The organism is Deinococcus carri (genome assembly GCF_039545055.1).
GTDB classification, from domain to species: domain Bacteria; phylum Deinococcota; class Deinococci; order Deinococcales; family Deinococcaceae; genus Deinococcus; species Deinococcus carri.
The window spans coordinates 57,171-157,954 of sequence record NZ_BAABRP010000008.1 but is presented as its reverse complement, the minus strand read 5'-3'; the positions used below and the strand labels follow the sequence as shown (position 1 = coordinate 157,954).

The window sequence follows — 100,784 nt, the reverse complement described above, 5'->3', positions numbered from 1 at the left end:
TTACGTCTGAGATTGGCCCACCTGGTGCGCAAAAGTCTCTCCTTCTGTCGCAAACAGGCCAACCTCGAAACCCTCCTCTGGCTCTTCATCCACCGCTACAACGCGTCATTACCCTGAACCCTCGACCGGCCGTGTTTTGCAGCCCTCCACTCCTGGCCTCCGGTGAGGCTGGCCCAGCATCCTCTTCTCACCCAGGTGTTCTATACTTTTTGACCTATGGCCCTTTTTGCCTCCGACGAGAGGCGGGGGGCAGCGGCGAACCTCCCCTGACGCCGGGGAGACTTCGACACCGAAAGGAGCGTCCAAATGCACCCAGACTCCAGTCTTCCGGCACACGTGCGCCGGGTGCGCCTTCAGACTTCCGTCTGGGCGCAACCTCTCCTACTCGCTTCGCTCGCCGCCCTGGCGGGCGTGGAGGTTTTCCATGCATAAAGTTGCCATTGTGGGCCGGCCCAACGTCGGCAAATCGAGCCTGTTCAACCGCCTGGTGGGGCGGCGCGAGGCCGTGGTGGCCGATTTTCCCGGCGTAACGCGTGACGCCAAGGAAGGGCTGATGCTCTACCACAACCACCGCATCACGCTGATTGACACCGGCGGCCTGTGGAGCGGCGACGAGTGGGAACAGGCCATCCGCGAGAAGGCCGAGTGGGCGATGGAGGGCGCGCAGGCCGTCATCTTCGTGCTGGACCCGCGCGAGGGCCTGTCCGCTGCCGACTACGAGGTCGCGGACTGGCTGCGCAAGCTGGGCAAGCCGGTCATCATCGCGGCCAACAAGATTGACAGCCCCAAGCACGACATCTACCTCGCCGAACTGTGGGGCCTGGGCTTCGGGGACCCGGTCGCCATCAGCGCCGAGCACGCACGCGGCCTCGATGACCTGATGGACCGCGTGATGGAGTACCTCCCCGAGGACGACGAGGACGTGCCCGAGGTCGCGCCCATCCGCATCAGCCTGATTGGCCGCCCCAACGTGGGCAAGTCCAGCCTGCTGAACGCGATCACCCACAGCGAGCGCGCCATCGTGGCCGACCAGCCCGGCACCACCCGCGACAGCCTGGACGTGGAGTGGGACTACGGCGGGCAGCGCTTCGTGCTGGTGGACACGGCGGGCATCCGCAAGAAGCCCGACACCGCCATCGAGGACTATGCCATCCAGCGCAGCGAGGCGGCCATCGAGCGCAGCGACATCATCTGGCTGGTGGTGAACGCCACCGACCTGGGCGACCACGAACTCAAGCTCGCCAACCTGGCCTACGACAGCGGCAAGCCGGTGATCGTGGTAGTGAACAAGTGGGACCTGGTGCCCGACGAGGAACTCAAGCGCACTGAAAAGGAGCTGAACCAGAAGCTCCACCACATCTCCTACGCGCCGCGCGTGTACACCAGCGCCATCAACGACTACGGCATCCACGACATGCTCGCGGAGGCCATGAAGCTCTACGAGAAGTGGCAGAGCCGCATCCCGACGGCCGAACTCAACCGCTGGCTGGAGGTCTGGCAGATGCGCCAGGCCGTGCCCAACTTCGGCGGCAAGAAGCTGAAGATGTACTTCATGACGCAGGTGGAAACCGCGCCGCCGACGTTCGCCATCTTCTGCAACCGCGCCGACTTCGTGACCCGCGCCTACGAGGGCTTTCTCCAGAACCGCATCCGCGAGGACCTGCAACTCGCCGGGATTCCCGTGCGGCTGAAGTGGAAGGAGAAGGGACCGTACAAGAAGGGGAAGAAGGGCGAGGAAGCGGAAGCGTAAAGCCTGTGAACACTGGGCCGGGGGGAAACCTCCGGTTCTTTTGTTGTGGGAAGGGGGACTTCCCGCCTCGTGCGGGCAACTCACCCTTGGCCCGGCGTGAACCCAGCACACTGGTTCATGGTGCCCTTCTCTGCCCGCGCGGCGCTGGCCCTGGCCGCCCTGCTGTCCATCCCCGCCTGCGCGCAGGACCCGGCCACGCCGCAGGTGAACTTCACGCCCTTCGTGAGCGGCCTGCCCCAGGTCACCACCCTCACGCACGCGGGGGACGGCTCGGGGCGGCTATACGCCACGCAGCAGGGCGGCCAGGTCCGGGTGATTCAGAACGGCCAGGTTCGCGCCCAGCCCTTTCTGGATGTCAGCGCCCTGACCAGCGCGGGCGGCGAGCGGGGGCTGCTGGGCCTGGCCTTTGACCCCGCGTACCGGCAGAACCGCCGTCTGTACGTGCATTACACCGACCGGGGTGGGGATACGGTGCTGGCCCGCTACACGGCCACGCCCGACTTCACCCAGGCCGACCCGGCGAGTGCCCGCATTCTCCTGACCGCCAGGCAGCCCTACGCGAACCACAACGGCGGGCAGCTCGCCTTCGGCCCCGACGGCTTTCTGTACCTGGGCCTGGGCGACGGCGGCAGCGGCGGCGACCCGCAGAACAACGCGCAGAACCTCGCCTCGCCCCTGGGCAAGCTTCTGCGCCTGGACGTGAGCGGCGACGGGGCGAGGCCCGCGCCCGGCAATCCCTTCCTGAACCGGGAGGGGGCCAATCCGTATATCTGGGCCTACGGTCTGCGGAACCCCTGGCGGTTCTCCTTTGACCGGGGCACGGGTGACCTGATCATCGCGGACGTGGGTCAGAGCGCCTTCGAGGAGGTGGACCGCCAGCCGCGCGCGAGCCAGGGCGGCGAGAACTACGGCTGGCGCTTGCGCGAGGGCCGCAGTTGCTACGACCCGGCCCGCGGGTGCCCCACCCAGGGCCTCACCGACCCTGTCCTGGTGTACGGGCGGGACGAGGGCCAGAGCATCACGGGGGGCTACGTGTACCGGGGGCAGGACATCCCGGCACTCAAGGGCCAGTACGTCTTTGCGGATTTCGGCAGCGGCACGGTGTGGGCCGCCCCCGCCAGCGGGCAGAACTGGAACAAGCTCCGCCTCGGCAGCGTGGAAAACCCCTCGACCTTCGGGGAGGACGAGGGGGGCGAGCTGTACGTGGCCGAATACGGCAGCGGGCGGGTGCTGCGGCTGGGGCGGTGAGGGATTAGCGTCAGGAGCGCCATGCGGAAGAACTTCATCCCGGCGGCAACCTCCCGCGCGGCGGCCTGATTGGGTTCCGACGATTCAGATCAGGCAGGTTGATGATGCCGATTTCCTCGGTGTATGAGAGCAGCAGGGGCAGCGACAGGGTGATCATGAAGTGGGAGAGGTGTGCAAGGTGAACCTCCTCGCTCGGTAGAAAAGGAAAGGCGGGCCGAATGAATCATGCCCGCCTCTGCTGCAATTTTCTCTACCTCACCCGCACTTGCTGTACCCGCAAGCCTGGCACTTCAGGCAGCCCTCTTCCCGGATCACGGCCTTTTCCTCGCACACGGGGCAACGCTCGCGGCTCATGCCGTCCATGTTCGCGGTGCTGACGCCGCTGGGAAGGGCGGGGGCGGGCGCATCCCCACTGCCCCCAGCGAGGGGTGGGAGGGCAGCGGCTTCCATGTCTTTCCCGAAGGTTTCCAGGGCGACGGCGATCAGGTCGGCCTTGCTGCCTACCAGGCGGCCGTTGTAGGAACCGTACAGACCGCCGTTCAGACCCCGCAGCGTCTTGATGATGGCCTGGGCGGGCACGCCGTGCTGGAGGGCGATGGACACCACGCGGCCCAGCGCCTCGGAGTCGGCGTTGGCCTCGTCGCCCGCGCGCCCGCTGATGACCATGACCTCGATGGGCTTGCCGTTCAGGTGGTTGACCGTGACCAGGAAGGAACGGCGGTGGCCGCTCGTCGGGTCGGTGAGCTTCACCATGTCGGTGATGCCGCTCAGACGGGCGGGCCGCTCATAGACGGGCGTCCGCGCCGCGGCAGAAGGCTGAGGGGCAAGAGCGGCGGGCACGGTGACAGGAGCGGCGGCGACAGGGGTGGTCTGCCCGCCTTCTGCCTGCTGCCCTGCGCCTTCTGCCCTCTCCCCCATCTCCTCGGCCACCGCCGGCTCGGGCTGCTCCTCCACCTTCTTCTCCTTTTTCTTGCTGGTGCTGAGCACCTGGAACTGGCGCGAGCCGTCGCGGTAAACCGTGATGCCCTTGCAGCCGGTGCGGTAGGCCTCGCCGTAGGCGTCCTGCACGTCCTGCACGGTGGCGCTGTTGGGCAGGTTGATGGTCTTGCTGAGGCTGTTGGCGGCGTGCTGCCCGCCGTCGTCGAAGGCCCGCTGCACGGTGCCCTGCATCCGCACGTGGTCCACCGGCTTGATGTCGTGGGCGCAGACAAAGACCTGCTGGAGCGCCTCGGGAATAAAGGCCAGGCCCACCACACTGCCGTGGTTCTCGGACACGGCCTCGGTCACCTTGTCCCAGTCCCAGCCGCCGTCCTTCTCCAGGCCTGCGGGGGCGGGGTACTGGTTGAGCAGCTCCACGAAGAGGGGAGCCAGCAGCGCGCGGTATTCGCTGCCGATTTTGCGCCAGATAAAGGGGCTGAAGACGGGTTCGATACCCGACGAAACACCCATAAGCATGGAAGTGGTGCCCGTCGGCGCAACCGTCAGCACCGCGACATTGCGCCGGGGCGGGTGCGGAATCTTCTTGGCGTTACGCCCATAGACCGGGTAGATGCCGCGCTCCTTGCCCAGGCGTTCGCTTTCCGCGACAGCCTCCTCGCGCAGCGCGGTCATGATCTCGTAGATGGCCTGCCGCCCCGCCTCGGAGTCGTAGCGCAGGCCCAGCTTGATCAGGGCGTCGGCCAAGCCCATCACGCCCAGGCCGAGGCGGCGCAGATCCTGCGAGGCGACCCGGTTGTCCTCCAGCGCGAAGACATTCACGTCCAGCACGTCGTCCAGAAAGCGCACGCAGGTGCGGACATCGGCGCGGAAGGTCGCGTAGTCGAAGGTGCTGCCCTGCACGTAGGCGGCCAGGTTGATCGCCCCAAGGTCACAGGGTTCGCCGACGGTAAGGGGGATCTCTCCACAAGGATTCGTGCTGCGAATCTCGTACCGCTTGCCCAGGTTCTTCAGGGCGCTGAATTCGTTCACGCGGTCCACGAAGATCAGGCCGGGTTCACCGGTCGCCCAGGCGTGCTGCGCGATCTGGTCCCACAGCCAGCGGGCGGGCACGCCGGGCCGCTTGTCGGCGGGGTTGTAGCGGCCCTGGGGCGCGGTCTGATAGAGGGGCACGCCGCGCGCCCCGTCCTCGGCACGGTCGGGCAGGATGGGGAGGCGGCCGTCGTACATTCCGGGCTGCGGGTCCAGGTAGTACTTGCCGGGCACGTCCTGCACATCCACGTGCCACAGGGCGTCGCGCTCCAGCGCCTGCCAGAACTTCTCGGTGACCAGAATGGAGATGTTGAAGGTGGAGATGTCGCCTTCCGCCGCCTCGCGGTCCAGGTCCTTGGCGGTCAGGAAGTCCAGCACGTCGGGGTGTTCGATGGAGATGGTCGCCATCCCAGCTCCCCTTCTCGTACCTCCCTGCCTCACCACCCGCAGAACCGGCGCATAGACGAAGCGCAGCGTGTTGATCGGCCCGCTCGTCTCGCCGCCCCGATTGGCCCACTCCAGGAAGTTGTCGAAAATCTCCATCAGGAACGACACCGGGCCGCTGCTGGTGCCGCCCGACCCCTTGATCGGCGCGCCCTCGGGCCGCATCTCGGAAAGGTCGATGCGGGGTTCGACACCCACCCCCGCGCTCTCGGCCACTGCGCGGGCCGCGTCGATGATGCCGCCCATGTCGTCTGCGACGGGCCGCACACCTTCCGGCAGCGCGCGGACAATCTGCACGCCGTTCTGCCGGGCCGTGGCGACCAGTTCGGCAGGAATGGCGTGCCCGTACACCACGCGCGTCCAGTTGCGCACCGCCACGGGCTGCTTGTCGCCGTCGGGCTGGGTGGGGGGTCGCATCAGGCCCTCTATAAAGTCACTCACATCGGGGTGCGCCGCGCTCATGTACACCCATCCGCGCACGCCCGCATCGGGGCGGCTGCTCGCCGCGCGGGGCGTGTACACGTCGAGGTTCACGCCGTTGCCGCCGCCCACCTTGGTCACCAGGGCCAGCTTGCGGGCGACCTCCATGATGCCGTCGAAGCTCTCGGGGGCGTGTTCGGTGGCCCCCTGAACAAAGCAGTTGAGCACATTCCCGTGCTGCGTTCCCGCGCCCGCCAGCACGCGCCCGCCGGGGCAGAACTTCTTTTCCGCCATCAGGTCGTAGTACTTCTGCACCCAGCTCAGGCGCGCCTCCGGGGCCTCCGCCTCCGCCACCCACTCCGCGATGCGGCGGAACATGCCGCCCAGGTCGCCGTCGCCCGCCTGGAGGTACTGCCGCCGGGCGATGTGGTGGGCGTTGTCATCGAAGTTGCTGAGGGTGGGGTTGGGCGTGGTGGTCATGAATCAGGACTCCTTGAGGGCAAAGCGGCAGCAAAACACCTCACCATCCCGTAGGGCGGTGCGGAAGCGGACGGGGTGGCCCCTGAAGTGAGGCCGCTCTCAGATGGCTGACTGTACCACTCGGGTGCAGGGGGTACAATGGCTTGTACGGCTGGCCATTTTGGTGTACAAGATGCGGCCCCGCCGAAAAAGCGGGGCCGGAGCAGAAGAATTCGCTGTCGGGAACGGGGCTGCCGGGCGCGAGGTGCGGCGGGGCAGGGTCCAGGGCGGTGCCGCATGCCCCCACTGGGGGAAACACCCCTTCCCGCGCTCAGCCCAGCTTGATCAGGAAGCGCCCGCACGAGGGGCACTTGACGGGGGGCAGCTTGCCCTGGGCGGCCTTCTGCTGCACGTTGACCGGCAGCATCACGTTGCAGCCGGTGCAGCGGCCCCCGCGAATCTCGACCAGGCCCAGGCCCTTTTTGGCCTTGCGGATATGGTCGTATTCCTTGACGGTGCGGGCATCGATGCCGGCGACCAGGCGGGCGCGTTCCTGCCGGGCACCCTCGCCCTGGTCGCGCAGGGCCTGCACGCGGGCCTCGTCCTGGGTTTCGAGCGCCTCCAGCTCGGGGCGCAGGGCGCGGTGTTCGCCGCGCAGGCCGGAGGCCCGTTCCGACAGCTCACGCTGCCGCTCGCGGAGCGGCGTCAGGTCCTCGGCCATCTCCTCGGCGCGTTCGGAGAGCATCTGGATGCGGCTGCCGTACTGGGACTGGGCGCGGGCGTCGAAGGCGTTCTTCTCCTGCTCCTCCTTGGCGCGCCGCGTCTGCTCCTGGGTGCCGGTGAGGTCCTGCTCCAGCCCCCGGATCTGCTTTTCCACGCCCTCCAGGGTGATCTCGGTGTCTTCCAGATCGTTGTTGAGGCGTTCCTGCTGGGCACGGGCATCGCGCAGGGCGTCCGGGATGCTGGCCTCCTCGGCCCGCAGCCGGTCGAGTTCCAGGTCAAGCTCCTGCACACGTTGCAGGCTCTGAAGGGGTCCGGTATCGCTCATCGGGGTCAGTCTACCCCCCCGCCCGCCGCGCGGGGCGTCGGGGACGTGCGCCGCGCCCGGCGGTACAGGCCCAGATAGATCGCCAGGACGCTGCCCGCGTACATCAGGATGGTCCACCCGAACAGCACCCGGAAGGCCACGTCAAAGGGCAGCACGCCGCGCACCACGCCGCTGAGCAGGCTGCTGGCCGCCCAGCCCAGGTCCCAGGCGATGGTGTTGACGGCGGAGTACATCGGGCGGTCCTCGTCGGGCAGCGCGGTCATCGCGTAGGCGCTGTAGACCGGCCCCGCCGCGTTCATCAGCGCCCCGCGCGTAAAGAGGGCCGCGCTGACCATCCACAGGGCGGGCGCGAAGCCCAGCACGGCCAGGAAGGGCAGACTCGCGGCCTGCACGACCAGCACGGCGGGAAGCTGCCCCAGCCGCCGCACCAGCAGCGGCTGCACCAGCACCGTCACGGCGGTCGCCAGGCTGGTCCAGGCAAAGAGCGTGCCCAGGCTGGCGTAGTCCACGTGGAACTTGCCCTCGATAAACACGTTCAGGAAGGGAATGGTGGCCCCCGCCCCCAGCCCCACCAGCACGTTCGGGGCCACCAGCCGTGCCATGGTGGCCCGGTCGCGGACGGCAAAGGAACGGCCCTGGGGCCGGGGCTTGCCGCTGGGCCGCAGGAACAGCACTGGCACCAGGCCCGCCAGTTGAAAGGCCGCCGACACCACCAGCGCGGCCCGCAGCGCGCTCAATCCGTCCGGCGCTGTCGCGGTGGCTGCCGCGTACAGCTCCGGCACCCGCCCGCCCAGCAGGTTGCCCAGGAATCCCGCCCCGGTCATCAGCGCACTCTGCACGCTGAACAGGGTGACGCGGCTTTTCTCGTCGCTGTGGTTCGCCATGAAGGGCGACCCCGACACCACCAGCAGCGCCGCCCCCGCCCCCTGCACCAGCGCCCCCGCGATGGCCCCCAGCGGCCCGCCCGCCAGCGCCAGCAGCGCGGCCCCGACCAGGCTCAGCACGCTCCCGATCTGGATGGTGCGGGCGTTGCTGATACGCCGCGCCAGCGCTACGGCCGGCAGGCTGAGAGCGGCCAGCGTCAGCGCGGGCAGCGCGTTCACCAGCCCCTGCCACTCGGCCCCCAGCCCCAACGCCCGCAGGTAGAAATTCAAAAACAGCGCCGCGAACGCCTGCGCCAGCCCGAAGGTGAAGGCCGAGGCCAGGTAGAGCCAGAGCTGGCGGGAGAAGCGCCAGGTCATGTGTGGCTCCGGCGCGGGGAGCAGTGCGCGGTACGCGGTACGCAGGAGTCTGTTCCCGCGCACCGCGTACCGCCTACCGCGTTCCCCCTCATACCCCCACCTTCGGGCAGAAGTCCTGCATCAGACACGCCTCACACCGCGGCCGGCGGGCCAGGCAGATGCGGCGGCCATGCAGAATCAGCGCGTGGTGCAGGAACACCCAGCGCTCGCGGGGAAAGAGGCGCTGGAGGTCAAGTTCCACCCGGTCGGGATTGGTCTGCACGCTGAGGCCCAGGCGGCGGGCGAGGCGGCCCACATGCGTGTCCACCGCGATGGCGGGGAAGCCGTAGGCGTTGCTCAGGACTACGTTGGCAGTCTTGCGGCCCGCGCCGGGCAGGGCCACTACCGCGTCGAAATCGTCCGGCACCTCCCCGCCGTGCCGCTCGACGAGCAACCGGGCCAGGGCGGCGAGGTTGCGGGCCTTGCCCCGGTACAGGCCGATGGTGCGGATCAGCGGCTCGATGTCCTCGGGGCCAGCCTGGCTCATGGCAACGGCGTCGGGGTAGCGGGCAAAGAGGGCGGGGGTGGCGGCGTTCACGCTCACGTCGGTGGCCTGGGCGCTCAGCACGGTGGCGACCAGCAGCTCGAAGGGGTTGCGGAACACCAGTTCGGTGCGGGCGTCCGGGTAGAGCGTTTCCAGCGCCGAGAGCACCAGCGGCGCGCGGGCCTTTGCGCCGTTCGGCAGGCGGGGTGGGGAGGGGGGGCGGCGGGTCACGCGGCGCAGCCTACACCCCCTCCCAGGGCGCTGTCTGTCAGGCGGGGACGCAACTTCTGCCCCCCGAACCCCGTACCGGTGCCATGCGCGTCCTTTCCCTGATCTTCGGCATTCTCGCCGCGCTGGGCCTGGTGCTGGGCCTGCTGCCCCTCTTCGGCTGGCTGAACTGGCTGGTGGTGCTGCCGCCCGCCGTGCTGGGCCTGATCTTCGGTGCCCTGGCCCGCGACCGCAGCGCCATCACCCTCAACGTGGTGGTCGCGGCCCTGGCGGCGCTGCGGCTGATGCTGGGCGGCGGGGTGCTGTAATACCGCTTGCGTGCCCCCCGCCCCTCTGCTATCCTGCTCAGGCTTGCGCGTCAGGGTACGTCCGCGCCGCAGCCGGGGGTCTTTAGCTCAGTTGGTAGAGCGGCGGTCTCCAAAACCGTAGGTCGTGGGTTCAAGTCCTACAAGGCCCGCCAAGAAAACTCCCCGCCAGGTGCGGGGGGTTCGCTTTTGGCACGCCTCGCTGCTCCCGGCCTCATACGGATTTCGCTAAATTCCACAACAATCGGGGAAGCGCCGCTTGTTGCTCCATACCGCGAAATCCGTACTTTCTCCCACTCGCTCCGCTCGGATTTCAGGTTTACTTGTAAACCTTCCAATCGGAGTCCGTATCACTCCGGCTGGAGGCTGGTGGCCCGGAGCAGCCAGCTCTGGAACTCGGGAAGCGCCCGGTCGAAGGGCAGGGCGATGATCTCGGGCACCTCGTAGGGGTGCATGGCCTGGATGCGGGCTTCGAGTTCCGGGTAACGCTCGCCGGTGGTCTTGATCAGCAGCAGGGTCTCGGGGTCCTCGACCAACTCGCCCTCCCAGCGGTAGATGCTGTGGATGCCGCCCATCACGTTCACGCAGCCCGCCAGCCGTTCATGGACCAGCGTCCGGGCCAGTTCCTGCGCGCGTTCGGGGGGGACCGTAACCAGAACGACGAGTGACATAGTCCCCGCAGCATACGCCGGGGCCGGGGCCGGGGCCATTACCTGATTCCCCACCACCATCCCGGGATTTCTCATGCTGGGCCGGAGCACCCAGGCCGGGCAAAACTCAGGCCAGCCACACCCCAGGGCAGGCGCGGTTCAGGGCAGGCGCAGCGTCTTGCAGCTCTCGCCGGACACCTCGGGCGCGCCCTTGGCCACCACCACGTCCTCCTGGGCACCCACGAAGCCCTGGCAGCGGGCCAGCACCTCCAGGTAGGCGGGGTCGTTCGCGGCGCGTTCGGCGTCGCGCAACACGCGCACGTCGCGTTCCAGCGCCCGGATGCGGGCATCGGTGGCCTGCGTCTCGTGCCGCCAGGTGAGGGTGCGGTAGGTCAGGTTGCCGAGCTGAAAGGTGAGCTGCACGATGCCCAGGCCCGCGAGCAGACTGGTGATCATCAGCGTGACCGGCAGCCGCTGCATCTGACGCCAGGACGCCCGCAGGTCCCGGCGCGGCGGCAGAGGCGGGTCGGGCGGAGTCATGCGCCAAAGCATAGAGCATCTGTCCGAATTACGCCGTTGGAGGGAAAACACCTCCAACGGCTCCATTCTCCCAGACGCTCTTCTTATTTCACTCGCTCCGCTCGGTCAAAAAGAAACCTTCTTTTTGACAAATGCTCCAGCGTTCCAGACGTGAGGAACAGCGGGGGAAGGCGCGGGCCGCATAATGGTGACCATGAGCCACACCGACCCCCGTGCCGCTGCGGACGCCCTCGCGGCCCTGGACTGGGCACGCGCGCACCACACGCAGATTCAGATGCGCTACGGCGACATCGACGCGATGGGCCACCTGAACAACGCCGTCTACGTGCAGTACCTCGAAACGTCGCGGGTGATCATGATGCGCGAGCTGGGCGTCCGGGACCGCGAGGACCGCTCGGTGATTGCCCGGCTGGAACTCGACTACCGCCGCGAGGTGCGCTGGGGGCAGACTGCGACCGTGGACTCGCTGGTGGAGCGGGTGGGCCGCACCAGCTGGACGGTCGTCTCGCGCCTGTGTGCCGACGGGGTGCCCTGCGCCTATGCCCGGACCGTGCAGGTGCGGGTGGACGCCGAACACCGCCCCGAGCCGCTGCCGTCCGGCCTGCACGCGGCCTTTGCGCCCCTCCTGGCGCGGGAAAGCCTGCCCGGATGAGCCGCGCGCAGTACGAGGATCAGGTGCTGTATCAGGGCGACGTGTGGGTGCGCCTCGATACCCTGCCGCGCCTGCTGGCGGAGGGCTGGCGGCGCACCCTCTCGGCGGGTGGCGTGGTCAGCGTGGTCCGCACGCCCTTTCAGTGGGCGATGGGCAGCCCGGTGATCGAGATCGAGACGGGCGGCTACATGGGCGACGTGGGCCTCTATGTGCCCCAGGTCCAGCTTCCCGAGGCGCTGGCGCTGCTGGGCGCAGAGGGCGAGCCAGAACAGTCCTGACGCTCCTGGGCAGGGCGGAGCCGGACCCCCGAGCGCTATTAGACTGGAAACGCTCCCAAACAGCAGAGGGCCACGAGACAAGCAGGTGGAGGCAAGCAGAGTGACGCAAGCAGCAGAACAGGTCAGCATCGGCGTGGACGTGGGCGGCACCAAGATCGCCAGCGGGGTCCTGCGCGGCGAGGAACTGCACGACCGGCAGGTGCAGCCCACGCCGGAAACCGGCTGGGAGGCGGTGCTGGACGCGGTGGCCGCGCGGGTCCGCGCCCTCCAGGAACAGCACCCGGAGGCGGTGCGGGTGGGCGTGGGCGTGCCCGGTCCCCTGAACGTGGAGCGCACCCGCGTCCGCTTCGCGCCGAACATCTACGGCTTCACGGACGTGCCGCTGGTGGACGGCCTGGAGGAGCGCCTGGGGCAGCGCGTGGTGCTGGAAAACGACGCGAAGGCCGCCGCCCTGGCCGAGGCACACCTGGGCGCGGCGCGCGGCACCAGCAGCAGCGTGTACGTGACCGTCAGCACCGGCATCGGCGCGGGGATCGTGCTGGGGGGGCGGCTGTGGCGCGGGCGGCACGGCATCGCCGGGGAACTCGGGCATCTGACCGTGGTGCCCGGCGGCCCGGTGAGCGGCGCGGGCCTCGACGGGGCGCTGGAGGCGGTCGCCAGCGGCACCGCCATCGCCCGTGACGCCAGCTACGCCCTGAACCGCGACGTGAGTACCGCCGAGGCCTTTGCGCTGGCCGCCCAGGGCCATCCCGCCGCCCGGCGCATCGTGGACCGGGCGCTGAAGTACATCGGCGTGGCGCTGGCCGACCTCCAGAAGCTCCTCGACCCCGAGGTGTTTGTGCTCGGCGGTGGCGTGGCGAGCGTGGGAGACGCCTTTTTCGGGGGAATTCAGGCGGCCGCCGACGAGTACGCCGCCGCCTTTGCCCCCGTCACGATCCGCCGCGCCCAGCTCGGCACCGAGGCGGGCGTGATCGGGGCGGCGCTGGCAGCGCAGCAGGAGGAGACGTGAGCCTGTCCCCCGACCGCCGCCAGGTGGCCCTGATCGCCCATGATCGCCAGAAGCTCGAACTCGCCCTGTTCGCCCTGAAGCACCGGGACGTGCTGGAGCGCTTTCACCTGGTCGCCACCGGCACGACCGGCGGCATCTTGCAGGACAAGACCGGCCTCGCGGTCGAGCGGGTGCTGTCGGGGCCGCTGGGCGGCGACCAGCAGATCGGTGCCCGCATCGCCACGGAGCAGGTCCTGGCCGTCTTCTTCTTCCGCGACCCCCTCACCGCGCAGCCGCACGAGCCGGACGTGACGGCCCTGCTGCGCCTGTGCGACGTCCACGACATCCCCCTCGCCACCAACCCGGCGAGCGCGGCGGCGCTGGTGTTGTGGCTGGCGCAACGGGAGTAGGGAGGCAGGACGCGGTGCGCGGTACGCAGGAAGACGCTTTGACCGCGCACCGCATCCCACTTCCTAGATCACGAACTCGCCTCCCCGCATCACCGCCTCGCGCTGCCCGTCCTTCGTGAGGCCGTCCACGTCCATCTCCCCGCTGCCGATCATCCAGTCCACGTGGGTGAGGCTGTCGTTGCCCCCCTTGGCGGCGAACTCCTCGGTCGTCATCTCCACGCCGCCCTGCACGTTGAAGCGGTAGGCGCTGCCGATGGCAATGTGGGAGGCGGCGTTCTCGTCGTAGAGGGTGTTGAAGAAGAACAGACCCGAACGGCTGATCGGGCTGGAGTTGGGCACCAGCGCCACCTCGCCCAGGCGGTGGCTGCCCTCGTCGGTGTCGATCATCTGCCGCAGGGTGTCCTGGCCCTGCTGCGCGGTCGCCTCCACCACGCGCCCCCCCTCGAAGCGGATGCGGATACCCTCGATCAGCACGCCGTTGTACGACAGCGGCTTGGTGCTGACCACCACGCCATCCACACGCTCGCGGTGGGGGGCCGTCCAGACTTCCTCGGTGGGGATGTTGGCGGTGAAGGTGATGCCGTCAGGGGTGTCCGCCGCGCCGCCGCCCCAGATGTGATCGTCGGCCAGGCCCACGGTGAGGTCGGTCTCGCCGCCCCGGAAGTGCAGCGCCGCGTACTGCTTCGCGGTGAGGGTCTCGCGGCGGCGCTTGAGGTCCGCGAGATGCCCCTGCCAGGCCGCGACCGGGTCGGGCTGATCGGCACGGGTAGCGGCGAAGATGGCGTCCCACTGCTGCTGAACGGCCTCCTCGCGGGACACGCCGGGGAACATCAGCTCGGCCCACTCGGGCACCGGCGCGGAGATCAGGTTCCAGTTCAGGCGGTTGGTCATGACCTGGAGGGAGTACGGCTTGCGGTAGGCGGCCAGCGTGCGCTGGTGCGTGGTCACGCGGGCGGGGTCCACGTTCGCCAGCAGGCTGGGATTGGTGGCCCGGATGGCGATCACCGCGCCGCCCGCGTCCGCCGTCTCGGTCTCGGCGTCCACCCGCCAGCGGCTGATCTGCTCGAAGGAGCCTTCGGGGGCCAGGGTGAAGCGGGCCAGGTTCACGTCGTCGTCGTCCCAGCGCACGTCCGCGAAGCTCGCCCCCGCCGCGTAGGCCTCGCGCACGATCAGGCGGGCCAGCGGCGCGGTGTCTACCGGGGCCTCCACCAGCACGCGCTGCCCCTCGCGCACGCCCAGGCCCACCCGCACCGCCAGCCGCGCGTAGTTGCGCAGCTTCTCCTCGAAACTCAGATTGGTCATGCCCGGCAGGATAGAACACTTCCCCGAAAAGCCCCGCCTGCCCCCCCGCGCCCTTGACGGCAGGCCGATCGGCATCTATAGTTCTGTGGCTGGCCGTCGAGGCGTAGCGCAGCCTGGTAGCGCACTACCTTGGGGTGGTAGGGGTCGTGAGTTCAAATCTCGCCGCCTCGACCAGCACAGACTCCCTCTCAGAGGGAGTTTTTTCATTTCTGGATACTCCTGGGGCAGAGGCACCAGGCGTTCCTGAACCGCGCAGTCGCTAGACAAAAAAAGGCCCTTCCACGTGGAGGGCTTTTTCCTTACTTTCTCGCACCCACAGGGCCTGTCAGGGCCGGGCTTCAGGCCTCGCCGCGCTTGCCCCCCGCATCGGACATGCGGGTCAGTTCGGCGGCGGGCACGCCCAGCAGCATGCCCTGGTCGGTCTGCACGTCCACCGTTCCGGCCAGCGGATGCAGCTTTGTGACCTTGCCGCACGCGCCGCTCCCGGTGTGGCAGACGCGGGCATTCTTGCGGGGCAGGTCGCCCAGCAGGTCGAGGTACTGGGTGTGCTCGAATTGCAGGCAGCACAGCAGGCGGCCGCAGGGACCGCTGAGTTTTTCGGGGTTCAGCGGAAGCTGCTGGTCGCGGGCCATGCGGATGCTGACGGGCGCGAACTCCTGAAGGTGGTTGCTGGAGCAGTTCTCGCGGCCACAGGCCCCCAGCGCGCCGATCATCTGCGCCTGCTCGCGCGGGCCGATGGCCGCGAAGTTCACGCGAGCGCGGGTGTGGGCGCGCAGGTCACCGATCAGGCTGCCCAGTTCGATGCGTTCGTCGGCGCTGTAGCTGACGGTGACCAGGCTCTCGTCGAGCGTGAACTCGACCGCCACGATCTTGACGGGCAGGCTGCGCTCGCGGGCGCGGGCGCGCAGCAGCCACTTGAGGTCCTCGCCCTGGCGGTACAGCTCGTCCCAGCGGCTCAGGTCCTCGGGGGTCGCGGCGCGCAGCACGGCCCCGTAGCGGGCCTGCGGGTCGGGGGACTCGGCCGGGCCGCGCACGGTGGCGACCTCCGGCCCCCGCTTGCCCTGCACGACCACGCGGGTCCCCACCGCATGCGGCTCCTCACTAAGCATCGCGTGCAGGCGGGGACTGCGTTCGAACCGGACAGGCAGGACAACCACGGGATGCAGGATGTCATGTCTGCCGGGGAAGCGTCGAGAGCAGGGTCACGAACGGGAGGGCGGGGGCGTCTCAAGGTCGGACGGTCAGACGGTTTCGCCCTCCCGCAGGAGGCCAGGGCGGCACTCCGTTGCGTTGCCGCATGTCTCATACGGATTCCGTCCAATTCCTGAACAGTCGGGAGGGCACCGCCTGTTCATCCATCTCCCGAAATCCGCCCTTGTTCCTTCTCCCTCTGGTCGGATTTCCGGGTGTTTTCAACACCCTTCAATCGGAATCAGTCTCAGGCGTCCACTCCACTGCGCGCCGCCCTTTTTGCCCTTCTCGCTTCGCTCGGAAAGGTTGCCAGAAGGCGACAACCTTTCTGCGCCCCACCCTAATGCCGTTCGGCCAGCACCTCGATCTCCACTCGCACGTCGCGCGGGAGGCGGGCGACCTGCACGGTGCTGCGGGCGGGGTAGGGGGCCTGGAAGTAGTCGGCGTAGATGGCGTTCATCGCCGCGAACTCGTTCATGTCGGCCAGGAAGACGGTGGTCTTGACGACGCGGTCCAGGCCCGTCCCGGCGGCCTCCAGCACGGCCACCAGATTTTCGAGGACCTGCCGGGTCTGCGCCTCGATGCCGCCCTCCACCAGGGTGCCGTCGGGCCGCAGCGGAATCTGGCCGCTGGTGACGACCAGATTGCCGAAGACGGCGGCCTGGCTGTAGGGACCGATGGCGGCGGGGGCGGCGGGCGTTTCCACGATGTCTTTCATGGCCCCACTGTAGCCGGGCACGGGGATTCAGGCACAGGGACCCGGGATACGGGAACTGGCCCCGCCTCCTCAGGAGGACTTGTGGCTGTCGCGCGGCTCCCGTCCGGCAGAGGCGGCGAGAATGGGCGTGGGTCGCCGGGGCGAGCGGCCCAGGCGGGCGCGCGTGACCCGCTGCGCGGCGACCACGCCCAGCAGCAGCACCGCGCCGAGCAGCCCGATGACGGTGCGGTATTCGGGCATCAGCATCACGCCGAGCAGGGTGAAGTAGGCCAGGATCAGCAGCACGTAGGTCAGCGGGCTGCTGCCGCGCTGGGCGCTGAGCAGGGCGTCCACGTACATCGGCCCCTGGCCCTGGCGCACCGGGAGGGCGTAGTGGGGCAGGCGCTGGTCTTGCAGCACGTCCACGATCACGGCCGTGATGTTGTCGGGGCCGCCCGCGTCGTTGGCCGCGTTGACCAGGGCGCGTGCCACCTGGTCGGGTGTTTCGCGCCGCAGCAGCAGCTTCAGCAGCTTGCAGTCAGCCACCACGCCGCTCAGCCCGTCACTGCACAGCAGCAGCCGGTCCCCCGCGCGCAGCGGCAGGCCGAACAGTTCCAGCCGCACCCGTTCCTCGCCGCCCAGGGCATTGCTCACCACGCTGCGCCACTGGTGATGCCGCGCCTCCTCCTCGGTGAGGTGGCCCAGCCGCACCTGCTCGGCCACCCAGGAATGGTCGTCGGTCAGCCGGTGCAGCTCGCCCTCCCGCAACAGGTACGCCCGCGAGTCCCCCACGTGCGCGACGATGGCCGCGCCCCGGTCCACGATCAGGGCCAGCAGGGTGGTGCCCATCCCCACGTACTCCCCCACCGCGTGGCGCAACACCGCCAGATTGGCCGCCTGCACCGCTTCCGCCAGGCGCTCGGGCGGCGCGGCCCGTCCGTCGAGGTAATGCTGACTGAGGGTATCGAGCGCCAGATTCGCCGCGAGTTCCCCGGCGGCGTGCCCCCCCATCCCGTCGGCCACCGCGTACAGCCCGCCCCGCGGCAGGTCCAGCGCCAGCGCCGCATCCTGATTCACGCGGCGCTGACGCCCCACATCCGTCAGAAGCCCGGAAGCGAGGGGGGGCGTCGCGGCAGCGCGCATGTGAACAATATAAGGGAAGCTTTTTCCCGCATCACATGACCGGTCAGCCAGCAAAATTCTCGCTGCCTGGTCCCTGGAAAGTCCCTCCATCTGCACACACGACAGAAGAAGTGCCACACTCCTCACCCTTCACATCTTATTAGGCAGTCACCGTGAGGAATGACCGCCCCGCGTGACCCGGCCCTGACCTCTCCCCTACCCCGCACCCGCAGGCGCACCTTCGGCGTGTATATCGGGCGCTTCGAGCCGCCGCACCAGGCGCACCTGCTGGTGATGCTGGAGGCGCTGGAGAGCGTGCAGAAGCTAATCGTGGTGATCGGCTCGGCCCGCGCCGCGCGCAACACCAAGAACCCCTTCACCGCCGAGGAACGGCAGGAGGTCATCACGGCAATGCTGCGGGAGGCGGGCTTGGCGCGCAGCCGCCTTCTCTTTGTGCATGTGCGCGACTACTTCTACAACGAGGGGCTGTGGCTCTCCGAGGTGCAGCGCGGCGTGGCGGAACATACGCGCGGCAGCACGGACGTGGCCCTGATCGGACACATCAAGGACGAGAGCAGCTACTACCTGCGCTCCTTTCCCGCCTGGGAGTTCATCCCGACGCACGTCATCAGCCCGCTGAGCGCGACCGACGTTCGAAAGGCCTATTTCGAGGACCGGCTGGAGGACGTGCGGGGCATGGTACCCCCCGCCGTCCACGCCTTTCTGAACACCTTCCGGCAGACGCCCGAATACGCCGAGCTGCGCGCGGAATATGACTACCTGCGCGAGTACCGCGCGGCCTGGGCGCAGGCCCCCTTTCCGCCCGTGTTCGTGACGGCGGACGCGGTGGTCACGCGCAGCGGGCACGTGCTGGTGGTGCGCCGGGCGGGGCTGCCGGGGCGCGGGCGGCTTGCCATGCCCGGCGGCTTCCTGCAACCCGACGAGACGCTGCTGGAGTGCGCCGTTCGCCGCGCCGCCGAGGAAACCGGGCTGAGCGAGGCCGTGCACCTGCGTGACCGGGTCCGCGCCGAGGCTGTCTTCGACTACCCGGACCGCAGCCAACGCGGACGCACCGTCACCCACGCCTTTCACTTCGACCTGGGGATAGGGCAACTGCCGGTGCTGAGGGCCGCGGCCGACGCCGCCGAAGCCCTCTGGATGCCGCTTTCCGAGGCCCTCGCACAGCCGGAACTGTTCTTCGAGGACCATCACGCCATCATCGAGCACTTCCTGATGCGGGGCTAGGACTCACTTTACTCATAAAGTAAAAGAGCAATTATGAGCCACAGCAGGACGGCCATTCGCCGCCCCCAGGAGACACCCTATGAGCCTTCCCCCTCTCGACGACCGCAACCTGATTCTCGACACCGACTCCTACAAGAGCAGCCACTTTCTCCAGTATCCGCGTGGCACCACGCGCCTCTTCAGCTACCTGGAATCGCGCGGCGGGCGCTACCCGGCCACGCGCTTTTTCGGGTTGCAGTACATCCTCGACCGCTACCTGACGCGGCGGGTGACGCGGGAAAACGTGGAGGAGGCGCGGGCGCTCATCGAGGCGCACGGCGAACCCTTTCCCTACGAGGGCTGGCTGCGGGTGGTGGACGTGCATGGGGGCCGCCTGCCGCTGGAGGTGCGCGCGGTGCCGGAGGGGACGCTGGTGCCCCTGCACAACGTGCTGATGAGCGTGACCAACACCGACCCCGAACTGCCCTGGCTGGTGGGCTGGTTCGAGACGATGCTGATGCGGGTGTGGTACCCGACCACCGTCTGCACCCAGAGCTATTTCATCCGCGAAATCATCCGCGCCGAACTCGAAAAGACCAGCGACCGCGCCGCCGAGGAGCTGCCCTTCAAGCTGCACGACTTCGGCTCGCGGGGCGTGAGCAGCCGCGAGAGCGCGGGCATCGGCGGGCTGGCGCATCTGGTGAACTTTCAGGGCACCGACACGCTGGAAGCCCTGCGCGTGGGCCGCAACCACTACGGGGCCGACATCGCGGGCTTTTCGATTCCCGCCGCCGAACACAGCACCGTCACGAGCTGGGGCAAGGAGCACGAGGTGGACGCCTACCGTAACATGGTGACCACCTTCGGCAAGCCGGGCGGCGTGTACGCGGTGGTCAGCGACAGCTACGACCTCAAGCACGCCATCAACGTGCACTGGGGCGAGACGCTGCGCCCGCAGATTGTGGAGAGCGGCGGCACCCTGGTCGTGCGCCCCGACAGCGGCGACCCGCCCGCGATGGTGCGTCTGGCGGTGAATGCCCTGGCCGCCAAGTTCGGCACGACCACCAACAGCAAGGGCTTCAAGGTGCTGAACAACGTCCGCGTGATTCAGGGCGACGGCATCGACGAGGGGACCATCCGCCAGATTCTCCAGAACCTGACCATCGACGGCTTCTCGGCCGAGAACGTGGCCTTCGGGATGGGCGGCGCGCTGCTGCAAAAGGTGGACCGCGACACGCAGAAGTTCGCCTACAAGGCCAGCGCGGGTGTGATTGACGGCGAATACCGAGGCATCTACAAGGACCCGGTGACCGACCCCGGCAAGCGCAGCAAGGACGGCGTGCTGGACCTGGTGCTGGAGGACGGCCGCATGGTGACGCGCCAGTACCGCACCTTCGACACCGACTTTCCGGGAAGCCTGATGCGCACCGTGTTCCGAGACGGCGAACTGCTGGCGCGTGACACGCTGGAAGACGTGAGGGGGCGGGCTTAACCCCATGACCCCCACCGACCACACCCGCCAGAACGCCCGCCTCTTCGACGCGGTAGCCGACTCGTATGACGAGGTAGGCTTCCTCGCGCTCGCCGCGCGGCACCTGCTGAGCCGGGTGGCTGTCCGGCCCGGAGACGCGGTGCTGGACATCGCCACCGGCACGGGCGTCGTGGCGCTGGCCCTGGCGGAAGCGGTGGGCACGGCGGGGCGGGTGGTGGGCGTGGACCTCGCGCCGGGGATGGTGGCGGCGGCGCGGGCTAAAGCGGCGGGCGTCCCCCAGGTGAGCTTCGAGGTGGGGGACGCCTCCGCCCTGCCCTTTCCCGACGGGGGCTTTGACGTGGTGGTGTGCGCGGCGGGCCTGTTCTTCATGCCGGACATGACGGCGGCGCTGTGCGAGTGGCGGCGGGTGCTGCGTCCGGGCGGGCAACTGGTGTTCTCGGTGTTCGGGCGGGGCCTGCTGGGCGAGTTGCCGGGATGGTGGCGCGAGGACCTTGCGGCGCTGGGGACCAAGCCGGGGTCGCCACCGCTGGGCCGCGTGCCCACGCCGGAAGCGGCGGCAGACCTGCTGACCGGGGCCGGGTTCAGGGGGGTGACCGCCGACCTGACTGTCCTCCCCTACACCCTGCCCTCACCCGAAGCGCGCTGGGCCGACATCACTGCCGGGCTGGAAGGCGTGCCCCTGGCCGGATTCGCGCCGGAGGTGGTGGGACAGGTCCGGTCGGCACACCTGGCAAGGCTGCGGGCTGCTGTCCCGAACTGGCCGCTGACGGTGCCCGTGCCGGTGATTGTGGCGCGGGGGGAGCGGGAGGGGTAAGGACATGAGGGGAGTACAGCCTGGGCTTGCGTAAGGTCGCGAGAAGCCCAAGCTCAGGACGGGCGCGAGACTTGGCGGGAATAGAGGAGAAGTGGCCCTGGAACGCCAGGCTCGCTCACCCCCACCCGGCCTCCCCCCTCAAGGGGGAGGAGCAAAAAGCCCAGCCAGCCACGTGAGCATCTCCTTGAAGCCAAAGCTCCTGCCTCCCTGTCTTTTCAAACTTTGGAGCAGGTTGCCGCGTTCCCGCCTTGCGAGTGGGCTGGCACAGCAGAGGAGCTTTCGGGCCGTCAGGCCCGCAGCCGCCAGGTGAATCGCAACAAGTTCCAGGCAGGAACCGTCAACGCTCAAAGCATGTTCGCCACTGGGCGGGACACCCTTTGCCCAGCGCAGCGCCGCTCCCCCCTGCCCCCGGTGGGGGTAGGGGGGCAGGGGGGGCGGAGGCCACTCGCAGCAAGATGCCCTGCCCCCAAAAGATTCACTCCTCCAGAGCCTGAGCCAAATCCGCCTGCAAGTCTTCCAGGCTCTCCAGCCCCACGCTCATGCGGATGCTCTGGGGCGTGACCCCGGCGGCGCGGCGGGCCGCCTCGGGCAGACGGCCATGCGTGGTGGTCCAGGGGTGAACGACCAGCGTGCGCGTGTCCCCCAGGTTGGGCGCGATACGCAGCACCCGCAGGCGGGACAGGAAGGCGGCGGGGTCCGGCACCTCGAAGGTGAGGACCGCCCCGAAGCCGCCGTGCAGGTACTTCCGCGCCATGGCATGGTGCGCGCTGCCGGGAAGGCCGGGATAGGAGACGCGCCCCACCCGCGGCTGAGCCTCCAGCCACTGCGACAGCGCCAGCGCCGTCTCGCTCTCCCGCGCCAGCCGCAAGGCGAGCGTTTCCAGCCCCTGCGCGAGCAGGAAGGCGTTTTGCGGGGCCAGCGTCATGCCCATCTGGTGCGCGCCCAGCCAGCGCTGCCGCCAGGCGAGAGCCTGCTCGCCGCGCACGTTCAGGACGCTGTTCTCGCCGCCGTCGGTGTAGATGGGATTGCGGCTGAGGTCGTGCCGGGTGCCGACCGTCACGCTGCCGCCCATCACGCTGCCGTGGCCGCCCGCCCACTTGGTCAGCGAGTGGGCCACGATGTCCGCGCCGAAGTCCAGCGGGCGACACAGGTAGCCCACGCCGCCCCAGGTGTTGTCGATGCCCAGCAGAGCGCCGTGGGCATGGGCGATGTCGGCCAGCGCGGCGAGGTCGGGCACGTCCCCGGCGGGGTTGCCGATGGTTTCAGCCCAGACCAGGCGGGTGTTGGGCTGCATGGCGGCCTGGATGGCCTCAGGCGTGTTCGAAGTCAGGGTCGCGGAAATCCCCATCAGCGGCAGGATGTTGTTCAGCAGGCCCGCCGTTCCACCGAATACGCTGGCGGTGGACACCACGTGGTCCCCCGCCCGGCACACGCTGAGGATAGCGGTGAGGGTCGCCGCCTGCCCGCTGGCGAGCGCCACGGTCGCCGCGCCGCCCTCCAGCGCGGTAAGGCGTTCTTCCAGCGCACGCACGGTCGGGTTTTGCAGCCGGGCGTAGCTGAGGCCCGAGTTCTGCTGAAACTCGCTCTGCGCCTCCTCCAGCGTGCTGAACTGGAAGGCGGCGGCCTGGTGAACCGGGATGCCGACCGTCTCGCCCAGCCCGCGCGGAATGCCGGTCTGCACGGCGGTCGTCTCGAAGCTCCAGTCGGTGTCGGTCCAGGCGGGGTCGGTGGCGCGGGTGTCGGTCATGCCCTCACGCTACGCGCCGGGAGCCGCTAGGGTGCGGGGCATGTCCTACCTGTCCGAACTGCGCGCCCTGTGGGGAAGCGCGCCCCTGGTTTCTGTCGGTGTGAGCGTCCTGATTCAGGACGAACAGGGCCGCGTTCTTCTCCAGCAGCGGGGGGACGATGGCCTGTGGGGCGTGCTGGGCGGGGGGCTGGAGCCGGGCGAGACGTTTCTGGAAGCCGCGCACCGGGAGCTGCGGGAGGAAACGGGCCTGACCTGTCCGAACATCGCGCCCCTGCCCCTGGAGGAAGGGCTGGTGAGCGGGCCAGAGTTCTACCACCGCTACCCCAACGGCCACGAGATTTATCTGGTCGGCCTGCGGACGCACGGCACCCTGCCCGCCGCGGCGCTGGCCGGTGCCCAGCCTGACGACAGCGGCGAGACGCTGGCCCTGGCGTGGTTCGCTCTGGACGACCTGCCGCCCCTGAACAGCAACATCAACCGCGTGAGCATGAACGTTCTGCGCGCCCGCGTGGGCCTGCCGCCCCTCCCGCTGCTGCCCGTGCCGGACGCGCCGCCCGTCGGGAATCACCTGCTGGCGCTGAGGCGGCGGGTCGGCCCGCGTCCCCTCTTCGCTCCCGGCGCAAACGTGCTGGTGACGGATGAGGCGGGGCAGTTGCTGCTGCTGCGGCACGGCGGCGCTGGAGGCTGGACCCTGCCTGGCGGCAGTCTGGAACCCGGCGAGAGCCTGGCGGAGTGCGCCCGGCGCGAACTGTTCGAGGAAACGGGCCTGGAGGCCGACCACCTCGAACCGCTGCGGCTGTATGCCGGGGCCAAGTACCGCTTCACCTACCCGCACGGGGACGTGATTGACAACGTGAGCGTCCTCTACCGGGCACACGGGGTCACGGGGCGGCTGACCCTGCCCCCCGACGAGATTCACGGCGCGGCATGGTTCGCTCCGGGCAACCTCCCCCCGGAGGCTGACCTCAGCGGGCCGCTCCTCCAGGCGATGGTGGCGCAGTGGCGAGACGGCGAGGGCCGGAGCGTTGCTGCCCCGGCCTCCAGCTAACACCTGCTCAGGTCTCGTTCCGGCTCTTCACCGTAATCACGCCGTAGGCTCCCTCCCGCTCGATGCCGACCTCGTCCTCGATGGCGAGGATGACGCGGTTCACGCGGTTGGGCGTCTCGCCCAGTTCGCGGGCGAGGCTGCGGGCGGTGTACCTGCCCGGCTCGGCCTGGAGCCGCAGCAGGACGCGCACGGCCAGGCGTTCAAGTCCAATTCCGGTACTGCTGGCGGGCATGAAACAGCCTCCTTCATACGGATTCCGTCCGATTCCTGAACAGTCGGGAGGGCACCGTCTGTTCATCCATCTCCCGAAATCCGCCCTTGTTCCTTCTCCCTCTGGTCGGATTTCCGGGTGTTTTCAACACCCTTCAATCGGAATCAGTATTACTTCTCGCGGATGCCCCAGCCCTGCGCCCGCACGGCGTCCATCAGGCGGTCCATGATGGGGTCCACCTCGGCGTCGGTGAGGGTCTTCTGGCCGCGGAAGACCAGGCGCACGGCCACGCTGCGCTGCCCCTCGGGGATGGGCGCGCCCTCGTACACGTCGAACGGCTCCACGCTTTCGAGCAGCTCGCCCGCCTCCTGCCGCAGCAGGGCCGCCATCTCGCCGTAGCTGACGGTGGTGGGGGCAATCACGGCGAGGTCGCGCCAGGCAGCGGGGGCGCGGCTGGGGTCACGGAAGGCCCAGGAGCGGCCCGGCAGCGGCAGGGCGGCTTCCAGCAGGAAGGTGTCACCCTTCAAGCCGAAGTCCCCCGCGATTTCGGGGTGCAGCGCGCCCAGCCAGCCCACCGGCACGCCGTTCCACACGACCTCGCCCGCGATGCCGGGGTGGAGGGCGGGGGGCACGGCCTCCCCGCGCACCTGCCGGATGTCCAGCGTCGCGCCCAGGCTGGCGGCGAAGGCCTCCACCAGCCCCTTGAAGACGCCGAACGACCCCGCCACCCCCGGCGCGTGCGTCTGCGGCGCGAGGGGACCGCGCATCAGCAGGCCCAGGCGTTCCTGCTCGCCTTGCGCCGGGAAGATGCGCCCGAGTTCGAAGAGCAGCACGCGCTCGCCCTTCGGGTGGGCCTGGGCCGCCTTCAGCAGGCTGGGGTAGAGGGCCGTCCTCATCCCGGTACGGTCGGCGGTGAGGGGATTACGCAGGCGCACACCGGGGCGCTCGCTGCGGGCTTTTTCGGCCTCCTCGTCGCTGGTGAAGGTGTAGGTCACGACCTCCTGAAAGCCCAGGCCGCTGAGGGTGCGGCGCAGGGTGCCCCGCTCCCCGCTGGCCCGCTCCGCGCCCAGGTTGCTCTCGTGGACGCGCAGGGTGGGCAGCGACTCGGGGAGGTGGGCGTAGCCGTGCAACCGGGCCACCTCCTCCGCCACGTCCTGCCAGATGGTCATGTCGACGCGCCACGAAGGGGGAGTGACGGTCAGGCGGTCGCCGTCCCGCACCACGCGGCAGCCCAGGCGGGTGAGGAGGCCTTCCATCTCGCCCGTGTCAATCTCCATCCCCAGCAGCGCGCGAATCTGGTCGCCCGTCGCCTCGATGGGGCCGGGCACCTCCGGCTGCCCGACGACCGTCGCGCCGGGGAAGGGCCGCCCGCCGCCGTACTGCTCGAGCAGGCCCGCCACCCGGTTCGCGCCGCGCGGGGCCAGGAGGGGGTCCACGCCGCGCTCGTAGCGGTACACGGCGTCGGTCTTGAGGCCCAGGCGGGTGCTGGTGCGGCGGAGCAGGACCGGGTCGAAGTGGGCCGACTCAATCACCACGTCCGACGTATCTGCCCGCACATGCCCATGCTCGCCGCCCATGATGCCCGCGATGCCCAGCACGCCCTGGCCCTGTTTCGGTTCGCCCGCCGCAGCGAACGCCTCCGCGACGCTGGGAATCGTCACCTCGCGCCCGTCGCGGATCAGCAGGTCTTCGGGGCCGACGGTGTGTTCGTTCCCCAGCAGGTCGCGCACCACCTCGCCCTGCCGCAGCCCGAAGGACACGATGATCTGGTCGTCCACCACCTCGCGGCGGTCGTACAGCGCGGTGGGCTGGCCCAGTTCCAGCATCACGTAGTTGCTGGTATCCACGATGAGGTCGATGGGGCGCATCCCCGCCAACGTGATGCGGCGCTGCATCCAGAGGGGACTGGGGCCGTTCTGCACGCCGCTCACCGTGCGGGCGGCGAAGTGGTCGCAGCCGAAGCGGATTTTCTGCGAGGGGTCGCGCTCCAGCGTCACGCCGCGCGGGGGGAGGGTGACGCGAATCTCGCCCTCGCCCTCTGGCTGCGGCCCGGCTTCCGGCTCCACCAGATCCAACTTGAGGAAGGCCGCCAGGTCCCGCGCGAGGCCCAGGGCACTCAGCACGTCGGCCCGGTTGGGCGTGACCTCCACGTCCAGCACACGGTCGGCGGGCCACAGCTCGCGCAGGGGGGTGCCGGGGGCCGCCGTCCCCGCCGGGAACAGCAGCAGGCCCGCGCTGGCCTCCCCGATGCCGAGTTCCTTCGCGCTGGCGGCCATGCCCCAGGACTCGACGCCCTGCATGGCGCGGATGCCGTACTCGACCTCGCCCAGCTTGGTTCCGGGCGTGACCAGGGCGACCATCGTTCCGGCGGGCAAGCCCACCGCGTTCGGCGCACCCGAGGCGATGGTGCGCGCGCCGTGCGGCCCCACGTCCAGCGAGAGCCGCGTGAGTTGCGTGCCTTCCAGGGGTTCGGCGGCGGTGACAGCCGCGAGCAGAACGCCCTCGGCGGGGGCGGGGACTTCCTCGATGCCCTCCAGCGGGAGGCCCATGTTGGCAAGGACGGGTTCGAGGTCGGCGACGGGGGGAAGCTGGGGGACGAGTTCCTGGAGCCAGGAGTAGGGGAGTTTCATGGGGACCTCAGGGGAGGGGCTTTGAGCGATGTGGGCTTTGAGCGATGAGCTTTGAGCTATGAAAAAGATGGCTGACGCCAAAAGCAAAAGTGTTCGGACGCAGGTTCATAGCTCACCGCTTTCCAGCGGCCTGAGCCGACGGTGGAAGGCAATCAACATGCGCCGGACCTCCGTCGCTTCCCTGTTCAGGGTGTCATGGTCATCGTGCGGGAGGTAATCGAGGTCGCGCGCCAGCAGCAGAAAGTAGGTGGTTTCAGCCAGGGAACCGAGAGCAATGCTGAGAAAGCGTGCGAGTTCCGTATCCCCGCTCCGGCCGCAGCCCTCAGCGATGTTGGCGGCCACAGAAGAGACGGCGCGGCGCACCTGACTCGTGATGCCGAAGTGCTCTTCACCAGGGAAGGTCCGGGTGAATTCATACACGCGCAGAGTGAGGGCGTGGGCGCGTTGCCAGACGAGAAGTTCCTGATAGTCGCGCATAGGCGGCGTGGGGAGGAGCAGTAAGCGATGAGCTGTGAGCTATGAACAGGCACCAGGAAGCTTCCGCCTGAAGCTGAAGCCATCTTTTTCATAGCTCATCGCTCACGGCTCACAGCCCCTCACCCCAGCTCCCCCCGGAACTGCCCCATCACCCGCGGGTCGTTCGCGTAGAAGTAGCGAATATCGGGAATCCCGTACTTCAGCATGGCGATGCGCTCCGGCCCCAGCCCGAAGGCGAAGCCGGTCTTGCCCTCGTACACGCGCTCCTTGCCCGCCGCCTCGCGCAGGTCGTCCACGGCCCGGAAGACGTTGGGGTGGACCATGCCGCAGCCGCCCAGCTCCAGCCACTTGCTCTCGCCGCGCGGATTTTCCCACCACACCGCGAAGTCGGCTCCGGGTTCGACGAAGGGGTAGTAGGAGGGCTGAAAGCGCACCTTCGCTGAAGGCCCGTACAGCCCGCGGGCCATCTCGGCAATCGTGCCCTTGAGGTCGGCCATGCTGATGCCGTCGCCCACGACCAGACCTTCGAGCTGGTGGAACATCGCCTCGTGGGTGGCGTCGGTGGCCTCGTAGCGGTAGACCTTGCCGCGCACCACGATTTTGAGGGGCGGCTCGTGGTCCACCATGTAGCGGATTTGCATGGGGCTGGTGTGGGTGCGCAGCAGGCGGCCGTCCTCCAGCCAGAAGGTGTCTTGCAGGTCGCGGGCAGGGTGGTACCACGGCACGTTCAGCGCCTCGAAGTTGTGGTGCTCGTCCTCGACCTCCGGTCCCTCGACCACCGCATACCCCATCCGCTCGTAGATGTGAATCAGGTCGTCGTACACGCGGCTGATGGGGTGCAGGCCACCCGCCGGCAGGCCCAGGCCGGGCAGGGTCACGTCGAGGGCTTCCGAGGCGAGTTTGGCGTCCAGCGCGGCACGTTTCAGCACCGCCTCGCGTTCCGTCAGGGCGGTGTCGATGGCCTGGCGCAGCGCGTTGATTTCCGCGCCCCTGGCCTTGCGTTCCTCGGGCGGGAGCTTGCCGAGCGAACCGAGTTCCTTCGTCACGAGGCCGCTCTTGCCCACGTATCTCGTCTTGACGGCTTGCAGGGCGGCGAGGTCGGGGGCGGCCTGGATGGCTTGCAGGGCTTCTTCTCTCATGGTGTCTCCGATCGGAATAAAACGGTCCGAATAAAAAAGGCCCCGCCTCGGCAAAAGGCGGGGTGTCGCGCGGCGTCTGGGGTCAGACGGGCGTGCCCCGGCCGCCGCTAAACGGCGAAGGTGTACCGGCCCGGGGCGTCATGCCGCCCAGGGTAACGGGCGGGGGGTGGAGGATCAAGGCGGGGCCATCACCCCCCCATTACAGGTCCGGTGGCAGGGTGGGCGCGTGACCTCCCGCAGACGACTGCCCGCGCTTCTGACCCTCGCCCTGACCCTGGCCGCGTGTGGTGCGGTTCCCCAGGCCGGCCCCGAGGCGGCCCGCCCGGTCCTGGCCCCCCTCGCGGCGGCGGGCGAACCCGTGATCAACGAGCTGTACTACGACGCGCCGAGCACCGACACGGGCACCTTTATCGAGCTGCGCGGTCCGGCGGGCAAGAGCCTGAGCGGGTACACCCTGGCGGCCTATGACACGGCGGGCACGCAGTACCGCACGATCACCCTCTCGGGCACCATTCCGGCCAGCGGCTATTTCGTGGTGGCGCAGGACACGGGGGTGGCGAACCGGAATCTGGTGGACGCCGGGGCAGACCTGAACAACGGCAGCGGCGGCCTGCGCCTGCTGAAGTCGGGCACCTTGATCGACGCGGTCGCCTACGGCACCCCCAGCGTGGGCCGGGGCGAGGGCACGCCCGCCCCCACGACCGGCGCGGGGTCGGCCCTGGCCCGCGTGCCCGACGGGCAGGACACGGGCGCGAACAGCACCGACTTCCGGGTGCAGACGGCCACGGCGGGCGCGGCCAACGGCGGGGGAACGGGCGGCACCCCGACCGGGAAAACCGTGCTGTTCGACCTCACCAAGCACGAGGATGCCGGGAATGCCGACTGGCGCATCGACGGGGCGTACAGCGACTACGCCTCGGCGCTGCGGGGCCTGGGCTACACCGTGCAGACGCTGACGGGCAGCGCCATCACGTCCACCGCCCTGAGCGGGGCGCGGGTGCTGGTGATCGCTGAACCGCAGAACCCCTTTTCCGACAGCGAGCGCGCGGCCATCCAGAGCTTCGTGCAGAACGGCGGGGGCCTGTTCATGATCAGCGACCACCGAGACTCCGACCGCGACAGCGACGGCTGGGACAGCCCGGAGGCCTTCGACGGCTGGGACGGCAGCACCCCGGCCAGCGTGGGAAGCAACCTCCAGCGCAGCCTGGACAGTGACACCCTGTTCGGCCTGCGGCATTCCTTCAACTCCAGTTTCAGCGACCCCGTCTACACGGCCACGCCCACCAGCCCCACGCACCCCATCGTGGTCGGCGGCGCGGGCAGCGGGGACGACGTGGCGAGCGCGGGCGTGTACGTGGGCACCAGCATCGACGTGCTGGGCGGCACCGGCGTGCTGGGCACGGGCGGCAGGACCTACCTGGGCGTGAACACGGTCGGCGCGGGCCGCGTGGCCGCCTGGGGCGACACCAGCACCTTCAGCGACGGGACGTTCAGCGACGGCACCACGAACCAGTACCAGAACTGGGGGAACCTCAGCAACGCCAACCTCGGAAAGAACGTGGTGCGCTGGCTGGCCGGCGACCTGTAGTTCGTCTCGTCCTTCCCGCGCCGCCCTGAACCTGTGAAACCATAGGTTCAATGGGTGAGGTTCACGCGGAGGTCTATCTGCTGGTGGCCGGGGTGCTGCTGCTGGTGAGCCTGGTGGTCAGCCGGCTGGGCGGGCGGCTGGGCATTCCGGGACTGCTGCTGTTTCTGGGCGTGGGGATGCTGGCGGGGACCGACGGGCTGGGCATCCAGTTCAGCGACTACCGCTTCGCGCAGGTGCTGGGCACGGTGGCGCTGTGTTTCATCCTGTTTCAGGGCGGGCTGACCACCCACTGGGGCGAGACGCGCCCCGTGATCCGGCGCGGCCTGAGCCTGGCGACGCTGGGCGTGCTGATCACGGCGGGCGTGATGGCGACCTTCGCGCATTTCGCCCTGGGGTGGCCCTGGCTGGCGGGCTGGCTGCTGGGCGCGGTGGTCAGCAGCACCGACGCCTCGGCGGTCTTCAGCGTGCTCAAGGAGCGGGCGCTGGGCCTGAAGGGCGACGTGGCCCCGCTGCTGGAGTTCGAGTCGGGCGGCAACGACCCGATGGCCGTCTTTCTGACGTTGGGGATTCTGGAGCTGATCGCGCATCCCGGTATGGGCGTACTGGACATCGTGCCGCTGTTTGTGCGGCAGATGCTGATCGGCGCGCTGGCGGGCGCGGTGCTGGGCCGCGCGGCGCTGTGGCTGCTCAACCGCCTGCAACTCCAGTTCGAGGGGCTGTACTCGGTCCTCAGCCTGGCACTGGCGCTCACCATCTTCAGCGGGGCGGCGGTGGCGGGGGGCAGCGGCTTTCTGGCGATCTATATCGCGGGCGTGATTCTGGGCAATGCCGACTTCATCCACAAGCGCAGCCTGCTGGCCTTTCACGACGGGCTGGCGTGGCTGATGCAGGTGGCGATGTTCCTCACGCTGGGGCTGCTGGTCAACCCGCGCGAGCTGCTGCCGACGGCGGGGCTGGCGCTGGCCTGCGCGCTGGTGCTGGTCTTCGCAGCGCGCCCCATCAGCGTGTACCTCAGCCTGGCGGCCTCCCCCATGCCGCTGAACCAGAAGACGATGGTGGCCTGGGTGGGCCTGCGCGGGGCGGTGCCGATCGTGCTGGCGACCTTTCCGCTGCTGGCGGGCGTGCCGCAGGCGCAGATGCTCTTCAACGTGGTGTTCTTTATCGTGCTGACCAGCGTGCTGCTCCAGGGCACCACCCTGACCCTGGTGGCCCGCCTGCTGGGGCTGCGCGAAGCCCTGCCCGTGCCCAGCGTGAACCCCATCACCTACACCCCCACCGGCCACAGCAAGAACGCGATGGTGGAGGTCGAGGTGCAGCGGGGCAGCGACGCCGACGGCCAGCGCATCGTGGACCTGCACCTGCCCCCCGAGGCCCTGGTGATCCTGATCCACCGCGGCGGCGAGTTCCTGATTCCCAAGGGCGCAACCCGCCTGGAGGCGGGCGACAGCCTTCAAGTCCTGGCCCGCGAGGACGAACTGCGCGAGGTACGGCGGCGGCTGGGAACGTGAAGCAAATCTGTGCCCAGATGACCAGCCGGGCAGGTATGCTCCGGCCATGCGAAAGGGAGCCGTTCTGTTGCTGACGATGCTGGCGGGTGGGGCGCTGGCACAAACTTCCATCCCCTACATCCCCGGGACCAACGTGGCCTACGACAAGGCTCAGGACCCCACCACCCGCCGGAACACCAGCACCGTGTATATCGACGAGCTGGCGGGTACGAACAACCCCACCTCCGTGCAGTTCGTGTGCCGCGGCGGCGTTCCCCTCTTCTTCCTGACGGCCCAGGTGCCCCTGGTCACGCAAGACGAGTACAACGAGGGACTGACACCCGACCTGCTCTATCAGGTGGACACCCAGGCCCCCCGCACTGCCAAGACGCTGGGGGCCACGGTCAACGGTGATCCTGATCCGGCCAGCCTGTCCGCTCAAAAGGACTTTGACGCCGTGCTGCTGAATGCTTTCAAGAGTGCCCGCAACCAGGTGGTGCTGCGGGTCCAGCGCACCGGCCAGCCCGAGGTCCGCTACACCTTCCCGGTCAAGGGCTTCAATCAGGCGCTGAACCTCGTCAACAACTGCAAGTAACGGCCCGCCCACATATCGCGCCGGGAACATGAAGCAAATCTGTCTGTGCCGGGGCAGCCGGGCCGTTATGCTCCGCTCATGAGAAAGGGAGCCGTTCTGTTGTTGACAGTGCTGGCGGGTGGAGCGCTGGCAGACACCTACATTCCGGGGACGACCGTGTCCTACAGCAAGACCAAGGACCCCATCACCGACGCCAACACCAGCACCGTCTATCTGGACGAGGTCAACGACACGGTCAACAAGACCTACGTGGAACTGTCCTGCCAGAAGGGCGGCTTCGTGTTCTACCTCAACACCAAGGACCCGCTGTACACCCTGGCCGACTACAAGGCCGAGACGACGCCCAGCATCACCTACCGTATCGATGCCCTCCCCGCGCGGACGGTGCAGACCGTCTCGGTGGGCGGTGAAGACAAGCCCGTCCTCACGGCGCTGGCGGTTCCCGACGAACTCGACCCGCAGATGCTGGCGGCCTTCAAGTCGGCGCGCAGCAAGGTCCTGATGCGCGTGAAGCGCAGCGACGGGCGCGAACTCACCTACACCTTCCCGGTCAAGGGGCTGCCCCAGGCCCTTCAGGCCGTGAACAACTGCAAGTAAGACTGATTCCGATTGAAGGGTGTTGAAAACACCCGGAAATCCGACCAGAGGGAGAAGGAACAAGGGCGGATTTCGGGAGATGGATGAACAGGCGGTGCCCTCCCGACTGTTCAGGAATTGGACGGCAGCGCGAGAAGGAGCAAAACGGATTCCGGCTGCAAGGCTGACCCCTCAGCCCGAGTCTCCGGCCGGAGGGAAAGTGCGGCTTGTGTCCGCGTCCTCCCTGCAAAGACACCCTGCCCACCGGATTCGGGCGGGGTGTTACCGTACCTGCATGACCACCGCCGAGCCGTCCATCACCGGGCAGGCCGCCGTGCGCGACACGGCCGTCTTCGACCTGATTCAGCAGGAGGCCGAGCGCCAGCGCGTGGGCCTGGAACTGATCGCCTCCGAGAACTTTTGCAGCGCCGAGGTGCGCGCCGCGCAGGGCAGCGTGCTGACCAACAAGTACGCGGAGGGCTACCCCGGCAAGCGCTGGTACGGCGGCTGCGAGGTGGTGGACGAGGTCGAGCGCCTCGCCATCGGGCGTGCCCGGGAACTGTTCGGGGCCGAGTGGGCCAACGTGCAGCCGCACTCGGGCAGCAGCGCGAACCTGGCCGTCTACAACGCGCTGCTCGAACCCGGCGACACCGTGCTGGGCATGGACCTCTCGCACGGCGGGCACCTGACGCACGGCAGCCCGGTGAACTTCTCGGGGATGCGTTACCGGATCGTCGGCTACCAGGTGAATCCCGAGACCGAACTGATCGACATGGAAGAAGTGCGCCGCCTCGCGCACGAGCACCAGCCGAGGATGATCATCGCAGGGGCGAGCGCCTACAGCCGCACGATTGACTTCGCCGCCTTCCGCCAGATCGCGGACGAGGTGGGAGCGCTGCTGTTCGCGGACATCGCGCATATCGCGGGCCTGATCGCGGCGGGCGTGCATCCCAACGCGCTGCCGCACGCGCACGTGGTCGCCAGCACCACCCACAAGACCCTCAGAGGCCCGCGCGGGGGCATCATCCTCAGCAACGACCCCGAGATCGGCGCGAAGATCGACCGGGCCGTCTTCCCCGGCTACCAGGGCGGGCCGCTCGAACACGTGATCGCCGCCAAGGCCGTCGCGTTCGGGGAGGCGCTCCAGCCCGAGTTCCGGGAGTACGCCGCGCAGATCATCCGCAACGCGCAGGCGCTGGCCGGGGCCTTTCAGGAGCGGGGCTACCGGGTGGTGTCGGGGGGCACCGACAACCACCTCTTCGTGCTCGACCTGCGCCCCCAGGGCCTCAACGGCACCAAGGCCACCCGGCGGCTCGACGCCAACGACATCACCATCAGCAAGTCCACCCTCCCTTTTGATACCGAAAAGATTCTGCACGGCGGCGGCATCCGCATCGGTACGCCCGCCGTCACCACACGCGGCATGAAGGAGGCGGACATGCAGACCGTCGCGGACCTGATCGACCGTGCCCTGAAGGGTGAGGACGTGAAGGCGGCAGTTCACGCCTTTGCCGGGGGCTTCCCCATTCCCTGAAGCGCCCCCCGCCACGGCCCCCCGGTTCCCGGCCGGGGGGTCTTGTGCTGCCAGGATTCTGTGAGATTTCTCCCGTTAGCCTGGGGGATATGGACCGCCCCTTCTCCGGAGAGCACGAGACTCTCCAGGCCCTGTCCCTCCAGCTCACCCGCCTGGGTCTGACGGCACCCGACCTGGGCAGCGCGATGCAGCCCGTGCTGGACGCGCTGGTGAGCCAGACGGCGGCGATAGGGGCGGGCTACTTCCAGTTGCAGGACACCTCGCTGGCCTACCACGCGCGGGCGGCCAGCGGCGAGCTGCCCGAGGGACCGCTGATGGAGGCGCTGCTGGCCCACGGCCTGTCGCCCGAGGTGCCACTGGTGCGCCTCCTGCAAGACTCCGACTCGGTGCTGTTTTTCGAGGACACCCGCGCGGCCCCGGCGGCGGCGGGCTTTCCCGAGCTGGGCGTGCTGGCGCTGACCGCCGCGCCCGTCCACGACCAGCGCGGGCGGCTGGTGGGCACGCTGCTGACGCACGTCTTCACGCCGCACGCCTGGACGCCGGAGGAGCGGCACCTGGTCCGCACCGTCACCGGCCTGCTGACGCTGCTGGCCGCCCGCCTGGACGCCGAGGAGCGCGAGCGCGAGGCCCACGAGAGTGCGCTGCGTGCCCTGGGCCTGATGTTGGAAGCCCGGGACGCCGAGACGCACGGCCACACCGACCGGGTCACGGCGCTGGCGCTGCGGCTGGGGGAGGCGCTGGGCCTGGACCGCGCGGCGTTGCGCGACCTGCGCTGGGGAGCCTACCTGCACGACATCGGCAAGATCGGCATGCCCGACGCCATCCTGCACCACCCCGGCCACCTGGACACGGGCAGCCGGGCGCGGATGCAGGCACACGTCACCGAGGGTGCGCGGCTGGCCGGGCAGCTTTCCTTTCTGCCCCGCGCCGCGCTCGACGTGATCGCCGCGCACCACGAATGCTGGGACGGCAGCGGCTACCCCCACGGCCTGGCCGGGGACGCCATTCCCCTGCACGCCCGCATTTTCGCCGTGTGCGACGTGTACGACGCCCTCACCAGCGTCCGCCCCTACAAACCGGCCTGGACGCACGCGGAGGCCGCCGCGCACCTGGAGAAGTGCAGCGGCACCCACTTCGACCCGGCCGTCGTGGCCGCGCTGCTCGGCGTGCTGGAGCAGGACCGGGGTGCGGGCCGCCCTATCCCGGCAGCAGGGTCAGCAGGGTAAGTTCCGGCTCGCACAGGTTGCGAAAGGGCAGCCCGCTGGTGCCCAGGCCCCGGCTGACGTAGGCGGGCGTGCCATAGGCACCCGTGACCCAGCCCATCGCGTAGCGCTGGCCGTAGCGGCTGGGCACCACCGGGGCACCCAGCAGGGGCAGCCGGATCTGGCCGCCGTGCGTGTGGCCGCACAGGACCAGCCCCACCGGGCCGGGCAGCTCGGGGAGGAGGTCGGGGTTGTGGCTCAGCAGCAGCGTGGCCCGCTCCCCGGCCCCCGAGAGAGCGGCGGCGGCGTCCGGCTGGCCGCAGATGAAGTCGTCCACGCCGCCCACCCATAGGTCGGGGCGCACGGCCTGCCCGGTGTTGCGCAGCACCGCGATGCCCGCGCGGGCAAAGGCGGCGGTGAGGTTCTGGCGGTGGGCCGGCCAGTCCTGCCCCACCTCCTCCTGCCCGAAGCTGCCGTAATCGTGGTTGCCCCACACCCCGTAGACGCCCAGCGGTGCCCGCAGCCGCGCGAGTTCGGTCAGCAGCGGCGCGGGGTCCGCCCCGGCGCGGGTGTCCAGAAAGTCCCCGCCGAGCAGGATCAGGTCGGGGCGTGCGGCGTTGGCCGCGTCCACCCAGGCCCGCACCCGGCCCGCGAAGACGTACAGGCCGTAGTGCAGGTCGGTCAGAAAAGCCACCCGCAGCGGCGCTTGCAGCCCCGGCAGCCGCCGCGACTCGCGCACGGTGCCGAAGCGGGCCGCCTGCGCCCAGCCCGCGCCGCCCAGCGCCCCGGCCGCCAGCCCGCCGCCCAGCAGGCCACGCAGCAGCCGGCGACGGGTGAGGTGCGGGGAGGGGGAAGCGGTGCTCATGCCCGCAAGGTAGCGGGCCAGCGTGAGAGGGCCGTCGCCCAAAAGGTGCAGGGGGCGGAGTTCTGGCGGGTAGGGTTGCGGCTTTCCTGGCCTGCGCCCTTCTCACCGGGGTGGCGGGCTAGACTGCCCCCATGACCTGGGCCGGTGACCTGCTGGTGGTGGACGTGCTGGACGAGGACGCGGGCCTCGCGGACGTGGAGGACGCGCGGGGCCGCACGTACCAGCTTCCCGCCGAGTGGCTGCCCGGCGTGCGCGACGGCGCGGCCTACCGGGTGACGGTGGCGGCCGGGGGCGTGACCTTTACCCCCGACCCTGACGGTGCCCGTCTGCTGCGCGAGCGGAGCAAGCAGACATTGCTGGATTTCTCAGACGAACCGGGAGAGGGAACCTCATGACCCGCCCCGTCGTCATCATCCCCGACCTGCACGGGCGGGCCGACCTGCTGGCGGAGGCCGTGGCCCACATCGAGGCGACGCTGGGGCCGCAGGCGCACCTGCTCAGCCTGGGGGACACGCTCGACCGCGGACCGCAGAGCCTCGCCAGCGCGGAGTTGCTGCTCGACCTGCACCGCCGGGGGCGCGCCACCCTCCTGATGGGCAACCACGAGCGTATGGCGCAGGAGGGGTTGCAGTGGTACCGCCAGTACCTCACCTCGGGGGAGCTGGCCGACTACCGCCGCGCGATGGAGGGCCTTCAGTGGTGGATGGGCAACGGCGGCCAGAGCGTGCGCCGCGAGGCGGGCACCCTGACGCTGGAGCAGTTTCCGCCCGTGCTGGCCGAGTACCTCGACACCCTGGTGCGGGTGGTGTACGTGACGGAGGACGGCGAGCTGCACCGGACGCTGCCCGGGGAACCCAGCGTGCTGGTCGCCCACGCCAGCCCCCCGGTGAAGCACCCCCAGTACCCCAGCCCCGAGTCGGCGGCGCTGTGGCTGCGGCCCTTCGAGGGTCCCTTCCCACTGCCCGAGGGCGTGACCTACAGCGTTCACGGGCATACCCCCGTGCGCGTGCCGGTGCGGCTGGGCCGGCATCTGTACCTGGACCTGGGGGCCTACGAGACGGGCCGCCTCGCCCTGCTGACCGTCCACGTGACCGGGCGGCCCGAGGTGACGGTGCTGGAGGGGCCGGGCAATCCGGGGGCCGCCCGCCGGTTTCCCAGCTTCGGTGAACCCCTGACCACCCGGACCATTTCCCTGACGGGGAGGCGAGCATGAGCAAACGCAGTCAGGCGGCGCAGCGGCTCAGGCCCCTGTGGGACGAACTGCGCGCAGGCGACCCGCAGGCCGTCCACGAGGCCCGCAAGCTGACGCGGCGCGCCCAGGCCGAGCTGCGCGTGGCGGAGGCAGGGGGCAAAACCGAGCGGGCCTGGCGCGACCTGCGCCGCGCCGCGGCCCCTCTGCGCGACCACGACGTGGCGGGCGGGCACCTGCGGGACGCCCTGGTCGAGCTGAGTGTGCCCGAAGAAACACTGGCCTACTTCGACCGCATCTGGGCCGACCGTCGGGCGGCGCTGCTGGCCGGGACCACCTGGCCCGGACGCCCGCCCGCCTTTGACCTGAGCCGTGGCTGGAAGGGCCGGGCACGGCGGCTGGTGCAAAAGGACGGCCGGAAACTGCGGCGCGAGGGGGAAGCCGCGCTGGCGAGCGGGGACCCCGAACAGTGGCACGCCTGGCGCAAACGCCTCAAGCGCTACCGCTACACCCTGGCCCTGCTGGAGGAGGTGCCGCCCGCCCTGACCGGGACGCTGGAGGCCCTGGGCCGCCTTCAGGACGCCGAGGTAGTGCTGGGCCTGCTGCACGCCGACCCCGACCTCCTGCGCTACGAGCGCGCCCGCCTGATCGCCCGCGAGGAGGTGGCGCGCCAGGCGGCGCGGGAGCAGGTGCGCGAGCTGTTCCCGGCGCTGGCGGCGCAGCTTTCCGAACCCGACCGGCAGGCCCAGGAGCAGGCCGGGGCGTGAGCGAGCGCGGCCACGGGCACGAGGAGCACGGGGGGCACAGCCAGGGGGGGCACAACCACGGGGCGAATGCCAGCGCCCGGCAGCTCCGCATGGCGCTGCTGCTCACGGGCGCGTTTCTGGTGGTGGAGGTCGTCTACGCTTTCGTGTCGGGCAGCCTCGCGCTGCTCTCGGACGCTGGGCACATGCTCACCGACGTGGCGGCGCTGGCCCTCTCGCTGTTTGCCATCCGCCTGGGGGAGCGGCCCGCCGACCGCAAGCGCACCTTCGGCTACCGCCGGACCGAGATTCTGGCGGCGGCGCTAAATGCCGGGGCGCTCTTCGCCATCGGCATCTATATTCTGGTGGAGGCGTATGGGCGGCTGCGGGAGCCGGTGGCGGTGCAGACCACGCCCATGCTGATCGTGGCGGTGCTGGGTCTCCTCGTGAACCTCATCAGCGCGCGCATCCTGGCCGGGGGCGCGGGGGGCAGCCTGAACGTGAAGTCGGCGTACCTGGAAGTCCTGGGCGACCTGCTGGGGTCGGTAGCCGTCATCGCCGGGGCGCTGATCATCCGCTTCACCGGCCTGACCTGGGTGGACCCGGTGCTGGGTGCCCTGATCGGCCTGTGGGTGCTGCCGCGCACCTGGACACTGCTCAAGTCCAGCGTGAACGTGCTGCTCGAAGGCGTGCCGGAGGGCCTCGACCTGGACGCCCTGCGCTCGGATCTGCGCGCCCTGCCCGGCGTGCAGGAGGTCCACGATCTGCACGTCTGGAGCGTCACCAGCAGCCAAAACAACCTCACCGCCCACCTCGTCAGCGCCGAGGCCCCGGCTGGCCTGCTGCCCCAGGTGCATGAGGTCGCGGAACGTTACGGCATCGAACATACGACGGTGCAGGTGGAACCGGAGGGCGTCCACGCGGGCCACGAGGGGCATCTGCACCCTTGAGCTTTTACTCCCTCCCCCGCAAGGGGGGAGGGTTGGGGAGGGGGGTGGCAGCCCCAGGCTGCCCAAGCCCCTCCACCCGCCCCAACTCCTCCGGCGTATCCACATCCACCAGCAGAACGGCGGGAAACCGCAGCGTGACCGCCTCCCCCCCATGCTGCCGCAGCAACCCACGCGGCCCGTGGTCGGCATCGGGCAGCTCGCGCAGGGAGGGCAACAGGTCGGCGCGGAACAGGTGCGGCGGGGCGCGCACGGCCTCTCCTTCCCGGTCGCCATACTCGGCCAGCACCAGGGGTGCGCCCGTCTCGCGGAAGGCGGCCCGCAGGCGCGCGTGAACCTCAGAAGTCAGCAGCGGCATGTCGGCCAGCGCGAAGTGGGCAGCGGCCACACCGGGTGGCAGGGCGTTCACGGCGACGCGGAAGGAACTGGCGAGGCCCCGCGCTGGGTCCGGATTCTCGGCAAAGGTGAAGGGGAGGTCCACCAGCGCCGCCCGCACTCCCTCCCCCACCTCGCCCGGTGGAGCCACCGCCAGGAGAACGTCGAAGCCTCCCCCGGCGAGCGCGAGCGCGGCGTGGCGCACCAGCGGCAGCCCATGCAGGGGGACGAGCTGCTTGGGCTTCCCCATCCGGGTGCCCCGGCCAGCGGCGAGCAGCACGCCTGCGACGGGACCGGCGGGAGATTCGTGCATGTCTGGAGTGTACCGACCTGCGCGGTGGGGCAGAATGGGGGGAGCACCCACTCCAGGAGGTCTTTCCATGAAACTGAGTTACAGCGGTCAGGAACAGGTCAAGGCTCCCCCGGCAGCGGTCTGGGCCTTCGTGCAGGACCCCGAGCGGGTGGCGCGCTGCCTCCCCGAGGTGCAGGAGGTCGTGGTGCACGACCAGACCCACATGGACGCGACTGTGCAGGTGGGCGTGGGCATGGTGCGCGGCAAGTTCAAGTTCAAGATCGAGGTGCAGCCCGACGAGGCACAGAACCGCGTGAACGTGAAGGTGCAGGGCGGCGGCCTGGGCAGCGTGGTGGACCTGACGGCGGGCGCGAACGTCGTCGACAACGGCGACGGCACCACCACCCTCGACTGGACCGGCGACGCGACCATGCGCGGCCCGGTGGCGACGGTGGGCGGGCGCGTGCTGGACGCACAGGCACAGAAACTCATCGTGCGGACCTTCCAGAACATGAGCGCGCAGGTGGAGGCCCGCTCCGGCACCCTGGCGTGACCCAGCCTCCCGCCTCCCCCGACCTGCGGGCCGCCTTCCGCGAACGCGGCTACGTGGCGGGCGACGCCCTCGTCACCTCCCTGCGGCTGGTGGTGGCGCTGGGGAGGCCCCTGCTGCTGGAGGGTCCGGCGGGTGTCGGCAAGACCGAGGCGGCCAAGACGCTGGCGGCGGCGCTGGGCACCCGCCTGATCCGCCTCCAGTGTTACGAGGGGCTGGACGCGCAGGCCGCCCTGTACGAGTGGAACTATGCCCGGCAGCTCCTGCACCTGCGCGCCGCCGAGGTGGGCGGGCGGGCCGTGACCGACGCCGACCTCTACGGCCCCGAGTTCCTGATGCAGCGCCCGCTGCTGGAGGCCATCCGCCAGGACGTCTCCCCCGTCCTGCTGATCGACGAGGTGGACCGCGCGGACGACGCCTTCGAGGCCTTTTTGCTGGAGCTGCTGGCCGAGTGGCAGGTGACGGTGCCGGAGCTGGGCACCCTGACGGCCACCGCGCGCCCGCACGTCCTGCTGACCAGCAACCGCGCGCGCGAGCTAAGTGACGCGCTGCGCCGCCGCTGCCTGTACCTGTGGGTGGACTACCCCACGCCGGCGCAGGAGCTGGACATCGTGCGGGCCAGGCTGCCGGGCATCGGGGAGGCGCTGGCCGCCCAGGTCACGCGGGCGGTCCACGCCCTGCGCGAGCTGCCGCTGGGCAAGCCGCCCGGCGTGGCCGAGACGCTCGACTGGGCCGCCGCCCTGGTCGCCCTGCACCGCGACTGGCTCGACGCGGAGGCGCTGGACCTCACCCTGGGGGCCGTGCTGAAGCTGCACGAGGACCAGGTGCTGGCCCGCGCGACCCTGAACAAGCTCGCCGCGCCGTGACCGTTCCCGCCGTAGGTGACCTGGGCGAAAGGGTGGTGGCCCTGGCCGCGCACCTGCGCGCCGCGCACGGCTTCCGGGTCGGGCCGGGCGAGGCGGCGGCGGCCCTGGCCGCGCTGGGGGCGGTGGACCTGGGCCAGCCCCGCGAGGTCCGCGACGCCCTGCGGGCCGTGCTGACCGCCCGCCGCGAGGAGGGACCCCTCTTCGACGCGGCCTTCGACGCCTTCTTCGGGCGGGCCGAACCGCCCCCGCCCCGGCTGCCGCCCCTGCTCCCGCAGACGGACGCCCCCCTGCCCCCTCCCCCGTCCGAGCGACCGGGCGAGGCAGGAAAAGAGCGGCGCGTGCCCGGTCAGGCGCAGGCAGAAGGTATGGAGGAGGAAGTGGGCAGTGCCTCCGCTCGCCCCACGCCCGACCGCGAGACAGAGGGCGCGCCGGATGGACCTCCCCAGCGCCTCACCACCCGCCTGAGCCGGGATGCGGGAGCGGGCGGGCAGGTGGACGCCCCCGGCGACGACCTGCCGGAGCTGCTGCGGGCGGCGGGGGCACTGGTGCGGGCGGCAGAACTGGGGCGGGCGCGGCGGCTGACCCCGCAGGCCCGCGGCCCACGGCTGGACACGCGGCGCACCCTGCGCGCGGCCGCGCGCACGGCGGGCGACCCTGCGCGGCTGCGCTGGCTGGGCCGTCCCCGCCGCGCGCCCCGCTTTCTGCTGGTGCTGGACGGCAGCCGCAGCATGGGCGGGAGCGCCAACCTGCTGCTGCGTTTCGCCTTTGCCCTGCACCTGCGGGCGCGGCGGGTGGAGGTCTACGCCTTTTCCACCGGCCTGACCCGCCTGACGCCCCTGCTGCGCGCCGCGCGGCCCGGCCAGGGGCTGCACCTCCCCGACCTGGGGGACGCCTGGGGCGGCGGGACCCGCATCGGGGAAAATCTGCTGCGGCTGGCCCGCGAGGAACGCGCCCGCGTGAACCGCGACACGGTGGTCCTGATCCTGAGTGACGGGCTGGACACGGGCGACCCCGAGGTGCTGACCCGCGCCCTGCATGACCTGGGGGCGCGGGCGGGCCAACTGGTGTGGCTCTCGCCGCTGGCCGCCCTGCCCGGTTACCAGCCGGTCCAGCGCGCGGTGCGGGCGGCCCTGCCGCATCTGGACGCCTTTCTCCCCGCCGGGGGCCTGCGGGACCTGGCGGCGCTGGGGCAGCGGCTGCGGAAGTTGCAGATCAATAATTAAGGCTAAATGAAGCCAATCCCGTAAGGATCCTCACATAGTTCACAGTAACGATGAATGAGCCAGAGCGGGCGCGCCCTGTGGCAAAGGAGCAGATCATGCCAGAGCAACACCCGCTTCAGACCGGCTGGGACCTGACCGAGCCGCGTCCCGCCGTCGCTGCATTTCTGGGCACCCTGCCCGCCAGGCCTCAACTCCTCGCCCTGGGAGAACCGACACATCTCCTCGACGCCTTCCCGGCCTGGCGCAACCGTCTTTTCCGCATCCTGGTCGAGGATCACGGCTTCCGTTCCATCGCCCTTGAAAGTGACATCATCGCCGGGCAGCGGGTGAATGCCCACGTCACGTCGGGCCAGGGCACCCCAGGGCGGCACTCCGTTACGTTGCCGCGTGTCCTGGGCGGCAACTCCACTGCGCGCCGCCCTCATCACGGCTTCTCACTCCGTTCGGCTCAGAAAGGTTCGGCAACCTTTCTGAGTACCGCCCTGGAGGAAGTCATGCAGACGGGCTTCAGCCATGGCTTCGGTGCCGTGAAGGCCAACCGGGAACTGGTCGAGTGGATGAGGGACTTCAATGCGGGTCGCAACCCTGCCGACCACCTGCGCTTCTACGGCTTCGACGCGCCCCTGGAGAATCTGTGGGCGGCCAGCCCGCGTGCCAGCCTGCTCGCCCTGCACGCGTTCCTGACCGCACATCTGGGCAAGTTGCCCGTGGACACGGCCACCCTGGAACAGCTCTGCGGTGAAGACACCCGCTGGACCAATCCGGCGGCAGGAATGGACGCGGCGGAGTCCATCGGCAACAGCGGGGAAGCGCGGCAACTCCGGTGGCTGGCCGACGACCTTTGCACCCTCCTGCGAACCGAAACGCCGGGACTGGCTGCACAACCGGAGTTCTGGGAAGCGAGGCTACATGCCCGCACGGCGACGGGCCTGCTGCTTTACCACGCCGTGCTTGCCGACCCCGCGCCCAACCGCGTGGCGCGAATGCTGGCGCTGCGTGACCTGCTGATGGCCGACCATCTCAGCGACCTGGCCGAGCGTGAGCAGGAGCGTGGGCCGACTCTGGTGTTTGCCCACAACGCCCACTTGCAACGCAACATCAGCACGATGAGGATGGGAGAGACGCGCCTGGAGTGGTGGAGCGCGGGAGCGCATGTCAGCCTGCGCCTCGGCCAGCAGTACGCCTTTATCGCCAGCGACCTCGGCGCAGCGCCCGCAAAAGGCATCGAGGAACCTGGCCCGGACACCTTGCAAGGTGTGCTGATGAACCTCGCCGGCCCGGTGTCCCTGGTGGCCTCCCGGGAACTGACCACCGCACTCCCCCAGGATCTGACCAGAAGAACGGACGTTCCTCCCCGCGCCGGCTATTTCCCCCTGGCCGCGCAAGACCTGCCCCTCACGGACGGCGTGCTGTTCGTGAAGAACGCCGCGAACTGAGCAGACCAGGCCCGCCGCGACCCTGCCCCGCACCCTTTTCAGCGGTCCAGGCGGAAGATCCTCAGGTCTGGCGCGGGCCGCCCCAGGATGCGGTCGGTCAGCAGCCGCGCGGCCTGCACGCTGTAGGTGATGCCATTGCCCCCGTAGCCCAGCGCGAACAGCAGGCAGGGGCTGCCCGGCTTCGGTCCGATGTAGGCCAGACCGTCCTTCGTCTCGCCGAAGGTGCCCGCCCAGGCGTAGGCGACTTCTGTCTCCAGGCCGGGCAGCAGCCGCTCCAGCTTGCGCTCCAGGCGGCGCTGCTTGCCCGGCAGGGCGCGGTCGCGGCGGGCCGGGTTGTGGTGGGGGTCGTCCTCGCCGCCGACCAGGACGCGGCCGTCGGGGGTGGTGCGGGCATACAGGTAGGGGCGGGCGGTTTCCCACAGCAGGCAGCCGGTCGGCCAGGGCTGCTGCCCCTGCGCGAGTGGTTCGGTCACCAGGGCGTAACTGTTCCTGAGCTGCGCGAGCTGCTTCCCGGCAAAGCGTTCCGCCTCGTACCCGGCGGCGACCACCACGTGCCCAGCCCGCACCCGCACGCCCCGGTCCGTGTGGGCTGTGTACCCCTGGTCTTCCTCGTCCAGCCGGGTCACCTCGGTCCGGTCGTGGACACGCGCACCGCGTGAACGGGCACGCCCCAGCAGATGCTGCGCGAGGCGGTAGGGGTCCACCGCCGCCCCCGCCGGGCTGAACAGGGCGGCGGGCGCACCGAGGCCGAAGCGTTCCCTGACCTCCCGCGCGTCCAGGAACTCCACCTCCAGCCCGGCCTGCGCGCGGGCTGCGCATTCCTCACGCAGCGTCCGCACGTCGCGGCGGCGGGAAGCGTAGTAGAGGCTGCCGGGCCGCAGAAAGCCGCAATCGTCAGGCAGTTCGCGCGTCAGGGCCTCTGTCAGGTCGATGGCCTCGCGGCAGAGCTGATAGGCCCGGTCGGCGTCACCCCGGCCAATCATGCGCCGCAGGTCCACCAAGTGGGTATCAATCTCGTATTGCAGCAGCGCGGTGCTGGCACTGGTGCTGCCGAAAGCCGCGTCGCGGCGGTCCAGCACCACCACGTCCAGCCCCGCCCCCGTCAGGGCGTCGGCCAGCAGCGCCCCGGTAATGCCCGCGCCGATCACCAGCACGTCGGCGCGCTCGTCTGCCGTGAGGGGCGGATAGGTGTGCATCAGGCCGTTCTTGAGGGGCCAGTAGGCCGTGCCGCTGCGGAGGTCCATAGGTCCCGACTCTAGCTAGCCCAACAGTCAGCAAACTGTACGGTTCAGGAAAGTTCGGCGGACCGGGACAGACGAACGCCCCCGCCAGGAGCAGGGGCGTGTGAGGGGAGCAGAACGGGTCATACCAACTTGCTCTGATTCCAGAACATCCGGACAAAACACCGGATGTTCTTCCATCGCCGCAAGCTGGTATTTTCTTACTCTCGCTCCGCTCGGGTTCGTCTACGACTCACCTTAAGTTGGTATCAGAACCAGCGGCGGCGGGTCTTCTGTTTCCCGCCCAGGCGGCGCTCGGCCTGCCCCAGCAGGAAGTCGAGGGCACGGTCGCGCTTGCGGAGCTTGGTGTACTTGCCGCGTTTGGCCTGCTGACGGCGGCGCGCCAGGCTGATCACTTCCAGGGCGATGGGCGCGTAGACCATCCATTTGCTGAACTTGCTGCCGCGCGAACTGGTCTTCTTCATACCCTCCATTACGGCATCCGGGGCAGAAAAGTTGCTGAGGCGCGGCTCAAACGGGTTCACCTTGGGGCGGGGCGCAGTGGAGTGGACGCCTGAGACCTGCGGCAACGCAACGGAGCGCCGTCCTGGGGGAAAGTCAGGCGGCCCGGCCGCAGAACCGCCGCCGCCACGCCGCCCCTGAGCCGTCCGACCCTTTGACCCTTCCTGCCGCCTTTTTGCAGGAAGCCGGGCGTAGACTGAGGCATGACACAGACGGTGGACAGGGTGACGGGCCTGCGGGACCAGCTCGTCGCGTGGCGGCGGCACCTGCACATGCACCCGGAGGTGGGCTTCGAGGAACACGAGACGGCGGCGTACATCGAGGCCGAGCTGCGCCAGATGCCGGGCCTGACCGTCACCCGGCCCACCGCGACGAGCGTGCTGGCGGTCCTGCAAGGTGGCCGGCCCGGCCGGACTCTCCTGCTGCGGGCCGACATCGACGCCCTGCCCATCACGGAGGAAAATACCTTCGAGTTCCGCTCGCAAAGGGAGGGCGTGATGCACGCCTGCGGACACGATGGGCACACGGCGATTCTGCTGGGGGTGGCGAAACTTCTTTCCGAACACCCCGAGGAGGTGCCGGGCGAGGTCCGCATGATCTTCCAGCACGCCGAGGAAATCGGGCCGGGTGGGGCCGAGGAACTGGTCATGGAGACGGACCTGATGCGCGGCGTGGACGTGGTGACGGGCCTGCACCTGAGCAGCCAGCTTCCCGCCGGGATGGTCGCGGTGAAGCCGGGCGCGTTTATGGCCGCGCCCGACAGCCTTTACCTCACCATCAAGGGCAAGGGCGGGCACGGCGCGCACCCCGAGCAGGCCGTGGACCCCATCGCGGTGGGCGCGCAGGTGGTGACCAACCTCCAGCACGTGGTCAGCCGTCACGTGGCGGCGCTCGACGCGCTGGTCGTGTCCATCACGTACTTCCAGAGCGGCACCACCCACAACGTGATCCCCGACACGGCGATGCTCCAGGGCACGGTGCGGACCTTCGACCCGGAACTGCGCCAGCGCGCGCCGCAGCTGATCGAGCGCGTCATCAAGGGCATCACCGAGGCGCACGGCGCGACCTACGACCTGAAGTACGAGTTCGGCTACCGGCCCGTGATCAACACCGACTGGGTAGCAGAGCAGCTGCGGGACATCGCGCTGGAAACCGTGGGGGAAGAGCATTACCAGGACGCCCAGCCCACCATGGGCGGCGAGGACTTCAGCGCCTACCTCGAAAAGGCCCCCGGCGCGTACTTCAACGTCGGCTCGGGCAGTGACGAGCAGGACAGCCGCTGGCCGCACCACCACCCCCGCTTCACCCTCGACGAGGCCAGTCTGGAAACCGGCGTGCGGATGCTGCACGCCGCCGCGCTGCGCCTGACGCTGCCGCAGTAGGGCCAGCAGGAGGAGGACAGATGCTGCCGGAAGCCCTCGCCCGCCAGATCATCAGCGAGCACGGCCAGCACCCACGCGGCCGGGGCGAGATTGCCGGTGCCCCGCACGCCGCACTCGACAACCCCGGCTGCGGCGATCAGGTCACGGTCTGGGCACGGGTGGAGGGCGGGCGGCTGCTGGACGTGCGCTTTACCGGACGCGGCTGCGCGATCAGCCAGGCCAGCGCCAGTCTGATGACGCAGACGCTGACGGGCAAACCGCTGGCCGAGGCCCGCGACCTCGCCGCCCGTTACCGCGCGATGGTGCTGGGCGAGGCCCCGCCCGACCCGGCCCTGGGGGAGCTGGTGGCGCTCTCCGGGGTCAGCCGCCTGCACGCACGGCGCAAATGTGCGCTGCTGGCGTGGAACGCCCTGGAGGCGGCGCTGGCCGGGGGCTGAGGGCAGGGCTGAGCCGTTCTGCGCGGCGGTGTCCTGCGCCAGCCGCCCTCAGCGAAACGCGCCCGCGTGCCACAACCGCTCGAACAGGTCGGTCAGTTCGGGGTCGAACTGCGTGCCGCGCCCGGCGCGCAGGATGCCGAGGGCCTGTTCGGGCGGCATGGCCTGCTTGTAGGGCCGGGTACTCACCAGCGCGTCGTACACGTCGCACAGCGCGAACAGGCGGGCCAGCAGGGGAATGTCCTCACCGCGCAGGCCGTCGGGGTAGCCCCGGCCGTCCCAGCGTTCGTGGTGCGAGCGGATCACGCCGTGGGCCTCGGGGTGCAGAAAGGGAATGCGGGCGGCCAGCGTGGCCCCGAGCGCCGCGTGGCCCTCGACCACCTGACGCTCCTCAGGGGTCAGGGCACCGGGCTTGAGCAGCACCGTATCGGGAATCCCCAGTTTGCCGATGTCGTGCAGCACCGCGCCGTGGCGCAGGGCCGTCAGGCGGTCCCCGGACAGCCCCAGGGCAGCCCCGAAACGCCCGGCAAAGCGCAGCACCCGCTCGGTGTGCCCCTGCGTCTCGAAATCGCGGGTTTCCAGCGCGACCCCCAGGGTGGTCAGGGCAGCTTCCAGCGTGGCCCGCAACCCCTCCATGTAGGCGGTCCGTTCGAGCATCCGGGTCGCCACGCTCGCCAGGAGCAGGGCCAGGCTCTCGTCGTCCGGCAGAAAGGGCCGGGCCGCGTCGCGGGTCAGGATCAGGACCCCCAGCGGTTGCTGCTCGCCATTCAGCAGGGGCACGGCCATCATCGCGTCGCCCGCGAGCCGGTCCCGGCGGTACACGCGCCCATCCCCCCCTGTGTTCGCCACACGCAGCACCTGCCCCCTCGCCAGCGCCTCCCACGACAGCCCCTGGCCGCGCGGCAGGGACACCGGGCCAAGTTCCCGGTAGGTGCCCTCGGTGGCGACCGACACCAGTTGGTCGCCGGCCGGGTCATAGCGCAACAGGGTGGCCTGGGCCGCGTGCAGCAGGTCGATGGCCGTCTCGGTGAGCTGCTCCTCGGCCGACCGGCCCTGCGGGTCCGCGCCCAGTCTGGCGTGGAGCTGGCCCAGCAGCTCCAGTTCCCGCCAGCGCTCCTGAAGGTGCAGCAGCGCCGCGAGCTGCTGCGCGAACAGCCCCGCAAGTTCCACGCTCTGCCAGGTAAAGGCGTCCTCGGAGGTGAAGCTGTCCAGGTTCAGGTGCGCGATCACCTCGCCACCCAGCACCACGGGAAAGCAGAGGTCGGCGCGGATCTCGCTGCGCCGCCCGGCCCTCTCGAACACCGGGCCGGCGTCCCACAGCACCTCGTCGGCCCGCGCATAGACGCGCCGCAGCTCGTCGCTTTTCAGGATGCGGGCGGCCCCGGCCTGCCATTCCTCGCGGGAACGGCCATACCAGCGGAGCTGCGCCGCCTCGTCCATCCGCACGCCCAGCAATTCGGGCGCAAAGCCCACGGCCGCACACATGCGAAACGTCCGGCCCTCGCGGATACTCAGTGACCCGGCCTCGGCCCCGTCCACCGCCGCCACCGCCAGGTGCAGCAGTTCGCGCCAGTCCTCGTCCCGGAGGGTGCGCCGCTCGCTCAGCAGGGCGATGGTGGTTCTCAGCGCGCGCCACAGCGAGTGCCGGGGTTGCAGCGGCGTGAGCGGCACCGGCGGCCCGCCGCCATCCGCCGCCGCTTCCGGCGTGACCGGGGGGCGCGTCACCGCCTCACTGACCACCAGACGGTCGCGGCCATTCGTCTTGGCGAGGTAGAGGGCCTCATCGGCACGCTGGAACAGGGCGCTCGGGGTGTCGTCCGGACAGCGGGTGCTCATGCCTGCCGACAGGGTGACGCCGGTGTAGCCCACCAGAACCTGCGGAACACGGCGGCGCAGTTCCTCGATCAGGGCGCGGGTCCGCGCCTCGCTCCCCGTGCCGGCCAGCAGCGCGAATTCCTCGCCGCCGATGCGGTAGGCGCGCAACTGCGCCGGGTCCTGCTCGCGCAGCAGCCGGCCCAGTTGTTCCAGCACCCGGTCGCCGGCCGCGTGGCCGTACAGATCGTTGACGGCCTTGAAATGGTCCACGTCGAGCAGGACCAGTTGATGGCCGGCCGCCAGCGCCGTGAGGTCGTTGTCGAAGCGCCGCCGGTTGCCCAGCCCGGTCAGGGGGTCGGAGAGCGCCTCGGCGCGCAGCTGGTGGGCCAGACTCAGCAGCCGCAGCCGCGACTGGAAAATCCCCAGCGCCAGCACCAGACCCAGCGTGCTGAACGACAGCCCCGGCAGATACACAGCAGGAAAAACGGCGCGGCCCTGCGGCGTGAGCAGCAGCGCCAGGCTCAGCCCCAGAAACGGGACCGGGGCCAGCCACACCTGCCGCAGGTTCAGGCGCGCTCCCACCACATGCGGGCGCATCAACCCGGTCAGCAGCACCACGCTCAGGCCGTTGGCCGCCGCCACACCCGCCGCCACATGGTCTTCAAGAAACCGCAGGGCCAGCGCCGGCAAAAACGCCAGCGCGCCCACGCCCACCCCATAGCGCAGCGTCACCAGCGCGACCACCACGAAACGCAGGTCCACCCTGAAGGCCCCGAAGGGCGTGGAATAGACCATCAGCAGGCAGATGATCAGCGCCGCCAGCACCACCCGCAACACGTCCTCGCTCAGGCGGGGGCGCACCGGCCACTCGCGGAACGTGAGACTCACCAGAAACGCGCAACTGATCAGCAGGCAGAGGTTGAGCAGCATTCAGGGGCACTCCGGGCAGCAGCAAGGCGAGGCAGGAGACCGGGAGGCCCTCATTCTTACCAGGGCACGCGGCTCATGACCATCAGCGGCTGCGCAGCGTGTTCTGCACCGCGCTCATGAACTCGGCGCGGGTGCGGGCGTCTTCCTTGAAGATGCCGCGCATGGCGCTGGTGGTGGTGCTGGAGTTCTGCTTCTGCACGCCGCGCATCGCCATGCACAGGTGGACGCCCTCCATCAGCACCGCCACGCCCCTGGGCGCGAGCAGCTCGCCCACCGCGTCGGCAATCTGCGTGGTGATGCGCTCCTGCACCTGAAGGCGGCGCGAGTACAGGTCCACGATGCGGGCGAACTTGCTGAGGCCCAGAATCTTCCCGTCCGGGATGTAGGCGATGTGGGCGCGGCCGGAGAAGGGCAGCATGTGGTGCTCGCACATCGAATAGAACTCGATGTCCTTCACGATCACCATCTCACTGCCCTCGGCCTCGAACACGGCGTCGCCCGCCGCGTCGGCCAGCGTCTTGTGATACCCGGCGGTCAGAAAGCTCCAGGCTTTCGCCACGCGGTGCGGCGTCTTTTGCAGGCCCTCGCGCTCGGGGTCCTCGCCAATAGCCGTGAGCCAGTCATAGGTCAGGGCACTCAGCCCCGGCACTTCCTGCCGCTCCTCGGCAGCGCTGATGGTGGGGGGAATGGTCAAGGTGGCAACTCCTTCTGCACCGAGTCTAGAGCGCGGGGGGGTGGGGGACTGTGGGGAAAGCGGTCAGCCGTCAGCGGTCAGCCCGAAGGCTGAAAGCTGACCGCTGACCGCTTCCCTCAGTCCCAGCTCACCGCGCCGTAGGTCTGCTCGCGGGCGGGGCCGCAGGAGAAGATCACCACCGGGCAGTTCACCGTCTCCTCGATCAGGTCGAGGTAGGCCTGGGCTTCCCTGGGGAGGGTGGCGCGGCTCTCGGCCCCGTCAGTGGTGGCCCAGCCGGGCAGCTCACGGTAGACGGGCTGGCCGGCCTCGTCGTAGTTCACGCAGACCTTCACGGTGTCCAGGCCGGCCAGGATGTCCATCTTGTTGATCACCAGGCCGTCGAGGCCGTTCACGTCCACGGCGTACTTCAGCAGCGCGAGGTCGAGCCAGCCCACCCGGCGGGGGCGGCCGGTGGTGGTGCCGAATTCGTCCCAGGGCTGGGAGCCGTCGCCGCGCAGCCGGGTTTCCATTTCCCCGAAGACCTCGGTGGGAAAGGGGCCGTGGCCGACGCGGGTGTTGAAGGCCTTGGCGACGCCGTACACCTTGCCGATGGCCTTGTGGTTCACGCCCGCCCCCACCAGGATGCCGCCGACGGAGGGGTGGCTGCTGGTCACGAAGGGGTAGGTGCCGTAGTTCAGGTCGAGCAGGGTGGCCTGCGCGCCCTCGAACAGCACGTTCTCGCCGTTCTGGATGGCCTGCCGGAGCTGCGCGCCCGTGTCCTGCACGAAGGGCAGCAGCGCGCCTGCGATGGGCAGCAGGTAGCCCAGGGCGTCGGCCACGGTTGTCCAGCCCGCGTCACGGGTGGAATTGGGCTTGGCCTCCAGCAGCCGCTCCACGCGCTCGCGCAGGATCTGGTCGTCCGCCAGATCCCCGAAGCGGATGCCCACGCGCCGCGCGCGGTCGGCATAGGCGGGGCCGATGCCGCGCCCGGTGGTGCCCACGAAGTCCTTGCGCCCGTCCACGTACTTGTGGTGGGGCAGGACCAGGTGGGCGCGGTCGCTGATCCGCAGTTCGGGGGTCAGGCCCCCGTCGAGCAGATTCTGGCGTTCGGCCAGGAACTTCTCCGGGTCAATGACCATGCCGTCGCCCAGGATGCTGACGGTGCCGGGGTGCAGCACGCCGCTGGGCAGCAGGTTCAGCTTGAAGGTCTGCCCCTTCGCCGTGACGGTGTGCCCGGCGTTCGCGCCGCCCTGATAGCGCACCACGTACCTCGCCTGCGGGGCCAGGAAGTCGGTGATCTTCCCCTTGCCCTCGTCTCCCCACTGCGCGCCGATAATTGCAATTCCAGGCATGATTCTCCTTGATGCTGGGCTTCCAGGCCCAGCCGAGCGAAGCGAGTGTCACTCCGACGGAGTGGACGGAGGTGGATGAACAGTGAGGTGTTTTCCCGAACTGTTCAGGAACCAGAGTCCATTCCGTCAGCCTCCCGCCGCACGCCCAGACTGGCCTCCTTTGCCCGGAGGCAAAAAAAAGCACGGCGCGCAGCACCGTACCTGAGTGTACCCGGATGAAGGGGCGGGGGCGGAACGATGTCCAGAGAGCCGTCAGCTTCCAGCAGCCAGCGGCCAGCCCCAATGCCCAGGCTGGCCGCTGGCTGCTGGCCGCTTTACAGCACCAGGATGATCGGCTCCTCCAGCGTCCCCGCCACGTTCGCCAGGAAGCGGGCGGCCTGGGCGGGGTCCACCTCGCCTTGCAGGCTGAGGGCGGCGCGGCCGTCCTGCACACGGCCCACGCTGAGGGTGAGGGTGTGGGGCAGGTGCAGGTCGTCGAGGTCGAGCGCGCCCGCGTCGAGGACCAGCAAGTCCGGCGTGCCCTCGTGATCGCCAGCGAGCGCGGCGAGGGCGTCACGCAGGCTGCCGGGCTGCACGGTGCGGGCGCGGCCCGCGTCCACGTCCTGCATGGCGACGCTGTCCAGGCCCAGGGCACCCAGGTGGTGCTGGGCGGCGCGGGCCACCAGCAGCGCCAGCGGCACGTCCTGGCCCAGCGCGGCCACCAGTTGACGGCGCAGGTCGGTCGCCGGGGTAGCAGTCAGGTCGCGGCGCAGGTAGGTGCCGAACCACACGGCCTCGCGCGGGCGGGCCACTTCCGGGGCGGGCTGGGCGGGCAGCGCAGGTTCGGGCATCTGTTCCGCGACCGGTTCGGCCAGCGGTTCCGCCACCTGGGGCGCGGGCTCGGGTTCCGCGAAGACAGGCGGCTGGGGGGCCACCTCGTCCAGCTCGGCGGCGGGTGCAGAGGGAGCGGCGGGCACCGGGGCCTCGACCACGGGGGCCTCGACCGCCGGAACTTCGGCCTGGGGCGCAGAGGGAACGGGCGCAGGCACCACCGGCGCGGAGGGTTCCGCCGGGGCAGGCGCGGAGGAGGTCTGCCCCGCAGGCTGGGCGGCGGGCTGGTAGAGGCGCGAGAGCAGGCTGCCCAGGCCCGCCATCACGCCACCGGCAGCGGGGGCAGCAGGAGTGGCCGGGGGCGGCGTGGTGGGGGTCGGGGCACCGGCCGGGATCGCCACCGGCTCGGTCACCGGCTGGGCCTCGGCGGCCAGGCCAGGAACGGTTTCCGTGGACCGGGCAGGTTCCTGCGGGGTCAGGCGGGGAGCCGCGGGCACGAACGGGGCCTCGGCGGCGGGCCGGACAGGCGTGACCTCCACCGCTTCGGGCTGGGCAGCCAGCGGCACCGTGTCCACCTGCTCGTCTTCCAGTTCGAATTCCAGCACATCCTCCTGGGGAGGGGTGGCAGCGGCCGCCGGGGCTGGCGCAGCGGGGGCCGGGCTGGGCTGGGACTGAATGGGCTGAGGCTGAATGGGCTGGGGCTGGCCCACCAGCGCGGCCAGGTCAGAGTCCACGCCCGCACTGCTGAGCATGTCCATGCTGGGCATACCCGGTGCGAGCAGGCCACCTCCGGCGGGCAGGTCGGTGCCGGTCCACTCGGGCGGCGGGGCGTCCACCGGCGTGAGGGGCGGGTCTTCCTCGCCGCTCATCACGCGCGACAGGTAGTTCAGGATGTCCTGCTCGACAATCAGGCCGCCTTCGCCGCTGCCTTGCAGGTTTCGCCAGTCGATCCCATTCGCTTCCGCCAGAATCTTGGCGAGCGGAGCAATCCGTTCCATTCAATTCCCCCTTTGCGCGCCCCTGGTCGGGGACATGTGACCGCCGTCTTTCCAGTTGGAGCGGGTGCGCTGTGGCATGGGTGACAGAGTGACGCCCCGGCCCTGACAGCCTTCTTTCAGAGGGGTCAGGCGTGAGGGTTGAGGAAAGGCCCCATCTCTCATTCCTGACGCCTAGGGCGGCGCTCCGTTCCGTTGCCGCGTGTCCTGGGCAGCAACTCCACTTCACGCCGCCCTTATCACGGTTTCTTACTTCGTTCGGCCCAGAAAGGCTGCCGAACCTTTCTGAGCACCGCCCTAACCCCTCATTCCTGACCCCTAAATGCTACCCTCGGGAGGTTGCGGCGCGGCCCCAGATCGGCCCGCCCGCGCAGGAGAACGATGCAGATATTCGAGGAGATGCAGTCGCGCGGACACGAGGCCCTGACGCTCTTGCACCACGCCCCCAGCGGCCTCAAGGCGGCGCTGGCGGTCCATTCGACGGTGCTGGGACCGGCCATCGCGGGGGTGCGGCTGCGCCCGATGGACGAGCAGGAGGCGCTGCGCAGCGCCCTGACCCTCAGCGAGAGCCTGACCCTCAAGGCGGCGCTGGCCGGCCTGAACTACGGCGGGGGGGCCTGCGTGCTGCTGACGCCGGAAGCCGGGGTGGACGACCCGCACGCGCGCGAGGCGCTGTTCCGGGCGCTGGGGCGCAAGGTCCGCCCGCTGGAGTCGCAGGTGGTGCTGACCGAGGACATCGGCGTGACGCCCGCCGACATCGCCTTTGTGGCGCAGGAAACGCCCGCCACGCTGGGCGTGAACACCGACACCAGCAGCGTGACCGGCTACGGCGTCTACCGCGGCATGAAGGCGGCCGCCCGCTCGGCCCTGGGCAGCGAGAGCATGCGCGGCGTGCGGGTGGCGATTCTGGGCGTGGGCGCGGTGGGCCGCACCCTGGCCGAACACCTGCACCGCGAGGGTGCCCGCCTCACCGTCGCGGACGAGCGGTCCGAGCGGGCGGCGGCGCTGGCCGACGACCTCGGCGGCGTGACGGTCGTGGGCGCGGCCGAGCTGCTCGACGTGCCCTGCGACATCCTCGCGCCGTGCGGGTACGGCCACTCGATCCACAGCGTCGACGTGCCCCGGCTGCAATGCCGCCTGATCGCGGGCGGCGAACACCACCCCCTCTCGCGCCGGGGCGAGGACGCCGTGCGCGAGGCCGGCATCATGTACATTCCCGACTTCGCCATCAACGCGGGGGGCCTGATCGCCGCCGCCACCACCCTCACCCCCGAACAGGCCGCCGAGCGCGTCTACACCACGGTCACGCGCATCACGAGCGTCGCGGAACAGGTCGGCAAGCCGCCACACATGGTCGCGCGGCGCATGGCCGAGCGGCGGATTGACCTGATCGGGAGTCTGGGGAGGGGAGCGTGAGGGGGCGGCCGTCAGTGGTCAGTGGTCAGTGGTTAGTGGGGCGGTGGCCTGTCTTTTCCCACTCACCACTCACCACTTCCCACTCCCCGCGCTGGGGGCGCGCATGACCTCCCCCTTCGTCATCGGCGTCGCCGGCGGCTCGGGCAGCGGCAAGACCACCGTCACGCGGCGGGTGATCGACACGGTGGGGGCGCAGGGGGTGGCCGTGCTGAACCAGGACAACTACTACCGGGCGCAGGACGACATTCCCTTCGAGGCGCGGCTGAAGACCAACTACGACCACCCGGCGGCCTTCGACTGGGCGCTGCTGCGCGAGCATCTGGACGCGCTGCTGGCGGGCGTGCCCATCGAGATGCCCGAGTACGACTTCACTCAGCACACCCGCTCGCACGAAACGACCACGGTGCTGCCCGCCCCCGTCGTGGTGCTGGAGGGCTTCTTCGCCCTGTACGACCCGGAGCTGCGCGAGCGGATGCACCTCAAGGTGTTCGTGGACGCCGACGCGGACGTGCGCTTCATCCGCCGCCTACTGCGCGACACGCAGGAGCGGGGGCGCACGCCCGAAAGCGTGATTGGGCAGTACCTGGAATTCGTGCGCCCCATGCACCTCAGCTTCGTGGAACCCAGCAAACGCTACGCCGACGTGATCATCCCCCACGGCGGCATGAACGAACCCGCGCTGGACATGCTCGCGGCGCGCATTCGCACCACCATTTGAGGGCAGGGATGAGGGATGGGTGCTGAGGGATGAGGGGGCCTGCCCCGCTCCGCCTTTCGGAGGATGACGGCCCCTGTGCCTACCAGCAGACTGCCTCCGCCCGCAGCCTTCTTTCCTGATCTCTCGACCCTCATCCCCCATCACTTCTAGGATGTCCCCCGTGACCGACCCCAACCCGACCCGTCCGCCCCTGATTGCCCGCGAAAGCCCCCGCCCGCTCGCCCCCCGCTCGCCCGACGCGCCGCCGCCCACCCGTTCGCGCCTGACCGTGCCGCTGCTGGCGGTGATCCTGCTGTCGCTGATTCCGGCGCTGATGCTGGCGTGGCAGCGTGTTCAGTACGAGCAGGCGCAGAAGACGGTCGCGCTGGTGATGGACTACCCGGCGATGGCGGTGCAGGCGCAGCGGGTGGGCCTCACGCCGCAGGCGCTGCTGGACAGATACAAGGCGCTGGGCGTGAACGGCGTGGCGGTCTACGAGGACGTGATCGGCAACCTGGTGCAGCGCGGCGACCTGTACGAGCGCCGGGGGGCCGACCTGGCCGCCGAGAACCCCGGTCAGGGCGTGAACCCGCAGTGGGTGTACCTGCGGGCGCTGACGCCGCAGGGGGCGCAGGCGCTGCGGACCCTGCCCGGCCGCTACACCATCCCCACCCGCACGGCCACGGTCGCCGGACAGACCTGGCTGGCCTGGCCTACCGACCCCGACTTCCTGCCCGCCGGGCCGAACACGGCGCTGATCAATGACCTGAAGGCGCAGGGCCTGGTGCTGGTCTACCGCCCCTACGACGACGAGGCGGTGCGCGAGCCGGGAGCCGACTGGCCGAACGTGCCCTTTGTGGCTTTTACCGGTGACGAGGTGATCGGGGCGCGGACCCCCGAACGGCTGGAGAAGATTGACCAGCGGCTGGGCCAGCGCCTGCCCGCCCTGATCGAAGGCTCGGATCAGCGGGGCCTGGACACCCTGGTCGAGACGCACGGCGGGGCGCGCATGTTCGCCCTGAACCCGAGCTGGCAAAACCGCATCGGGCCGGTCGATACCGCGAGCAAGTACGGCCTGGCCGCCCGCGAGCGCAGCCAGCGCCTGCTGTACCTGCGCCCCTTCCCGACCGTGTACGAGACCGAGGCCTTCCTGAAGCGCACCTCGGACCTGCTGGGGCACTCCGGCGTGAAGGTGGGGCAGCCCGTCATCACGCCCTTTGCGCCCAATGACACCCTGCGCTGGCTGAGCCTCCTCGGGCCGCTCGCCGCGCTGGTGCTGCTGGGCCTGAGCTACCCGCTGCCCCGGCTGGGGCTGACGGTGGCGCTTCTCGCGGGGCTGGCCGCGCTGGGGCTGAACGGCTTCAAGCCCTTCGAAGGCTTTGCCCTGATCGCCGCCATCACCTTTCCGGCGCTGGGGCTGGTGCTGCGGCGCTCGCGCGTGACCGACTGGTTCCTGGCGACGGGCCTCTCGCTGATCGGCGTGCTGTTCGTGTCGGCGCTGGGGGCGAACCGGGACAGCGTGCTGGGCCTGGAACCCTTCCGGGGGGTGGGCCTCACGCTGCTGGTGCCGCTGCTGTTCGTGGGCCTGAGCTTCCTGCCCCGGCAGGACATCCGCCAGACGGCGCGCGACATCTACAATGCGCCGCTGCGCCTGGGCGACATCGCCGTGATGGGGCTGGGCCTGGCCGTCTTCGCGCTGGTCTTCCTGCGCCGGGGCAACGCGACCGGCCTGGGCGTCAGTGATACGGAAGCGCAGGTGCGCCAGCAGCTTCAGGACTCCATCATCCGCCCGCGCTTCAAGGAGGTGGCCGGGCACCCGCTCGCCCTGCTGGGCCTCAGCGGCGTGCTGCCGGGCTACTTCAGCCTGCTGCTGCTGCTGGGCGGCGTGGTGGGTCAGGCCAGCATCCTCAACACCTTCTCGCACTTCCACACGCCGCTGCTGATCAGCGCCGCCCGCGTCTTTATCGGCCTGGGCGTGGGGCTGCTGCTGGGGCTGATTGCGATTCCGGTGGTGCAGTTCCTGCTGCGTTTCTGGAACACCCACGGCACGCGCCGGACGACACCTGAGGCCCAGGCGTGAGGTGGTTTCCGCTCCGTTCCAGACTTCCCAGGACCGCACCGGCAAGTCTTCCACTGCACGGAAACTACCTTCTCTCCTTCTCCTTCCCGTCGGGGAAGAGCCGCAAAAAGATTCGGCTCTTCCCGGAGGTTCTGTGAGAGTCACTGTCAGCGGCTACTACGGCTTCGGCAACACGGGTGACGAGGCCATCGCGCTCGCCATCACGCGCGAGCTGAAACGGCAGGGGGCGGTGCCGCTGCTGCTCTCGCAGACGCCTGCCGAGACCGCCCGTGCCTACGGCTGCGAGAGTGCCGCCCGCATGAACCCGGCCGCGCTGCTGGGTGCCCTGGCCCGCTCGCAGGTGGTGCTGTCGGGGGGCGGGGGCCTCCTCCAGGACCGGACCAGCGCCCGCACCCTGAGCTATTACCTGGGCATCATCCGGGGGGCGCGGGGGCTGGGCAAACGGGTGGTCATCTTCAACCAGAGCATCGGTCCCCTCAGCGAGGAGGGCGGTCGCAAGGTCGCGGCGGCGCTGCGGGGCCTGCGGGTCATCGTGCGCGACCGGGGCAGCCTGGAGACGCTGCGGGCGCTGGGGCTGGAGGGGGAACTGGGGGGCGACCCGGCGCTGCTCCTCTCCCCCACCCCCGGCCTGACCCCCGACCCCCGGCGCGTCATCCTCGCCCCGCGCGGCGACGTGACGGACGCGGCGGAGGGGCTGAAGGCAGTCGCGGCGCGGCTGCGGGCAGAAGGCCGCCACGTGACCGCGCTGGCCTTCATGCCCGAGCAGGACGACGAGGCAGCGCGCCGCCTGGGCGCGGACGAGGTGCTGAGCACCCGTGAGCCGCAGGTGGCGCTGGACGCCATCGCCGGGGCCGGCTATGTGGTCGGCGTGCGCCTCCACGCCCTGATTCTGGCCGCCGCCGCCGGGGTGCCCTTCGCGGGCGTGAGCTACGACCCCAAGGTGCAGGGCTTCTGCGCGGACGCGGGGGCACCGGCCTTCCCGACCGACTTTGGCGCGGACGCCCTCTGCCCGCCGGTCCTCTCCCGCACGGCCCCCGACTGGGATGCGGTGGCCGGGATGAAGGCCCGCGCGGCCCAGAGTTTCACCCGCGCCCTGACCCGCTAGCCGCCTCACTGTGCCCTGCCCCACAGCGGGGCCGCCCTATTTTCGAGTATCTCCTCACTTATGCCCCGCCCCCGCACCATCACCGACGAACAGATCGTGACGGCGGCCCGCGAGGTGTTTCTGGAACAGGGTTTCCCGGCGACCACCGCCGAGATTGCCCGCCGCGCCGGAGTCTCGGAAGGGACGCTGTTCAAACGCTTTGCCACCAAGGAGGACCTGTTCGAGGAGGCGGTCGGCCTGCGGGATTACGCCACCTGGCGCGAGGAATTGCCCGGCCTGGTCGGGGAAGGCGACGTGCGGCGCAACCTGGAACGGGCCGCCCTGCGCTTTCTGGATACGGCGGGCCGCATCGTGCCCAACCTGATGCTGATCTTCTCGCGCGGCCACGCCCCCGCCCACAACCCCATGCTCGAACGCCTGGGCAACCCCATCCGCAAGGACGCCGACGCCCTGGCGAGCTACCTGCGCGCCGAGGTCGCGCTGGGCCGCGTCCGGCCCGTGGACGCCGACGTGGCGGCGCTGACCCTGATGGGCACCCTGACCCATTACGTCCACCGCGAGTCCATGACGCCCGAGCCGGGGCGCGAGGCCCTGGACGCCGGGCGCTTCGTGCGGGGCCTGCTGGACGTGCTGTGGCCCGGCCTGGAACCCTGACCCGAAAACCCCGTACTGGGGTCCGTAAGGAAGTATCCACTCGTTAACCCCCGTCTCTCTCTCCCCGAGGTTTGCATGCGTTCTCCCCCCCTCTCGTGCCTGCTGCTGACGCTGGCGCTGCTCGCCCCTGCGGGGGCCGCGGCCCAGACAGCAGCACCAGCTACTCCCGCTCCGGCCCCCACCACCCCGGCCACGCCCCTTACCCTGGAGAACATCCTGACCCTGCTGCGGTCCAGCCCCGGCTGGCGCAGCGCGGAATTGCAGTACCGCAGTGCGCGGCTGGCGCTGGACAGTGCGCGTGCCCGTGCCGGGCTGAACGTGACGGTGGGCACCGACGTGGCGGCGGTCAAGGTTCCGGCCTCATCGGGCGACTTCACGCTGGGCACCACGCTCACGGCCCAGGCGTCGGCCAGCGTGCTGCCCTGGTCGCCCGCGCTGGAAGCGGTTCGCAGCGCCGAGCGCAACCTGGGCCGCGCCGCCGCCGAGCTGCGGGCCGCCCAGTTGACGGCCACCGTGAACGCGGTGCAGGCGTACTACGCGGCCAGGAATGCGGCGGCGAACCTCGCGCTGGCCGACGCCCAGACCGCGCTGAGCGAGCGGCAACTGGCGGTCGCCGGGGCACAGCGGGCGGCGGGCGTGCTGAGCGCCGAGGGCCTGCTGGCCCGCCAGGACGCGCTGGCCGATGCTCAGGCGGCGCAGCGTGAGGCCCGCACCAACCTCGACCTCGCCGCGCGGGGCCTGGCGAACCTGCTGGGCCGCCCGGTCACGCTGCCCACCGACCCCGCCGCCTTCAGCCCCCTGCCGCCCATTCCGCAGGCCCCAGCCGCGCCCGATGCCCTGATTGGGCGTGCCCTGACCGCCCGGCCCGAGGTGGCCCGCGCGCGGAATGACCTGGCCGACGCCCAAGCGCAGGTGCGGGCCGCGCAGCTCGACGCCCGGCTGCCCGACCTCACCGCCAGCGTGCAGTACGGGGAACTGGGCACCACCCAGACCACGGCGGGCCGCGTGGTGGGGGGCAGCCTGAACGTGAAGACGGGTGTGCTGGCCGGCCAGGTCAGCTTCCCGCTGAAGGAGGCCACCGACCGCCCCACCGGCCTCGCGCTGGCCCTGAGCGGCAGCTTCGCGGTGATTGGCGGCGGTAAGCAGACCGCGCTGGCCTCCGCCGGGGTGGGTGCGGACCTCGCCGGGGTGGCCCTCGACAGCGCCCGGCAGAGCGTGGACCTGGACGTGCGGCAACGCGCCGCCGACCTGCAAGCCGCGCTCGACCGGGTCGCCAGCGACCGCGCCGCCCTGGCCCGCGCCCAGGCCGCCCTCGCCACTGCGCAGGCCAGGCTGGCTGCCGGACTGGCGACCGACCTCGATGTGCAGGCCGCGCAGCTCAGCGTGACCCAGACGCAGCTCACGCTCAACGGCGCGGGTGTGCAGGCCTACCTCGCCTCGCTGCGGCTGATGCAGGCCACCGGCGACCTCGACCCCACCCTCCTGACTCCCCCGACCCCCAGTGCCCCGGAGGCCCGTCCATGAAGCAACTCAACCTGAAGTCCCTGCCCCTGCCCGCCCTCACCCTCGCCCTGACGCTGGCCGCGCCCGCCGCCGCCGCCCAGACCGTCAGCCTGACGCTGCCCGACGCCGTGACGCGCGCCCTGGCGAGCGGTCCCGACGTGACCACCGCCCGCGCGAACCTCCAGAAGGCGCAGGCCAACCTGAAGGCCACCCAGGCCGACCCCAGCGCCATCATCACCACGCTGACGCAGGCGCAGCAGGGGGCGGCCACCGCCGAGGCGACTCTGGCGGGGACCAAGCTCAACGTGGCGCAGACGGTGGTCACGCAGTACGTAGCCGCCTTCGAGGCCGCTGGACGCATCACGCTCAATCAGGCGCAGGTGGCGCTGGACGAACGCAACCTCCAGATCGCCCAGGCCCGCCTGAAGGCGCGGGTCGCCACCCAGCTCGACGTGAACCGCGCCCAGACCAGCCTGGGCCAGAACCGCCAGGAACTCGCGGACGCTCGCGCGCAGCTCCCGGTGCTGGAGGCACAACTGACACGCACGCTGGGGCTGAACGTGGGCAGCGACCTGAAGCTCACCGCCCCGCCCGCGCCCCCCAAGCTCAGCACCACCCTGGCCGCCCTGCAGGGCGGGCTGGAAAAGCGCCTGCCCACGCTGGTGCAGGCCGCGCAGGGGGCCGAGTTCGCCGCGCTTCAGGTCCGTATCGCCGACAATGACTACACCCCGGCCCGCACCCTGAGTGACGCCCGCACCGCCCTCGCCAACGCCCAGCGGGACCTGGAAGGGGCGCAGCGCGGAGCGGGCACCGGAGTGCGCGACGCCTACCGCACCGTGCAGGACGCGCAGCAGAAGGTGGACCTGGCCCGCCAGCAGGCCGCCAATGCCCAGACCGCGCTGACCCAGGCGCAGGCCCGCCTCAAGGCTGGCACTGCCGCCGCCGTGGAGGTCCAGCAGGCGCAGGTGCAGGCGCAGCAGGCGCAATTTGGCGTGACGCAGGCGCAGGACGGGCTGTGGCGCGCACTCGCCGCGCTGTCGGTCGCCTCCGGCACCGACGTGACCGGGCTGGTGCGGTGAGGCACATGCCACGTTCGCCCCTCCGCGCCGCCCTGCCCCTCACCCTGCTCCTGCTGCTGGCGGCCTGCTCGCCCGCCGGGAAGGAGCAGACGCAGACCGGCACCAAAACGACGACCACCACCACCCGCAACGACCTCGACGCCGCGCCGCCCAAGACCACCGCGCTCGCCGTGCAGACCGCGCCTGCCCAGTCCGGCACCCTGACCGTGACGCGCACCGCCACCGCCACCCTCAAGGCCGACCGTGACAGCAATGTGGCCGCACAGACCGGCGGCACCGTGACGCGCGTGCTGGCCCAGGAGGGCGAGGAGGTCCGCGCCGGGCAGGTCGTGGTGCAGCTCGACGACACGGCGCAGCGGCAGGCGCTCGACAATGCCCGCCTCCAGGTGCAGCAGGCCCAGGTCAACCTGGAGCAGACGCGCACCAACACCGCTCAGGCGACCGGCGCGCTGGAGGCCGCCGTGCAGGCCGCGCAGGCCAGCCTCCAGAAGGCCCGCCAGGACGCCGCGAGTGCCGCGAACCTCTACGCCCTGGGTGGCATCAGCCAGGCCGACCTGACCGCCGCCCGCAGCGCGCAGGCGCAGGCGGAAAGCCAGCTCGCCCAGGCCCGCAACAACCTCGCGCAGAACGGGCGGGGCGGGCAGGGCAGCCTCGCGCTGCTGCAGGTGCAACTCGAACAGGCCCAGGCGGGCGTGCGCCAGGCCGGGGAAAATCTGGCCCGCACCCAGGTCAAGGCCCCCTTTGCGGGCGTGATCGCCTCGCTGGCCGTGGAGGTCGGGGAGTTCGCCGGGCAGGGCAGTCCGGTCTTCCGGCTGGTGGACCAGGGCAGCGTCAAGGCCACCTTCAACGTGCCCCCCGGCGACGCGGGCACGCTCACGCCGGGGACCAAACTCAATCTGACGGCGGGTGGCACGAACTACGTCGCCACCGTGCAGGACGCGAGCGGCGTGGCGGGCAGCGACCGCCTGGTGCCGGTGACGGTGCGGGTGCAGGGCGGCGGTCAGCTCCCGGTCGGCGGCACCGCCCAGGTGCGCTACCGGGCCGCGCTGGGGGGCGGCGTGCTGGTCCCCGCCCCCGCCATCCAGACCGACGGCGGCGAGAACGCCGTGTACGTGGCCGAAGGCGGCGTGGCCCGCCGCGTGCCCGTCACCGTGGTCGCGGAGGCGCAGGGGAAGGTCGCGGTGCGTGGGGTAGATGCCGGGGCGCGGGTCATCTCGCCGGTGCCGCCCAGCCTCCAGGACGGGGCCAGCATCCGGGACAGCGGGGGCGGGACAGGCGGAGGGGGCGCGTCATGAGACGGACTCCGGTGGAAAGGTTGACCGGTCAACCTCGAAATTCGACCGAAGGGAGCGCGTCATGAGCACCCACGACCCCCCGGAATTGACCGCCCCGCGCGGCACGCTGCCCGACGGCACGCCCGAACCCGCCGTCCACCCCGCCGTGCGCTTCAGCGTGCGCAACTACGTCTTTTCCATCGGCATCTTCGTGATGGTGGTGCTGTTCGGGCTGATCTCGGCCTCGCGGCTGGGGGTGGAGCTGCTGCCCAACTTCGAGGTGCCGGTGCTGGCCGTCAGCACCAGCTACCCCGGCGCGACCCCCGACCAGGTGGACCGCGAGGTGAGCCGCCGCATCGAGGACGCGGTGAGCACGCTGGGCGGCGTGGTGGACATCAACACCACCTCCGTGAGCAACCAGTCGGCGGTGGTGATCACCTTTGCCGACAAGACCAACATCGACTCGGCGGCCAACAGCGTCTCGCAGGCGGTGGCCGCCATCCGCGCCACCCTGCCCGACGGGGCGGAAGCGCCGGTCGTGCAGAAGTTCGACCCCAACGCCACCCCCATCCTGACCCTGGCGCTGCTGGGCGGCCCCGCCCGCGCCTCCGACGTGACCGCCTACGCGGAGGACACGCTGGTGCCCCGGCTGGAGCGCGTATCGGGCGTGGCCGACGTGAGTGTGTCGGGCGGCCCCGAGCGGCAGATTCAGGTGCTGCTCGACCCCGCCCGCCTCCAGAGCTACAACCTCGCGCCCGCCCGCGTGACCGGCGCGATTCAGGCCTCCGCGCTCGACCTGCCCGCCGGGAGCCTCACGCAGGAGGGCAACACGGTGGGCTTCTCCACCCGCAACACGCCCACCAGCCTGGGTGACGTGGAGCGCATCGTGGTGGACCCCGCCTCCGGCCTGCGGGTGGCGGACGTGGCGACCGTGCGCGACACCACCGCCCGCGTGACCAGCTACGCCCGCGTCAATGGCCAGCCCGCCGTGCTGCTCAATGTCCGCAAGGCCAGCGGCACGAACAGCGTGGCCGTCGCGGACGCCGTGCGCCGGGCGATGGAGGCGCAGGCGCTTCCTGCGGGCTACCGCCTCACCCTCGCCAGCGACACCACCACCGAGACGCGCACCACCGTGGCCGACACCTTTCACGAGTTCCTGATCGCCATCGTGGCGGTGGGCGTGATTGTGCTGCTGTTCCTGGGAAGGCTGAACACCGTCTTCGCGGTAATTCTCGCCATTCCCATCTCGATCAGCGCCGCGCCGCTGCTGTACAGCGTGCTGGGCTTTTCCTTCAACATCGTGTCGCTGCTGGCGATTATCGTCGCCATCGGCATCGTGGTGGACGACTCCATCGTGGTGGGCGAGAACGTGCAGCGCTACCGCGACCTGGGCTACAGCCGCCTCAGGAGCGTGCTGCTAGGCGGCTCGGAGGTCTTTTCCGCCGTCACCGCCGCCTCCTTCTCGCTGCTGGCCGTGCTGATTCCGCTGAGCTTCATGCCGGGCATCCTGGGGCAGTTCTTCAGCCAGTTCGGGCTGGGGCTGGCCGCCGCCATCGTGATGAGCTGGCTCGAGAGCCTGCTGTTCCTGACGGTCCGTATGGCCTACACCCGCGACCCCGAACCCCTCGGCTGGCGGCAACTTCCCGGCGTGCTGGCCCGGCTGCCGCGCTTCTTCCGCGAGGCGCTGGCCGGCGTCCGCACCCTGCCGGGGCTGCTGCTGCTGGCGCTGATGGGGGCGGCCCTGTGGGCAGGGCTGGACCGGGCGACCGCGCTGCCCACCCCGGCCGTCGCGGTGCTGGCCGTGCTGCTCGCGCCCGTGCTGCTCACGCTGGTGCGTTACCTGCTGACGGTGCTGCTGGCCCTGCTGGAAGCCCTGACCGGCACCCTGCACGGCCTCACCAACCGGGCGGTGGTGGGCACCGCGCGCGCCTACGCCCGCAGCGTGGGTACGGCCCTGAAACGGCCCTGGGTGGTCATGCTGGTCGCCGGGCTGTTCCTGCTGAGCGTGCCGCTCGCCATGCGCGGCGTGGGCTTTTCCTTCGTGCCCAAGAGCGACAGCGGCATCCTGACCGTGGACGTGGAGCTGCCCACCGGCACCGACCTCGCCCGCACCAACGCCCTGACGGCGCGGCTGGAGGCCGACCTGCTGAAACGGCCCGAGGTGCGGCTGGTGCAGACCAGCGTGGGCGCGGGCGGCGTGCTGGGCGGCACCAACGCCAACCAGGCCAGCCTGACGCTGACGTTGGTGCCCAAGGGAGAGCGTCCCGACATCGACACCCTGTCCGCCCGCTACAGCCGCGACCTGAGCCGGCTCGCCGCCAGTGTTCCGGGGGCCGAGGTGCGGGTCGCCTCCGAGCAGACCGGCCCCGGCGGCAGCTACGACCTCAGCCTGGCCTTGACGGCCCCGAACCAGGCGCTGCTGACCGAGCGCAACCGCGCGCTGCTGCGCCTGCTGGCCGCCGACCCCAGCATCCGCACCCTGGAGAGCAGCCTCAGCGCCACCCGCCAGGAACGCACCTTCGTGCCCGACCCGGGCCGGCTCGCGGGCAGCGGCCTGAGCGCGAACGACCTCGCCCAGGCGCTGCGGACCTACAACGAGGGCACGACCGCCGGCACCCTGCGCGCCGCCGACCGCAGCGTGGACATCGTGGTCAAGCTCGACCCCGCCCAGGTGCAGGGCGAGCAGAGCCTGCTGTCGCAGACGGTGTACTCGCAGGCCCTGGGCGCGAACGTGCCGCTGGCCGAACTGGGCGGCTTCCAGCTCCGGCAGGCCCCGGCCACCCTCAGCCGCCTGAACAAGGCCTACACCGCCACCCTGAACATCAACCTGGCGGGGGGAGTGAACCCCTTCGCGTACCAGCAGACGATTGTGCAGAAGGCGCGGCAGGCGGGCCTGCTGACGGACAACGTGACCCTGGGCAACGCCAGCTCCTTCGGCAGCGCGGGCCTGACGGGCGACCTGGTGTTCTACGGCCCCATCGTGCTGGTGCTGGCGGTGCTGCTGACCTACCTGGTGCTGGGGTCGCAGTTCAACTCGTTCCGCTATCCCCTCTACCTGCTGCTGCCGGTGCCGCTCGCCATCGTGGGGGCGCTGTGGACGCTGCACCTCTTCCGGGTGAACCTGGACGTGATCACAGTGCTGGGCATGGTCATCCTGCTGGGCTTATCGACCAAGAACTCCATCCTGTACCTGGAATTCGTGACCGAGCGGATGCGCACGCTGCCGCTGCGCGAGGCGCTGCTGGAGGCCGCCGAGTTGCGCTTCCGGCCCATCCTGATGACCACCCTGACCGTGCTGGTGATCAGCATTCCGCTGGTGTTCGGCCAGGGCAGCGGGGCCGAGCTGCGCCGGGGCCTGGGCATCGTGATTCTGGGCGGGGTGATCACCTCCACCCTGCTGACCTTTTACGTGGTGCCCAGCGTCTTCTACCAGTTCGAGCGCCGCCGCCAGACGCCCACCCAGGTGGAAGGCGCGTTCGTGCCCGCCGATTGAGGCGGCCTGCGGCAGGAGTAAATCGTCTGACGGTCCAACCCCTCAAACCTCGTTGAGAACGGGGTTCGAGCGGTTGGACCTTTTGAACCCTCGACCCTCCCGCGCGCGCCCTCCCCGCGGGAGAATTGGCCTTTGGTGCAGTTTCGCTCAAGACCCCGTCAGATACGCCCGCCTAGAATGCGGCCACAACGTGCAGTGAACGTGCAGGACCCGCGCCGGAAGCTCCGGCCCGCGTGAAGGAGAGAGGGACACTATGGACTGGAAAAATCTTCCGAGCAGTGGCGGCGGCGTCGAGGACGGGCGTGGGGGCGGCGGGCTGCCCGGCGGCGGCATCGCGGTGGGTGGCGTCGGCGGCCTGATCATCGCCCTGATTGCCATGTTCTTCGGCATCAACCCCGGCTCGATTCTGGGCGGCGACACCTCCACCCAGACGCAGACACAGAGCCAGACGCAATCCCAGAGCGGTCAGTCGGACGAGACGGTGGACTTCGTGGATCGCATCCTGGGCAGCACCAACCAGGTCTGGTCGGGCATCTTCCAGCAGGCAGGGCGCACGTACACGCCCCCCAAGCTGCACCTGTTCAGCAACGCCGTGAATACGGCCTGCGGCCAGGCCAGCAGCGCGGTCGGCCCCTTCTACTGCCCCCTCGACCAGAAGGTGTACCTCGACACCCGCTTCTTTGCCCAGATGGACCGGCAACTGGGCGGCGGCGGCGACTTCGCCTACTCCTACGTGATCGCCCACGAGGTCGGCCACCACGTGCAGAACGAACTGGGCATCGCGGATCAGGTCACCCGCGCCCAGCAGCAGGCCCGCAGCGAGGCCGAGGCCAACAGCCTCAGCGTGCGCCTGGAACTTCAGGCCGACTGCTTCGCGGGCGTGTGGGGCAACCACGTGACCGACCTCGCCAAGCTGACCGAGGCCGACGTGCGCGAGGCCATCAACACCGCCGCCGCCATCGGTGACGACACCCTCCAGCGCCAGGGCCAGGGCTACGTGGTGCCCGACTCCTTTACCCACGGCACCAGCCAGCAGCGCGAGACGTGGTTCATGACCGGCTTCAAGAGCGGCAACCCCAACACCTGCGACACCTTCAACAAGAACTACGGCCAGTTGTAAGCCCCAGGCCACCTGCGCTCTTATGGGCGCATGAGCGCCCGCCCCCGACCCCAGCCCCACTGGACTGTCGGGGGCGTTCCCGTGGAGCTGAAGCGCAGTGCCCGCCGCCGCACCCTGGCCCTCAGCGTGGGACCGGGCCGCGTGACCGTCTACGCGCCTGCCAGAGCACCTCTCGCCCTGATTCAGGACTTCGTGGAGACAAAACGCACCTGGGCGGAAGGCCACCTCGCCACCTACGCGGCGCGGGAGGTGAAGGCCTCACCCTTCACGGACGGCTCGCCCCTGCCCTTCTTCGGGGAGACGCTGACCCTGCGGCTCACCCCCGGCCTCCGCACACCCACCCGCCGGGGGCACGAGGTGCAGGCGGGAGCAGGCGACCCGCCCGAGGTCGCCCGGCAGGTCGAGGCCTGGTATCGCCGGGCCGCCCTCCCCGAACTGCGCGTGCTGACCGAAGGGTACGCGGACGCGCTGGGCGCACGTGAGCGGCTGCGGCAGGTCAGGCTGACAGGTGCCCGCACCCGCTGGGGCAGTTGCACTGCTGCGGGCATCATCCGCCTGCACTGGTCCCTCGCCCGCGCCCCACGTGAGGTCGCCGCCTACGTCGCCCTGCACGAGGCCGCCCACCTGCTCGAACTCAACCACTCCCCCCGCTACTGGGCACACGTGGCCCGCCTGATGCCCGACCACGCCTGCTGGCGGCGCTGGCTGCGCGAACAGGGGCATACGCTGCTGGGGGGCTAGGCGTCGAAAGGTCGAGGAGTCGAGAAAAGTACCGTTCTCTCGACTCCTCGACCCCTGGGTTTCTCGACGTTCCTACATCGCGGGCATCGGCGTAGGACTCGGCAGCCCCGGTGTGTCCGGGTTGTCGGTCGGCGTCGGCTCGGGCATGCCGGGCAGGTCGGGGTTCATGGGGGGGTCCATGATGGGGCCGGGTTCGGTGCCGCCAGGCAGACGCTCGGGCAATGGCGCGGGCGTGTCGGTCGGTTCGGACGCGGGAGCGGGGGGACGGTTGTAGGGTCCAGTCATGCGGCTACCTCCTGATGGGGGATGAGACACGCAGTCTGGCCCGGCCATATCGCAGCCGCGCGAGAAAGGCGTGAAGGAAGCTTCACCCGCCCCCCAATTCAGGGGATAGGCCACGGCCCCCGCCCCCCGCAAACTGGGTTGTATGAGAGGCTCACGTTCGACACAGGGGGCAACCATGATTCTGGTGGTGCTGTTCACCCTGCTGCTGCTGGCCGGCATCCTGGCCGCCACACTGCGCCTGGGCCTGGGTAGTCGGCAGAATACAGCGGATCAGGCGGCAACGCTCAGGGCACAGTATGCGGCGGAATCGGGGATGGCAGTCATGACACAGCGACTGCGCGATTATCAGACTATTCTGAGCCCGACCCGGCCCGGACCAAATAGCACCACTATCACGAATATTCTTGTCCCCCCCTCTACTACCAAGGCAGAGCTACAGGCCTATGCTGAGCAGTTCTGTAATTACGACGCCTCCACGAACACCTGGGCGACGATTACAGAGTTCAATACGGCGCGTTCCGAACAAGACTCGGATATCTTCACGGATGCCAAGCAGTGTACGGTCAATAGTATCGCGAACAATCCAAATCAGTTTCAGGTTCTGGCTGACATCATAACACCAGAAGCTTATGAGACATTGGAGCTTTCGACCGAACGTCCCTCCGATACTAACGATGAAGACGTCCTTAAGGCGTGGTGGAAGACTCTTCTGACCACTGAACGTAGCGGAACGAACTGGAAGCTGAATCTACGTGCCTTGCGCGTCGTTCAACTTACGCCCACCCGCTATCGCTTTTACTTCGGGGTGCTGAGTGCCAAAACCAGGGGCCAGGAGAACTCCACCCAACGCATCTTGGCGGCTTCGCGTGCCAGCAACGGCATCTGGTGGATCGAGGTCCAGCTGCCCAATCTACTGGAAGACGTGCTGATGACCAACCACCACCGTGCCAAGCCAGGTATTCAGGAAACATATGACCCCGCAGGGGCACCGGGGGTCAACTTCACCAGCCAGCGCTTTGATGGCTCAGTACATACCAACGAGAAATATCTATTTGATAATGCCTCTAGTGCAGTATTTCTCGACAAGGTGAGCAGTGTGGGATGTACCGATTTGCCAGAGAACGGCAGGCCGGAAAGTGGGGATTGTGAGAAGAAGACAGGTGTCTACATCAGAGGATTATCTGGCCCACAGACCCCACCAGATTCAGCCAATAGCGATGAGGACCGTGACAAATATCTTGCCAACCTCGTTGTGTCTTCTCCCAGAACTGTCAACTTCGTTAAGAGTACACAGGACACCACTAAGATTGACTACACAAAGACAGACTTTACAGCGGCATATAAACCGCTGCCAGAGAATGAGAACGACCAGATCGCAGCAGCCAAGGATAGCGGTCTCTACTTCGGCGCTTCGGTCGAGAGTTTTTCCATGAAAGCAGCCGATTCAAGCGGGAATCCGCTCAGTAATTATGCCAATGGGAGATGGGGCGAAACTTCGGGGAATATTTATCAATACATCACGATTACCAGAAAGGAGATTACTAATACTCGCAAGTGCAATACTGGCTCTTGGTCTTATGCCGACAAGAAATCAGGAAGGAACTATACGCCTACTGCTGCTTACAACAGTACGCCCGACTACATCGAGGGCAATCGCGCTAGGCAAACCATCACAGTCTATGGAAAAACTCGTTATCAGATTAGAGCCGTAACCTGCTACAACGTCCCCTCTGAAACACTTGTATCCGAAGAATACCGCTATGGACCAGATATGGTCCTTAAGAAGAAACCCGCCATCGGCAACTGGAGCAGTGCAACTACAGTCAGGTCCAACTTCAATGGCGTTATCTATGCACCTAACTTCTCCAACATTTCTGGCCCAACCCGAATCGGCAATGATACCACCGGGGCCCTCGACAAGGCACCGCCCGCACTTGCCTCCTTCGCCAAGATCACCCTGGCTGCATCGGATGATATCGCCATCTCTTCGGACCTCACCATGTCGGAAACGCCCTGCACCTTCTCCGAGACAAAGGCGACCCCGCCCTGTAAACGCAAGCCCAGTAACGTTCTTGGCATTTACAGTCAAAATGGCGATATCGTCTTTAAAAACCCATCTCCCAAAAATATAAACATTCACGCCGCCATGATTGCCAGTACTGGACAGGCCACTGTGGAAAACTACGATACCCGGCCTCAAAACGGCAATGTCAAGTTGATTGGCAGCCTGATTGAGAACTGGTATGGTGCTTTTGGCACTTACGGTGGCAGTGGCGGTGATACCGGGTACGGCAGAGACTTTACCTACGATAGCCGCCTAAACAGCGGGATCACACCCCCATTCTTTCCCGTATCCCCACGTTGGAACGTTCAACCGGCTTCCGAGATTTCAAGCAACCGTCTTTTCAATATTATTCCCATCAACGTAAAGGCGACCTCGTTCTGATGCGCCGTTTTCAGACTGGTTTCACCCTCCTCGAAGTCCTCGTCGTCATTGCTGTCATCGGCATTCTGGCAGGCATCTTCGGCCTCAGTATCATCCGTAGTATTCGTACCGCCGAGCTGCGTGAGGCCGCCACCCAGGTCGCCACCGACTTCCGGCGGGCACGTTCGCAGGCGCAGCGGGAGAGTACAGACGTGGCGCTCGTCATGCCAGGTACGGCGGGGGGGACTTCTTACACGGTGAGAGGACAGCCGAGGACAGTACCAAACAATGTGACCTTACTCTGTACATCAAACTGTGGGAGTGGCTCAACAGTGACTGTCAACTATCAGGCCCCTTATGGCGAACTGGGAGCCACGGGCAGCGTCTTCACCATCCAGAGTCCAAACAGCAGCGTTGCTTCCCTGGAGGTCAGGATTGTGGGTGTGACAGGGAAGGTCATCCTGGCCAAGGCAGGGTCCTGAATGGTACGTCATTTTAAAAGTCGCGCCAGGGCTAACGAGCAAGGTTTTACTCTCGTTGAGATTTTGGTCGCCATCGCGCTGCTGGGGATTTTGGCGGCGGTATTAACAGCCACTCTGACAGGTTCCCTGAGCCTGAACCGGCAGGCGCAGCGGCAACTCGATACCACCTCGAATGTCCAGCAGGTGATAGAGAATGTACGAAATGCCTGGAATACCACCAGCAATTACGACAGCGCGTGTGCCCCTGGTCTGAGCGCTCCTGACGGCTACACGGTCAAGTTCATCAACCTGAGTTCACGGGCACAACCGTTGACAGCAGCAGGTGCTGTCGCAACTGGCACCACAGCCGCGCCCAGCAACAACGTGACTGTGCAGGCCGCCTGTACAGCAGCGACCGGGGCTACAGTCGGCTCAGGTACCTCGGCCAGTGTGCCGGTCATGCGCCGCGTCATTGTCCAATCGGGGACCGCCGTTGCGGGCAGCTCAACGCCTTCTGTGAGTCCGCAGGACGTGGCCCTGACGCTCGACATCCTGAGGCCCCAATGAAACGCAACGCCCAAGCTGGGTTCACTCTGCTCGAACTGCTGGTCGCTATGGCGATCATGGGTGTGGTGTTAATGGCACTGCTGAATTACTTCTCTCAGGGCACTCGCATCTCTACCCAGTCCAGCAGCCGTGCGGAGTTGCAACAGGAGATTTTGAACGTTCAGCAGCTCATCGCAGGTCGCTTGAAAGAAGCGTGGTACGTATATCCCTCCAGCCAGACCCTGCAACTGGGCAGTACGCCCACAAGCACGGCAGCCCTGAGGCGCAATCCGGTCGCAGGAACGGCACGCTCAGGTACCGCCAACTGGCTCACGGGCACTGACCCGGTTCTGGCAGTCATCCTGCTCCCCAGGGACATTACGGGGACGTGCCCTGACACCACGGCCACCACTGCACAGAAAGAGGCGGGGAAGGATTACTGTTACCGTTTCTTCGCCTATTACCCGGTCAAACGTTCTGTTTGGGTCACGGGAACCACCGACAGCGGCGTCCCCAGCGCCAGCAATCCGGGGGATGACAGCGCCAACGGAGACGTATGGGTGCTGGCCGAATACCGCAAGACCCTGTATGGCTTCAAGGCTGGGGACACAATACCCACCTCCACACTGGACGGAGGCGACGCCAACATCTTGGCCGACTACGTGGCTCCCACGGTCGCTACACCCGGCTTCACGACCACGACCCCCATCGACAACACCTACACCATGTTCAGTCTTCTGCCTACCGGGACAAGTGCCACGGTGCCCGTCACCGGCGTCACCCTCAACCTTGCCACCACCCGCAAGATCGGCGGCATCACCCTGCGCCTGCCCAACGCCACCGACGAATACAGCATCACCGTCTACCCCACCAACCTCGGGAAAATAGCCGCCAACTGAACACCTTTTTCAATCCCTGAGCCTCCACGTGCCCGCCTGCGTGGAGGCTCTACACTTGGTCCCATGCTCGTCTCGGACCGGGTTCAGGACCTTCTCTCGCGGGAGCGCGTGCTGCTGGCGGACCTTCAGGCGTTTCTGGAAACACAGGGCGCACCGCCCGAGGCGGTCGAACACGCGCGGCAGGCGGTCCGGTCGCTGGACGAGAGCTTCCTGCTGGTGGTGGTGGGCGAGTTCAACGCGGGCAAGAGCAGTTTCGTGAACGCGCTGTTGGGCGCGTCCGTGCTGCCCGAGGGCGTGACGCCCACCACCGACCGCATCTACGTGCTCGTCCATGGCGACCAGCCGGGGCAGATGGAACCCACCCGCGACCCCTTCGTGAGCCGCCTGACCTATCCCCTCCCCAGCCTGGAGGGGGTGGCGCTGGTGGACACGCCCGGCACGAACGCGATCATTCGGCAGCACCAAGCACTCACCGAGGGCTTCTTGCCGCGCGCCGACCTGGTGCTGTTTCTGACCTCGGCGGACCGGCCTTTCACCGAGTCCGAGCGGCAGTTTCTCGCGCTGGCCGCCCGCTGGGGCCGCAGCGTGATCTTGGTCGTCAACAAGGCCGACCTGCTGGAAACGCAGGCGCAGCGCGAGCAGGTGCGCGAGTTCGTCTCGGCGGGGGCGCGGGGCGTGCTGGGCCTCACGCCGCCGGTGTTCCTGATCAGCGCGCGGGGCGAGCAACGGGGGGGTGACCCGGGCTTCTACGCGCTGCGCGAGGTGCTGAAGATGCGTCTCTCGGAAACCGAGCGCACCCGGCTGAAGCTGCAAAGCCCCCTGGGCACGGCGGCGGAAATCCTGGGCGGCGAGGAAGCCCGCGCCGGGGCCGCCCGCCAGACGCTGACCGAGGACCTGAGCATCCTGCGCGACCTCGAAGCGCAGCGCGAGCACCACCGCGTGAGCATGCTGGGCGAACTCGACGGGCAGCTCAACCGCCTGGGCCGCCTCCTCAGCGAGTTCGAGGTGCGGGCCGACCGCTTCATTGACGATAAACTGCGCTTCGGCAATATTCGCGGCCTGCTGAACAGCCGCGAGCTGGAGGAACAATTCCGGCGCGAGGCGGTCGCGGACCTGCCCGACGCCCTCGACCGGCAGTTCGGCAGCATGATCGACCGCTTCGTGGAGGCCAACCTGCACTTCTGGGAGGACGTGCAGGCCTTCTTGCTGCGCCGCCAGCCCAGCAGCGAGGTGGCGCGCACCCGCTTCTCCTACGACCGGGGTGCCCTGCTGGAAGGCATCGCGGGCAGCGCACGCGAGCACCTGGAAACGACCACCGAACACGAACTCGGCCGCCAACTCGCGCGTGATGCTGAGGACGCCCTCAAGGGCGCGGTGGGCGGACTGGCCGGGGGCATCGGCATCGGGGCCACGCTGGGCGCGCTGATCGGGGCCTCCGCCGTGGACTTTACCGGGGGCATCCTGGCGGGCCTCACGCTGGGCAGCCTGGGCCTCTTTGTGCTGCCCAACAAGCGGCTTCAGGCGCACCGGCAACTGCGCCAGAAGGTCGCGGACCTGCGCGAGGCCCTGGAGCGCATCGTGCGCCGCGAGTACGAATGCGAGCAGGAGCGCGCCGACACCCGCCTGCGTGACGCCATCAGCCCCTACACCCGCTTCACCCAGCAGGAGCAGGCCCGGCTGGAACAGGCCCAGACCCGCGCCGCCGAGCTGCGTGCCCGGCTGGACGCTTTGCAGGCGGACGTCAAGGCCCTCGACTAGACCTCTTGCGGGGCGGCTGACCGTGACACCGCCCTAGGGGAAACTTGACAAGAGCCGCCGCTATCCTTAGCATTGCTTTCGCTTCACCATTGCTGGGGTGGCGGAATTGGTAGACGCACTAGCTTGAGGTGCTAGCGCCGCGAGGCGTGTGGGTTCAAGTCCCATCTCCAGCACCAATGGGCCGCCGGAATCTTAGGGTTCCGGCGGTGCGCTTTTGGGGCAGTGTTGCGGCACGGCGCGCGTATGCTACACTCCGCCTCGCATTGCTGGCGCAACGCAGCGGGAACGCTCGAACCTGGTCAGGGCCGGAAGGCAGCAGCCATAAGGGATGATTCTCGGGTGCCGTTGCTCACCGGCAATGCTTTTTTTGTGCCTTCCGGCCCTGCAACCGTTTCTTTCCTGCTCGCTCTGCTGCGCAGTCGTCGTGAACGGACGCCCCGGGGGACGCCACTCCTCAGCTTTGCAAGTCCGCTCGGGTTGAACAGTTTTTGTCACTGTTCAACCGGAATTCGTATCAGCGGGCCGCCCGTTGTGCCTCAGCCTGGGCGGCCAGTTGCCGCCCCGCCCGCACCTCTCTCTCCGTGACCACGTGGGCGGCGGGGGTGATGCGCTCACCCGCATGGGTCCAGCCTCCCGCCGGGGCGTGCGGGGACGGCGACAGTTGGGAACGGAGCAGCCTCAGCAGGTCGGGGGTCAGCATGGCTGGAGTGTGCGGGCGGCCCGTCAGACGGCGGTCTGAGAGGCGTCAGGGGGAGGTCAGCGCAGCCCCTCAGCGCGTCTTGGGAATCAGCACCAGCGCCTGCACCTCCTTCACCACGGCCAGTTCGCGCAGCCGCTCGCCGTCGAGGTCGCCGGACTTGGCGAGGGCCTCGGCCTTCTTGCGGTCGATGGCGGCGACCTCCAGGGCGGCGGCGTCTCCGAACACGTCGCGGAAACGGTCGAGGGGGTACTCGACGCGGCGCGACACCTTCAGGTCGGCGCGGTAGAGGTCCGTCTCGGCGCGGGCACCGCCGACCAGGGCCGCCTTGATCTGCGCGGCCAGCTCGTCGCGTTCCAGTTCCAGGCCCTGCAAGGTGTCGCGCAGGGTGGCGTAGCGTTCCAGCAGTTCCTCCAGGGTGGGTTCGGTGGTCGGGTCCGTCATGGCCTGACGATACGCGAGGTCACCTCATCCGGGCCGGGTAGGATACCCAGTGTGAGCCTGCCTCCCTTTGACTCCAACGAACTCGAACGGCGCATTCTGGACGCGGTCCGCCGCGGGGCCAGCATGGAAGACATCGCCGGGCTGCGCCCCGGCCGCATGTCCACGCCCGAAGACGCGATTCAGGCCCTCAAGGACGGCAACGCCCGCTTCTTCTCCGGCCACGCCACCCGGCCGGAGGCGGACGCCAACCAGCGCCGCGCCCTGATCATGGGCCAGACGCCCTTTGCGACGGTCCTGGCGTGCAGTGACAGCCGCGTGCCGGTGGAGATCGTGTTCGACCAGGGCCTGGGCGACCTCTTCGTGGTGCGGGTGGCGGGCAACGTGGTGGGCGAGGGGGTGCTGGGGTCGCTGGAATACGCCACCGAGCACCTCAACGTGCACCTGATCGTCGTGATGGGCCACGAGGGCTGCGGGGCCGTCGCCGCCGCGCTGCTGTCCCCCGAGCAGCTCGCGCAGGAACCCGAGAACCTGCGCCACCTGATCACCCGCATTCAGCCCTGCGTGCAGAGCCTTCCCCCCATCCGCGACAAGAAGGCCCGGATGCGCGAGGCCGTGCTGAACAATGTCCGGCATCAAGTGGCCGCCCTGCGCGAGCAGCCCGTCATCCAGGCCGCCGAGGCCAGCGGGCGCATCCGCGTGATCGGGGCCTTTTACGAGATCGGCTCCGGGGCGGTGGACTTCCTGACCGAGGAAGAAGACCTGCGGCCCTGAGGGGTGGGGCCGCCGGGCTAGAGTGCGGCCGTGGAAGCACCTCACCCCGTCATGGTGGGCGAGCGGGTGATCCTGGCGCGGCTGCGACGCGAGGACATCCCCGAACTCACCCGCTACTTTCAGAATCTCGAACTCAGCACCTACCTGGGCGGCTCCGGTGTGTCCTACAGCCTCGAAGACGAGCAGGCGTACTTCGAGAGCATCAGCCGCAACAACCCCGCGCACGTCACCTTCGGCGTGTACGAGCGGGACGGTGGCCGGTTAATCGGCGGCGTGGACCTGCACGACATCAACCACCGCCACGGCACCGCCGAACTGGGCGTGAGCATTCACGATCCGGCGTGCTGGAGCGGCGGCTTCGGCTCCGAGGCGACCCGGCTGATGGTGGAATACGGCGTGTTCCACCTCGGTCTGCACAACATCCTGCTGAAGGTCTTTTCCTTCAACACCCGCGCCATCCGCGCCTACGAGAAAGTCGGCTTCGAAGTCTGCGGGCGGCGGACGGGCACGGTCAGGCTGGGCGGCCAGCGGTACGACACCGTCTTCATGGAAATCACGGCGAACCGGGTCGATATGTCCGCCTTGCAGGCCCAGATCACGCTGCTGAAGTGACGGCAACAAAAAACCGCCCGGTGGTGCGGGGTGGGCACTTCAGCGGGGAGGCGAGGGGGTGTTCACCCAGTCAGAGGCCGTTCCCGGCTCCTGTGAACTTGTGTTGCGCCCTAAGTTTTACCGGGCCGGACCACCCTCTGATCCAGGGCGTCCGGCCACTTCTCTATCAGCACTGGCTTTCCTGTTGAGAGGTGAGGTCGTGGGCTGGCGTGTCGCCGCGGTCGTTTCCCCACGCTGTCATGCTTCCCGCCCGTCACCGGACTTCCAGAGTCTGGCGGACGGGGCGCGGTAGAATGGCGGTGTTACGCGCCCCGGCTTTCCAGCGGGCGCGTCTTTCAAGGAGACACTGAAACATGGCCGGTCACAGCAAATGGGCGCAGATCAAGCGCAAGAAGGGTGCCAACGACAAGAAACGCAGCGCGATGTACTCCAAGCACATCCGCGCCATTCAGGCAGCCGTGCGGTCGGGCGGGAGCGGCGACCCGGCGGCGAACCTCAGCCTGAAAAACGCCATCGCGGCGGCCAAGGCCGACACGGTGCCCGCCGACAACATCGAGAACGCGATCAAGCGCGCGGCGGGCGCGGCCGAGGGTGCGGCCGAGTACAAGGAAGTCACCTACGAGGGCTACGGCCCCGGCGGCACGGCGATCTTCATCGAGACGCTGACCGACAACGTGAACCGCACGGTGGCCGACATCCGCGCCGTGTTCAACAAGCGCGGCGGCTCGCTGGGCACCAGCGGCTCGGTGGCGTGGCAGTTCGAGAAAAAGGGCGTCATCCTGCTGCCCGACGCTTCTGAGGCGGCGCAGGAAGCCGCCATCGAACACGGCGCGGAGGACTTTCAGGAGTCGGAGGAAGGGCTGGAAATCAGCACCGCCCCGAACGACCTGTACACCGTGCAGGACGGCCTTGCGGCGGCGGGCTTCCGGGCCGAGAGCGGCCAGATCACCATGATCCCCACCAACACGGTCGCAGTGAGCGGCGACGACGTGCGCAAACTGCTGACGCTGGTGGATGCCCTGGAAGACCTGGACGACGTGCAGAACGTGTACACGAACGCGGAGCTGCCGGAGGAAGTCGAGGCGTAAGCAGAAGGCGGAAGGCCAATGGCAGAAGGCAGATGGCTCGGGGAAGCTCCCGCCATCTGGCTTCTGCTTTCAGCCCTCTGCCCCCAGCACCAGCGCCCGCGCGTTCCCCCCTACCCGGTCCCACAGCGTGAAGGCGGCCCGCGCGCCGGGGCGGATGATGCCCTCGTCGTCCCAGTTTGCCGCGAGGGCGGGGCCGCGGGTGTGCGCCCACAGCACCTCCTGCTCGGTCAGGGCCTCAGCGGGGGCGAGGCGCTGGCCGCTGTCGTCCACGCGGGTCATGGCCGCCGCGAAGTTGGCGCGGACATCGGGCGGCGCGACCGGGGCATCGGAGCCGAAGGCCAGCACCGCCCCGGCGTCCCGCAGCGAGCGGAAGGCGTAGCTGGTGGCCTCCAGGTGGGGCAGCAGCTCGCGGATCATCGCGCCGTCGGCCTGGAGGTGGATGGGCTGCACGCTGGCCGTCAGGCCCCGGAAGCGGGGAAGGTCCTCCGGGCGCAGGTGCTGGGCATGCTCGACCCGCAGGCGCACACCCTGCTGGGCCGCGAGGGGCCGCAGGCTGTCGTAGACGTCCAGCACCTCCGTGTTCGCGCGGTCCCCGATGGCATGCGTGACGGGCGTCAGGCCCAGGCGCAGGGCCTCGGCCCCCCGCTCGCGGATCAGCTCGGGCGGGTCGAGGGGCATACCGGTGCCGCTGCCGTCCGCGAAGCCGGGGGCGTGCAGCCAGGCGGTGCGGCTGCCCAGCGCCCCGTCGGCAAAGAACTTGACGCCGCCCCACTCGAACAGGCCGCCGCTGCCCCGGCCCAGCCCCAGCTCGTGGGCCTGCGCCAGGCGCTCGTGCGGGAGGGCCGCCCAGACGCGCAGCGGCAGCTCTCCCCGCGCGGCGAGGGTCTGGAGGGCCAGCGGCGCGGCCGGGGCCTCGAAGGCCATCGTATGCGCGCTGACGTACCCGCGCGCCGCCAGGTCGTCCGCCCCTGCCCGGGCCGCCGCCAGGTATTCGGCCTCGCTGGGGGTGGGGACCGCGCGGGCCACCAGACCGCTGGCATGTTCCAGCAGGGTGCCCAGGGGCCGCACGATCCGGCCGCCCTCCGGGTCCGGCGTCTCTGGCGTTACCCCTGCCAGCCGCAGCGCGAGCGAGTTGGCCCAGCTCAGGTGCAGGTCGCGCGAGTACAGCAGGACCGGGTGGTGGGGACTGACGTCGTCCAGCATCTGCGCGGTGGGGTACTCGCCCAGGCCCAGCTCGCTCAGCAGGAAGCCGCCACCGCGAATCCAGCTTCCGGCGGGCGTGTTCATGGCCCGCTGCGCCACCCGCGCCTGCACCTCCGTCACGCTGCGCGCCCCGTGCAGGTTCAGCTCCGACAGCGAGAAGCCGTAGCTCACCAGATGGATGTGGGCCTCGGCCAGGCCGGGCGTGAGCGTCAGGTCACGGTGGTCCAGCACGCGGGCGCGGGGGGCCAGCGCGTGAACCTCCTCCCGGCTGCCGACCGCCAGCACCCGGCCCCCACTGACCAGCACGGCCTGGGCCTGGGACCGCGCCTCGTCGAGGGTCAGGGTGGTCGCGTGGATGACGGTCAGGTCAGGTGCGGAAGGCATAGGCCCCAGACTAATCCAGCCCAGACTCATCCAGCCACAGGAGCCAGCCGCCGGGAAAGGAGGCGGGTGAAGTTTCGCACCTGCCTTTCTGACGGCGCTGCTAGACTGCGATCATGCCGCGCATCCTCGTGGTGGATGACGACGCCGCCATCCTCAAACTCATCAGTGTGATTCTCAGCCGCGCCGGGCACGAGGTTCGCACCAGCAGCCACCCGGTCGAGGCGCTGGACCTGCTCCAGGTCTTCACGCCCGACCTGGTGATCAGCGACGTGGTCATGCCCTACATGACCGGCCTGGAGTTTCTGGAAAAGGTGCGGGGCCACGAGAAGATGGGTGCCCTGCCCTTCGTGCTGCTCTCCAGCCACGCCGAGCGGGGCGACGTCCGGAGGGGCATGAACCTGGGGGCCGACGACTACCTGCCCAAGCCCTTTACCCCCCAGGACCTGACCACCGCCGTGGACGCCAGGCTGCGCCGGGCGGGCCTGACCCTCCAGGGCGAGAGCGGTATGTCGGTGCGGGGGTTGGGGACCGCCCAGGTGGTGTGGCAGGGCGCGCCCGTCTCCTGGGTGTCGCGCAAGGCGCTGGAACTGTTCTTCTACCTGCTGGAACACAAGGAGGTCACGTCCTGGGAGGCCGCCGAGGCGCTGTGGCCGGAAAAGGACGAGGCGCGGGCCAGCAGCCTCTTTCACACCACGCTGCACCGGTTGCGCCGCAGCCTGAGCGGTGAGGCCGTGGTCAGCACCAACCGCCGCTACGCCCTGAACGGCGACCTGAAACCCGACTACGACGTGTCGCGCTTCGAGCTGCTGGCGGCCCAGGCCGAGCAGGGCACGCTGGGTCTGGAGGAACTGCGCGAACTCGCGGGCCTGTACGGCCATTTCCTGCCCGGTGCCGACAGCCCCTGGGTGGACGACGTGCGCTCACGCCTGGAGCAGAAGCAACTGAGCGTGCTGGGCCTGGCCGCCCAGGCTGCCACCCGGGCGGGCCGCGTGCGCGACGCCGCGGGCTTCCACCAGCGCGCCCTCGCCATCGACCCCCTCAGCGAACCCGACTGGCAGGGCCTGGCGCGGGCGCTGGACACCATCGGCGACCCCCGCGCCCGCCTCGCCGCCCAGCGGGAAGCGTGGTGGGCCGTGGACCTGGATTGAGAGGGCGGCCAGCTTCCAGCGGTTAGCCCTGATTCACAGCCGGACCGGGTAGGCCAGCGTGCCCTCGTAGATGGCGCGGCCCACGATGGCTCCCTGGATGCCCTCCTCGGCCAGGAGGCGCACGTCGTCGGTGGTGGCGACGCCGCCGCCCACGATCAGGGTGTTGGTCCAGAGCTGGCGGACCTGGCGCATCAGGTCGCGGTCCAGACCGCGCAGGGTGCCGTCGCGGGTCACGTCGGTGAAGATCAGGGTTTCCAGGCCCGCCAGCGCCAGCGTGGGCGTGAGCTGCGCCACCTGGAGGCCGCTGCCCTCGGCCCAGCCGTGAATGGCGACCTCCAGCCCGCGCGCGTCCAGGCTCACCACCACCCGCTCGGGACCGTGGGCGGCGATCAGGTCGCGCACCAGGTCGGGGCTGCGCACGGCGGCGGTGCCGATGACGACCCGCTCCACGCCCGCCCGCAGCAACTCCTCCGCCGCCTCGCGGTCGCGGATGCCGCCGCCCACCTCCACCGGCACGCCCACCTCGGTGGCAATCTGGCGGATGACGGCGCGGTTCTCGCCGCGTCCAGTCGCCGCGTCGAGGTCCACCAGGTGCAGCAGGCCCGCACCCAGGCCCACCCAGTGCCGCGCGGCGGCCAGCGGGGAGTCGAAATACACCGTCTCGCGGTCGGGGTCGCCCTCGTAGAGGCGCACGGCGCGGCCCGCCTGGATGTCCACGCAGGGAATGACAAGGGGAAGGGAGGCACCGGTCATGCGGGCAGGATAGCGGGCGGCCCGCCGGGGGAAGGTAGACTCCGGGAGCCGTGCGTATCGGGATTGTCACCGCCACCTACCTGCCGTCCCGCAACGGCGTCGCCACCAGTACCGCCCTGTACGCGCGCGGCCTGTGCGACCTCGGCCACGAGGTCCGCATCTTCGCGCCGCGGCATCCCCAGGCCCCCCCGCACGAGGAGGGCGTGTACCGCCTCAATTCCTCCTTCGCGGGGGCGCGGGCGCTGGGCGGCCCCGCCGACTATCCGGTGATGCTGGCCCCGGGGCCACTGCTGACCGCGCGGCTGCCGCTGCGCGACCTGGACGTGCTGCACACCATGCATCCCTTTCTGGCCGGGCGGCTCGCGCTGACGTGGTCGCGGCTGGCGAATGCCCCGGTGGTCTTCACCGCCCACACCCAGTACGACCAGTACCTGCACTACGCGCCCATGCCGAGGCGGGTGGGCCGCGCGATGCTGCGCCCGCACGTGGCGGCCTTCGCCCGGCGGGTGGACACGGTGCTGGCCCCCGGCCGCGCGATGGTCGAGATGCTGCGCGAGTACGGCTTCGCGGGCGAGGTGCAGCTTTTCCCCAACCCGGTGGACCTGGCGGCCTTCCGGGGGGCGCGCGGCGGGGCCTTCCGCGCCGAGTACGGCGTGCCGGGGGATGTCCCGCTGGTCATGTACCTGGGCCGCCTGGCTCCCGAGAAGAATCTGGAGGTGATGCTGCGCGCCTTTGCCCAGGCCCAGGCCTCGCGCCCGGAACTGCGCCTGCTGGTGGTGGGCGACGGCCCCAGCCGCCAGGAGGCCCAGGTGGGAGCACCGCCCGGTGTCACCTTCACCGGCCCGGTCCCCTACAGCCGCGTGCCGGAGGCGCTGGCCGCCGCCGACGCCTTTCTCACCGCCAGCACCAGCGAGGTCCTGCCCATGAGCATGATCGAGGCGCTGGCGGCGGGTGCCCCCCTGGTCGCCGCCCGCAGCCCCGCCGCCCTCGACCTGGTGCAGGAGGGCGTGAACGGCACCGTGACAGACGCCACGCCCGCCGCGCTGGCCGCCGGCCTGCTGGACGTGCTGGACCCTGCCCGGCTGCCCACCTTGCAGGCCGGGGCCAGGGAGAGCGCCGCGCAGTACGACCTGCCCACCCGCGCCGCCGCGCTGGAGGAGGTCTACATCCGCACGGTGGCGCGGGGAAGGACGCGCAGAGGGAAAAGCTATGAGCCGTGAGCTATGAACAAGCTGGCTGCTGCGAAAGCGGAAGCCTCCAGGTGTCGGTTCATAGCTCATAGCCCATAGCTCACGACCCCCTCCGCTGGCCGCCAAGGGAAAACCCCCGCTTGATGCGGGGGCCTTGTGCTGTGGTGCCGAGGATGGGATTTGAACCCACACGCCTCGCGGCGCTAGTCCCTGAAACTAGTGCGTCTACCAATTCCGCCACCTCGGCATTCCTTGGCTTGCGCCCGGGGGCGCGTTTCAGGCTCGCTTACTTTACCGGCACCCTCGGGAACTGTCAACAGGGGGTGGGGAGCGGAAGGCGAAAGGCAGAAGGCCAAAAGCAATTCCTGCCTTCGGCCTTCTGCCACCTACCTTCTGTGTCCCGCTTACTTCACCAGGCCGAGCTTGCGGACCTCGTCGCGCTCCTCTTCCAGCTCCTGCGCCGTGGCGTCCATCTTGCCGCGGCTGAAGTCGCTGACGGAGAGGCCCTGGACGATCTCGTACTGCCCGCTGTGGGTGCGGACGGGGAAGCCGTAGATCAGGCCCTGGGGAATGCCGTAGCTGCCGTCACTGGGAATGCCCATGCTGACCCACTCGCCCTCGGGCGTGCCCAGCCCCCAGTCGTGCATGTGGTCGATGGCGGCGGAGGCGGCGGAAGCGGCGGAGCTGGCCCCGCGCGCCTCGATGATGGCCGCGCCGCGCTTGGCGACGGTAGGGATGTACTCCTGCTCGTACCACTGGCGGTCCACCTGCTCCAGGGCGGGCTGGCCGTTCACGGTGGCGTGCGAGAGGTCGGGGTACTGGGTGGAGGAGTGGTTGCCCCAGATGGTGATGTTCTTGATGGCCGTCACGGGCTGGCCGGTCTTCTCGGCCAGCTGCGAGAGGGCGCGGTTGTGGTCCAAGCGGACCATCGCCGTGAACTGCTTCGGGTCGAGATCGGGGGCGTTCTGCTGTGCGATCAGGGCGTTGGTGTTGGCCGGGTTGCCCACGACCAGCACCTTCACGTCGCGGCTGGCGACCTTGTTCAGCGCCTCGCCCTGGGGCTTGAAGATGCCGCCGTTCGCGCCCAGCAGGTCCCCGCGCTCCATCCCGGCCTTGCGCGGCATCGCGCCGACCAGCAGGGCGTAGTCGGCGTCCTTGAAGGCCACCATCGGGTCGTCGCTGGTCACGATGTCGGCCAGCAGCGGGAACGCGCAGTCCCGCAGTTCCATCACGACGCCCTGAAGCGCTTTGAGAGCGGGCGTGATTTCCAGCAGTTGCAGGATAACGGGCTGGTCCTTGCCCAGCATGTCGCCCGCCGCGATGCGGAACAGCAGGCTGTAGCCGATCTGCCCAGCAGCGCCGGTCACGGCCACGCGGACGGGTTGCTTGGTGCTCTGGTTCATCGTCATGGTGATTCCCTCCCGAAAGGTGAAGTTTTTCGGCCCATCCTAACGCCGGGGGCGGGCAAGGGGCGGGGGGCGTTCCCCTGGGGGAGACAGGGGGAGCAGCCAGCGACCAGCTTCCAGCAAAAGCGCCCCAGGCTGGCTGCTGGCGACTGGAAGCTGGCCGCTCAAATCGGCGCGTCCTCCGCGAACCGCGGCTCGCGCTTCTCGCGCAGGCTCGCCAGCCCTTCCTTCACATCCGGCCCCGTGAAGCCCAGGAACTCCAGGGCGAGGCTGGCGTCGAAGGTGGGTCCCATGGCGCGCAGCCAGTTGTTCAGGGCGTACTTGGTCCAGCGAACGGCGGTGGGGCTGCCCGAGGCGAGGCGGCGGGCGACCTGCCAGGCGCGGCCTTGCAGCTCCTCGTCGGGGACGCAGAGGCTGACCAGGCCGATGCGCTCGGCCTCCTCGCCGGAGACGGGTTCGCCGGTCAGCAGGTGGTATTTGGCCTTGTTCAATCCGCACAGCAGGGGCCAGATGATGGCGGCGTGGTCGCCCGCCGCGACCCCCAGGCGCACGTGGCCGTCGAGCAGCCGCGCACTTCTCGCGGCCACGCTCACGTCGGCCAGCAGCGCGACCGCCAGTCCCGCGCCCACGCAGGGGCCGTGGATGGCGCTCACGATGGGCTTGCCGCAGTTGATGACGTTGTAGACGAGGTCGCGCGCTTCCCGCCACACGCGCGCCAGGGCGGTGAAATCCTGGCTCATCTCCTCGATCAGGGTAAAGTCCCCGCCCGAGGAAAAGCCGCGCCCCTCGCCCCGCACCAGCACGCAGCGGATGCCCGAAGCCGCGTCGATGTCGCGCCAGACATACGTCAGCGCCCGGTGGGCCTCGGCGTTCACACTGTTCAGCGTCTTCTCGCTGCGGATGACGAGTTCGAGGAGGCCGCCCTCGTGCAGGGTGAGGTGCAGGCCGGGATACGCACCGGGCGCGGTCAGTTGCTCGGGAAGCATGGGCGGAGGGTAACACCCCAGGCCGACCCCCCTGAACGGGGGCAGCGCAGCTGCGGTGTCAGGCGGCCAGGTCAGGCTCTAGGCTGGGGACCGTTCTCCCTTTCCGCCTGCCCGCCGTCCCGGTAGCCCCCGAGGTGCCCCATGCAACATGTTCTGCCTGCTGCCCTGCTCGCCGCCTGCGGTCTGCTCGCCTCCTGTGGTTCGGGGGGCCCCACGGCTCCGGCGTCCTCCATCACCGTCTCCGTGACCGACAGCGACCTGGGGGACAGCTTCACGTACCAGGCCCCCGGCAACTTCAGCCCTGCACCCGGTCCCACGCCGGGCTACCCGCAGTCCGCGGGCGAGGCCGCCATGCTGGCCGCGATCAATGCCGAGCGGGCGCGGGGCGGCACCTGCCCGGACGGGACCACCTCCCCGCCCCGGGCCGCCCTGACGTTCGAGGGCCACCTGCACCAGGCCGCCACGGGCTACGCGCGGGTGCTGGCGGCCAGTGGCAGCCTGGACCTGCCCCACCGCACCGGGGACAGCACCCCCGCGCGCCGGATGGTGGCGGCGGGCTTCGTGCCCGCGCCCGCTCCCGGCAAGCCGCTCGTCTTCATGGAAAGCCTGGCCGCCGGGATGACCGACCCCGCCGAGATCATCACGGCCTGGAAGACCAGTGTGCGGCACTGCGAGGCGCTGTACGCCGAGGTCCCCTATGGCAGCGTGGCCCGTGCGGACGGCCAGCGCGGGGCGTACTGGGTGCTGAACCTGGCCGGGGAGCAGCGGTAGCGCCGGGCAGACGGAAACGTCAGGGCAGCCCGACCAGCCCCAGCGGGTTCACCAGTGCGGCGGGCGCGCCCAGCTCCGCGGCGACACCCGTATCCGGCACACCGGGCGGCCCGGCCAGCAGCAGGGTCGGGCGGGCCTCCAGGGCGATGCTGCCCGCATCGTCCAGACGGGAGAGCAGCGCCTCGAAGGTCCAGTCGCGCGCCCACAGGCGCTTGAGGGCGTGCAGGGCCGGGGTGCCGGGGGGCGTGACGCGGGCCGCCTCCACCTGCCGCACACCCGGCCGCCGCAGGTGGACCTCCCCCGCGCTCAGCCCCGCGTTGCCCAGCGCCCGGTAAAAGAGCTGCACCGCGTCGTCGAGCAGGGAACTGGTGCGGACCAGGGCCTGCGCCCGTTCGGCCAGTTCTTCAAGCAGGTCCTCGTCCAGGCGGGCGGGGTTCAGGGGCGCGAGCAGGCGCGAGAGCTGCTCGGGCAGGTTGGCGCGGCGGTAGAACTCCTCCTCGAAGGTGGCAGGCAGGAGCATCGCGGCCGGGACGCGGCCGGGGTGGGCCGCCAGCCGATGCGTCTCCGCGCCCACCTGCGCTTCGGGCAGCCGGGCCGCCTCCGCGAGTGTTAGCATGGGGGGAGCTTACCCGAACTCCGGCGGCACCCGGCCCCCTTCCCCGTCCAGCCCTGCCCAGGCTTCCAGGTGGGCGTGGTCGTTGTAGGTCAGCAGGGTCCAGCGGCCCGAGTCGCGGGTCAGGCGGGTGAGGCCGGTGTGGGCCAGGCGGAGCGCGAAGGGCAGCACGTAGTCCGGCTGGGGCAGGGCGGGCCAGCCGAACAGCCCATGCAGCAGCGCGCGGATGGCGGCCCCGTGGGTAAAGGCCGTGACGGTTCCGCCGGGCAGTTCCCCGGCCCAGCCGCTCAGCCGCGCCGCGACCTCCCGCAGGCTCTCGCCGCCGCCCGGCGCAGGGAGGGTCCAGGGGTCGCGCTGCCAGGCGGCGTAGTCGGGGTCGTGCCGCACCTGCGCCGTGGTGGTCCCTTCATAGCGCCCGAAGTGCAGCTCGCGCAGCCGCACGTCGAGCGTCAGGGGTTCGCCGGGCAGGGCGATCAGGGCCGTCTCGACCGCCCGCTGGAGGTCGCTGGCGTAGACCCGGCCGGGGTCCTGTCCCAGCAGCCGCCGTGCTAGCCGCCCGGCCTGCTCGGTCCCCAGCGGTCCCAGCGGCGTGTCGGTCCAGCCCTGCCAGCGGCCCGCGCCGTTCCAGTCGGTCGCGCCGTGCCGGATCAGGGTGAGGTGCAGCCTCTCCCCGGTGTCCGGCGTGTTCAGGGCCGGGCCTCGGGGTCGGGGTCCGCGCTGGCGGTGTCCTGGCCCTCGGGCAGGGGGTCCACCGGGCGGGGCTTGCCGTCCTCGTCCACGGCGACAAACACGAAAAAGCCGGTGGTGGCGAGTTGCTGCTCGCCGGAGGCCATGTTCTCGCGGTACACGTCCACCCGGATGGTCATGGAGGAGCGGCCCACCTTCACCACCCGCGCGTCGAGGGCCACCGCGTCCCCCACCCGGATGGGCACGTGAAAGTCCACGCCGTCCATGCGGGCCGTGACCACCGCGCCGCGCGCATGCCGCACCGCCGCGACGCTGGCCGCCTTGTCCATCAGCGACAACACGAAGCCGCCAAAGGCCGTGCCGAGATAGTTGGTGTCCTTGGGAAACACCAGTTCCAGCATCCGCGCGCGGCTGCGCGGGGCGGGCGTGGTGCCCTGAGTGGGAGAGCCGGGGGGCGGGGAGACAGGCTGCGTCATCGTGCCCGAGTGTAGCGGCCCACGCCAAGCTCCCCCATTCCGGCTTTTCATCCGCCGACTTTCCGGAATGGGGGGGAGCCAATTGACAGCTTCTGTCCTCCATGCCAGCATGACGGACACCCAACTTGTACTGCGTCCAGGGCCGCCCGCGGCCTGCTCCGGCTTCTGCCACCTCTTCCGGCACCGCTCCTTCCATTCACGTTTCCGGCGTTCCCGTTCCTGGAGGTCCACCATGCAAAAGCGCACCCTCGTTTCCCTCGTCCTGGCTCTGGCGGCCGGCTCGTCGCTGGCCGACCGGGTGGTGAACATCGGCTACAGCGGACCGCTCTCGGGCGGCGCGGCCTTTTACGGCAAGAACGTGCAGAGCGGCATCGATCTGGCGATAGGCGAGATCAACCAGGCGGGCGGCGTCAACGTGAACGGCGAGAAGGTCACCTTCAAGCTGGTCGCGCTGGACGACCGTTACTTGCCCAACGAGACGGCCACCAACGTGCGCCGCCTGACCAGCCAGGGCATCGACGTGATCTTCGTGCCCCACGCGGGCGGCATCCTGACCGTGCAGCCGCTGGCGAACCGCGACCCGAACTTCCTGCTGGTGGCCTACTCCAGCGAACCCAAGATTCTGGCCGCCAACAATCCCCTGACCTTCATGCTGCCGCCGCGCTACGACAACTACATCGCGCCCTTTACCAGCACGCAGATGAAGGCCTTCGGCAAGAAACTGGGGCTGGTCGGCACCACCAGCGCCTACGGCAAGCAGTGGACCGACGCCATCACCGACGAGTGGAAGAAGCAGGGCGGCACGGTCGGCAGCAACAACGGCGTGGACTACAGCACCACCGTGGACTTTTCCAGCGCCGTGACCAAGGCCCTGGCGGAAAAGCCCGACGTGCTGTTCGTGGGCGGCCCCTCGCAGCCCACCGCGCAGGTGATCAAGGCCGCGCGCGAGCAGGGCTTCAAGGGCGGCTTCATCGTGATGGACCAGGCCAAGTTCGAGGAGATGAACACCATCATCCCGCAGGCCTACCTCGACGGCTCGGTCGGGGTGCTGCCCACGATCGAGTACCCCGGCTCGCAGGCCTTTGTGGCGAAGTACCAGCGGGCCTACAAGAAGATTCCCACCAGCGAGGCGGCCCTGAACTACGTCGGCATGCACGCGGTCGCCCGCGCGATGGCGCTGGCCGGAACCACTACCGACCCGGTCGCCATCCGCGCCAAGCTGGGCCAGGCCGCCGCCTCGCTGCCCAAGTCGGTCGGCATCTACGCGGTGAAGGGCGTGACGCCCGCCGGGCACCTCGACTCCGACGTGGTGGCCGCGAGCGTGAAGGGCGGGAAATTCACCAAGCTGCGCCTGCCCAACATGAAGTAAGTGCCCCGCGCCGCGCCCCGTCTGCATGAGGGGCGCGGCGCATCTCTATCTGTTTTCTCTGCCGGACTGGAGACCTGCCTTGACCATCTTCTTGCAACAACTCTTCAACGCGCTGGCGCTGGGCGGCGTCTACGCGCTCGTCGCGCTGGGGCTGACCCTGGTCTACGGCGTGATGCGGGTGCCCAACTTCGCGCACGGCGGGCTGTACATGCTGGGCGCGTATTTCACGTTCGCCATCCTGACGGGCCTGGGCGTGCCCTACGTGGTCGCGCTGCTGCTCGCGGCCCTGGGGGTGGCGTTGCTGGCGGCGCTGCTGGAGCGCGTGGTGTTCTATCCGCTGCGCAACGCGCCGCACGTCCACGCGATGATCGCGGCGATCGGGGTGCTGTTCTTTCTGGAGGCGGCGGTGCAGCGCATCTGGGGAGCGGATTTCAAGCAGATTCCCGAACCGCTGCCGGGCATCCTGAACGCGGGCGGCGTGATCATCACCTGGCAGCGCCTGCTGGTGATCGCCGCCTCGCTGCTGGTGATGCTGGGCCTGAACTACTTCCTGAAGCGCACCCTGACCGGGGCCACCATCGAGGCGATGGCGCAAAACCGCGAGGGCGCGCGGCTGGTGGGCATCAACGTGAACCGGGTGGGCATGCTCACCTTCGCCATCTCGGGGGCGCTGGCCGCCGTCGCCGCCGCCCTGATCGCGCCGCTGATCTCGGTCGGCCCCAGCATGGGTGAGGTGATGAACCTCAAGGTCTTCGCGATCATCATCCTGGGTGGCATGGGCAGCGTGCCGGGGGCCATCGTGGGGGCCTTTTTGCTGGCCTTCGCGGAGATTTTCGGGGGGTTCTACATCAATTTCGACTTTGCCGACGTGATCGGCTTCGCGGTGCTGGTGCTGGTGCTGGCGATTCGGCCCGAGGGCCTCTTTAGGAGGGGAACATGAAACCGGGCCTGCTGGGCTGGCTGGCCGTCTTCGTGCTGGCGGCGCTGCTGCCCCTCGTGCATCCCGGCGGCTACGTGCTGGACATCGCCATCAACACCATGATCTGGGCGATGCTGGCCTACGGCCTGAACGTGATGCTGGGCTACACCGGGCTGCTGCCGCTGGCGCACGCCGGGTTTTTCGGCATCGGGGCGTATGCGGTGGGCATCCTGACACTGAAGGCCGGGTGGAGCTTCTGGCTGGCGTGGCCCGCCGCGGTGGTGCTGTGCGCGCTGCTGGGGCTGCTGCTGGGGCTGGTGGCCTTCCGCACCAAGGGCGACGCCTTTTCCATCTTCACGCTGGGCGTCGGCGTGATCATCGCGCTGGTGATCAACAAGTGGGACGCGCTGACCGGCGGCAACGAGGGCCTCAACGGGGTGCCGCCCGCCAACGGGTTCCTGGGCATCGACTTCTCGAAGGCCACCAACTTCTATTACGTGGCGCTGGCGGCGCTGGCCGTCACGGTGCTGGTGGTGGCGCGGACGCGGGGCAGCGTGTTCGGGCGCTCGCTGGCCGCCATCCGGGGCGGCGAGGACCTGGCCCGCAGCGCGGGGATCGACGTCTTCTCGCACAAGCTGCGCGCGCTGATGCTCTCGACCGCCATCGCGGGCTTCGCGGGCGGCGTGTACGCGGCCTACGTGGGCTTTCTGGGGTCGAGCGTGGCCGGGCCGACCACCACCTTCACGGTGCTGCTGTACCTGCTGGTGGGCGGCGTGGGCACGCTGGCGGGGCCGCTGCTGGGCACCGCGCTGATCTTCGTGGCGCTGCAATTCATGAAGGGCCTCCAGGACTACCAGTACATCGTGTTCGGGCCGCTGCTGGTGCTGCTGGTGATGTTCGCGCCGCAGGGCCTGGCCGGGCTGTGGGATCGCTGGAGCCTGCGCCGGACGGCGGCGCGGACCGAGCGGGCGGTGGACCATGCCTGACCCCCAGCCCAACACGCCCATGCTGGAGGTTCAGGACCTCGGCATCCGCTTCGGCGGCCTCCAGGCCGTGCGCGACGTGACAGCCAGCCTGCCGGCGGGGCAGATCACCGCGATCATCGGGCCGAACGGCGCGGGCAAGAGCACCTTCTTCAACCTGATCTCGGGCTTCTACCAGCCCACCTCGGGGCGCATCCGGTTCCGGGGCGAGGACATCACCCGCCTCCGGACGCACCAGGTGGTCGGGCGCGGCATCGCCCGGACCTTCCAGACGACCACCATCTACAAGGAACTCAGCGTGCTGGACAACGCCATGATCGGCCACCGCGTCCGCACCCGCGCCGGACTGCTCGACGCGCTGCTGCGCACGGGCCGCGAGCGCCACGACGAGGGGGAAAGCCGCGCCGGAGCCATGCGGGCGCTGGAGCGGGTGGGCCTGGCGGCCCAGGCCGGGCGGCCCGCCGGGGCGCTGACGCAGGAGGGTCAGAAGCGCGTGGGCATCGCCATGGCACTCGCCAGCGACCCCCACCTGCTGCTGCTCGACGAACCCGCCGCCGGAATGAACCCGGAGGAGACGGTCAGCCTGATGAGCCTGATCCGCGAACTCGTCGCGGGCGGCCTGACGGTCGCGCTGGTCGAACACAAGATGAACCTGGTGATGGGCCTGGCCGACCAGATCCTGGTACTGCACCACGGCCAGAAGATCGCGCAGGGCACTCCCGCCGAAGTCAGCCGCGACCCCGCCGTGATCGAGGCCTACCTGGGCGGCCATGCCCACGGCGGGCAGATGGGCCAGACCGCTGACGGGGGGAACGCCCATGCTTGAGGTCCGCGATCTGAGCGTGAACTACGGCTCCTTCCGGGCGCTGCACGACGTGAACCTGACCGTGCAGGGCGGCGAGATCGTGGTGCTGCTGGGCGCGAACGGGGCGGGCAAGAGCACCCTCTTCCGCACCCTCAGCGGCCTCCAGCGCCCCTCGGGCGGTACGGCGACCTGGAACGGCACGCCACTGACAGGCGGCAAACCGGAGTTCAACGTGGCGCACGGCGTGGCCCAGTGCCCGGAAGGCCGCCTGCTATTTCCCGACCTCAGCGTCGAGAAGAACCTGCGGCTGGGGGCCTTTGTCCACCGGCGGGACGCGGCAGGCACCGGGCGCGAGCTGGAGCGGGTCTACACCCTCTTTCCCGCGCTGGTGGAAAAGCGGCACGCCCCCGCCGGGAGCCTGTCGGGCGGCCAGCAGCAGATGGTCGCCATCGCCCGCGCCCTGATGGCCCGCCCCGAGCTGCTGCTGCTCGACGAACCCTCGCTGGGCCTCGCGCCGCTGGTGGTCGAACAGGTCTTCGAGGCCGTGCAGCGCGTCAACGAGGCGGGCGTCAGCGTGCTGCTGGCCGAGCAGAACGCCTTCGCCGCCCTCGGCATCGCGCACCGGGGGTACGTGCTGGAGGGCGGGCGCGTCTCGCTGCAAGGTACCCAGAACGAACTGCTGGGCGACGACCGGGTGCGGAGCGCCTACCTGGGGGTGTAGCCGGGGCGCTGTGGGGCGGGGGTCAGCGCAGGTTGGCCCCCGCCTCCCTGTTGTCTGCTTTCCTGTGGCTCCACCTTTGGGCGGACGACCTCCCTCCCTGAGTCAGGCACTCTCGTGAGTATGTTGAGTGACGAGGAGATGCGGCGCATCGAGGAGGAGGAGCTGGCCGCCGCCCGCGCCCTGGAGGCCCAGCAGGAACGCGCCCGTCACCAACTGGCCCTGCACGCCTACCGCCAGGAGGTGCGCGCGGTCCTCCGCCCCCAGAGAGCCGCCTGGCGCTCCGGCCTGTGGCTGCTGCCCCTGCTGGCCGCCGCCCTCGCCACGCTGCTGCTGCGCCCCGCCCCCGCCGTGAACGACGACACGAGCGGGGGCATCGCCACCTCCACGCTGGTGGACCGCTGCCGCACGGAGGTGGCCGCGGGGCTGGCGGGACGGAGCGGGTCGCCGGTCGACCTGCGCTTTCCCAGCCTGCGGGAGGCGGCGGGGCAGATGAGCGCGAACGCCGACGGCAAACGCTGGGACGGCTGGGTGGCTCTGCCCGGCGCGGCCCGCACGGACTTCAGTTGCCTTTTCACCGCCGCCGACGGGTCGGTCCAGGCGGAACTGCTTCAGGAGGACTCGCCATGAACCGCATCCTGCCCCTGCTGGCCCTCTGCACGCTCGGCCTTGCCCACGCAGCCCCCCGCAGCGTCCCCGTTCCGCGCGAGAAAGTCAGCCTGACCTGCGCCGACACCTACTTCCGGTCGCCGCGCCAGAACTTCCTGCTGGTGGACGAGACGTACCCGCACTGCACCCTGCGGCTGCCGCTGGCCCTGCATGAGCGCTGGCCGGGCGCGCGCACCTTCTACTTCATCCCGCGGGTGTCCGCCACCCTGTATGCCAGGGACGGCAAGGGCAAGGGCCGCTGGCTGCCCCTCACGCCGCTGGTGAATCCCGGCGAGGACCCGCTGCACCGCGCCGTCGCCTCGCGCGCCTACGAGGCGGTCGAACTGACCGGACCGCTGGGCAAACTGAGCGAGGTGGCCGGGCAGGACAGGCCCGACACCGTGAGCGTCGGCGGCAAGCTGACGGTGTGCGTGGCCCCGGTGCTGGCGGGCGAGACGCCCTGCGTGACCTACGACCTCACCGCCCGCTACCGGGTCTACACGCGCTGAAGCGGGCAGGCGGAGGGGAGTGTAAACCGGCACTTACACTCCCCTCCCCTTTTGCTGACAGAGCGCCGCTAGACTCTGTTTCGGTCGACCCGCCGAGCTATTTGGCTGGCCTGCACCCCGGACGAGAGCACCGCCGTACCCGGTCACGACAAGACGGCGCGACAGGAGGTGTCACGCTATGGCATGGATTCTGCTCGTGATCGCGGGGCTGCTGGAAGTCGGCTGGGCCATCGGCCTCAAGTACACCGAGGGCTTCACGCGCCCGCTCCCGACGGTGCTGACCGTCGCCAGCATGGTCGCCAGCATAGGCCTGCTGGGGCTGGCGGCCAGGACGCTGCCCATCGGCACGGCCTACGGGGTCTGGGTGGGCATCGGGGCGGTGGGAGCGGCCATCCTGGGCATCGTGCTGTTCCGGGAACCCGCCACGCCCGCCCGCCTGGCCTTTCTGGGCATGATGATCGTGGCGATCATTGGGCTGAAGGCGACCAGCGGGCACTGAGGGTCACGTTCCCGCCGCCAGGACCTCCGCCGCCGCACGCTCGCCACTTTCCACCGCGCCGTCCATGTAGTTCATCCAGACGCGGGCCGTCTCCGCACCCGCCCAGTGCAGGCGGCCCACCGGGGCGCGCAAAGCCCCCCCGTAGCCCGTCCAGGTGCCGGGGCCGAAGAGGGCACCGTAACAGCCGCCGCTGTGGGGTTCGGCCGCCCAGTTGCGCTCCACGGTTTCCAGCGGACACCTGGCCTCCGGGCCGAACAGCCGGGCCAGGCTGGCGAGGGCGGCCTCGCGGCGGTCCTCCTCGCCGCAGCCCATCAGGGCGCGGGCGTCGTGCCCCTCGATAAAGCCCAGCAGCACACCGGGCGTGCCCTGGGGTGGGCTGCTGTCGAAGGTGACGGTGACCGGTCCCGTGTCGCTGATCGCCATCCCGCTCAGGCCCGCGTCCCGCCAGAAGGGGCGCTCGTAGACGGCCAGGAACTTGATCACCGCCCCCATCGGCAGCCGCTGCTGAAGCTGTGCGCGGCGGGGCGGCAGCGGCGGGTCGAAGGGCACACCGGAGAGCAGGGCCGGCGGCACGGCGAGAATGGCGTGCGGGGCGTGGTGGGAACCGTCCGGGGTGTGGAGGGTGACGCCCGCCCCGTCCTGCTCCACCCGCGTGACCGGGCTGCCGAGCCGCACGTCGGGCAGCCCGTCCGCCAGCCGCTGCGCGATGGCCTGCGCGCCGCCCAGCACGCGATCTTGCAGGGCATTCCCGCGCGTGAGGGTGTGGCCGTTGATGCCCCCGCCGTGCGCGGTGTACGCCAGCGCGTGCAGCAGGCTGAACTCCGCCGCGTCCGCGCTGAAGACGGCTCCCGCATACAGCCGCATCAGGGCGCGGGTCTGGGGGGTGTGCGCGTGGCGGGTGATCCAGGTGTCGAAGGTCTGGGCATCCAGGGCCTCCGCGTCGGGGGCCTGCCAGGGGGCGTCTTTTGGGATACGGCGGGCCAGCGCCTCGAACTTGCCGGAAAGCAGCGCGTAGTCGGCCAGCACGTGCGGCGGCAGCGGCGGAATCAGGCCCCGGTAACGCAGCGTGCGCCCCAGCAGGTGGGCGAGGTTCTGCCCGGCGTCATAGGTAGGAAACACCTCCAGCCCCAGTTCCCGGAGCAGCGCCATCACGTGCGGCTGGTTCGGCCCCACCCACTGCCCGCCCACGTCCACGCTGACGCCCGTCAGGGGCAGGCGCAGGGTATGGGTCCGGCCGCCCACCCGCTCCCGCGCCTCCAGCACCCGCACCCGCCGCCCCGCCTGCGTGAGCCTGCGCGCGGCGGTGAGTCCGGCCAGCCCCGCACCAACGACGAGGACCTCTGGGGCGTCCGGGTGGGTTGTGGTCATGGGTCAGGGTACTGTGTGGAGTGGTAGAGGGCGTCACCTTGAGACAGAGGAGGCCCCAAGACGCCTCAGGAACGCTTGGGCCTGACGTGTCACATAAGCGTCTGGGCCACCCGGCTCAACTCGCCGCAGCATCTCTTCAGGAGTCACAAGTTCCATCCCTGCGCCCTCTCCTAATGTAAACACCGAGAGATCACCGTCGAAGGGCCAACTGAAGACGTGCAGGGTAAAGGCGAGATCGCGGATCATGCCCGTGACGGCACCCTCGTCATGCACCACTTCCTCGGCGAGTTGGACGCCGAGTTCTTCACGAGTCTCCCGCAAGAGAGCTTGCACAGGCGTCTCCCCTACCTCAATGCCGCCGCCGAAAAAACCCCACGGTGGGGGACGGTGCCCACGCCGATCCTGAACGAGAATTCGACCCGAGGTCAGATGACACGGCACGAGAATCGCGTTGTGGATAACACGGGACATTTCCCGACTGTACAAGAATCTGGAGTACCACACTTTTTCATATGACAGCAAACAGCGAACGGGCCACCTCTTCAGGTGGTCCCGTCCAAGACCCATCCGTTTCAGACCTCGCGGAACGCCCCCAGCGACCGGAACCGCGCGGCCCGCTGCGCCCGCAGCGTCTCCCCGTCCAGCCCGGCGAGGTCCGCGAGGTTGCGGCGGACGGCCTCGCCCAGAGCCTGGGCAGCAGCGTCCGGATCGAGGTGCGCGCCGCCGACCGGCTCGGCGATGACCTCCTCGACGATGCCGAGGTTGAGCAGGTCGGGGGCGGTGAGCTTCAGGGCCTCGGCGGCTTCGGGGGCCTTGCCCGCGTCCTTCCAGATGATGCTGGCGGCCCCCTCGGGCGAGATCACCGAGTACCAGGCGTTTTCCTGAATCAGCACCCGGTTGCCCACACCGATAGCGAGCGCACCCCCCGAGCCGCCCTCGCCAATCACGGCGCAGACGGCGGGCACCCGCAGGCGCACCATCCGCTGGATGCTCTCGGCAATCGCCCAGCCCTGGCCGCGCTCCTCGGCCTCGATGCCGGGGTAGGCCCCCTGGGTATCGATCAGGGCCACCACCGGCAGGCCGAAGCGGTCTGCCAGGTCCATCAGGCGCACGGCCTTGCGGTAGCCCTCGGGGTTCGCGCTGCCGAAACGGCGCTTGATCTTGCTCTTGGTGTCGCGGCCCTTCTGCTGCATCAGCAGCATGACGGGGATGCCCTGCCAGCGGGCGGGGCCGCCGATCAGGGCTGGGTCGTCGCCGTAGGCCCGGTCGCCGTGCAGCTCGGTGAAGTCGGTACACAGGCGCTCGACGTAATCGAGGGCCGTGGGCCGACCCGGCGTGCGGGCAAGCTGAACCCGGTCCCAGCGCGACAGGTTGGCGCTGCGCTCGGCGCGCAGTCGGTTCACCTCGGCCCGCAGGGGCGTCAGCGCCGCGTCGAGGTTCTGCCCGGTTTCGCGGGCGGTGGCCTCCAGGTCACGCACCCGTTCTTCGAGCTTGCTGAGCGTGTCGGCGGTCATGCGCTCACCTCCTGCCGGGTCAGCACGCCCAGCAGCCGCGCGAGGTAGGCGCGGTGTTCGCGGCGGTCCACCACGTCGTCCACCATGCCGTGCGCCAGCAGGAACTCGGCGCGCTGGAAGCCCTCGGGGAGGTGCTGGCGGATGGTCTGCTGGATGACGCGCGGCCCGGCGAAGCCGATCAGCGCCCCCGGCTCGGCCACGATCACGTCCGCGATGGTGGCGAAGGAGGCGGTCACCCCGCCGGTCGTGGGGTCGCTCAGGATGCTGATGTAGGGCAGGCCGCGGGCCGCGAGGCCCTCCAGCGCCACCGTCGTCTTGGCCATCTGCATCAGCGACAGCGCGCTCTCCTGCATCCTGGCCCCGCCGCTGGCCGCGACCAGCACGAAGGGCGTTCCGGCCACGGCGGCGGCTTCGGCGGCGCGGGCGATCTCCTCGCCCACCACGCTGCCCATGCTGCCGCCGCTGAAGGCGAAGTCCATCGCGGCGACGGTGACGGGCAGGCCATGAATGGTGCCGCGGCCGGTCAGGATGGCGTCGGGGCGGCCCGTCTTCTTCTGGGCGCGCGCCAGCCTCTCGGGGTACGCCTCGATATCGCGGAACTCCAGCGGATCGGTGGGCCGCACCCGGCCCGACTGCTGCTCGAAGGTGCCCTCGTCCAGCAGCACGTCCAGACGTTGCCCGGCGTCCAGGCGGAAATGATGCCCGCACTTGGGGCAGACGAAACTGTTCGCTTCGAGGTCGCGGTTATACAGCCCCTGCTTGCACTGGGGGCACTGGGTCCAGAGGTCCGGCAGGTCGCCCCCGCCCTGCGGCTGCGGGCGGCGTCTGCGGAAAAAACGGTCGAGCGCCATACGCTTCACTCCTTCAGGAAAACCGGGGTTTCCCGCGCCATTCTAGACGCGCACGCCGGGGCCGACTGAACCCGGTGCAAGGCGCAGCCACGCGGCCCCAGGCCGGGCGAGGGGGAAGCACGACCACACGTGCGGCTCAGCCCAGGCGGCGCTTGAGGTAATCGTCGAGCTGCGCGAGTTGCACGTTCACGTCGCGCTGGAGGGCGTCGATGCGGGCGTTCACCGCGCTCAGGTCGGCGGCGTTCGTGCCCGCGCCTGTGCCCAGCGCGTTGAAGCGCTCGTCGATGGACGCCTGGAGCTGGGCAAAGCGGCTGCCCTCCTGACTATCGAGGCTCAGGCGCAGCGCTTCCATGTCCCGCAGCAGCCGCGCGCTGTCGGCCTGTGCCCGCAGCCCCGCCACCCCCGCCCAGAAGTAGAAGACCAGCGCCAGCACCAGCGCCGTGAGCAGCAGAATCAGGCCCAGCGGCACGCCGGTGTAGGTGGCAAAGCCCAGATTCAGGGTGTGCCCGAACATCAGCGCGTGCCGGTTCAGCACCGCGAAGATGACGGCGAGCACGACGATGATGATCAGGACGACGGTCCGCATGGCCCGAGGGTAACACCCGTCCGCCCTTCATGAGAGCAGCCCAGGATTGCGCGAACGTTTACGCAGCCACCGGTGATGCCGCCGCCGGAAATGAAGGCGGCGGCCCCCTTCTCTCCTGTACGCTAAAGCATGGCCGAGAGCGTGCGGAAGCCGGGCGAGAGGCAGCGGGGCACGAGCATCAGCGAGCCTGAGCTCCGGGTGCAGCGGCGGGTCCAGCTCACGCCGCCCCAGCCGGTCCTCCCAGCGCCACGTTCCCTCCCGGTCCTGACGGATTACGTCCCTGTTCGCAGCCTGCAACGTCAGGCGGTGCAACCTGTCTTTGAGGCCGCCGGGGAACGCCAGCAACTCCAGGTGCAGCGACAGACCGAACGGGAGAGCCTGCAACACCAGATAACGGAGCTTCGGGCCAGCCTGCCCCCTGGGGCCGCACCGTTGCCCGCCCCGCAATCCCCTACTCTGCCCCTGGCCTTCCAGCGCCAGACGCATGGGAAGGGGGCCGGGCTGGCTCCTTCCCCGGCCGACTGGGCCGGGCTGTACGCCTACGAGATGGCGCGGCACACCCCGGACGCGCGGGGGATGTATCCCTCTGCACCCGTCGCGGCCTTGCAGCGCCTGGTGGCCTCGGGGCTGGCCCAGACCGCCCGCACCTCCACTTTGCCTCCAGTGCAACGGCAGGCCGAACTTGGGCAGGCGCTGGCAAGCCTGAGGCGGCAGCCGCTGGGCCGGGGGGTGGTGCAGGGCAGCCTGAGCCAGATGGTGCCCGGGGAACGCCTGGCCCTTCAGCGGGCACTCGACGAGGCCAACGAGACGCTCGGGCGGCAGGAAGCGCAGGGCAAGTCATGGGAGGCGTTGCAGGGTTTGCAACGTCAACTGGCCGCACACGAAACCGGGGCCAGCCAACCGCTCCTCCAGCAGATTCAGGCCAGGAGGGGCGCTGGAAACCCTCTTCCGGCCGCAGTCCAGCGACATCTGGAACAGGGGCTGAACCACGACCTGAGCCGGGTGCGGATTCACAACGACGCCGAGGCGGACAGGCTGGCGAAGGGCGTGAATGCCGTCGCTTTTACCACGGGGACGGACATCTTCTTCCGGCGGGGGAAGTACGAGCCGAACACGCAGACGGGACTGGAACTGCTGGCGCACGAGGTGACGCACGTTCAGCAGCAGGCCCAGGGCCGGGTGGGGGCAGGGGTAGACCCCGACGCCGGACTAGAGGCCGAGGCGAAGAGGATGGGGGCCAGGCTGACCCAGCTCAGGGTGCGCCGACCAGCCAGTCGCCCCCCTCAGGCCGAGGGTCCGGCCACGACCGGCGCGGCTCCTCTTCAGCGCAAACAGGCTGACCCAGCCAAAAACAACAGCACCGCTTCCGGGACCAGGCCGACCCGTCCCATTCCCCCCCAGGC

At 69.6% G+C, this 100,784-nt stretch carries 96 protein-coding genes, 4 tRNA genes, 1 other RNA gene and 1 riboswitch (1 of these 102 only partly in view); of the genes, 62 read left to right on the top strand and 39 right to left on the bottom strand.

What is annotated here, in order from left to right; translation table 11 throughout:
* Positions 1–424 precede the first annotated feature (424 nt).
* Complete coding sequence (der, locus tag ABEA67_RS11855; protein WP_345465354.1) at positions 425–1,750, top strand: ribosome biogenesis GTPase Der; 1,326 nt, start codon at positions 425–427, stop codon at positions 1,748–1,750.
* Positions 1,751–1,867: 117 nt separating this feature from the next.
* On the top strand, positions 1,868–2,998 hold the full coding sequence (locus ABEA67_RS11850) for a PQQ-dependent sugar dehydrogenase (RefSeq protein ID WP_345465352.1): 1,131 nt from the start codon (positions 1,868–1,870) through the stop codon (positions 2,996–2,998).
* Between the two features lie 255 nt (positions 2,999–3,253).
* On the opposite strand, the gene ABEA67_RS11845 is transcribed toward ABEA67_RS11850, so the two are convergent.
* The 4 genes from ABEA67_RS11845 to nth all read right to left on the bottom strand — a co-directional run bounded on the left by ABEA67_RS11845 (position 3,254) and on the right by nth (position 9,332).
* On the bottom strand, positions 3,254–6,310 hold the full coding sequence (locus ABEA67_RS11845; protein WP_345465351.1) for an adenosylcobalamin-dependent ribonucleoside-diphosphate reductase: 3,057 nt from the start codon (positions 6,308–6,310) through the stop codon (positions 3,254–3,256).
* A gap of 310 nt (positions 6,311–6,620) precedes the next feature.
* Positions 6,621–7,337 carry a zinc ribbon domain-containing protein gene (locus ABEA67_RS11840; protein ID WP_345465349.1) on the bottom strand — a complete coding sequence of 239 codons (717 nt, stop codon included), beginning with the start codon at positions 7,335–7,337 and terminating at the stop codon, positions 6,621–6,623.
* A gap of 5 nt (positions 7,338–7,342) precedes the next feature.
* Positions 7,343–8,578 carry an MFS transporter gene (locus ABEA67_RS11835; RefSeq protein WP_345465347.1) on the bottom strand — a complete coding sequence of 412 codons (1,236 nt, stop codon included), beginning with the start codon at positions 8,576–8,578 and terminating at the stop codon, positions 7,343–7,345.
* Between the two features lie 88 nt (positions 8,579–8,666).
* Entirely contained in the window at positions 8,667–9,332 is a 666-nt protein-coding gene (nth, locus tag ABEA67_RS11830) for an endonuclease III (RefSeq protein WP_345465345.1), read from the bottom strand.
* Between the two features lie 83 nt (positions 9,333–9,415).
* Here nth and ABEA67_RS11825 point away from each other — a divergent pair, with 83 nt between their 5' ends.
* Both ABEA67_RS11825 and ABEA67_RS11820 read left to right on the top strand, forming a co-directional pair.
* Positions 9,416–9,637 carry a hypothetical protein gene (locus ABEA67_RS11825; protein ID WP_345465343.1) on the top strand — a complete coding sequence of 74 codons (222 nt, stop codon included), beginning with the start codon at positions 9,416–9,418 and terminating at the stop codon, positions 9,635–9,637.
* A gap of 76 nt (positions 9,638–9,713) precedes the next feature.
* Positions 9,714–9,789 (top strand) — tRNA-Trp (locus tag ABEA67_RS11820).
* Positions 9,790–9,984: 195 nt separating this feature from the next.
* On the opposite strand, the gene cutA is transcribed toward ABEA67_RS11820, so the two are convergent.
* Complete coding sequence (gene cutA, locus ABEA67_RS11815) at positions 9,985–10,305, bottom strand: divalent-cation tolerance protein CutA (protein ID WP_345465341.1); 321 nt, start codon at positions 10,303–10,305, stop codon at positions 9,985–9,987.
* Positions 10,306–10,443: 138 nt separating this feature from the next.
* Complete coding sequence (locus ABEA67_RS11810; RefSeq protein WP_345465339.1) at positions 10,444–10,824, bottom strand: cell division protein FtsB; 381 nt, start codon at positions 10,822–10,824, stop codon at positions 10,444–10,446.
* 184 nt (positions 10,825–11,008) lie between these two features.
* Between ABEA67_RS11810 and ABEA67_RS11805 the strand changes: the two genes are divergently transcribed.
* The 4 genes from ABEA67_RS11805 (at position 11,009) to ABEA67_RS11790 (ending at position 13,152) form a co-directional block, all read left to right on the top strand.
* Positions 11,009–11,476 carry an acyl-CoA thioesterase gene (locus ABEA67_RS11805; RefSeq protein WP_345465337.1) on the top strand — a complete coding sequence of 156 codons (468 nt, stop codon included), beginning with the start codon at positions 11,009–11,011 and terminating at the stop codon, positions 11,474–11,476.
* Entirely contained in the window at positions 11,473–11,754 is a 282-nt protein-coding gene (locus ABEA67_RS11800) for a hypothetical protein (RefSeq protein WP_345465335.1), read from the top strand. The genes ABEA67_RS11805 and ABEA67_RS11800 overlap by 4 nt, the downstream gene beginning before the upstream one ends.
* Positions 11,755–11,854: 100 nt before the next feature.
* Complete coding sequence (locus tag ABEA67_RS11795) at positions 11,855–12,763, top strand: ROK family protein (RefSeq protein ID WP_345465333.1); 909 nt, start codon at positions 11,855–11,857, stop codon at positions 12,761–12,763.
* Complete coding sequence (locus ABEA67_RS11790) at positions 12,760–13,152, top strand: methylglyoxal synthase (protein ID WP_345465331.1); 393 nt, start codon at positions 12,760–12,762, stop codon at positions 13,150–13,152. The genes ABEA67_RS11795 and ABEA67_RS11790 overlap by 4 nt, the downstream gene beginning before the upstream one ends.
* Positions 13,153–13,215: 63 nt before the next feature.
* Here ABEA67_RS11790 and ABEA67_RS11785 read toward each other — a convergent pair whose 3' ends face one another.
* Positions 13,216–14,454 carry an aminopeptidase gene (locus ABEA67_RS11785; protein WP_345465329.1) on the bottom strand — a complete coding sequence of 413 codons (1,239 nt, stop codon included), beginning with the start codon at positions 14,452–14,454 and terminating at the stop codon, positions 13,216–13,218.
* Positions 14,455–14,551: 97 nt separating this feature from the next.
* On the opposite strand from ABEA67_RS11785, the gene ABEA67_RS11780 reads away from it, so the two are divergent.
* Positions 14,552–14,628, top strand: a tRNA-Pro gene (locus ABEA67_RS11780).
* A 164-nt stretch (positions 14,629–14,792) separates the two neighbouring features.
* Here the strand turns inward: ABEA67_RS11780 and ABEA67_RS11775 are convergent.
* The 3 genes from ABEA67_RS11775 to ABEA67_RS11765 all read right to left on the bottom strand — a co-directional run bounded on the left by ABEA67_RS11775 (position 14,793) and on the right by ABEA67_RS11765 (position 17,485).
* A complete protein-coding gene (locus tag ABEA67_RS11775; protein WP_425557190.1) occupies positions 14,793–15,611 on the bottom strand; it encodes a PSP1 domain-containing protein in 819 nt (272 codons plus the stop codon).
* Between the two features lie 374 nt (positions 15,612–15,985).
* Positions 15,986–16,363, bottom strand: coding sequence for a RidA family protein (locus ABEA67_RS11770; protein WP_345465327.1), 378 nt, complete (start codon positions 16,361–16,363; stop codon positions 15,986–15,988).
* A 69-nt stretch (positions 16,364–16,432) separates the two neighbouring features.
* A complete protein-coding gene (locus tag ABEA67_RS11765; RefSeq protein WP_345465325.1) occupies positions 16,433–17,485 on the bottom strand; it encodes a PP2C family protein-serine/threonine phosphatase in 1,053 nt (350 codons plus the stop codon).
* 159 nt (positions 17,486–17,644) lie between these two features.
* Here ABEA67_RS11765 and ABEA67_RS11760 point away from each other — a divergent pair, with 159 nt between their 5' ends.
* The 3 genes from ABEA67_RS11760 (at position 17,645) to ABEA67_RS11750 (ending at position 20,994) form a co-directional block, all read left to right on the top strand.
* Positions 17,645–18,709 carry a bifunctional nicotinamide-nucleotide adenylyltransferase/Nudix hydroxylase gene (locus ABEA67_RS11760; RefSeq protein ID WP_345465323.1) on the top strand — a complete coding sequence of 355 codons (1,065 nt, stop codon included), beginning with the start codon at positions 17,645–17,647 and terminating at the stop codon, positions 18,707–18,709.
* 79 nt (positions 18,710–18,788) lie between these two features.
* Complete coding sequence (locus tag ABEA67_RS11755) at positions 18,789–20,180, top strand: nicotinate phosphoribosyltransferase (protein ID WP_345465321.1); 1,392 nt, start codon at positions 18,789–18,791, stop codon at positions 20,178–20,180.
* Between the two features lie 4 nt (positions 20,181–20,184).
* On the top strand, positions 20,185–20,994 hold the full coding sequence (locus tag ABEA67_RS11750; RefSeq protein WP_345465319.1) for a class I SAM-dependent methyltransferase: 810 nt from the start codon (positions 20,185–20,187) through the stop codon (positions 20,992–20,994).
* Positions 20,995–21,469: 475 nt separating this feature from the next.
* Here ABEA67_RS11750 and ABEA67_RS11745 read toward each other — a convergent pair whose 3' ends face one another.
* On the bottom strand, positions 21,470–22,741 hold the full coding sequence (locus tag ABEA67_RS11745; protein ID WP_345465317.1) for an aminotransferase class I/II-fold pyridoxal phosphate-dependent enzyme: 1,272 nt from the start codon (positions 22,739–22,741) through the stop codon (positions 21,470–21,472).
* A gap of 40 nt (positions 22,742–22,781) precedes the next feature.
* Between ABEA67_RS11745 and ABEA67_RS11740 the strand changes: the two genes are divergently transcribed.
* Positions 22,782–23,789: an NUDIX domain-containing protein gene (locus tag ABEA67_RS11740; RefSeq protein WP_345465315.1), complete on the top strand. Its 1,008-nt coding sequence runs from the start codon at positions 22,782–22,784 to the stop codon at positions 23,787–23,789.
* 7 nt (positions 23,790–23,796) lie between these two features.
* Here ABEA67_RS11740 and ABEA67_RS11735 read toward each other — a convergent pair whose 3' ends face one another.
* The 4 genes from ABEA67_RS11735 to pheS form a co-directional block, all read right to left on the bottom strand.
* Positions 23,797–24,021, bottom strand: a complete 225-nt coding sequence (locus ABEA67_RS11735; protein WP_345465313.1) for a hypothetical protein — start codon at positions 24,019–24,021, stop codon at positions 23,797–23,799.
* 149 nt (positions 24,022–24,170) lie between these two features.
* On the bottom strand, positions 24,171–26,630 hold the full coding sequence (locus ABEA67_RS11730; RefSeq protein WP_345465310.1) for a phenylalanine--tRNA ligase subunit beta: 2,460 nt from the start codon (positions 26,628–26,630) through the stop codon (positions 24,171–24,173).
* Positions 26,631–26,735: 105 nt separating this feature from the next.
* Positions 26,736–27,107, bottom strand: coding sequence for a four helix bundle protein (locus tag ABEA67_RS11725; protein WP_345465308.1), 372 nt, complete (start codon positions 27,105–27,107; stop codon positions 26,736–26,738).
* 119 nt (positions 27,108–27,226) lie between these two features.
* Positions 27,227–28,246 carry a phenylalanine--tRNA ligase subunit alpha gene (gene pheS / locus ABEA67_RS11720; protein ID WP_345465306.1) on the bottom strand — a complete coding sequence of 340 codons (1,020 nt, stop codon included), beginning with the start codon at positions 28,244–28,246 and terminating at the stop codon, positions 27,227–27,229.
* Positions 28,247–28,472: 226 nt separating this feature from the next.
* Between pheS and ABEA67_RS11715 the strand changes: the two genes are divergently transcribed.
* The 6 genes from ABEA67_RS11715 (at position 28,473) to ABEA67_RS11690 (ending at position 35,252) form a co-directional block, all read left to right on the top strand.
* A complete protein-coding gene (locus tag ABEA67_RS11715; protein WP_345465304.1) occupies positions 28,473–29,834 on the top strand; it encodes a lamin tail domain-containing protein in 1,362 nt (453 codons plus the stop codon).
* A gap of 50 nt (positions 29,835–29,884) precedes the next feature.
* A complete protein-coding gene (locus tag ABEA67_RS11710; protein ID WP_345465302.1) occupies positions 29,885–31,342 on the top strand; it encodes a potassium/proton antiporter in 1,458 nt (485 codons plus the stop codon).
* 46 nt (positions 31,343–31,388) lie between these two features.
* A complete protein-coding gene (locus ABEA67_RS11705; protein ID WP_345465300.1) occupies positions 31,389–31,916 on the top strand; it encodes an invasion associated locus B family protein in 528 nt (175 codons plus the stop codon).
* Positions 31,917–31,994: 78 nt separating this feature from the next.
* On the top strand, positions 31,995–32,513 hold the full coding sequence (locus tag ABEA67_RS11700; protein ID WP_345465298.1) for a hypothetical protein: 519 nt from the start codon (positions 31,995–31,997) through the stop codon (positions 32,511–32,513).
* A 274-nt stretch (positions 32,514–32,787) separates the two neighbouring features.
* Positions 32,788–34,026 carry a serine hydroxymethyltransferase gene (glyA, locus tag ABEA67_RS11695; RefSeq protein ID WP_345465296.1) on the top strand — a complete coding sequence of 413 codons (1,239 nt, stop codon included), beginning with the start codon at positions 32,788–32,790 and terminating at the stop codon, positions 34,024–34,026.
* Positions 34,027–34,115: 89 nt separating this feature from the next.
* Positions 34,116–35,252, top strand: a complete 1,137-nt coding sequence (locus ABEA67_RS11690; protein ID WP_345465295.1) for an HD-GYP domain-containing protein — start codon at positions 34,116–34,118, stop codon at positions 35,250–35,252.
* On the opposite strand, the gene ABEA67_RS11685 is transcribed toward ABEA67_RS11690, so the two are convergent.
* Positions 35,224–36,093 carry a metallophosphoesterase gene (locus tag ABEA67_RS11685; protein ID WP_345465293.1) on the bottom strand — a complete coding sequence of 290 codons (870 nt, stop codon included), beginning with the start codon at positions 36,091–36,093 and terminating at the stop codon, positions 35,224–35,226. The genes ABEA67_RS11690 and ABEA67_RS11685 overlap by 29 nt on opposite strands.
* 131 nt (positions 36,094–36,224) lie before the next feature.
* Here ABEA67_RS11685 and ABEA67_RS11680 point away from each other — a divergent pair, with 131 nt between their 5' ends.
* From ABEA67_RS11680 to ABEA67_RS11665, 4 genes are read left to right on the top strand one after another with little or no spacing between them, the layout of a single operon-like run.
* Positions 36,225–36,488 carry a hypothetical protein gene (locus ABEA67_RS11680; protein WP_345465291.1) on the top strand — a complete coding sequence of 88 codons (264 nt, stop codon included), beginning with the start codon at positions 36,225–36,227 and terminating at the stop codon, positions 36,486–36,488.
* On the top strand, positions 36,485–37,306 hold the full coding sequence (locus ABEA67_RS11675; RefSeq protein WP_345465289.1) for a metallophosphoesterase: 822 nt from the start codon (positions 36,485–36,487) through the stop codon (positions 37,304–37,306). Before ABEA67_RS11680 ends, ABEA67_RS11675 begins: the two co-directional genes overlap by 4 nt.
* Positions 37,303–38,049 (top strand): CHAD domain-containing protein, encoded by a 747-nt coding sequence (locus ABEA67_RS11670; RefSeq protein ID WP_345465287.1) that lies wholly within the window; start codon positions 37,303–37,305, stop codon positions 38,047–38,049. The genes ABEA67_RS11675 and ABEA67_RS11670 overlap by 4 nt, the downstream gene beginning before the upstream one ends.
* Positions 38,046–38,975, top strand: a complete 930-nt coding sequence (locus tag ABEA67_RS11665; protein ID WP_345465285.1) for a cation diffusion facilitator family transporter — start codon at positions 38,046–38,048, stop codon at positions 38,973–38,975. Before ABEA67_RS11670 ends, ABEA67_RS11665 begins: the two co-directional genes overlap by 4 nt.
* Before the next feature lie 4 nt (positions 38,976–38,979).
* Here ABEA67_RS11665 and ABEA67_RS11660 read toward each other — a convergent pair whose 3' ends face one another.
* Positions 38,980–39,660 (bottom strand): nucleotidyltransferase family protein, encoded by a 681-nt coding sequence (locus ABEA67_RS11660; protein ID WP_345465283.1) that lies wholly within the window; start codon positions 39,658–39,660, stop codon positions 38,980–38,982.
* Positions 39,661–39,727: 67 nt separating this feature from the next.
* Between ABEA67_RS11660 and ABEA67_RS11655 the strand changes: the two genes are divergently transcribed.
* The 4 genes from ABEA67_RS11655 (at position 39,728) to ABEA67_RS11640 (ending at position 43,714) form a co-directional block, all read left to right on the top strand.
* Entirely contained in the window at positions 39,728–40,192 is a 465-nt protein-coding gene (locus ABEA67_RS11655) for an SRPBCC family protein (RefSeq protein ID WP_345465281.1), read from the top strand.
* On the top strand, positions 40,189–41,055 hold the full coding sequence (locus tag ABEA67_RS11650; RefSeq protein ID WP_345465279.1) for an AAA family ATPase: 867 nt from the start codon (positions 40,189–40,191) through the stop codon (positions 41,053–41,055). Before ABEA67_RS11655 ends, ABEA67_RS11650 begins: the two co-directional genes overlap by 4 nt.
* A complete protein-coding gene (locus tag ABEA67_RS11645; protein ID WP_345465276.1) occupies positions 41,052–42,278 on the top strand; it encodes a vWA domain-containing protein in 1,227 nt (408 codons plus the stop codon). Before ABEA67_RS11650 ends, ABEA67_RS11645 begins: the two co-directional genes overlap by 4 nt.
* Before the next feature lie 95 nt (positions 42,279–42,373).
* A complete protein-coding gene (locus tag ABEA67_RS11640; protein WP_345465274.1) occupies positions 42,374–43,714 on the top strand; it encodes an erythromycin esterase family protein in 1,341 nt (446 codons plus the stop codon).
* A 38-nt stretch (positions 43,715–43,752) separates the two neighbouring features.
* Here the strand turns inward: ABEA67_RS11640 and ABEA67_RS11635 are convergent, their stop codons facing one another.
* Both ABEA67_RS11635 and ABEA67_RS11630 read right to left on the bottom strand, forming a co-directional pair.
* Positions 43,753–44,958 (bottom strand): NAD(P)/FAD-dependent oxidoreductase, encoded by a 1,206-nt coding sequence (locus tag ABEA67_RS11635; protein ID WP_345465272.1) that lies wholly within the window; start codon positions 44,956–44,958, stop codon positions 43,753–43,755.
* Positions 44,959–45,203: 245 nt separating this feature from the next.
* Positions 45,204–45,419 carry a hypothetical protein gene (locus tag ABEA67_RS11630; RefSeq protein ID WP_345465270.1) on the bottom strand — a complete coding sequence of 72 codons (216 nt, stop codon included), beginning with the start codon at positions 45,417–45,419 and terminating at the stop codon, positions 45,204–45,206.
* 240 nt (positions 45,420–45,659) lie between these two features.
* Here ABEA67_RS11630 and ABEA67_RS11625 point away from each other — a divergent pair, with 240 nt between their 5' ends.
* Positions 45,660–46,838 carry a M20 family metallopeptidase gene (locus ABEA67_RS11625; protein ID WP_345465268.1) on the top strand — a complete coding sequence of 393 codons (1,179 nt, stop codon included), beginning with the start codon at positions 45,660–45,662 and terminating at the stop codon, positions 46,836–46,838.
* A 20-nt stretch (positions 46,839–46,858) separates the two neighbouring features.
* The gene (sufU, locus tag ABEA67_RS11620) at positions 46,859–47,275 is read left to right on the top strand and encodes a Fe-S cluster assembly sulfur transfer protein SufU (RefSeq protein ID WP_345465266.1); all 417 of its coding nucleotides are present in this window, start codon (positions 46,859–46,861) and stop codon (positions 47,273–47,275) included.
* A gap of 48 nt (positions 47,276–47,323) precedes the next feature.
* On the opposite strand, the gene ABEA67_RS11615 is transcribed toward sufU, so the two are convergent.
* From ABEA67_RS11615 to ABEA67_RS11600, 4 genes are all read right to left on the bottom strand, one after another.
* Positions 47,324–50,017 carry an HD domain-containing phosphohydrolase gene (locus ABEA67_RS11615; RefSeq protein ID WP_345465264.1) on the bottom strand — a complete coding sequence of 898 codons (2,694 nt, stop codon included), beginning with the start codon at positions 50,015–50,017 and terminating at the stop codon, positions 47,324–47,326.
* Between the two features lie 82 nt (positions 50,018–50,099).
* Positions 50,100–50,711: a GTP cyclohydrolase I FolE gene (gene folE, locus ABEA67_RS11610; protein ID WP_425557189.1), complete on the bottom strand. Its 612-nt coding sequence runs from the start codon at positions 50,709–50,711 to the stop codon at positions 50,100–50,102.
* A gap of 116 nt (positions 50,712–50,827) precedes the next feature.
* Positions 50,828–52,042, bottom strand: coding sequence for an adenylosuccinate synthase (locus tag ABEA67_RS11605; RefSeq protein ID WP_345465262.1), 1,215 nt, complete (start codon positions 52,040–52,042; stop codon positions 50,828–50,830).
* A 314-nt stretch (positions 52,043–52,356) separates the two neighbouring features.
* Positions 52,357–53,850, bottom strand: a complete 1,494-nt coding sequence (locus ABEA67_RS11600) for an E3 binding domain-containing protein (protein ID WP_345465260.1) — start codon at positions 53,848–53,850, stop codon at positions 52,357–52,359.
* A gap of 378 nt (positions 53,851–54,228) precedes the next feature.
* On the opposite strand from ABEA67_RS11600, the gene ABEA67_RS11595 reads away from it, so the two are divergent.
* The 11 genes from ABEA67_RS11595 (at position 54,229) to ABEA67_RS11545 (ending at position 69,009) form a co-directional block, all read left to right on the top strand.
* Positions 54,229–55,263 carry a Glu/Leu/Phe/Val dehydrogenase family protein gene (locus ABEA67_RS11595; protein ID WP_345465258.1) on the top strand — a complete coding sequence of 345 codons (1,035 nt, stop codon included), beginning with the start codon at positions 54,229–54,231 and terminating at the stop codon, positions 55,261–55,263.
* A 103-nt stretch (positions 55,264–55,366) separates the two neighbouring features.
* Entirely contained in the window at positions 55,367–55,981 is a 615-nt protein-coding gene (gene udk, locus ABEA67_RS11590; protein ID WP_345465256.1) for a uridine kinase, read from the top strand.
* A gap of 151 nt (positions 55,982–56,132) precedes the next feature.
* Positions 56,133–58,040, top strand: coding sequence for a DUF5693 family protein (locus ABEA67_RS11585; protein WP_345465254.1), 1,908 nt, complete (start codon positions 56,133–56,135; stop codon positions 58,038–58,040).
* Between the two features lie 133 nt (positions 58,041–58,173).
* Positions 58,174–59,145 carry a polysaccharide pyruvyl transferase CsaB gene (csaB, locus tag ABEA67_RS11580; protein ID WP_345465252.1) on the top strand — a complete coding sequence of 324 codons (972 nt, stop codon included), beginning with the start codon at positions 58,174–58,176 and terminating at the stop codon, positions 59,143–59,145.
* Positions 59,146–59,205: 60 nt separating this feature from the next.
* On the top strand, positions 59,206–59,799 hold the full coding sequence (locus ABEA67_RS11575) for a TetR/AcrR family transcriptional regulator (protein ID WP_345465250.1): 594 nt from the start codon (positions 59,206–59,208) through the stop codon (positions 59,797–59,799).
* A 75-nt stretch (positions 59,800–59,874) separates the two neighbouring features.
* Positions 59,875–61,323: a TolC family protein gene (locus tag ABEA67_RS11570; RefSeq protein ID WP_345465248.1), complete on the top strand. Its 1,449-nt coding sequence runs from the start codon at positions 59,875–59,877 to the stop codon at positions 61,321–61,323.
* Positions 61,320–62,381 (top strand): TolC family protein, encoded by a 1,062-nt coding sequence (locus ABEA67_RS11565; RefSeq protein WP_345465246.1) that lies wholly within the window; start codon positions 61,320–61,322, stop codon positions 62,379–62,381. Before ABEA67_RS11570 ends, ABEA67_RS11565 begins: the two co-directional genes overlap by 4 nt.
* Before the next feature lie 5 nt (positions 62,382–62,386).
* On the top strand, positions 62,387–63,676 hold the full coding sequence (locus tag ABEA67_RS11560; RefSeq protein WP_345465244.1) for an efflux RND transporter periplasmic adaptor subunit: 1,290 nt from the start codon (positions 62,387–62,389) through the stop codon (positions 63,674–63,676).
* A gap of 61 nt (positions 63,677–63,737) precedes the next feature.
* Positions 63,738–67,148: an efflux RND transporter permease subunit gene (locus tag ABEA67_RS11555; RefSeq protein ID WP_345465242.1), complete on the top strand. Its 3,411-nt coding sequence runs from the start codon at positions 63,738–63,740 to the stop codon at positions 67,146–67,148.
* 253 nt (positions 67,149–67,401) lie between these two features.
* Positions 67,402–68,268 carry a KPN_02809 family neutral zinc metallopeptidase gene (gene ypfJ, locus ABEA67_RS11550; RefSeq protein WP_345465240.1) on the top strand — a complete coding sequence of 289 codons (867 nt, stop codon included), beginning with the start codon at positions 67,402–67,404 and terminating at the stop codon, positions 68,266–68,268.
* A 30-nt stretch (positions 68,269–68,298) separates the two neighbouring features.
* Positions 68,299–69,009, top strand: coding sequence for a M48 family metallopeptidase (locus tag ABEA67_RS11545; protein WP_345465238.1), 711 nt, complete (start codon positions 68,299–68,301; stop codon positions 69,007–69,009).
* Positions 69,010–69,081: 72 nt separating this feature from the next.
* On the opposite strand, the gene ABEA67_RS11540 is transcribed toward ABEA67_RS11545, so the two are convergent.
* Complete coding sequence (locus tag ABEA67_RS11540) at positions 69,082–69,294, bottom strand: hypothetical protein (protein ID WP_345465236.1); 213 nt, start codon at positions 69,292–69,294, stop codon at positions 69,082–69,084.
* 175 nt (positions 69,295–69,469) lie between these two features.
* Here ABEA67_RS11540 and ABEA67_RS11535 point away from each other — a divergent pair, with 175 nt between their 5' ends.
* The 7 genes from ABEA67_RS11535 to ffs all read left to right on the top strand — a co-directional run bounded on the left by ABEA67_RS11535 (position 69,470) and on the right by ffs (position 75,745).
* Positions 69,470–71,740 (top strand): hypothetical protein, encoded by a 2,271-nt coding sequence (locus tag ABEA67_RS11535; protein ID WP_345465234.1) that lies wholly within the window; start codon positions 69,470–69,472, stop codon positions 71,738–71,740.
* Positions 71,740–72,201: a pilus assembly FimT family protein gene (locus tag ABEA67_RS11530; protein WP_345465231.1), complete on the top strand. Its 462-nt coding sequence runs from the start codon at positions 71,740–71,742 to the stop codon at positions 72,199–72,201. The genes ABEA67_RS11535 and ABEA67_RS11530 overlap by 1 nt, the downstream gene beginning before the upstream one ends.
* Positions 72,202–72,747, top strand: coding sequence for a prepilin-type N-terminal cleavage/methylation domain-containing protein (locus ABEA67_RS11525; RefSeq protein ID WP_345465229.1), 546 nt, complete (start codon positions 72,202–72,204; stop codon positions 72,745–72,747). It begins immediately after the preceding gene.
* Positions 72,744–73,625, top strand: coding sequence for a PulJ/GspJ family protein (locus ABEA67_RS11520; RefSeq protein WP_345465227.1), 882 nt, complete (start codon positions 72,744–72,746; stop codon positions 73,623–73,625). Before ABEA67_RS11525 ends, ABEA67_RS11520 begins: the two co-directional genes overlap by 4 nt.
* 63 nt (positions 73,626–73,688) lie before the next feature.
* Entirely contained in the window at positions 73,689–75,383 is a 1,695-nt protein-coding gene (locus tag ABEA67_RS11515; RefSeq protein WP_345465225.1) for a dynamin family protein, read from the top strand.
* Between the two features lie 91 nt (positions 75,384–75,474).
* Positions 75,475–75,559 (top strand) — tRNA-Leu (locus ABEA67_RS11510).
* A gap of 87 nt (positions 75,560–75,646) precedes the next feature.
* Positions 75,647–75,745: signal recognition particle sRNA small type (gene ffs / locus ABEA67_RS11505), an RNA gene on the top strand.
* 152 nt (positions 75,746–75,897) lie between these two features.
* Here the strand turns inward: ffs and ABEA67_RS11500 are convergent.
* On the bottom strand, positions 75,898–76,083 hold the full coding sequence (locus tag ABEA67_RS11500; protein ID WP_345465223.1) for a hypothetical protein: 186 nt from the start codon (positions 76,081–76,083) through the stop codon (positions 75,898–75,900).
* A gap of 69 nt (positions 76,084–76,152) precedes the next feature.
* Positions 76,153–76,524 (bottom strand): hypothetical protein, encoded by a 372-nt coding sequence (locus ABEA67_RS11495; RefSeq protein WP_345465221.1) that lies wholly within the window; start codon positions 76,522–76,524, stop codon positions 76,153–76,155.
* A 51-nt stretch (positions 76,525–76,575) separates the two neighbouring features.
* Here ABEA67_RS11495 and ABEA67_RS11490 point away from each other — a divergent pair, with 51 nt between their 5' ends.
* The 3 genes from ABEA67_RS11490 (at position 76,576) to ABEA67_RS11480 (ending at position 78,995) form a co-directional block, all read left to right on the top strand.
* Positions 76,576–77,295 (top strand): carbonic anhydrase, encoded by a 720-nt coding sequence (locus tag ABEA67_RS11490; protein ID WP_345465219.1) that lies wholly within the window; start codon positions 76,576–76,578, stop codon positions 77,293–77,295.
* A gap of 30 nt (positions 77,296–77,325) precedes the next feature.
* Positions 77,326–77,907 (top strand): GNAT family N-acetyltransferase, encoded by a 582-nt coding sequence (locus ABEA67_RS11485; RefSeq protein WP_345465217.1) that lies wholly within the window; start codon positions 77,326–77,328, stop codon positions 77,905–77,907.
* Between the two features lie 353 nt (positions 77,908–78,260).
* The gene (locus tag ABEA67_RS11480; RefSeq protein ID WP_345465215.1) at positions 78,261–78,995 is read left to right on the top strand and encodes a YebC/PmpR family DNA-binding transcriptional regulator; all 735 of its coding nucleotides are present in this window, start codon (positions 78,261–78,263) and stop codon (positions 78,993–78,995) included.
* Positions 78,996–79,064: 69 nt separating this feature from the next.
* Here the strand turns inward: ABEA67_RS11480 and ABEA67_RS11475 are convergent, their stop codons facing one another.
* Entirely contained in the window at positions 79,065–80,582 is a 1,518-nt protein-coding gene (locus ABEA67_RS11475) for an amidohydrolase (RefSeq protein WP_345465213.1), read from the bottom strand.
* 113 nt (positions 80,583–80,695) lie between these two features.
* Here ABEA67_RS11475 and ABEA67_RS11470 point away from each other — a divergent pair, with 113 nt between their 5' ends.
* The gene (locus ABEA67_RS11470; RefSeq protein WP_345465211.1) at positions 80,696–81,730 is read left to right on the top strand and encodes an AfsR/SARP family transcriptional regulator; all 1,035 of its coding nucleotides are present in this window, start codon (positions 80,696–80,698) and stop codon (positions 81,728–81,730) included.
* Between the two features lie 33 nt (positions 81,731–81,763).
* On the opposite strand, the gene hisA is transcribed toward ABEA67_RS11470, so the two are convergent.
* On the bottom strand, positions 81,764–82,483 hold the full coding sequence (hisA, locus tag ABEA67_RS11465; protein ID WP_345465209.1) for a 1-(5-phosphoribosyl)-5-[(5-phosphoribosylamino)methylideneamino]imidazole-4-carboxamide isomerase: 720 nt from the start codon (positions 82,481–82,483) through the stop codon (positions 81,764–81,766).
* A 50-nt stretch (positions 82,484–82,533) separates the two neighbouring features.
* Between hisA and ABEA67_RS11460 the strand changes: the two genes are divergently transcribed.
* Positions 82,534–83,703, top strand: a complete 1,170-nt coding sequence (locus ABEA67_RS11460; protein ID WP_345465207.1) for a glycosyltransferase family 4 protein — start codon at positions 82,534–82,536, stop codon at positions 83,701–83,703.
* 132 nt (positions 83,704–83,835) lie between these two features.
* Here the strand turns inward: ABEA67_RS11460 and ABEA67_RS11455 are convergent.
* From ABEA67_RS11455 to ABEA67_RS11445, 3 genes are all read right to left on the bottom strand, one after another.
* Positions 83,836–83,920, bottom strand: a tRNA-Leu gene (locus ABEA67_RS11455).
* 157 nt (positions 83,921–84,077) lie between these two features.
* Entirely contained in the window at positions 84,078–85,082 is a 1,005-nt protein-coding gene (locus tag ABEA67_RS11450; protein WP_345465205.1) for a malate dehydrogenase, read from the bottom strand.
* 161 nt (positions 85,083–85,243) lie between these two features.
* Positions 85,244–86,065, bottom strand: a complete 822-nt coding sequence (locus ABEA67_RS11445) for an enoyl-CoA hydratase/isomerase family protein (RefSeq protein WP_345465203.1) — start codon at positions 86,063–86,065, stop codon at positions 85,244–85,246.
* A gap of 141 nt (positions 86,066–86,206) precedes the next feature.
* On the opposite strand from ABEA67_RS11445, the gene ABEA67_RS11440 reads away from it, so the two are divergent.
* On the top strand, positions 86,207–86,836 hold the full coding sequence (locus ABEA67_RS11440) for a CAP domain-containing protein (protein WP_345465201.1): 630 nt from the start codon (positions 86,207–86,209) through the stop codon (positions 86,834–86,836).
* Between the two features lie 19 nt (positions 86,837–86,855).
* Here the strand turns inward: ABEA67_RS11440 and ABEA67_RS11435 are convergent, their stop codons facing one another.
* Genes ABEA67_RS11435 through ABEA67_RS11425 form a run of 3 tightly spaced genes read right to left on the bottom strand, consistent with a single transcriptional unit; the run spans position 86,856 to position 88,612 of the window.
* Positions 86,856–87,452: a hypothetical protein gene (locus tag ABEA67_RS11435; RefSeq protein WP_345465199.1), complete on the bottom strand. Its 597-nt coding sequence runs from the start codon at positions 87,450–87,452 to the stop codon at positions 86,856–86,858.
* A 9-nt stretch (positions 87,453–87,461) separates the two neighbouring features.
* Complete coding sequence (locus ABEA67_RS11430; RefSeq protein WP_345465356.1) at positions 87,462–88,097, bottom strand: histidine phosphatase family protein; 636 nt, start codon at positions 88,095–88,097, stop codon at positions 87,462–87,464.
* Between the two features lie 38 nt (positions 88,098–88,135).
* Positions 88,136–88,612, bottom strand: coding sequence for an acyl-CoA thioesterase (locus ABEA67_RS11425; RefSeq protein ID WP_345465197.1), 477 nt, complete (start codon positions 88,610–88,612; stop codon positions 88,136–88,138).
* A 232-nt stretch (positions 88,613–88,844) separates the two neighbouring features.
* Between ABEA67_RS11425 and ABEA67_RS11420 the strand changes: the two genes are divergently transcribed.
* The 8 genes from ABEA67_RS11420 (at position 88,845) to sugE (ending at position 95,062) form a co-directional block, all read left to right on the top strand.
* Entirely contained in the window at positions 88,845–89,981 is a 1,137-nt protein-coding gene (locus tag ABEA67_RS11420; protein ID WP_345465195.1) for an ABC transporter substrate-binding protein, read from the top strand.
* Positions 89,982–90,060: 79 nt separating this feature from the next.
* Positions 90,061–90,921 (top strand): branched-chain amino acid ABC transporter permease, encoded by an 861-nt coding sequence (locus ABEA67_RS11415; protein WP_345465193.1) that lies wholly within the window; start codon positions 90,061–90,063, stop codon positions 90,919–90,921.
* Entirely contained in the window at positions 90,918–91,886 is a 969-nt protein-coding gene (locus ABEA67_RS11410) for a branched-chain amino acid ABC transporter permease (RefSeq protein WP_345465191.1), read from the top strand. Before ABEA67_RS11415 ends, ABEA67_RS11410 begins: the two co-directional genes overlap by 4 nt.
* Positions 91,879–92,709: an ABC transporter ATP-binding protein gene (locus ABEA67_RS11405; RefSeq protein ID WP_345465189.1), complete on the top strand. Its 831-nt coding sequence runs from the start codon at positions 91,879–91,881 to the stop codon at positions 92,707–92,709. The genes ABEA67_RS11410 and ABEA67_RS11405 overlap by 8 nt, the downstream gene beginning before the upstream one ends.
* The gene (locus ABEA67_RS11400) at positions 92,702–93,409 is read left to right on the top strand and encodes an ABC transporter ATP-binding protein (RefSeq protein ID WP_345465187.1); all 708 of its coding nucleotides are present in this window, start codon (positions 92,702–92,704) and stop codon (positions 93,407–93,409) included. The genes ABEA67_RS11405 and ABEA67_RS11400 overlap by 8 nt, the downstream gene beginning before the upstream one ends.
* Before the next feature lie 120 nt (positions 93,410–93,529).
* Complete coding sequence (locus ABEA67_RS11395) at positions 93,530–94,036, top strand: hypothetical protein (RefSeq protein ID WP_345465185.1); 507 nt, start codon at positions 93,530–93,532, stop codon at positions 94,034–94,036.
* A complete protein-coding gene (locus ABEA67_RS11390) occupies positions 94,033–94,563 on the top strand; it encodes a hypothetical protein (RefSeq protein WP_345465183.1) in 531 nt (176 codons plus the stop codon). Before ABEA67_RS11395 ends, ABEA67_RS11390 begins: the two co-directional genes overlap by 4 nt.
* Before the next feature lie 99 nt (positions 94,564–94,662).
* Positions 94,663–94,726, top strand: a riboswitch (guanidine-III (ykkC-III) riboswitch).
* A gap of 15 nt (positions 94,727–94,741) precedes the next feature.
* Positions 94,742–95,062 carry a quaternary ammonium compound efflux SMR transporter SugE gene (gene sugE / locus ABEA67_RS11385; RefSeq protein ID WP_345465182.1) on the top strand — a complete coding sequence of 107 codons (321 nt, stop codon included), beginning with the start codon at positions 94,742–94,744 and terminating at the stop codon, positions 95,060–95,062.
* A gap of 3 nt (positions 95,063–95,065) precedes the next feature.
* Here sugE and ABEA67_RS11380 read toward each other — a convergent pair whose 3' ends face one another.
* The 5 genes from ABEA67_RS11380 to ABEA67_RS11360 all read right to left on the bottom strand — a co-directional run bounded on the left by ABEA67_RS11380 (position 95,066) and on the right by ABEA67_RS11360 (position 99,381).
* A complete protein-coding gene (locus tag ABEA67_RS11380) occupies positions 95,066–96,430 on the bottom strand; it encodes a flavin monoamine oxidase family protein (protein WP_345465181.1) in 1,365 nt (454 codons plus the stop codon).
* 33 nt (positions 96,431–96,463) lie between these two features.
* A complete protein-coding gene (locus ABEA67_RS11375; RefSeq protein ID WP_345465180.1) occupies positions 96,464–96,901 on the bottom strand; it encodes an NUDIX domain-containing protein in 438 nt (145 codons plus the stop codon).
* A 101-nt stretch (positions 96,902–97,002) separates the two neighbouring features.
* On the bottom strand, positions 97,003–97,944 hold the full coding sequence (locus tag ABEA67_RS11370; protein WP_345465179.1) for an acetyl-CoA carboxylase carboxyltransferase subunit alpha: 942 nt from the start codon (positions 97,942–97,944) through the stop codon (positions 97,003–97,005).
* On the bottom strand, positions 97,941–98,795 hold the full coding sequence (accD, locus tag ABEA67_RS11365) for an acetyl-CoA carboxylase, carboxyltransferase subunit beta (RefSeq protein ID WP_345465178.1): 855 nt from the start codon (positions 98,793–98,795) through the stop codon (positions 97,941–97,943). Before accD ends, ABEA67_RS11370 begins: the two co-directional genes overlap by 4 nt.
* A gap of 136 nt (positions 98,796–98,931) precedes the next feature.
* Positions 98,932–99,381, bottom strand: a complete 450-nt coding sequence (locus ABEA67_RS11360; protein WP_345465177.1) for a LapA family protein — start codon at positions 99,379–99,381, stop codon at positions 98,932–98,934.
* 129 nt (positions 99,382–99,510) lie between these two features.
* Between ABEA67_RS11360 and ABEA67_RS11355 the strand changes: the two genes are divergently transcribed.
* Positions 99,511–100,784: the beginning of an eCIS core domain-containing protein gene (locus ABEA67_RS11355; protein WP_345465176.1), read on the top strand. Its footprint extends 1,522 nt past the window's final position; the window shows 1,274 of its 2,796 coding nt (coding positions 1–1,274); it begins with the start codon at positions 99,511–99,513; the stop codon falls past the right edge of the window.

Bases quoted from the DNA above. Each gene is read 5' to 3' on its own strand.
- ABEA67_RS11690 (WP_345465295.1), top strand. From the start codon at position 34,116: ATGGACCGCCCCTTCTCCGGAGAGCACGAGACTCTCCAGGCCCTGTCC.
- ABEA67_RS11625 (WP_345465268.1), top strand. From the start codon at position 45,660: ATGACACAGACGGTGGACAGGGTGACGGGCCTGCGGGACCAGCTCGTC.
- accD (WP_345465178.1), bottom strand. From the start codon at position 98,795: ATGGCGCTCGACCGTTTTTTCCGCAGACGCCGCCCGCAGCCGCAGGGC.
- ypfJ (WP_345465240.1), top strand. From the start codon at position 67,402: ATGGACTGGAAAAATCTTCCGAGCAGTGGCGGCGGCGTCGAGGACGGG.
- ABEA67_RS11425 (WP_345465197.1), bottom strand. From the start codon at position 88,612: ATGACGCAGCCTGTCTCCCCGCCCCCCGGCTCTCCCACTCAGGGCACC.
- ABEA67_RS11410 (WP_345465191.1), top strand. From the start codon at position 90,918: ATGAAACCGGGCCTGCTGGGCTGGCTGGCCGTCTTCGTGCTGGCGGCG.
- ABEA67_RS11560 (WP_345465244.1), top strand. From the start codon at position 62,387: ATGCCACGTTCGCCCCTCCGCGCCGCCCTGCCCCTCACCCTGCTCCTG.
- ABEA67_RS11360 (WP_345465177.1), bottom strand. From the start codon at position 99,381: ATGCGGACCGTCGTCCTGATCATCATCGTCGTGCTCGCCGTCATCTTC.
- ABEA67_RS11450 (WP_345465205.1), bottom strand. From the start codon at position 85,082: ATGACGATGAACCAGAGCACCAAGCAACCCGTCCGCGTGGCCGTGACC.
- ABEA67_RS11405 (WP_345465189.1), top strand. From the start codon at position 91,879: ATGCCTGACCCCCAGCCCAACACGCCCATGCTGGAGGTTCAGGACCTC.
- ABEA67_RS11760 (WP_345465323.1), top strand. From the start codon at position 17,645: ATGACCGCCCCGCGTGACCCGGCCCTGACCTCTCCCCTACCCCGCACC.
- ABEA67_RS11785 (WP_345465329.1), bottom strand. From the start codon at position 14,454: ATGACCAATCTGAGTTTCGAGGAGAAGCTGCGCAACTACGCGCGGCTG.
- ABEA67_RS11655 (WP_345465281.1), top strand. From the start codon at position 39,728: ATGAAACTGAGTTACAGCGGTCAGGAACAGGTCAAGGCTCCCCCGGCA.
- ABEA67_RS11800 (WP_345465335.1), top strand. From the start codon at position 11,473: ATGAGCCGCGCGCAGTACGAGGATCAGGTGCTGTATCAGGGCGACGTG.
- ABEA67_RS11390 (WP_345465183.1), top strand. From the start codon at position 94,033: ATGAACCGCATCCTGCCCCTGCTGGCCCTCTGCACGCTCGGCCTTGCC.
- ABEA67_RS11470 (WP_345465211.1), top strand. From the start codon at position 80,696: ATGCCGCGCATCCTCGTGGTGGATGACGACGCCGCCATCCTCAAACTC.
- ABEA67_RS11500 (WP_345465223.1), bottom strand. From the start codon at position 76,083: ATGCTGACCCCCGACCTGCTGAGGCTGCTCCGTTCCCAACTGTCGCCG.
- ABEA67_RS11840 (WP_345465349.1), bottom strand. From the start codon at position 7,337: ATGAGCGATACCGGACCCCTTCAGAGCCTGCAACGTGTGCAGGAGCTT.
- ABEA67_RS11380 (WP_345465181.1), bottom strand. From the start codon at position 96,430: ATGACCACAACCCACCCGGACGCCCCAGAGGTCCTCGTCGTTGGTGCG.
- ABEA67_RS11595 (WP_345465258.1), top strand. From the start codon at position 54,229: ATGCAGATATTCGAGGAGATGCAGTCGCGCGGACACGAGGCCCTGACG.
- ABEA67_RS11520 (WP_345465227.1), top strand. From the start codon at position 72,744: ATGAAACGCAACGCCCAAGCTGGGTTCACTCTGCTCGAACTGCTGGTC.
- ABEA67_RS11585 (WP_345465254.1), top strand. From the start codon at position 56,133: ATGTCCCCCGTGACCGACCCCAACCCGACCCGTCCGCCCCTGATTGCC.
- glyA (WP_345465296.1), top strand. From the start codon at position 32,788: ATGACCACCGCCGAGCCGTCCATCACCGGGCAGGCCGCCGTGCGCGAC.
- ABEA67_RS11705 (WP_345465300.1), top strand. From the start codon at position 31,389: ATGCGAAAGGGAGCCGTTCTGTTGCTGACGATGCTGGCGGGTGGGGCG.
- ABEA67_RS11480 (WP_345465215.1), top strand. From the start codon at position 78,261: ATGGCCGGTCACAGCAAATGGGCGCAGATCAAGCGCAAGAAGGGTGCC.
- ABEA67_RS11765 (WP_345465325.1), bottom strand. From the start codon at position 17,485: ATGCGCGCTGCCGCGACGCCCCCCCTCGCTTCCGGGCTTCTGACGGAT.
- ABEA67_RS11420 (WP_345465195.1), top strand. From the start codon at position 88,845: ATGCAAAAGCGCACCCTCGTTTCCCTCGTCCTGGCTCTGGCGGCCGGC.
- ABEA67_RS11835 (WP_345465347.1), bottom strand. From the start codon at position 8,578: ATGACCTGGCGCTTCTCCCGCCAGCTCTGGCTCTACCTGGCCTCGGCC.
- ABEA67_RS11810 (WP_345465339.1), bottom strand. From the start codon at position 10,824: ATGACTCCGCCCGACCCGCCTCTGCCGCCGCGCCGGGACCTGCGGGCG.
- ABEA67_RS11755 (WP_345465321.1), top strand. From the start codon at position 18,789: ATGAGCCTTCCCCCTCTCGACGACCGCAACCTGATTCTCGACACCGAC.
- pheS (WP_345465306.1), bottom strand. From the start codon at position 28,246: ATGAGAGAAGAAGCCCTGCAAGCCATCCAGGCCGCCCCCGACCTCGCC.
- ABEA67_RS11770 (WP_345465327.1), bottom strand. From the start codon at position 16,363: ATGAAAGACATCGTGGAAACGCCCGCCGCCCCCGCCGCCATCGGTCCC.
- ABEA67_RS11540 (WP_345465236.1), bottom strand. From the start codon at position 69,294: ATGACTGGACCCTACAACCGTCCCCCCGCTCCCGCGTCCGAACCGACC.
- ABEA67_RS11395 (WP_345465185.1), top strand. From the start codon at position 93,530: ATGTTGAGTGACGAGGAGATGCGGCGCATCGAGGAGGAGGAGCTGGCC.
- ABEA67_RS11825 (WP_345465343.1), top strand. From the start codon at position 9,416: ATGCGCGTCCTTTCCCTGATCTTCGGCATTCTCGCCGCGCTGGGCCTG.
- ABEA67_RS11685 (WP_345465293.1), bottom strand. From the start codon at position 36,093: ATGAGCACCGCTTCCCCCTCCCCGCACCTCACCCGTCGCCGGCTGCTG.
- udk (WP_345465256.1), top strand. From the start codon at position 55,367: ATGACCTCCCCCTTCGTCATCGGCGTCGCCGGCGGCTCGGGCAGCGGC.
- ABEA67_RS11530 (WP_345465231.1), top strand. From the start codon at position 71,740: ATGCGCCGTTTTCAGACTGGTTTCACCCTCCTCGAAGTCCTCGTCGTC.
- ABEA67_RS11750 (WP_345465319.1), top strand. From the start codon at position 20,185: ATGACCCCCACCGACCACACCCGCCAGAACGCCCGCCTCTTCGACGCG.
- ABEA67_RS11635 (WP_345465272.1), bottom strand. From the start codon at position 44,958: ATGGACCTCCGCAGCGGCACGGCCTACTGGCCCCTCAAGAACGGCCTG.
- ABEA67_RS11660 (WP_345465283.1), bottom strand. From the start codon at position 39,660: ATGCACGAATCTCCCGCCGGTCCCGTCGCAGGCGTGCTGCTCGCCGCT.
- ABEA67_RS11565 (WP_345465246.1), top strand. From the start codon at position 61,320: ATGAAGCAACTCAACCTGAAGTCCCTGCCCCTGCCCGCCCTCACCCTC.
- ABEA67_RS11375 (WP_345465180.1), bottom strand. From the start codon at position 96,901: ATGTCCCGTGTTATCCACAACGCGATTCTCGTGCCGTGTCATCTGACC.
- der (WP_345465354.1), top strand. From the start codon at position 425: ATGCATAAAGTTGCCATTGTGGGCCGGCCCAACGTCGGCAAATCGAGC.
- ABEA67_RS11735 (WP_345465313.1), bottom strand. From the start codon at position 24,021: ATGCCCGCCAGCAGTACCGGAATTGGACTTGAACGCCTGGCCGTGCGC.
- ABEA67_RS11670 (WP_345465287.1), top strand. From the start codon at position 37,303: ATGAGCAAACGCAGTCAGGCGGCGCAGCGGCTCAGGCCCCTGTGGGAC.
- ABEA67_RS11600 (WP_345465260.1), bottom strand. From the start codon at position 53,850: ATGGAACGGATTGCTCCGCTCGCCAAGATTCTGGCGGAAGCGAATGGG.
- ABEA67_RS11675 (WP_345465289.1), top strand. From the start codon at position 36,485: ATGACCCGCCCCGTCGTCATCATCCCCGACCTGCACGGGCGGGCCGAC.
- ABEA67_RS11495 (WP_345465221.1), bottom strand. From the start codon at position 76,524: ATGACGGACCCGACCACCGAACCCACCCTGGAGGAACTGCTGGAACGC.
- ABEA67_RS11570 (WP_345465248.1), top strand. From the start codon at position 59,875: ATGCGTTCTCCCCCCCTCTCGTGCCTGCTGCTGACGCTGGCGCTGCTC.
- ABEA67_RS11400 (WP_345465187.1), top strand. From the start codon at position 92,702: ATGCTTGAGGTCCGCGATCTGAGCGTGAACTACGGCTCCTTCCGGGCG.
- ABEA67_RS11605 (WP_345465262.1), bottom strand. From the start codon at position 52,042: ATGCCTGGAATTGCAATTATCGGCGCGCAGTGGGGAGACGAGGGCAAG.
- ABEA67_RS11740 (WP_345465315.1), top strand. From the start codon at position 22,782: ATGTCCTACCTGTCCGAACTGCGCGCCCTGTGGGGAAGCGCGCCCCTG.
- ABEA67_RS11725 (WP_345465308.1), bottom strand. From the start codon at position 27,107: ATGCGCGACTATCAGGAACTTCTCGTCTGGCAACGCGCCCACGCCCTC.
- ABEA67_RS11555 (WP_345465242.1), top strand. From the start codon at position 63,738: ATGAGCACCCACGACCCCCCGGAATTGACCGCCCCGCGCGGCACGCTG.
- ABEA67_RS11575 (WP_345465250.1), top strand. From the start codon at position 59,206: ATGCCCCGCCCCCGCACCATCACCGACGAACAGATCGTGACGGCGGCC.
- ABEA67_RS11850 (WP_345465352.1), top strand. From the start codon at position 1,868: ATGGTGCCCTTCTCTGCCCGCGCGGCGCTGGCCCTGGCCGCCCTGCTG.
- ABEA67_RS11475 (WP_345465213.1), bottom strand. From the start codon at position 80,582: ATGCCTTCCGCACCTGACCTGACCGTCATCCACGCGACCACCCTGACC.
- ABEA67_RS11700 (WP_345465298.1), top strand. From the start codon at position 31,995: ATGAGAAAGGGAGCCGTTCTGTTGTTGACAGTGCTGGCGGGTGGAGCG.
- sufU (WP_345465266.1), top strand. From the start codon at position 46,859: ATGCTGCCGGAAGCCCTCGCCCGCCAGATCATCAGCGAGCACGGCCAG.
- ABEA67_RS11805 (WP_345465337.1), top strand. From the start codon at position 11,009: ATGGTGACCATGAGCCACACCGACCCCCGTGCCGCTGCGGACGCCCTC.
- ABEA67_RS11615 (WP_345465264.1), bottom strand. From the start codon at position 50,017: ATGCTGCTCAACCTCTGCCTGCTGATCAGTTGCGCGTTTCTGGTGAGT.
- ABEA67_RS11845 (WP_345465351.1), bottom strand. From the start codon at position 6,310: ATGACCACCACGCCCAACCCCACCCTCAGCAACTTCGATGACAACGCC.
- ABEA67_RS11640 (WP_345465274.1), top strand. From the start codon at position 42,374: ATGCCAGAGCAACACCCGCTTCAGACCGGCTGGGACCTGACCGAGCCG.
- sugE (WP_345465182.1), top strand. From the start codon at position 94,742: ATGGCATGGATTCTGCTCGTGATCGCGGGGCTGCTGGAAGTCGGCTGG.
- ABEA67_RS11535 (WP_345465234.1), top strand. From the start codon at position 69,470: ATGATTCTGGTGGTGCTGTTCACCCTGCTGCTGCTGGCCGGCATCCTG.
- ABEA67_RS11680 (WP_345465291.1), top strand. From the start codon at position 36,225: ATGACCTGGGCCGGTGACCTGCTGGTGGTGGACGTGCTGGACGAGGAC.
- ABEA67_RS11745 (WP_345465317.1), bottom strand. From the start codon at position 22,741: ATGACCGACACCCGCGCCACCGACCCCGCCTGGACCGACACCGACTGG.
- ABEA67_RS11440 (WP_345465201.1), top strand. From the start codon at position 86,207: ATGCAACATGTTCTGCCTGCTGCCCTGCTCGCCGCCTGCGGTCTGCTC.
- cutA (WP_345465341.1), bottom strand. From the start codon at position 10,305: ATGTCACTCGTCGTTCTGGTTACGGTCCCCCCCGAACGCGCGCAGGAA.
- ABEA67_RS11710 (WP_345465302.1), top strand. From the start codon at position 29,885: ATGGGTGAGGTTCACGCGGAGGTCTATCTGCTGGTGGCCGGGGTGCTG.
- ABEA67_RS11630 (WP_345465270.1), bottom strand. From the start codon at position 45,419: ATGAAGAAGACCAGTTCGCGCGGCAGCAAGTTCAGCAAATGGATGGTC.
- ABEA67_RS11435 (WP_345465199.1), bottom strand. From the start codon at position 87,452: ATGCTAACACTCGCGGAGGCGGCCCGGCTGCCCGAAGCGCAGGTGGGC.
- ABEA67_RS11445 (WP_345465203.1), bottom strand. From the start codon at position 86,065: ATGCTTCCCGAGCAACTGACCGCGCCCGGTGCGTATCCCGGCCTGCAC.
- ABEA67_RS11730 (WP_345465310.1), bottom strand. From the start codon at position 26,630: ATGAAACTCCCCTACTCCTGGCTCCAGGAACTCGTCCCCCAGCTTCCC.
- hisA (WP_345465209.1), bottom strand. From the start codon at position 82,483: ATGACCGGTGCCTCCCTTCCCCTTGTCATTCCCTGCGTGGACATCCAG.
- ABEA67_RS11515 (WP_345465225.1), top strand. From the start codon at position 73,689: ATGCTCGTCTCGGACCGGGTTCAGGACCTTCTCTCGCGGGAGCGCGTG.
- ABEA67_RS11370 (WP_345465179.1), bottom strand. From the start codon at position 97,944: ATGACCGCCGACACGCTCAGCAAGCTCGAAGAACGGGTGCGTGACCTG.
- ABEA67_RS11525 (WP_345465229.1), top strand. From the start codon at position 72,202: ATGGTACGTCATTTTAAAAGTCGCGCCAGGGCTAACGAGCAAGGTTTT.
- ABEA67_RS11545 (WP_345465238.1), top strand. From the start codon at position 68,299: ATGAGCGCCCGCCCCCGACCCCAGCCCCACTGGACTGTCGGGGGCGTT.